The organism is Streptomyces sp. B6B3 (assembly GCF_039871525.1).
Lineage (GTDB): Bacteria > Actinomycetota > Actinomycetes > Streptomycetales > Streptomycetaceae > Streptomyces.
Genome location: NZ_JBDPLU010000001.1, coordinates 568136 through 683478, shown reverse-complemented (window position 1 = coordinate 683478; position 115343 = coordinate 568136). Strand labels below are relative to the sequence as shown.

Annotated in this window: 100 protein-coding genes and 2 pseudogenes (2 of these 102 running past the window's edge); 61 read left to right on the top strand and 41 right to left on the bottom strand. The window is 73.3% G+C overall.

Annotated elements, in window-relative coordinates; genetic code table 11:
- From ABGB06_RS02930 to larE, 8 genes are all read left to right on the top strand, one after another.
- Positions 1 to 665, top strand: the final stretch of a protein-coding gene (locus tag ABGB06_RS02930) for a hydantoinase B/oxoprolinase family protein (protein ID WP_347585035.1). It extends 1294 nt beyond the left edge of the window; the window shows 665 of its 1959 coding nt (coding positions 1295–1959); the start codon falls outside the window, past its left edge; its stop codon occupies positions 663 to 665.
- The gene (locus tag ABGB06_RS02925; protein WP_347585034.1) at positions 662 to 1729 is read left to right on the top strand and encodes an alpha-hydroxy acid oxidase; all 1068 of its coding nucleotides are present in this window, start codon (positions 662 to 664) and stop codon (positions 1727 to 1729) included. The genes ABGB06_RS02930 and ABGB06_RS02925 overlap by 4 nt, the downstream gene beginning before the upstream one ends.
- Positions 1710 to 3062 carry a hypothetical protein gene (locus ABGB06_RS02920; protein ID WP_347585033.1) on the top strand — a complete coding sequence of 451 codons (1353 nt, stop codon included), beginning with the start codon at positions 1710 to 1712 and terminating at the stop codon, positions 3060 to 3062. The genes ABGB06_RS02925 and ABGB06_RS02920 overlap by 20 nt, the downstream gene beginning before the upstream one ends.
- Positions 3063 to 3093: 31 nt before the next feature.
- A complete protein-coding gene (locus ABGB06_RS02915; RefSeq protein WP_347585032.1) occupies positions 3094 to 4548 on the top strand; it encodes a VOC family protein in 1455 nt (484 codons plus the stop codon).
- On the top strand, positions 4545 to 6086 hold the full coding sequence (locus tag ABGB06_RS02910) for an aldehyde dehydrogenase family protein (RefSeq protein WP_347585031.1): 1542 nt from the start codon (positions 4545 to 4547) through the stop codon (positions 6084 to 6086). The genes ABGB06_RS02915 and ABGB06_RS02910 overlap by 4 nt, the downstream gene beginning before the upstream one ends.
- A 92-nt stretch (positions 6087 to 6178) precedes the next feature.
- Entirely contained in the window at positions 6179 to 6868 is a 690-nt protein-coding gene (gene larB / locus ABGB06_RS02905; protein WP_347585030.1) for a nickel pincer cofactor biosynthesis protein LarB, read from the top strand.
- Positions 6865 to 8460, top strand: a complete 1596-nt coding sequence (gene larC / locus ABGB06_RS02900) for a nickel pincer cofactor biosynthesis protein LarC (RefSeq protein WP_347585029.1) — start codon at positions 6865 to 6867, stop codon at positions 8458 to 8460. Before larB ends, larC begins: the two co-directional genes overlap by 4 nt.
- A complete protein-coding gene (gene larE, locus ABGB06_RS02895) occupies positions 8457 to 9293 on the top strand; it encodes an ATP-dependent sacrificial sulfur transferase LarE (RefSeq protein ID WP_347585028.1) in 837 nt (278 codons plus the stop codon). Before larC ends, larE begins: the two co-directional genes overlap by 4 nt.
- A gap of 133 nt (positions 9294 to 9426) precedes the next feature.
- Here the strand turns inward: larE and ABGB06_RS02890 are convergent, their stop codons facing one another.
- The 5 genes and pseudogenes from ABGB06_RS02890 to ABGB06_RS02870 all read right to left on the bottom strand — a co-directional run.
- The gene (locus tag ABGB06_RS02890; RefSeq protein WP_347585027.1) at positions 9427 to 10029 is read right to left on the bottom strand and encodes a 3'-5' exonuclease; all 603 of its coding nucleotides are present in this window, start codon (positions 10027 to 10029) and stop codon (positions 9427 to 9429) included.
- Positions 10026 to 11201 carry a radical SAM protein gene (locus ABGB06_RS02885; RefSeq protein WP_347585026.1) on the bottom strand — a complete coding sequence of 392 codons (1176 nt, stop codon included), beginning with the start codon at positions 11199 to 11201 and terminating at the stop codon, positions 10026 to 10028. Before ABGB06_RS02885 ends, ABGB06_RS02890 begins: the two co-directional genes overlap by 4 nt.
- Positions 11198 to 11722: a nucleoside-diphosphate kinase gene (locus ABGB06_RS02880; protein WP_347585025.1), complete on the bottom strand. Its 525-nt coding sequence runs from the start codon at positions 11720 to 11722 to the stop codon at positions 11198 to 11200. The genes ABGB06_RS02885 and ABGB06_RS02880 overlap by 4 nt, the downstream gene beginning before the upstream one ends.
- A gap of 38 nt (positions 11723 to 11760) precedes the next feature.
- Positions 11761 to 12267, bottom strand: a complete 507-nt coding sequence (locus ABGB06_RS02875; RefSeq protein ID WP_347585024.1) for a hypothetical protein — start codon at positions 12265 to 12267, stop codon at positions 11761 to 11763.
- Positions 12268 to 12401: 134 nt separating this feature from the next.
- Positions 12402 to 12788: pseudogene (locus ABGB06_RS02870) on the bottom strand (thymidylate synthase); the annotation flags it as partial.
- A 139-nt stretch (positions 12789 to 12927) separates the two neighbouring features.
- Between ABGB06_RS02870 and ABGB06_RS02865 the strand changes: the two are divergent.
- Positions 12928 to 13545, top strand: a complete 618-nt coding sequence (locus ABGB06_RS02865) for an ATP-binding protein (RefSeq protein WP_347585023.1) — start codon at positions 12928 to 12930, stop codon at positions 13543 to 13545.
- On the opposite strand, the gene ABGB06_RS02860 is transcribed toward ABGB06_RS02865, so the two are convergent.
- Entirely contained in the window at positions 13457 to 14170 is a 714-nt protein-coding gene (locus ABGB06_RS02860) for a 2'-5' RNA ligase family protein (protein WP_347585021.1), read from the bottom strand. The genes ABGB06_RS02865 and ABGB06_RS02860 overlap by 89 nt on opposite strands.
- 19 nt (positions 14171 to 14189) lie before the next feature.
- Positions 14190 to 15512: a hypothetical protein gene (locus ABGB06_RS02855; RefSeq protein ID WP_347585020.1), complete on the bottom strand. Its 1323-nt coding sequence runs from the start codon at positions 15510 to 15512 to the stop codon at positions 14190 to 14192.
- Positions 15513 to 15684: 172 nt separating this feature from the next.
- Between ABGB06_RS02855 and ABGB06_RS02850 the strand changes: the two genes are divergently transcribed.
- Together ABGB06_RS02850 and ABGB06_RS02845 are read left to right on the top strand one after the other, a co-directional pair.
- Complete coding sequence (locus ABGB06_RS02850) at positions 15685 to 16566, top strand: helix-turn-helix transcriptional regulator (protein ID WP_347585019.1); 882 nt, start codon at positions 15685 to 15687, stop codon at positions 16564 to 16566.
- Complete coding sequence (locus ABGB06_RS02845; protein ID WP_347585018.1) at positions 16563 to 16781, top strand: DUF397 domain-containing protein; 219 nt, start codon at positions 16563 to 16565, stop codon at positions 16779 to 16781. The genes ABGB06_RS02850 and ABGB06_RS02845 overlap by 4 nt, the downstream gene beginning before the upstream one ends.
- Positions 16782 to 16899: 118 nt before the next feature.
- Here the strand turns inward: ABGB06_RS02845 and ABGB06_RS02840 are convergent, their stop codons facing one another.
- Positions 16900 to 17553, bottom strand: coding sequence for a response regulator (locus tag ABGB06_RS02840; RefSeq protein WP_347585017.1), 654 nt, complete (start codon positions 17551 to 17553; stop codon positions 16900 to 16902).
- Entirely contained in the window at positions 17550 to 22004 is a 4455-nt protein-coding gene (locus tag ABGB06_RS02835; RefSeq protein ID WP_347585016.1) for a HAMP domain-containing protein, read from the bottom strand. The genes ABGB06_RS02840 and ABGB06_RS02835 overlap by 4 nt, the downstream gene beginning before the upstream one ends.
- A 112-nt stretch (positions 22005 to 22116) precedes the next feature.
- On the opposite strand from ABGB06_RS02835, the gene ABGB06_RS02830 reads away from it, so the two are divergent.
- From ABGB06_RS02830 to ABGB06_RS02810, 5 genes are all read left to right on the top strand, one after another.
- Positions 22117 to 24036, top strand: a complete 1920-nt coding sequence (locus tag ABGB06_RS02830; RefSeq protein WP_347585014.1) for a SpoIIE family protein phosphatase — start codon at positions 22117 to 22119, stop codon at positions 24034 to 24036.
- A gap of 395 nt (positions 24037 to 24431) precedes the next feature.
- A complete protein-coding gene (locus ABGB06_RS02825) occupies positions 24432 to 25817 on the top strand; it encodes a sulfatase-like hydrolase/transferase (protein ID WP_347585013.1) in 1386 nt (461 codons plus the stop codon).
- A 101-nt stretch (positions 25818 to 25918) separates the two neighbouring features.
- The gene (locus ABGB06_RS02820) at positions 25919 to 27085 is read left to right on the top strand and encodes a pyridoxal-phosphate dependent enzyme (protein ID WP_347585012.1); all 1167 of its coding nucleotides are present in this window, start codon (positions 25919 to 25921) and stop codon (positions 27083 to 27085) included.
- Positions 27082 to 27867 carry a PAS domain-containing protein gene (locus ABGB06_RS02815; protein WP_347585011.1) on the top strand — a complete coding sequence of 262 codons (786 nt, stop codon included), beginning with the start codon at positions 27082 to 27084 and terminating at the stop codon, positions 27865 to 27867. Before ABGB06_RS02820 ends, ABGB06_RS02815 begins: the two co-directional genes overlap by 4 nt.
- Before the next feature lie 83 nt (positions 27868 to 27950).
- Complete coding sequence (locus tag ABGB06_RS02810; RefSeq protein WP_347585010.1) at positions 27951 to 30662, top strand: family 78 glycoside hydrolase catalytic domain; 2712 nt, start codon at positions 27951 to 27953, stop codon at positions 30660 to 30662.
- Positions 30663 to 30732: 70 nt separating this feature from the next.
- Here the strand turns inward: ABGB06_RS02810 and ABGB06_RS02805 are convergent, their stop codons facing one another.
- The gene (locus ABGB06_RS02805; RefSeq protein ID WP_347585009.1) at positions 30733 to 31650 is read right to left on the bottom strand and encodes a LysR family transcriptional regulator; all 918 of its coding nucleotides are present in this window, start codon (positions 31648 to 31650) and stop codon (positions 30733 to 30735) included.
- On the opposite strand from ABGB06_RS02805, the gene ABGB06_RS02800 reads away from it, so the two are divergent.
- Complete coding sequence (locus tag ABGB06_RS02800; RefSeq protein WP_347585008.1) at positions 31627 to 32565, top strand: class I SAM-dependent methyltransferase; 939 nt, start codon at positions 31627 to 31629, stop codon at positions 32563 to 32565. The genes ABGB06_RS02805 and ABGB06_RS02800 overlap by 24 nt on opposite strands.
- 28 nt (positions 32566 to 32593) lie before the next feature.
- Here the strand turns inward: ABGB06_RS02800 and ABGB06_RS02795 are convergent, their stop codons facing one another.
- Entirely contained in the window at positions 32594 to 34192 is a 1599-nt protein-coding gene (locus ABGB06_RS02795; RefSeq protein WP_347585007.1) for an SMI1/KNR4 family protein, read from the bottom strand.
- A gap of 73 nt (positions 34193 to 34265) precedes the next feature.
- Here ABGB06_RS02795 and ABGB06_RS02790 point away from each other — a divergent pair, with 73 nt between their 5' ends.
- The 5 genes from ABGB06_RS02790 (at position 34266) to ABGB06_RS02770 (ending at position 38675) form a co-directional block, all read left to right on the top strand.
- Positions 34266 to 34496 (top strand): antitoxin, encoded by a 231-nt coding sequence (locus ABGB06_RS02790; RefSeq protein WP_347585006.1) that lies wholly within the window; start codon positions 34266 to 34268, stop codon positions 34494 to 34496.
- Entirely contained in the window at positions 34493 to 34897 is a 405-nt protein-coding gene (locus tag ABGB06_RS02785; protein ID WP_347585005.1) for a type II toxin-antitoxin system VapC family toxin, read from the top strand. Before ABGB06_RS02790 ends, ABGB06_RS02785 begins: the two co-directional genes overlap by 4 nt.
- Positions 34898 to 35248: 351 nt before the next feature.
- The gene (locus ABGB06_RS02780) at positions 35249 to 36706 is read left to right on the top strand and encodes a DUF234 domain-containing protein (RefSeq protein ID WP_347585004.1); all 1458 of its coding nucleotides are present in this window, start codon (positions 35249 to 35251) and stop codon (positions 36704 to 36706) included.
- A gap of 50 nt (positions 36707 to 36756) precedes the next feature.
- Complete coding sequence (locus ABGB06_RS02775; protein WP_347585003.1) at positions 36757 to 37779, top strand: SPFH domain-containing protein; 1023 nt, start codon at positions 36757 to 36759, stop codon at positions 37777 to 37779.
- Positions 37776 to 38675: a hypothetical protein gene (locus ABGB06_RS02770; RefSeq protein WP_347585002.1), complete on the top strand. Its 900-nt coding sequence runs from the start codon at positions 37776 to 37778 to the stop codon at positions 38673 to 38675. Before ABGB06_RS02775 ends, ABGB06_RS02770 begins: the two co-directional genes overlap by 4 nt.
- Before the next feature lie 278 nt (positions 38676 to 38953).
- On the opposite strand, the gene ABGB06_RS02765 is transcribed toward ABGB06_RS02770, so the two are convergent.
- Both ABGB06_RS02765 and ABGB06_RS02760 read right to left on the bottom strand, forming a co-directional pair.
- Positions 38954 to 39595, bottom strand: coding sequence for a YesL family protein (locus ABGB06_RS02765; protein WP_347585001.1), 642 nt, complete (start codon positions 39593 to 39595; stop codon positions 38954 to 38956).
- 37 nt (positions 39596 to 39632) lie between these two features.
- A complete protein-coding gene (locus ABGB06_RS02760) occupies positions 39633 to 40835 on the bottom strand; it encodes a substrate-binding domain-containing protein (protein WP_347585000.1) in 1203 nt (400 codons plus the stop codon).
- A gap of 226 nt (positions 40836 to 41061) precedes the next feature.
- Here ABGB06_RS02760 and ABGB06_RS02755 point away from each other — a divergent pair, with 226 nt between their 5' ends.
- The 5 genes from ABGB06_RS02755 to ABGB06_RS02735 all read left to right on the top strand — a co-directional run bounded on the left by ABGB06_RS02755 (position 41062) and on the right by ABGB06_RS02735 (position 48045).
- Positions 41062 to 43212 (top strand): beta-L-arabinofuranosidase domain-containing protein, encoded by a 2151-nt coding sequence (locus ABGB06_RS02755; protein ID WP_347584999.1) that lies wholly within the window; start codon positions 41062 to 41064, stop codon positions 43210 to 43212.
- A 161-nt stretch (positions 43213 to 43373) separates the two neighbouring features.
- Positions 43374 to 44804, top strand: a complete 1431-nt coding sequence (locus ABGB06_RS02750; protein ID WP_347584998.1) for an extracellular solute-binding protein — start codon at positions 43374 to 43376, stop codon at positions 44802 to 44804.
- A complete protein-coding gene (locus ABGB06_RS02745) occupies positions 44804 to 45769 on the top strand; it encodes a sugar ABC transporter permease (RefSeq protein WP_347584997.1) in 966 nt (321 codons plus the stop codon). Before ABGB06_RS02750 ends, ABGB06_RS02745 begins: the two co-directional genes overlap by 1 nt.
- Positions 45770 to 45771: 2 nt before the next feature.
- Positions 45772 to 46632, top strand: coding sequence for a carbohydrate ABC transporter permease (locus tag ABGB06_RS02740; RefSeq protein ID WP_347584995.1), 861 nt, complete (start codon positions 45772 to 45774; stop codon positions 46630 to 46632).
- Between the two features lie 177 nt (positions 46633 to 46809).
- Complete coding sequence (locus ABGB06_RS02735) at positions 46810 to 48045, top strand: lactonase family protein (protein WP_347584994.1); 1236 nt, start codon at positions 46810 to 46812, stop codon at positions 48043 to 48045.
- Between the two features lie 109 nt (positions 48046 to 48154).
- Here ABGB06_RS02735 and ABGB06_RS02730 read toward each other — a convergent pair whose 3' ends face one another.
- The 5 genes from ABGB06_RS02730 to ABGB06_RS02710 all read right to left on the bottom strand — a co-directional run bounded on the left by ABGB06_RS02730 (position 48155) and on the right by ABGB06_RS02710 (position 53434).
- Positions 48155 to 49300 carry a ParB/RepB/Spo0J family partition protein gene (locus ABGB06_RS02730; RefSeq protein ID WP_347584993.1) on the bottom strand — a complete coding sequence of 382 codons (1146 nt, stop codon included), beginning with the start codon at positions 49298 to 49300 and terminating at the stop codon, positions 48155 to 48157.
- 305 nt (positions 49301 to 49605) lie between these two features.
- Entirely contained in the window at positions 49606 to 50841 is a 1236-nt protein-coding gene (locus tag ABGB06_RS02725) for an ABC transporter permease (protein WP_347584992.1), read from the bottom strand.
- Positions 50838 to 51629 carry an ABC transporter ATP-binding protein gene (locus ABGB06_RS02720; RefSeq protein WP_347585431.1) on the bottom strand — a complete coding sequence of 264 codons (792 nt, stop codon included), beginning with the start codon at positions 51627 to 51629 and terminating at the stop codon, positions 50838 to 50840. Before ABGB06_RS02720 ends, ABGB06_RS02725 begins: the two co-directional genes overlap by 4 nt.
- 38 nt (positions 51630 to 51667) lie before the next feature.
- Complete coding sequence (locus ABGB06_RS02715) at positions 51668 to 52855, bottom strand: peptidoglycan-binding protein (protein ID WP_347584991.1); 1188 nt, start codon at positions 52853 to 52855, stop codon at positions 51668 to 51670.
- A 36-nt stretch (positions 52856 to 52891) separates the two neighbouring features.
- Positions 52892 to 53434: a hypothetical protein gene (locus ABGB06_RS02710; RefSeq protein ID WP_347584990.1), complete on the bottom strand. Its 543-nt coding sequence runs from the start codon at positions 53432 to 53434 to the stop codon at positions 52892 to 52894.
- A 254-nt stretch (positions 53435 to 53688) separates the two neighbouring features.
- On the opposite strand from ABGB06_RS02710, the gene ABGB06_RS02705 reads away from it, so the two are divergent.
- Positions 53689 to 54342, top strand: coding sequence for a response regulator transcription factor (locus ABGB06_RS02705; RefSeq protein WP_347584989.1), 654 nt, complete (start codon positions 53689 to 53691; stop codon positions 54340 to 54342).
- A 12-nt stretch (positions 54343 to 54354) separates the two neighbouring features.
- Positions 54355 to 55644, top strand: coding sequence for an ATP-binding protein (locus tag ABGB06_RS02700; protein ID WP_347584988.1), 1290 nt, complete (start codon positions 54355 to 54357; stop codon positions 55642 to 55644).
- Between the two features lie 87 nt (positions 55645 to 55731).
- Here ABGB06_RS02700 and ABGB06_RS02695 read toward each other — a convergent pair whose 3' ends face one another.
- Positions 55732 to 58506 carry an AAA family ATPase gene (locus ABGB06_RS02695; RefSeq protein ID WP_347584987.1) on the bottom strand — a complete coding sequence of 925 codons (2775 nt, stop codon included), beginning with the start codon at positions 58504 to 58506 and terminating at the stop codon, positions 55732 to 55734.
- 243 nt (positions 58507 to 58749) lie between these two features.
- Here ABGB06_RS02695 and ABGB06_RS02690 point away from each other — a divergent pair, with 243 nt between their 5' ends.
- From ABGB06_RS02690 to ABGB06_RS02675, 4 genes are all read left to right on the top strand, one after another.
- Positions 58750 to 62415, top strand: a complete 3666-nt coding sequence (locus tag ABGB06_RS02690) for a GNAT family N-acetyltransferase (RefSeq protein ID WP_347584986.1) — start codon at positions 58750 to 58752, stop codon at positions 62413 to 62415.
- Positions 62416 to 62639: 224 nt separating this feature from the next.
- Positions 62640 to 65240: a class III lanthionine synthetase LanKC gene (lanKC, locus tag ABGB06_RS02685; RefSeq protein WP_347584985.1), complete on the top strand. Its 2601-nt coding sequence runs from the start codon at positions 62640 to 62642 to the stop codon at positions 65238 to 65240.
- A gap of 115 nt (positions 65241 to 65355) precedes the next feature.
- Entirely contained in the window at positions 65356 to 65490 is a 135-nt protein-coding gene (locus ABGB06_RS02680) for a class III lanthipeptide (RefSeq protein ID WP_347584984.1), read from the top strand.
- An 87-nt stretch (positions 65491 to 65577) separates the two neighbouring features.
- Positions 65578 to 66705 carry an LLM class flavin-dependent oxidoreductase gene (locus ABGB06_RS02675; RefSeq protein WP_347584983.1) on the top strand — a complete coding sequence of 376 codons (1128 nt, stop codon included), beginning with the start codon at positions 65578 to 65580 and terminating at the stop codon, positions 66703 to 66705.
- Between the two features lie 23 nt (positions 66706 to 66728).
- Here ABGB06_RS02675 and ABGB06_RS02670 read toward each other — a convergent pair whose 3' ends face one another.
- Positions 66729 to 67271 (bottom strand): alpha/beta hydrolase, encoded by a 543-nt coding sequence (locus ABGB06_RS02670; RefSeq protein WP_347584982.1) that lies wholly within the window; start codon positions 67269 to 67271, stop codon positions 66729 to 66731.
- Between the two features lie 43 nt (positions 67272 to 67314).
- On the opposite strand from ABGB06_RS02670, the pseudogene ABGB06_RS02665 reads away from it, so the two are divergent.
- The 4 genes and pseudogenes from ABGB06_RS02665 to ABGB06_RS02650 form a co-directional block, all read left to right on the top strand.
- Positions 67315 to 67902 (top strand): annotated as a pseudogene (locus ABGB06_RS02665) (LLM class flavin-dependent oxidoreductase); the annotation flags it as partial.
- A 96-nt stretch (positions 67903 to 67998) separates the two neighbouring features.
- Positions 67999 to 68328, top strand: coding sequence for a hypothetical protein (locus ABGB06_RS02660; RefSeq protein ID WP_347584981.1), 330 nt, complete (start codon positions 67999 to 68001; stop codon positions 68326 to 68328).
- 116 nt (positions 68329 to 68444) lie between these two features.
- Positions 68445 to 69203 (top strand): PASTA domain-containing protein, encoded by a 759-nt coding sequence (locus ABGB06_RS02655; protein WP_347584980.1) that lies wholly within the window; start codon positions 68445 to 68447, stop codon positions 69201 to 69203.
- Between the two features lie 96 nt (positions 69204 to 69299).
- Positions 69300 to 69884 (top strand): TIGR04222 domain-containing membrane protein, encoded by a 585-nt coding sequence (locus ABGB06_RS02650; protein ID WP_347584979.1) that lies wholly within the window; start codon positions 69300 to 69302, stop codon positions 69882 to 69884.
- A 19-nt stretch (positions 69885 to 69903) separates the two neighbouring features.
- Here ABGB06_RS02650 and ABGB06_RS02645 read toward each other — a convergent pair whose 3' ends face one another.
- The gene (locus ABGB06_RS02645; RefSeq protein ID WP_347584978.1) at positions 69904 to 70341 is read right to left on the bottom strand and encodes an ATP-binding protein; all 438 of its coding nucleotides are present in this window, start codon (positions 70339 to 70341) and stop codon (positions 69904 to 69906) included.
- A gap of 158 nt (positions 70342 to 70499) precedes the next feature.
- Here ABGB06_RS02645 and ABGB06_RS02640 point away from each other — a divergent pair, with 158 nt between their 5' ends.
- Genes ABGB06_RS02640 through ABGB06_RS02625 form a run of 4 tightly spaced genes read left to right on the top strand, consistent with a single transcriptional unit; the run spans position 70500 to position 72710 of the window.
- On the top strand, positions 70500 to 71336 hold the full coding sequence (locus ABGB06_RS02640) for a helix-turn-helix transcriptional regulator (RefSeq protein ID WP_347584977.1): 837 nt from the start codon (positions 70500 to 70502) through the stop codon (positions 71334 to 71336).
- Positions 71333 to 71524 carry a DUF397 domain-containing protein gene (locus tag ABGB06_RS02635; protein ID WP_347584975.1) on the top strand — a complete coding sequence of 64 codons (192 nt, stop codon included), beginning with the start codon at positions 71333 to 71335 and terminating at the stop codon, positions 71522 to 71524. Before ABGB06_RS02640 ends, ABGB06_RS02635 begins: the two co-directional genes overlap by 4 nt.
- A gap of 3 nt (positions 71525 to 71527) precedes the next feature.
- Positions 71528 to 72274, top strand: a complete 747-nt coding sequence (locus ABGB06_RS02630) for a sulfite exporter TauE/SafE family protein (RefSeq protein WP_347584974.1) — start codon at positions 71528 to 71530, stop codon at positions 72272 to 72274.
- Positions 72275 to 72305: 31 nt separating this feature from the next.
- Entirely contained in the window at positions 72306 to 72710 is a 405-nt protein-coding gene (locus ABGB06_RS02625) for a DUF4440 domain-containing protein (RefSeq protein ID WP_347584973.1), read from the top strand.
- Positions 72711 to 72727: 17 nt separating this feature from the next.
- Here ABGB06_RS02625 and ABGB06_RS02620 read toward each other — a convergent pair whose 3' ends face one another.
- Positions 72728 to 73468: an NIPSNAP family protein gene (locus tag ABGB06_RS02620; protein WP_347584972.1), complete on the bottom strand. Its 741-nt coding sequence runs from the start codon at positions 73466 to 73468 to the stop codon at positions 72728 to 72730.
- A 96-nt stretch (positions 73469 to 73564) separates the two neighbouring features.
- Between ABGB06_RS02620 and ABGB06_RS02615 the strand changes: the two genes are divergently transcribed.
- Positions 73565 to 74557, top strand: a complete 993-nt coding sequence (locus ABGB06_RS02615; protein WP_347584971.1) for a WYL domain-containing protein — start codon at positions 73565 to 73567, stop codon at positions 74555 to 74557.
- Between the two features lie 197 nt (positions 74558 to 74754).
- Here ABGB06_RS02615 and ABGB06_RS02610 read toward each other — a convergent pair whose 3' ends face one another.
- The 9 genes from ABGB06_RS02610 to ABGB06_RS02570 all read right to left on the bottom strand — a co-directional run bounded on the left by ABGB06_RS02610 (position 74755) and on the right by ABGB06_RS02570 (position 86224).
- Positions 74755 to 75120: an antibiotic biosynthesis monooxygenase gene (locus tag ABGB06_RS02610; protein WP_347584970.1), complete on the bottom strand. Its 366-nt coding sequence runs from the start codon at positions 75118 to 75120 to the stop codon at positions 74755 to 74757.
- 75 nt (positions 75121 to 75195) lie between these two features.
- Positions 75196 to 75903, bottom strand: a complete 708-nt coding sequence (locus tag ABGB06_RS02605) for an NAD(P)H-binding protein (protein ID WP_347584968.1) — start codon at positions 75901 to 75903, stop codon at positions 75196 to 75198.
- A gap of 288 nt (positions 75904 to 76191) precedes the next feature.
- Complete coding sequence (locus ABGB06_RS02600) at positions 76192 to 77202, bottom strand: LacI family DNA-binding transcriptional regulator (RefSeq protein ID WP_347584967.1); 1011 nt, start codon at positions 77200 to 77202, stop codon at positions 76192 to 76194.
- A gap of 14 nt (positions 77203 to 77216) precedes the next feature.
- Positions 77217 to 78116, bottom strand: coding sequence for an ROK family protein (locus ABGB06_RS02595; RefSeq protein WP_347584966.1), 900 nt, complete (start codon positions 78114 to 78116; stop codon positions 77217 to 77219).
- A complete protein-coding gene (locus ABGB06_RS02590; protein WP_347584965.1) occupies positions 78113 to 79813 on the bottom strand; it encodes a hypothetical protein in 1701 nt (566 codons plus the stop codon). Before ABGB06_RS02590 ends, ABGB06_RS02595 begins: the two co-directional genes overlap by 4 nt.
- 43 nt (positions 79814 to 79856) lie before the next feature.
- Complete coding sequence (locus ABGB06_RS02585) at positions 79857 to 83066, bottom strand: alpha-mannosidase (RefSeq protein WP_347584964.1); 3210 nt, start codon at positions 83064 to 83066, stop codon at positions 79857 to 79859.
- A gap of 50 nt (positions 83067 to 83116) precedes the next feature.
- Positions 83117 to 83929 carry a carbohydrate ABC transporter permease gene (locus ABGB06_RS02580; RefSeq protein WP_347584963.1) on the bottom strand — a complete coding sequence of 271 codons (813 nt, stop codon included), beginning with the start codon at positions 83927 to 83929 and terminating at the stop codon, positions 83117 to 83119.
- A 25-nt stretch (positions 83930 to 83954) separates the two neighbouring features.
- A complete protein-coding gene (locus tag ABGB06_RS02575) occupies positions 83955 to 84929 on the bottom strand; it encodes a sugar ABC transporter permease (RefSeq protein WP_347584961.1) in 975 nt (324 codons plus the stop codon).
- The gene (locus ABGB06_RS02570) at positions 84926 to 86224 is read right to left on the bottom strand and encodes an extracellular solute-binding protein (RefSeq protein WP_347584960.1); all 1299 of its coding nucleotides are present in this window, start codon (positions 86222 to 86224) and stop codon (positions 84926 to 84928) included. Before ABGB06_RS02570 ends, ABGB06_RS02575 begins: the two co-directional genes overlap by 4 nt.
- Before the next feature lie 154 nt (positions 86225 to 86378).
- Here ABGB06_RS02570 and ABGB06_RS02565 point away from each other — a divergent pair, with 154 nt between their 5' ends.
- The 3 genes from ABGB06_RS02565 to ABGB06_RS02555 all read left to right on the top strand — a co-directional run bounded on the left by ABGB06_RS02565 (position 86379) and on the right by ABGB06_RS02555 (position 88472).
- Positions 86379 to 86687, top strand: a complete 309-nt coding sequence (locus ABGB06_RS02565; protein WP_347584959.1) for a hypothetical protein — start codon at positions 86379 to 86381, stop codon at positions 86685 to 86687.
- Complete coding sequence (locus ABGB06_RS02560) at positions 86684 to 87085, top strand: type II toxin-antitoxin system VapC family toxin (protein ID WP_347584958.1); 402 nt, start codon at positions 86684 to 86686, stop codon at positions 87083 to 87085. Before ABGB06_RS02565 ends, ABGB06_RS02560 begins: the two co-directional genes overlap by 4 nt.
- Positions 87086 to 87254: 169 nt before the next feature.
- A complete protein-coding gene (locus ABGB06_RS02555) occupies positions 87255 to 88472 on the top strand; it encodes a CapA family protein (protein ID WP_347584957.1) in 1218 nt (405 codons plus the stop codon).
- Between the two features lie 20 nt (positions 88473 to 88492).
- Here the strand turns inward: ABGB06_RS02555 and ABGB06_RS02550 are convergent, their stop codons facing one another.
- Together ABGB06_RS02550 and ABGB06_RS02545 are read right to left on the bottom strand one after the other, a co-directional pair.
- Positions 88493 to 88840, bottom strand: coding sequence for a type II toxin-antitoxin system PemK/MazF family toxin (locus ABGB06_RS02550; RefSeq protein ID WP_347584956.1), 348 nt, complete (start codon positions 88838 to 88840; stop codon positions 88493 to 88495).
- Positions 88827 to 89057 carry an antitoxin gene (locus tag ABGB06_RS02545; protein ID WP_347584954.1) on the bottom strand — a complete coding sequence of 77 codons (231 nt, stop codon included), beginning with the start codon at positions 89055 to 89057 and terminating at the stop codon, positions 88827 to 88829. The genes ABGB06_RS02550 and ABGB06_RS02545 overlap by 14 nt, the downstream gene beginning before the upstream one ends.
- A gap of 129 nt (positions 89058 to 89186) precedes the next feature.
- On the opposite strand from ABGB06_RS02545, the gene ABGB06_RS02540 reads away from it, so the two are divergent.
- The 5 genes from ABGB06_RS02540 (at position 89187) to ABGB06_RS02520 (ending at position 97075) form a co-directional block, all read left to right on the top strand.
- Positions 89187 to 92255: an FAD-binding and (Fe-S)-binding domain-containing protein gene (locus ABGB06_RS02540; RefSeq protein WP_347584953.1), complete on the top strand. Its 3069-nt coding sequence runs from the start codon at positions 89187 to 89189 to the stop codon at positions 92253 to 92255.
- A 506-nt stretch (positions 92256 to 92761) separates the two neighbouring features.
- Positions 92762 to 93283, top strand: a complete 522-nt coding sequence (locus tag ABGB06_RS02535; protein ID WP_347584952.1) for a SigE family RNA polymerase sigma factor — start codon at positions 92762 to 92764, stop codon at positions 93281 to 93283.
- Complete coding sequence (locus tag ABGB06_RS02530; RefSeq protein WP_347584951.1) at positions 93280 to 94167, top strand: hypothetical protein; 888 nt, start codon at positions 93280 to 93282, stop codon at positions 94165 to 94167. Before ABGB06_RS02535 ends, ABGB06_RS02530 begins: the two co-directional genes overlap by 4 nt.
- A 156-nt stretch (positions 94168 to 94323) precedes the next feature.
- On the top strand, positions 94324 to 96492 hold the full coding sequence (locus ABGB06_RS02525; protein ID WP_347584950.1) for an acyltransferase family protein: 2169 nt from the start codon (positions 94324 to 94326) through the stop codon (positions 96490 to 96492).
- Between the two features lie 46 nt (positions 96493 to 96538).
- Positions 96539 to 97075, top strand: a complete 537-nt coding sequence (locus ABGB06_RS02520; protein ID WP_347584949.1) for a TerD family protein — start codon at positions 96539 to 96541, stop codon at positions 97073 to 97075.
- Between the two features lie 62 nt (positions 97076 to 97137).
- Here the strand turns inward: ABGB06_RS02520 and ABGB06_RS02515 are convergent, their stop codons facing one another.
- The gene (locus ABGB06_RS02515; RefSeq protein WP_347584948.1) at positions 97138 to 97467 is read right to left on the bottom strand and encodes a hypothetical protein; all 330 of its coding nucleotides are present in this window, start codon (positions 97465 to 97467) and stop codon (positions 97138 to 97140) included.
- A 124-nt stretch (positions 97468 to 97591) separates the two neighbouring features.
- Here ABGB06_RS02515 and ABGB06_RS02510 point away from each other — a divergent pair, with 124 nt between their 5' ends.
- The gene (locus ABGB06_RS02510; RefSeq protein ID WP_347584946.1) at positions 97592 to 98182 is read left to right on the top strand and encodes a YdeI/OmpD-associated family protein; all 591 of its coding nucleotides are present in this window, start codon (positions 97592 to 97594) and stop codon (positions 98180 to 98182) included.
- A 53-nt stretch (positions 98183 to 98235) separates the two neighbouring features.
- On the opposite strand, the gene ABGB06_RS02505 is transcribed toward ABGB06_RS02510, so the two are convergent.
- On the bottom strand, positions 98236 to 98487 hold the full coding sequence (locus ABGB06_RS02505; RefSeq protein ID WP_347584945.1) for a hypothetical protein: 252 nt from the start codon (positions 98485 to 98487) through the stop codon (positions 98236 to 98238).
- A 71-nt stretch (positions 98488 to 98558) separates the two neighbouring features.
- Here ABGB06_RS02505 and ABGB06_RS02500 point away from each other — a divergent pair, with 71 nt between their 5' ends.
- Positions 98559 to 99056 (top strand): peptidylprolyl isomerase, encoded by a 498-nt coding sequence (locus ABGB06_RS02500; RefSeq protein ID WP_347584944.1) that lies wholly within the window; start codon positions 98559 to 98561, stop codon positions 99054 to 99056.
- Positions 99057 to 99126: 70 nt separating this feature from the next.
- Positions 99127 to 99675, top strand: coding sequence for a dihydrofolate reductase family protein (locus tag ABGB06_RS02495; RefSeq protein ID WP_347584943.1), 549 nt, complete (start codon positions 99127 to 99129; stop codon positions 99673 to 99675).
- Here the strand turns inward: ABGB06_RS02495 and ABGB06_RS02490 are convergent.
- Entirely contained in the window at positions 99657 to 100646 is a 990-nt protein-coding gene (locus ABGB06_RS02490) for a pyridoxal-phosphate dependent enzyme (RefSeq protein ID WP_347584942.1), read from the bottom strand. The two genes, ABGB06_RS02495 and ABGB06_RS02490, sit on opposite strands and share 19 nt — an antisense overlap.
- A gap of 210 nt (positions 100647 to 100856) precedes the next feature.
- Between ABGB06_RS02490 and ABGB06_RS02485 the strand changes: the two genes are divergently transcribed.
- The 3 genes from ABGB06_RS02485 (at position 100857) to ABGB06_RS02475 (ending at position 102797) form a co-directional block, all read left to right on the top strand.
- On the top strand, positions 100857 to 101069 hold the full coding sequence (locus ABGB06_RS02485) for a hypothetical protein (RefSeq protein ID WP_347584941.1): 213 nt from the start codon (positions 100857 to 100859) through the stop codon (positions 101067 to 101069).
- A gap of 200 nt (positions 101070 to 101269) precedes the next feature.
- Complete coding sequence (locus ABGB06_RS02480; protein WP_347584939.1) at positions 101270 to 102112, top strand: helix-turn-helix domain-containing protein; 843 nt, start codon at positions 101270 to 101272, stop codon at positions 102110 to 102112.
- 73 nt (positions 102113 to 102185) lie between these two features.
- Positions 102186 to 102797 carry a dihydrofolate reductase family protein gene (locus ABGB06_RS02475; protein WP_347584938.1) on the top strand — a complete coding sequence of 204 codons (612 nt, stop codon included), beginning with the start codon at positions 102186 to 102188 and terminating at the stop codon, positions 102795 to 102797.
- Between the two features lie 38 nt (positions 102798 to 102835).
- Here the strand turns inward: ABGB06_RS02475 and ABGB06_RS02470 are convergent, their stop codons facing one another.
- From ABGB06_RS02470 to ABGB06_RS02450, 5 genes are all read right to left on the bottom strand, one after another.
- A complete protein-coding gene (locus tag ABGB06_RS02470; RefSeq protein WP_347584937.1) occupies positions 102836 to 103108 on the bottom strand; it encodes a hypothetical protein in 273 nt (90 codons plus the stop codon).
- Entirely contained in the window at positions 103101 to 103478 is a 378-nt protein-coding gene (locus ABGB06_RS02465) for a hypothetical protein (protein WP_347584936.1), read from the bottom strand. The genes ABGB06_RS02470 and ABGB06_RS02465 overlap by 8 nt, the downstream gene beginning before the upstream one ends.
- A 102-nt stretch (positions 103479 to 103580) precedes the next feature.
- Positions 103581 to 104786 (bottom strand): helix-turn-helix transcriptional regulator, encoded by a 1206-nt coding sequence (locus tag ABGB06_RS02460; protein ID WP_347584935.1) that lies wholly within the window; start codon positions 104784 to 104786, stop codon positions 103581 to 103583.
- 62 nt (positions 104787 to 104848) lie between these two features.
- Positions 104849 to 105838, bottom strand: coding sequence for a BtrH N-terminal domain-containing protein (locus ABGB06_RS02455; protein ID WP_347584934.1), 990 nt, complete (start codon positions 105836 to 105838; stop codon positions 104849 to 104851).
- Positions 105835 to 106635: a MerR family transcriptional regulator gene (locus tag ABGB06_RS02450; protein ID WP_347584933.1), complete on the bottom strand. Its 801-nt coding sequence runs from the start codon at positions 106633 to 106635 to the stop codon at positions 105835 to 105837. Before ABGB06_RS02450 ends, ABGB06_RS02455 begins: the two co-directional genes overlap by 4 nt.
- A gap of 105 nt (positions 106636 to 106740) precedes the next feature.
- Here ABGB06_RS02450 and ABGB06_RS02445 point away from each other — a divergent pair, with 105 nt between their 5' ends.
- The 5 genes from ABGB06_RS02445 to ABGB06_RS02425 all read left to right on the top strand — a co-directional run.
- Positions 106741 to 109668: an ABC transporter substrate-binding protein gene (locus ABGB06_RS02445; RefSeq protein ID WP_347584932.1), complete on the top strand. Its 2928-nt coding sequence runs from the start codon at positions 106741 to 106743 to the stop codon at positions 109666 to 109668.
- Between the two features lie 390 nt (positions 109669 to 110058).
- Positions 110059 to 111084, top strand: coding sequence for a hypothetical protein (locus ABGB06_RS02440; protein WP_347584931.1), 1026 nt, complete (start codon positions 110059 to 110061; stop codon positions 111082 to 111084).
- A gap of 20 nt (positions 111085 to 111104) precedes the next feature.
- Positions 111105 to 112148, top strand: a complete 1044-nt coding sequence (locus tag ABGB06_RS02435) for a hypothetical protein (protein ID WP_347584930.1) — start codon at positions 111105 to 111107, stop codon at positions 112146 to 112148.
- Positions 112149 to 112183: 35 nt separating this feature from the next.
- A complete protein-coding gene (locus ABGB06_RS02430) occupies positions 112184 to 113038 on the top strand; it encodes an acyltransferase domain-containing protein (RefSeq protein WP_347584929.1) in 855 nt (284 codons plus the stop codon).
- On the top strand, positions 113035 to 115343 hold the 5' portion of the coding sequence (locus ABGB06_RS02425; RefSeq protein ID WP_347584928.1) for an SDR family NAD(P)-dependent oxidoreductase. The gene runs 1372 nt beyond the window's last position; the window shows 2309 of its 3681 coding nt (coding positions 1–2309); the start codon lies at positions 113035 to 113037; the stop codon falls past the right edge of the window. Before ABGB06_RS02430 ends, ABGB06_RS02425 begins: the two co-directional genes overlap by 4 nt.

Here is a 115343-nt window from a genome sequence, read left to right as displayed (position 1 = left end):
TGGTGCCCGACACCGGCGGCGCCGGGCGGCACCGCGGCGGGCTCGCCATGCGGCTGGACTTCGAGGCGCTGCACATCGACACCGAGGTGACCGCCCGCGGCCTGGAGCGTTTCGCGCTGGCGCCGTGGGGCGTGGCGGGCGGCCAGGCCGGCAGCACCGGGCGGTGCGTGGTCCGGCGCGGCGCGGAGGAGACGGACATCGGCAAGTTCGCGCTGCTGCGGATGGCGCCGGGCGACGTGGTCAGCATCACCTCGGCGGCGGGCGCCGGCTACGGCGACCCGCTCGACCGGCCGGCCGCCGAGGTGCTCGCCGACGTGGAACGCGGCCTGCTGACCGAGGCGCACGCGGCCGAGGGCTACGGCGTGGTGATCGCCGGCGGCCGGCTCGACGAGGCGGCGACCGAACGGGAACGCGCCGGGCGGCGCCGGGCCGACGCGGGCATCGCGCTGGGGCCGGGACGCGCCCGCCTGGACGCGACGTGGCCCGACGCGGCGCAGGCCCGGGTCGGGGAGATGCTGCGGGACCTGCCGATCGGGGTCAGGGACTGGGCCAAGCACGAGGCGTACCGGCGCTACCAGGAGCGCGACCCCGGCACCGAGATCGACGACGTCTGCGCCGAGGTGCTGGGCGGGCTGCTCGGCGGCCGTCCGGAGCGCGCCCGATGACGCCGGCCCTGCCACCGCTCGAGCACTACGCGGCACTCGCCGCGGAGCGCATGACCGACCTGGCGTCCCGGTACGCGGCCTCGGCCGCCGGCTCGGGGCACACCGCCCGGTGGAACGAGGAGCGGTACCAGGAGATCCGGCTGGCGCCGCGGGTCGGCGTGGACGTCACCTCCGTCGACCCGTCCGTGCGGCTTCTCGGGCGGCGGCTGCCGCACCCGGTGCTGCTCGCCCCGACCGGCTGCCACCGGCTGTTCCACCCGGAGGGCGAGCTGGCCAGCGTGCGCGGCGCGGGCGAGGCGGGGGCGCTCTTCGTCGTCAGCTCCTACACCACGACCCCGACCGCCGACATCGCGGCGGCGGCGCGGGGCCCGTGGTGGTTCCAGCTGAACCCGGCGCCGGACGCCGGCTTCGTCGCGAACGTGCTGGACGAGGCGGTGGCGCGGGGCGCCGAGGCCCTGGTCGTCACGCTGGACACGCCCGTGGCGGGCATGCGCAGCGGCCAGGGCTGGGACGGCGTGTCGCTGCCGGACGGGCTGGAGTTCGGGGTGCTGCGGGACCTGCCGGCGGGGCTGGCCCCGCCGGCGGACCCCGAGGTGATCCACCGCTCCGCGCTGGACGCCGGCCTGACCTGGGACCGGCTGGCCGGGCTGTGCGCGGAACGGGAGCTGCCGGTGCTGGTCAAGGGCGTGCTGCGGGGCGACGACGCCGAGCGCGCCGTGGCGGCCGGTGCGGCCGGGATCATCGTCTCCAACCACGGCGGCCGCAACCTCGACACGCTGCCGGCCACGGTGGACGCGCTGCCCCGGGTCGTCGAGCGCGTCGCGGGGCGGGTTCCGGTGCTGGTGGACGGCGGTGTGCGGTCGGGTGGCGACGTGCTGAAGGCGCTGGCGCTCGGCGCGAACGCGGTGCTGCTGGGCCGCCCCTACCTGTGGGGGCTGGCCGCGGAGGGGGCCGAGGGGGTGCGGCGGGTGGTGACCCGGCTGCGCGTGGAGTTGGAGATGGCGATGGCGCTGTGCGGCGTTCGTACGACGGATGAGATCACCGATGACGTGCTCTGGACCTGATCCGACGGCCCCACACCCGACGGCCCGGCACCCGACAGCCCAGTACGCCACGGCCGGGCCCGCGCCGCGTGGGGCGGGCCCGGCGGGCGCCGACCTGTCCGGCGTGCCGCGGGCCGCCGCGCTGCCGCGGATGGTGCGGGTGCGCCAGCCGGTGCGCGGCCCGCGGGTCGCCGACGCCGCCGCCGCGACCCGGGACACCCTGGCCGCGCTGGGGCTCGGCGCGCTCCCCGGCCGGCGGATCGCGGTCGCCGTGGGCAGCCGCGGCATCGCCGACGTCGTGCCGGTGGTGGCCGCCTGCGTCGCGCACCTGCGCGCGCTGGGCGCCGAGCCGTTCGTGGTGCCCGGGATGGGCAGTCACGGCGGCGCCACCGAGGCCGGGCAGCGGGAGGTGCTGGCCGGTCTCGGCGTCACCGAACGCTCGGTCGGCTGCCCCGTGGTCTGCGCCACCGAGTCGGTACCGGTCGCCGAGGCGCTCGGCGCCGGAACGCTGATGCTGCGGCCCGCGGCCGAGGCCGACCACGTGGTGGTGGTCAACCGCGTCAAACCGCACACGGACTTCTCCGGCGGCATCGAGTCGGGACTGGCCAAGATGCTGGCGATCGGCCTCGGCGGCCCGGACGGCGCGGTGCGCCAGCACCGGCTGGCGGCGCGGCTCGGCGGTCTGGAACGCGTCGTCGTCGCCGGCGCGGAGGCGCTGCTGGCCACCGGCCGGCCGCTGTTCGGGCTGGGCATCGTGGAGAACGGCGGCCACACCACGGCGCTGGTCGAGGCGGTCGGCCCGGACCGGCTGCTCGGGCGGGAACGGGAGCTGCTGCGGCTGGCGAAGGAGTGGACCCCCCGGCTGCCCGTCGACGATCTGGACGTGCTGCTGGTCGACCAGTTCGGCAAGGACGTCTCGGGCGCCGGCATGGACTCGAAGGTGGTCGGCCGGCACAGCGTGCCGTTCGAACCGCCGTTCACCACCCCGCGGATCCGCTATCTCGTCGCGGGCGAGCTGACCCCGGTCAGCCACGGCAACGCCGCCGGCATCGGCAACGCCGACTTCGTCACCCGCCGGCTCGCCGAGGCCGTCGACTGGAGCGCCACCTACCGCAACAGCCTGACCAGCGGCTCCCCGGCCAGCAGCCGCTGCCCCGTCGTGGTGCCGACGCTCGACGACGGGCTGCGGATCGCGGTCGGCGCCCTCGGGCTCCCCGACCCGACCGAGGCCCGGGTGGTGCGGATCCGCAACACCCTGGCGCTGGCCGAGATCGACGTCTCGGCGTCCCTGCTCGACGCCTGCGGCGACGACGTGACGGTGCTCGGCCCCACCCCCGAACCCGACCCGACGTGACCCGACCCGACGCGATGTGAGAGGCAGAGCGATGACAACGATCAGCCAGTGGCGGCTGCGGGCGGAGTTCGCCCGCCGCCTGTCGGACATGTACGGGCGCGAGGTGCCCGCCTACACCACGCTGGTGGACGTCTCCCGCGAGGTGAACACCGACGTGCTGGCGCGTTCCGGCGCGGACGCCGAACGCCTGGGCTCCATCTCCCGCGTCACCGCGGAGCGGCACGGCGCGATCCGGGTCGGCACCCCGCGGGAACTGCACCAGGTCGCCCGGATCTTCGGCGCCCTGGGCATGCACCCCGTCGGCTTCTACGACCTCAGGGAGGCCGCCGCCAGCGCCGTCCCCGTCGTCTCGACCGCGTTCCGGCCCGTCGAGGCCGAGGAACTGGCCCGCAACCCGTTCCGGGTCTTCACCTCCATGCTCACCCCGGCCGACCCGCGGTTCTTCGACGCGGAGCTGCGGGGCCGGCTGGAGGAGTTCCTCGCGCGCCGGCAGCTCTTCCCGCCCGAACTGCTCGACCTGGCCGACCGGGCCGAGCGCGAACGGGAGCTGCCCGAGGCCGCGGCGGAACGGTTCCTCGCCCTGGCCGTGGGGGCGTTCGAGCTCTCAGGCGAACCGGTCGACCAGTCCTGGTACGCCACACTGGAACGGGTCTCCGCCGTCGCCGCGGACATCGGCGGCGTGACCAGCACCCACGTCAACCACCTGACGCCGCGGGTCCTCGACATCGACGAGCTGTACCGGCGGATGACCGAGCGCGGCATCCAGATGATCGACACCATCCAGGGGCCGCCGCGCTGGGAGGGTCCGGACGTGCTGCTGCGCCAGACCTCCTTCCGCGCGCTGTCGGAACCCCGCGCCATGCGCCGGGACGACGGCACCGTCACCACCGGGGCGCTGCGCGTCCGCTTCGGGGAGGTCGAGGCGCGCGGCATCGCGCTGACCGCCGCCGGGCGGGCCCGGTACGACGGGCTCCTCGCCGAGGTGGACCGACGGATGGCCGGACGGCCCGCCACGGCGCGGCAGGACGTGGCGAGCGACGTCTGGCGCGCGGGCCTCCCGGACACCGAGCGCGGCCTCGTCGAGGCCGGGCTGGCGTTCTTCACCTACCACGTCAGCGCGGACCGGCCCGCCGGCGCCCCGCCGTCCGCCCGGCTGTCCGAACTGCTGGACCGGGGCTGGGTCAGCGCCAGGCCCGTCGTCTACGAGGACTTCCTGCCGCGTTCGGCCGCCGGGATCTTCCAGTCCAACCTCAGCGGCGAGGGCACCCGCGACGAGGCCCAGCAGGCGGTGCACTACGACCTCGCACGGCTCGCCGGGATGATCGACCGCGAGATCCACGACCCGTTCGCCCTCTACCGACGACAGCAGGACCAGTCGCTCCGCCGGGTCGCCGAGGAACTCGGCCTCGACGACGCGCCCACGGCCCCAGACGCCTCCCCCGACGAACCCCGCACGCCCACCACCCTCACGGAGGACGCCCGATGACCGCGACCGACGACCGCATCCTCGCCCTGCCCGACACCGGCACCCTGGCCGAGCGCGCCCGGGCCAGCCTGCGGCGGATCGGCGCCGTCGTGCCGGAGGGCGACGGACTCGCCGCCCGCACCCCGCTCACCGGCGAGGACCTCCTCGGCCTCGCCGCGGCCACCGAACGGGACGCCGACGAGGCCGTCGCCGCCGCCTCGGCCGCCTTCCGGACCTGGCGCACCACGCCCGCGCCGGCCCGCGGCGAACTCGTCCGCCGTTTCGGCGAGCTGCTCCGGCAGCACAAGGGCGACCTGGCCGACCTGATCACCATCGAGGCCGGGAAGATCAGCTCCGAGGCGCTCGGCGAGGTCCAGGAGATGATCGACATCTGCGACTTCGCCGTCGGCCAGTCGCGCCAGCTCTACGGCCGGACCATCGCCTCGGAACGCCCGGGGCACCGGCTGGCGGAGACCTGGCACCCGCTGGGCGTGGTCGGCGTGATCAGCGCGTTCAACTTCCCCGCCGCCGTCTGGTCCTGGAACACCGCCATCGCCCTGGTCTGCGGCGACACCGTGGTGTGGAAGCCCTCCGAGCTGACCCCGCTGACCTCGCTGGCCGCCAGCCACCTGCTGGAGCGCGCCTGCGCGGAGACCGGCGCGCCGCGCGACGTGCACCGGCTGCTGCTGGGCGACCGGGCCGTCGGGGAGCGGCTGGTGGACGACCCCCGGGTCGCCCTGCTCAGCGCCACCGGCTCCACCCGGATGGGCCGGGAGGTCGGCCCCCGGGTCGCGGCCCGTTTCGGGCGCTGCCTGCTGGAGCTGGGCGGGAACAACGCCAGCGTGGTCGCGCCGTCCGCCGACCTCGCCCTGGCCACCGCCGGCATCGTCTTCGCCGCCGCCGGCACCGCGGGCCAGCGCTGCACCACGCTGCGCCGGCTGATCGTGCACCGGGACGTCGCCGACGAGGTGGTGGAGCGGCTGGCCGCGGCGTACCGCAAGCTGCCGGTCGGCGATCCCTTCGAGGACGGCACCCTCGTCGGCCCGCTCATCTCGGGACGCGCGGAGGAGGCGATGCGCGCGGCCCTGGACCGGGCCGAGGCCGACGGCGGGCGGATCCTCGCCGGCGGGGGCCGCCGGCACACCTCCGCCCCGAACGCCAGCTACGTGGAGCCCGCCCTGGTCCGGATGCCCGGGCAGACCGACGTGGTCCGCGAGGAGACGTTCGCGCCGGTGCTGTACGTGCTGACCTACGACGACCTGGCCGAGGCGATCGCGCTGCACAACGACGTGCCGCAGGGCCTGTCGTCGTCGATCTTCACCCGCGACCAGCAGGAGGCGGAGCGGTTCCTGGCCGCCGACGGCTCGGACTGCGGCATCGCCAACGTCAACATCGGCACCTCGGGCGCCGAGATCGGCGGCGCGTTCGGCGGCGAGAAGGAGACCGGCGGCGGGCGGGAGTCCGGCTCCGACGCGTGGCGGGCCTACATGCGGCGGGCCACCAACACCATCAACTACTCCAGCGAGCTGAGCCTCGCCCAGAACGTCAGCTTCCTGTAGGAGCTACCCTCTCGCCCAGAACCGGAAGAAGGCCGGAAGAAGACCAGAAGTAAGTCTGAAGAAAACAGAAGCAAACGGAAGAGGGTGATCGCGTGGCCGCATCACCGTCCCGGACGACGGGCGTGGCCGATCTCGGCTTCGCCCGGCTGGACACCGAACGGGCGGCCCGCACCGGCGATCCCGAGGTCGTCCTCGGCCAGGGCAAGACGCCGGAGCAGATCGTCGCGGCGCTGCGCACGCTGCACCTGGCGCACCCCGGCCGGGCGGTGCTGGCCACCCGCCTGGCGGACGAGGCGATCGCCGCCTGCGAACGCGAGCTGCCGGACGTCCGGACCGACCCGGTCGGCCGGACGGCGGTGCTCGGCGACTCGCCCGCCCGCGGGCGGGTGGCGGTCGTCGCCGCGGGCACCTCCGACCTGCCGGTGGTGCGGGAGTGCGCGGAGACGGTGCGGGTCTTCGGCGCGGAGCCGGACGAGATCGTCGACGTCGGCGTGGCCGGCCTGCACCGGCTGCTCGCGGAACGGGACCGGATCGCCGCCGCCGACGCGGTGGTGGCCGTGGCCGGCATGGAGGCCGCGCTGCCCTCGGTGCTGGGCGGCCTGGTGGGCGCCCCGCTGATCGCGGTGCCCACCAGCGTGGGCTACGGCTGGCATCTGGAGGGCGTCACCGCCTGGCTGGCCATGCTCAACAGCTGCGCGGCGGGCGTCGTAACCGTGAACGTGGACAACGGCTTCGGCGCGGGCGTCGCCGCCGCCCGGATCGCCCGGAGGACCGCCCGGTGAGGGTGCTCTGGATCGACGCGGGCAACGGGGCCGCGGGGGACATGCTGCTCGCCGCGCTGCTCGACGCCGGCGCCGACCTCGGCGCGGTGCGCGCCGGCCTGCGGGGCCTGGGCCGGCTCGGCGCGGAACCGTTGGACGTGACCGTGCGGCCGGTGCGGCGCCACGGCCTCGCCGCGGCCCTCGCCGAGGTACACGTCCCGCCGGACGACGCCCCGGGCCCGCCCCACCACCGGCACGAACACGGGCACGAACGCGAACCCGCTCACCAGCCCGGCCACGAACACGACCACGAACGCGAACCCGCTCACCAGCCCGGCCACGCACCCGATCAGGAACCCGACAACAGGCCCGACCACAACCGCGGCCTCCGGTCCGGTCACCATTCCGGTCACGACCCCGGCCACGACAGCGGCCCCCAGCCCGGCCACGAACACGACCACCAGAACGATCACGAACACGGCCATGGACGCGACCGCCCACAGGGCCGTGAGCATGGCCGCGCGCCCAGCGCCGCGCAGGGCCGCGCGGAGGCCGGCGAGGCCGGGGTCACCCGGAACCTGGACGACATCACCGCGATCCTGACGGGCGCGGAGCTGCCCGCGCCGGCCCGTGAGTTCGCGCTGGCGGTCTTCGAGCGGCTGGCGCACGCCGAGGCGCGGGTGCACGGCACCGACGTCTCCCGCATCCACTTCCACGAGGTCGGCGCGCTGGACGCGATCGCGGACATCACCGGCTGCGCCCTCGCGCTGCACAGCCTGGGGCTGCTGGAGGCGCCGGTCCGCGTCGTCTCGCCGGTCGCCGCCGGCTCCGGCACCGTGCGGACCGCGCACGGCCCGCTGCCCGTGCCGCCCCCGGCGGTGCTGGAACTGCTGCGCGCGGCCGGCGCTCCGCTGCGGTCCCACCCGGCCGCGATGGAGCTGTGCACGCCCACCGGCGCGGCGCTGCTCGCCGAGCTCGCCACCGGCTGGGGCCCGGTGCCCGACTGCGTGCCGCGTTCGGTCGGCACCGGCGCGGGCCGGGCCGACCCGGCGGGGCATCCGAACGTGCTGCGCGTCGTGGTCGGGGAGGCGGCGCCGCCGCCGGACTGGGCCACCGCCGAGCTGCGCCGGCTGGACAGCAGCGTGGACGACCTCGACCCCCGGCTGTGGCCCGACGTGCTGGCGGCGTTGCGCGCCGCCGGCGCCGCCGACGCGTGGTGCACGCCCGCGCTGATGCCCAAGGGCCGCCCCGGACACGTGCTGAGCGTCCTGGTCGACGAGGGACGGCTCGACGCCGTGTGTCGCGTCGTGTTCGAGCAGACCACCACGCTGGGCGTGCGGGTCTCGGCCGTGGAACGCCGCTCGCTACGCCGCGACCGGATCGAGACCCGGGTCGCCGGAGTCCCCGACGGCGCGGGAGACGGCGCGGTCGTCGGGGTGAAACGCGGCTACCTGGGCGACCGGATCGTGACGGTGCAGCCGGAGTACGAGGAGGCGCGGGCCGCCGCGGTGGCCACCGGCCGCCCGCTGCGCGACGTGATGGCGGAGGCCGCCCGCCGCGCGGCGGACCACTCGGAGCACTCGGACCACGGCGAGGAAGGGCGGGACGCGTGACGAGCCCGGACGGCATGGCGCGGGACCTGGTGGCCGAGCTGGCGGGCTACGGTCCGACGCTCGTGGCGTTCTCCGGCGGAGTGGACTCCAGCGTCGTGCTCGCCGCGGCGGTGCGCGCGCTCGGCGCGGGCCGGGTCGCCGCCGTGACCGCCGTCTCGCCGTCGCTGCCGGCCGCCGAACTGGCCGCCGCCCGCGCCTTCTGCGCCGGGCTCGGCGTCGCCCACCACACGCCGGCCACCCGGGAGGGCGAGGTGCCCGGCTACCGGGAGAACGCCGGGCCGCGCCGCTGCTACTTCTGCAAGAGCGTGCTGCTGGACACCGCGCGGTCGCTCGCCGCCGATCTGGGGTTCGCGACGGTCGCCACCGGTACCAACGCCTCCGACGTCGTCGCCGGTTTCCGGCCGGGCATCGGGGCGGCGGCCGAGCGCGGCGCCCGCACCCCGCTCGCCGACGTGCGGCTGCACAAGCCCGAGGTGCGCGCGCTGGCCCGGCACTGGGGCCTGACGGTCTGGGACAAACCGGCCGCCGCCTGCCTGGCCAGCCGGGTCGCCTACGGCATCCCCGTCACGCCGCACCGGCTGGCCCGGGTGGAACGCGCCGAGGCCGCCGTGCGGGCGGCGCTCGGGCCGCTGCGCGACCTGCGGGTGCGCGACCTGGGCGACGCGGTGCGGGTCGAGGTGGACGCCGACCTGGTGGAACGGGCCCGCGCCGCGTCGGGCGTCGCCGAGGCCCTCCGCGCGGCGGGCTTCGGCGACCGGCCGGTCCGCGTGGAGCGCTTCCGCTCCGGTTCGATGAACACCGGCCTCCCGGCGCACGGGCATGAGGGTCGCTGAGGGCTCTTCGGCCGGTGAACCGTCATTTCGCCCTGATGCCGGCCGACTGCGATCGCGGCGATTGCTGTTCGGCCGCTGTACCGCATCGGTGCTGAGCCTGCGGGCAGACCTCCCCCGCAAGGCATGAACGTCGTCACCACAGCGTGGGTGGGGACTCCGGTTCTGGGACGCCGGGGAGGCCGGGTGGCACGGCGGCTTCTGTGAGCGCTTCCCATGTTGGGTGGTGGGCGGCCAGGCGGAGCAGGAGGAGGGCCGCGGCGTGGGCGTCGAAGGGTGCGCGGTGGCGCTGGGTTGAGGCTTCTGTCAGGTCGAGGTTGAGGTGGCTGATCAGGGCGTCGAGGTTGTGCTTGGGCGCGTCGGGGAGAGTTGCTCGGCTGAGGCGGAGGGTGTCGAGGACACCCGCGGGTTTCCAGTCGGGGAGGTGGCGGCGCAGCACGCGGTACTCGACGCTGGCGTTGTGGGCGCAGATCCATGCGCCGTCGAGCGTTGCCGCGACGTGGTCAGCCACGTCGCTCCATGGTGGACAGCTGGCGAGGTCCGCGTTGGTGAGCTTGTGTACCCGGCTGGCGAACGGGGTCACCGGAACGGGTGGGCGGACGAGCCAAGCCCTGGCTGACGTGGTGTCGAGGGTTCCCGCGACGAGAGGTAACGTCGCCACCTCCACGAGATCGGGCGGTGTGGCGCCGTTTCCTTCGACATCGACGACCAGCAGCCGGGGCCAGGACTCGAAGTTCACGGTGCAGATGCCTCCTCGCCCGGCCAGCCGATCTCTGCGCGGCCGTGCCGGCGGTAGTGGTGGGGTCTGGCTCGGTCGTGGACCTGGTAGCCGAAGCCGTGTTGGAGGAAGTAGCGCGGCGGTTCGTCCAGGCCCTCGACCATGATGGCGCGCTCGGTGACCTCCACGTCGCCGACAGCGCCGAGAGCCCGCGCCGCATCGGTGGCCTCGGCAGCATGGGGAGCCTTCCAGGCACCGGCGCACAGATCGATCTGGCCGAGGGGGCAGATGGTGCACAGCTCACGAATGCCGTAGTGCCCGTTGTAGTCGGGCTCACCGTGAGCATGGGCGACCGCGCAGGACGTCTTGCGGAAGAGCCGCCCCCAAGGTGCCTCGATGTCCCGCGGCCGAAGGAAGAGGTCGAGGATGCGGCTCTCGGCCTGCTCGGGCAGGATCTTGCGCCGGGCTGTGTCCTCGTACGGCAGAGGTAGTCCGTGGGCTTGGTAGTACTCGGCGATCTGTCGTCGGAAGAAGAGACCGGTGAACACGGTGGCGTGGGCGTGCTCGCAGAGGTCCCGCGCCCGTTGCAGGTGAGTGTCCGAGTCGTTGAGGCCGGGGACGATGGGTCGCCAGTAGAGGACCGTTCGGTAGCGCACGGCATTCTCGTACAGCGTGCGCAGGCTCTCCGCGGCGATGGTGGAGTCGATCGGCTCGATCCGCTGGTCGTCGATGCCGGAGTGGGTGACGAGGACCGTGAGCCTGAGGTGGCGGAAGCCGTTCAGCCTCTCGCAGTCCTCCTCGTTGACGCGCCATCGGGTGATCACGAGCACGTGATTGGTGAGTCCTCGCCGGTCCAGGTCGGCGAGAACGTTGAACGTGTGCGGCTTGACGTTCGCCAGCATGGGGTCCGTCGCCCGGTTGAAGAGCTGGACCGGAGTGACGTGTGGCCGGAAGTACCTGTGACTCACGAGCCGCTGCACGGCCTCGTCATCGGACATGAGCGCGCGGGGCACCTTCATCTCGAAGTTGTCGAACAGGTGGCGGACGCAGTACCCGCAGTCCAGGGGACAGCCGACGATGTGATTGAGGGAGAGACCAGACTTGCGGTACTCGATCACCTCGGTGAGCTCCGACCGCAGACCGGCCCTCTGCTCCGGAGTGAGTAACGGCAGTGGGCGGCGCACGGTTGTCATGGGCGAGTCCTCCAGGGCTGGCGCTGCTGGGACGGGAGCGTGGTGACGAGGAGCTGGCGATTGCTGGCGCCAAACCATGTACCGAAGTCCCGGCGTGCCGCCTCGGCGTCGTCGGAGGTGTGCACAAGGTTCTCGATCAGTCGACCATGCGCTCGGGCACGGGCCAGGCTGTCGGTGCCCAGATCGCCACGGATCGTCCCTCGCTGGGCCTGACCAGGGTCGAAATGCCCCAGGTGGTCGCGTAAGCGCGAGGCGATGCCGGCCGTGCCGTGGGCCAGGGCGACGGCGACTCGCTGACCGACGTACATCGATCGCAGACAGGAGGGGATGTCGAGGTCGAACCGGTCCGCGTCGACCAGGAGGTCCCAGTAGTGGACGAAGATCTGCCAGTCCTGCACGGTGACGTCCTGGCGGGCACGGATTTCGGCCGTCTCGGACAAGCGGTCAAGGACGGTGTCGACCATGCCGCGCCGGACGCAGTCCGGCTTCAGCAGGACAACGCTCCACCGCTCCCAGTCCACCCCTCCGGGCGCACCTCCGCCGCCTTCGGCACGTCGTCTCATCGCGCCGCCTCCGCACCGGTGCGGAGGCAGGTCGGCCACTTGTGCCGGACGAGCCACCGGAGCCCAGGTTCCAGAGCTTCGAACTCGACGCGGTTGATCGAGTGGTCCGCGCTGTAGGTCACCTGTCGGTGGATCTCGAAGAGGAGCACGATCTGTTGCCAGTAGTGGGGAAGGTCGAGGGACTCGATGCGCTCGAGGCGGTAGCGCACCTGGTTCAGCCGCAGGGCCTCTTCGTGTTCCAGGACGGCGACGATGGTCTCCGGCGAGGTGTCCGCCGGCATCCTTGAGAAGGAGAAATCGTCGATCGGGGCACTGGTGCGGGTGGTGGTCTCCTCGAGGATGAGCCCCACCTGCCGCATGGTGCGGTCGTTGATGTGCATGGAGCCGACGTGGTGCGTGTAGGTGCCGAGTTCGAGGCCCAGGAGGACGGCGGCGTACTCCTGGATGAAGGTGAAAGAGAAGGTGTCGGCCAGCAGGCCGACGTTCGCGTCGTTGGCGCGCATGTAACAGACCATGTGCAGTCGCCCTTCGCGCGCGAAGAGGTGGAGCGCCACCACGCAAGACAATCCGGATTACCGGGCACGGCGAGTTCTTCCGGACTGAAGATCTGAAGGACCGCGCGTTTGGTGTCCTGTTCCTGCTGCAGCAGCCGAAGGACTCGATCGAACTGTGAGACCGGGGCGGTCGGGGACGCTCCGAAGAGCCGAGCGCCGTAGGCGGACTCGACGGTGACTCCGTCACGGGAATTGCCGAGCATCCGCGGTGAGTAGTGGCCGATCATGGCGAGGTCGTTCCGGCCGGCCAGGTACCAGAGGGCCTCCGCGAAGTGGAAGACGGGATTGACCCTGCGGGCGGCTACGTACGGGAAGCGTTCCCGCGGTTCGGTGATGCGGAACGACAGCCCCAGGCATTCGTGGCTGGAGTTCCCGCGGGGGGAGTTGCGGTAGTCGAAGCGGCTGGAGACGTGGGTCAGTACGTCGAGGTAGGCGGCCTCGAACGTCCGATAACTCGAGGGAGCGAGCATATGTCCTCCTGCTCAGAGTTACGACGGTGGCCCGTTTGCCCGGGACGGGGATACGCCGTGAGTCCGCCCTCTGTCCGCCGTCTTCGGGGTGCGGACGACGACGGTGAGAAGGCGCCGCGGCGGCGTACCCGCGCCTTTCATGACCTACGAGGCTGGTGGGGTCACCGCGTCGCCCGATGGCTCGGTGCCGATGTGGAGTGTGAGGGTCGAGATGCCCCGATCAGCCTTGGAACGAGTGCGACGGCGAGACCTCGCGGGCGGGCTCGTGCATCACCGTTGGGTGAGACTGAGCGACGTCAGCCACCCGCAGGCTTTGGCGCGCGAGCACGTTCGACAGGCGTTGGCTGGGCGGGCTACACGGGAACGGATCGGCGATGCGGTCACCGTGATCGGCGAGCTGACGGCCAACGCCATCGAGCACACCAGCGACGGTCCGCGCGGCCTGGTCTTGGACGTCTATCAGGACGTCATCGTGATGTGGATACACGACGGAGGGCAGGACACGGGGGTGGTCAGGGCGCGCCCGCCGGTCACCGGATCACTGGACGAGTTGCCGGAGGACGGCCGGGGCCTCTTCCTGGTCGGTCTGCTGGCGACGAAGTGGTTCGTGTGGCCGACCGTCGAGGGCAAGGCGGTCGTGGCGGTGATGACGCTGGGCGGGGAGGCGGTCAGCGAGGCGGGAGGGCGAGCTCCCGAAGCGCATCCCACCGGTACTCTCGCCCCGTCCGCCTCAGCTCCACCAGCTGCATCGAGGTGATGTCGACGTCCACCGGAGCCAGCGCGCGTAGCGGAGCGACCGCTTCGATGACGGCCGCGGCGGGGCGCGGTCTGTTGTGGTACCCGATGCTGAGGTGGGGACGGAAGGATGCCGTGGGCTTCGTGAAGGCCCTGCTCGACGCGCGGCCGATCCGCGTCAGTACGCCATGGAGACGGATCAGCGGCTCCCAGGGAGACACCGAGAACCGCACGGCGCCGCGCGAGCCGGCGAGCGGCGTCACCCGAAGGGTGAACCGGCCGGGAAGACGCGATGTTGCCGTCTCGGCGAGTGCGTGCAGCGCGCGGGTACTGATCTCCTCGGGCCTCCCGACACGGGTGACCGTGAGGTGGAGCCCTTCGTCCGACGAGACCGAATCCATCCCAAGGCCGGCCAGCTCCTTCTGGCAGCGCAGCGCGAGGGCGCTCAACTGCGGTTCGTTCTGGAAGGTGAGCATCCAGTAGTAGGCGCGGGCTCCGTCAGGCCAGTGGGGACGCGACCAGTGGTCCCGCACCTCGTCGAGTGCGTCGAAGGCGGCCCAGTCGTGCGTCACGATGACGCCCGCGTCCGACAGGTCGGTGGGCGGCTCTACCGGGAACGCGGCGGGGTCCGCCATGAGCAGGCTCACCGGATGCCCTCCGTCGGCGTCACCGTGTCCCAGCGGCCGACATGGCCAGGGCCGCTGGTTGGGAGCTCCACAACCGGAGCTCGTCGCCATACTCCCGTACCGCCGCTCGATCGGGCCAACGCCGTGCCCAAGCGTGAAGGTCGCGAGACCGCTGCCAGACCGACCTGATCGGCTTCCCTCCGCAGAGCCCGAGAGCCTCCTTGCCCAGCCGCAGGGCATGCTCGATGTCCGGCGATCGCTGGTGCAGCAGGGCGGTGGCGACGTCGAGGCGAACCAGGGACCGGGACCACGCCGAATCGGAGTGCTCGATCATGTCGTCGATCTGCTCGGCGCTTCGCAGTGCTTGATCGGCGTTTCCGAGTGACACGTGGGCGGTGATGGCGTTGGCGAGCGTGCGTGCCTGGCCGTAGGGCTGGAAGGACATGCACGGGGTGAGCCCGGCAGGTACGTCGTGGCGTGCCGTGAGGTCGAGCGCTTGCCCGATCGCGCGATCGGCCGCCTTCCGGTCACCGAGTTTGCCCAGGGCCCGTGCTCGGCCGTTGACCAGCAGTCGGATGGCCTGGGCCGCCTGCGGTGAGCGTTCGACGGCCGCGGCGGCGCAGGCGTCGGCCTCCGCGTAGCGGCCGGCGTAGTAGAGGGAGAAGGAACGCGTCCCGTTCACCCAGAGCTCCGTGTGGAGATCGCCGATGACCCGACTCAGTTCCTGCGCCTCGACGCAGTACGCCTCGGCCAGCGTGAAGTGGCCGGTGTTGACGGCCATGTACGCCAGGAGCCCTGAGGCACGGGCGGTGAGGTGAAAGAGGTCCTGCCGAACGCGCGGGGGTTGGTGGCCGTCGAGCAGAGTGTGCAGCAACGTCCGCAGGTCGGCGGTCTGACCGTGCAGGCCTTGCGGGCCCTCCTGCTCGTATCGTCCTGAGATGCGCTCCAACGAGGTCCGTAGGAAGGCGATCGTCGGCGGATCGGCATTGCTCGTGGTGAGCTGGCGGGCGCGTGCCACGATCTCCAGTGGGTCGTCACCGCACGCGGAGGCGGGCAGTTCGGTGGCGGCGACGGCTGGCGAGGCCGGGGAGACTGGGACGGACTGGCTTCCGGGGCGCTGGAAGAGGTCTGCCGCTGGCTGCCCCAGCATGTGCTCCAGAACGCGGCAGGCGTCGGGTTGCGGGAGGCTCTTGATCTCGCCACCCATCCAGCGGTCGAACTGCCGGGGCGAGACGTCCAACGACGCGAGTCGTGGGTCGCCGACTCGCTCGGCCAAGTCCTCGGCGGCGCGTTGGAACTGGACGCTGAAGGCCCGGTGGCTGGTCAGATGTCGTCCCTGAACCAGATCCCTGAAGAGGGTCACGCGAGGCACAGTTACCTCCTCTGACTGGGTCCGTCGGCGCGCCACGCGATCGGTTCGACACGCTTCGTTACGTCTGACAGCATGCCGGTTGCCGCGCTCGCCAGGCAATATGTCTGGTAGATGTTGCCTAGAAAGGTTGTTGGCTGCCGGATCTCCAGGTCAGACTGCTGGCATGGCCCTCAAGAGGAGTCGCGTTCCGCAGTCCGTCCACCGACGCCAGCTCGCCGTTCGCTTCCGAGAGTTGCGTGAGGCGTCCGGCATGACGCTGACGGAGGTCGCCGGACGGATCGAAGTGAACCAGGGGTCATTGAGCCGCATCGAGAACGGCGAACGAGGCGTCAGCGCGGTGCTCGCCCGGGCGTTGATGGACTGCTTCGGCGTTGACGATGCCGCTCGGCGCGACGAGTTGCTGGATCTCGTCCGCGTCGACAAGGAGCAACAGAGGCCCTGGTGGCGGAGGTACGCCTCCGTGCTGACCAGCACACGCTACGACGGCTACCTCGCATGGGAGGCGGGCGCGGCGGCCCTCAACAGCTACCAGCCGATGCTGGTACCGGGTCTACTGCAGACCGAGGACTACGCGAGGGCGGTGATCGGCCAGATGCGTAGCGAACTCGGATCGGCCGAGGTCGACGATCTGGTCACGGTCAGGATGAAGCGTCAGCACGATCGCCTCGACGGTGAGCGCCCGGCGACGCTCTGGGCGCTCCTCGACGAGGCCGTACTGCACCGGACGATCGGCTCCCGCCAGGTCATGGCGGACCAGGCGAGGAGACTGCTGGCCGCGAGTGAGAAGCCGAACGTCACCGTCCAGATCCTGCCCTTTGCCCTCGGGGCCCATCCGGGACTCTACGGCCCGTTCGTCATCCTCTCCTTTCCGGACACCACGCCGGACCTGGTGTGGCTGGAGAACCCGAAGAACTCCGGCTACCTGGACGCCGAGGCAGATGTCCAGGACTACCGCGCCATCTTCGACCAGTTGTGCGTCTGTGCCCTCAGCCCGTCCGAGACCCGAACCCGCATCTCCCAGATGACCGAGGAGTTCCACCCGTGAACGAGCCGACTCCTGCTGACCTCCACCTCACCCTGCCGCAGGCCCGCTGGCGGAGGAGCTCCCACAGCGGAGGAGCCAACGACTGCGTGGAACTCACCGAACTGGGCGCCCACGTCGCCCTACGGGACTCCAAGCGCCCGGAGCTGACACCACTGGTGGTCCGTCGAGCCGCTTTCCGCAGCATGATCGATGCGGTGAGAAGCGGCAAGCATTGATTCGTGATTCGGGTCAGGGGGTTTGCAACCCCCTGACCCGTTCGCCGCGCGCGCGGCGAACGCGGCTGACTGGGCGGATCGCGACGCCGGCACGACGCGGGCGTGATCCGGTGCGGAGTCAGTCGACCGGGGGCGGGAGGGTGAGGGAGCGGACGAGGCGTTCCAGGTCGGCGATGCGGTCGGCGAGGTCGGGATGGGCAGTGCCCTCGCTCTCCCGCAGCAGCGACTCGATGCGGATTAGCCGCACGGTGATCTCCGCCAGTTGCTCCGAGGTGGACGCGTCGGCGGGCGCGGCGGCGCCGGAGGCGACCGTCTGGTCGGCGATGAGCAGCTGCCTGAGCTGCTCGGCCTGCCGGGCCAGCTGGCGGTTCGCCCGGTGCAGTTCGAGGAAGACGTTGACCTTGGTGCGCAGCACCCAGGGATCGACGGGCTTGGCGAGGAAGTCGGCGGCGCCGAGCGCGTACCCCCGGTAGGCGTAGTCGGTGTCGACGTCGGTGCCTGTGAGCAGGATGACGGGCACGTCCTTGGTCTGGTCCAGGCGCTTGATGTTCTCGGCCGTCTCGAAGCCGTCCATGCCCGGCATCAGCACGTCGAGCAGCACCACCGCGAACTGCTCGCGCAGCATCGCCTTCAGCGCCTCCTCGCCGGAGCGCGCGGACACCACCCGCTGGCCGAGCGGGCCGAGCACGGCCTCCAGCGCGACCAGGCTCTCCTCCATGTCGTCGACGACGAGGATGCTGGAGCGGTCGTCGGGCGCGGGCGAGTCGGTCATCGGGACCGCTCCTCCGGGGGCTCGTCCCCGTCCCCGTCCCCGCCGCCGTCGCCGTTGCCGTCACCGTCGCCCGGCCGGTCCGGGTCGCCGGCGCCCACGTCCCCGCCGCCCGACGTGTCGCCGGGCTGGTCGGGGGCCGGCGGCATCTCGGAGTCGCCCGCGGCGCGGTGGGACGTGGCGCTCTCGCCCTCCCGGGCGTCGAACTGCTCGTAGATGGCGGTCAGCAGCTGGTCCACGTCGACGGGCTTGGTGACGTACGCGTCGGCGCCGCTGTTGAGCGCCTTCTCCCGGTCGCCCGGCATGGCCTTCGCGGTCAGCGCGATGATCGGCAGGTCGGCGAGCCGGGCGGTGCGGCGGATGGTGCGGATCGCCTGGTAGCCGTCGATCTCGGGCATCATGATGTCCATCAGGACCAGCGAGACCTCGGGCGACCGCTCCAGCACGTCGAATCCCTCGCGGCCGTTCTCCGCGTAGCGCACCGAGATCCCGACCCGGCCCAGCATGTGGGTGAGCGCGAAGACGTTCCTGATGTCGTCGTCCACGATGAGGATCTGGCGGCCGGCCAGCACCTGTCCGGGACGGCCGCTGAGCCACTCCCGGAGCCGTGTCGTCTCGGGCCAGGTGTCCTCGCGGCGCGGCTGCTCGGCGCCCGCCGAGGGCCCGGGCTCGGGCCCCACGGCGGCGGGCTCGGGGGCGCGCTCCGGGGCGGGCTCCGCCGGTTCCGGTCGGACCGTCGGAGGGCCCGCGGGCGCGCCCTCGGCCGGCTCCGCCCGTTCCGGCGGCCCGGCCGGCTCGGGCGGCCCGGCTCGTTCGGCCGGCTCCGCTCGTTCGGCCGGAGCGGCCGGAACGCCCTCCGCCTCGGCGGCGGGCGCCACCTCGGGTCGCCGCCCGCCGGGCGGCACCGGCTGCACCGCGCCCGCGGTCTCCACCTGCGGCATGTCCACCGCGGTCTCGCCGACGAGCGCGGCCCGGGGCAGCTCGGCCGGCACGAAGAGGGTGAAACGGGAGCCCACGCCCGGCTCGCTCTGCACGTCGATGCGGCCGCCGAGCAGCCCGGCGATCTCCCGGCTGATGGACAGGCCGAGGCCGGTGCCGCCGTACTTGCGGTTCGTGGTGCCGTCGGACTGCTTGAACGCCTCGAAGATCACCGAGAGCTTCTCCGGCGCGATGCCGACCCCGGTGTCCTCCACCACGAACCCCAGCACGGCCCGTGCGGTGCGCAGCGTCTCCTCCTCGAACCGCTCCGCCGGCACCCGCTCGACCCGCAGCGTCACTCCGCCCGACGAGGTGAACTTCACGGCGTTGGACAGCAGGTTGCGCAGCACCTGCTGCAAGCGCTGTTCGTCGGAGTACAGCTCGGCCGGCACGTCGTCGCCGACCGTGACGTCGAAGGTGAGGCCGCGGTCGAGGGCGAGGGGCCGGAAGGTGGCCCGCACGTAGTCGAGCAGCTTGGTGAGCGGCAGCCGCTTGGGGCGGACGTCCATCCGGCCCGCCTCGACCTTCGACAGGTCGAGGATGTCGTTGATCAGCTGCAGCAGGTCGGAGCCCGAGCGGTGGATGGTGGTGGCGAACTCCACCTCGTGGTCGCTGAGCCGCCCGTCCGGGTTGTCGGCGAGCAGCCGGGCCAGGATCAGCAGCGAGTTCAGCGGGGTGCGCAGCTCGTGCGACATGTTGGCCAGGAACTCCGACTTGTACTGGGAGGAGGTGGCGAGCAGCGCGGCCTTCTCCTCCAGTTCGGCGTTGGAGCGCTGGAGCTCGTCGGAGCGCTGGCGCAGCTCGGAGGTGAGCCGCTGCGACTCCGACAGCAGCGCCTCGGTGCGGGCGTTGGCCAGGATGGTGTTGATGGACACGCCGATGGTGTGCGCGAACTGGTCGATGAACGTCAGCTGGACCTCGTTGAACGAGCTGAACGAGGCGACCTCGATGACGCCGAGCAGCCGGTCCTCGAAGAGGATCGGCAGGATCAGGATGCTCGTCGCCGGGGCCGCGCCGAGCCCGGACTCCACGGTGACGTACTCGGGCGGGGCGTTCTCGACCAGGATCCGCTCCTGCTGCCGCACCGCCTGGGCGATGAGGCCGCGGAGCGGGGACCGGGAGCCGAGCCGCTCGTGGCCCGGGCCCTCGATGCCGTAGCCCGCGATGAACTCCAGGTTCTCGTCGGGCGTGCGGTCGGGATCGACCAGGAAGAACGCCTCGGACTGGGCGTTCACCAGCGGTGCCAGCTCGCGGAGGATGAGGTCGGCGACCTCCACCAGGTCCCGGTGGCCCTGCATCAGGCCGGCGACCCGGGTCAGGTTGGACTCCAGCCAGTCCTTGGTGCGGGTGGTCTCCCTGAGGTTGGAGACCATGCGGTTGACGTTGTTCTTCAGCTCGGCGACCTCGCCCTGGGCCTCGACCGAGATGGACCGGGACAGGTCGCCCTGGGCCACGGCGCTGGCCACCTCGGCGATCGCCCGGACCTGGGTGGTGAGGTTGAGCGCCAGCTCGTTGACGCCGGTGGTCAGCCGCTTCCAGGTGCCGTGCACGCCCTCGACCCGGGCCTGGCCGCCCAGCTGGCCCTCGCTGCCGACCTCGCGGGCCACCCGGGTGACCTCGGAGGAGAACGAGGAGAGCGTGTCGACCATGGTGTTGAGGGTGGTCTTGAGCTCCAGGATCTCGCCGCGCGCGTCCACGTCGATCTTCTTCGACAGATCACCGTTCGCCACCGCCGTGGCGACCTGGGCGATGTTCCGCACCTGCGACGTCAGGTTCAACGCCATGAAGTTGACGTTCTCGGTCAGGTCCTTCCACACCCCGGACACGCCCTCGACCTGGGCGCGGCCGCCGAGCTTGCCCTCGGTGCCGACCTCCCGGGAGACCCGGGTCACCTCGTCGGCGAAGCCGCGCAGCTGCTGGACCATGGTGTTGACGGTGGTCTTGAGCTCCAGGATCTCGCCGCGCGCGTCCACGTCGATCTTCTTCGACAGATCACCGTTCGCCACCGCCGTGGTCACCAGGGCGATGTTCCGCACCTGCGACGTCAGGTTCAACGCCATGAAGTTGACGTTCTCGGTCAGGTCCTTCCACACCCCGGACACGTCGCGGACCAGGGCCTGGCGGCCGAGGTTCCCGTCCGTGCCGACCTCGCGGGCCACCCGGGTCACCTCGTCCGCGAACGCCGACAGCTGGTCCACCATCGTGTTGAGGGTGGTCTTGAGCTCCAGGATCTCGCCCCGGGCGTCCACGTCGATCTTCTTCGACAGATCACCGTTCGCCACCGCCGTGGCGACCTGCGCGATGTTCCGCACCTGCGACGTCAGATTCAACGCCATGAAGTTGACGTTCTCGGTCAGGTCCTTCCACACCCCGGACACGTCCTTGACGTGTGCCTGGCCGCCGAGGTTCCCGTCCGTGCCGACCTCGCGGGCCACCCGGGTCACCTCGTCCGCGAACGCCGACAGCTGGTCCACCATCGTGTTGATGGTCAGCTTGAGCTGGAGGATCTCGCCCTTGGCGTCCACGGTGATCTTCTGGCTGAGGTCGCCGCGGGCCACGGCGGTCGTCACCTGGGCGATGTTCCGCACCTGGGACGTGAGGTTCGAGGCCATGAAGTTGACGTTGTTGGTGAGGTCCTTCCACACGCCGGAGACGTCCCGCACATGCGCCTGGCCGCCCAGGTTGCCGTCCGTGCCGACCTCGCGGGCCACCCGGGTCACCTCGTCCGCGAACGCCGACAGCTGGTCCACCATCGTGTTGACGGTGAGCTTCAGCTCCAGCAGCTCGCCCGCCGCCTCGACCGTCACCTTGCGGGTCAGGTCGCCGCGGGCCACGGCCGTGGTGACCAGGGAGATGTCCCGCACCTGTTTGGTCAGCCGGGAGGCCATGGTGTTGACCGCCTCGGTCACGTGCCGCCAGGTGCCGGGCAGGCCGCGCACGCTGGCCCGACCGCCGAGCCGGCCCTCGGTGCCGACCTCGTGGGCGACCCGGGTCACCTCGCCGGTGAAGAACGAGAGCCGGTCCACCACCCGGTTCAGCCCGCGGGCCAGCAGCCGCAGGTCGCCGCGTTGCTGGAGCTGCCCGTCGCGCTGCTGCACCCGGTGACCCAGGTCGCCGTCGGCGACCGCGTCCAACACCCGAATGGCGCTGAGCATGGGCGTCGCCAGAGCGTCCACCAGCTCGTTGGCGTCCCGCACGGTGCTCGCCCAGCGGCCGGCTCCCGGGCTCTCGGAGAGCCGCTCGTCCAGCCGCCCCATCCTGGCCACCGCGCCGCGGACCCGGGCCAGCTCGGCGGACAGGTGTTCGTTGCGCACGGCGATCCGGTTGACCACGCCGGCCATCTCGCCGGCGATGCCCGGCCCCAGGTCCGGCACCCGCACCGAGAAGTCGCCGTCGCACAGCGACCTGAGCGCCTCCAGGAGCGGACGGAGCTCGGCAGCCCTGTCCGAGTCCGTGGCCAGCTCCTGGTCCTTCATGGGTCTTCGCCCCCGTATCCGAAGGTCGATTTGTATAACTATAGTGGATTCTGTCCATTTCAGAGTTCGGACTCCGAGTTCGGACGAGTTCGGACGAGTTCGGGAGGAGCCGGTGCACCCTCCACCCCCCGGCCGGGGCGAATCCGGATCGAGCAGCAGCCTGCCGGCCAGCCGTCACACGCCGGCCCGGGCTCGCGCCTTCGTGCGCGCGGTGATCGCGGAACGCGCCCTGGCCACCTCGTCCACCGGTCCCGCCATCGACCGGCTCGGCGACGACACGGCCCTGCTGGTCAGCGAGCTGACCAGCAACGCCTTCATGCACGCCGGCACCGAGATCCAGGTGCGGTGCCGGACGGAGGTGGCGCGCCCGGTGGCGGAGTCGTTCGGCGACGGCGCCGCGCTGCGGGGCCTGAACCGGATCACCGGCGTGCTGGTCGAGGTCGTGGATCGGCAGCCCGCCGCCCGGGTGCCGGGCGGGGGCCGGCGCGGCGGCTGGGGCCTGGGGATGGCGATCGTGAGCGCGCTCGCCGAATCGTGGGGGGTGACGTACCGGCACACCGAGAAGGCCGTCTGGTTCCGGCTGGTCGTCGCCGAGGAACCGGAGCCGGAGCGGGACGGGCCGGCCGCCCCCGCCGCCCAGGCGGAGCCGGCCGGCGGGACCGACGCCACCCGGGCGCCCGTGGGCGAGGCGGCGCATCTGGTGGCCGAGCTCGGGGAGCCGGGCGGCGGCGCCTGGTCCGAACGGCCGGGACCGTCCGGTGGTGGGGGTACCGCCCAGGCCCCCGGGGCCTGGGGGAGGGTCACCGGCAGCGGCACGTTCCTGGCCGAGGCCAGCGAGCTGCTGGCCGGGCAGCTCAACGAGGACATGATCGCCGCGCTCGCGGGCCAGCTGCTGGTGCCCCGGCTGGCCGACTGGTGCGCGGTGTGGCTGACCACCGAGGACGGCGGGATGCGCCTCTCGCGCGTCTGGCACGCGGACGAGCGACGCGTTCCCGCGCTGCGGACGGCGCTGCTGCCCGACCCCCCGAGGCCGAGCCTGAGCACCGCGGGCGTGCCCTGGCCGTGGCCCGAGGGGGCGGCGGCCGGCGGCGGCTCGGCGCTGGCGTTCGCCCTGGTGTCGCACGGCGCCTGCCTGGGCTTCCTGGTGATCGGCCGGTCGGAGGCGCCCGGGGTCACCGACGCCATGGCGCGAACCGTGGAGGACGTGGCCCGCCGGGTGGCCCAGGCGGTGGTCACCGCCCGCATGTACACCCGGCAGGCCAGCATCAACCGCGCGCTCCAGCGCCGGCAGCTGCCCCGGTCGCTGGCCAGCCTGCCGGGCGTGGAGTCCGCCATCGTCTACGAGCCGCACGGCACGGGGCAGACGGTCGGCGGCGACTTCTACGACCTGTTCCCGGTGGCGGACGGCCGCTGGTGCTTCCTGCTCGGCGACGTGCAGGGCAAGGACCCGGAGGCGATGTCCGTCACCGGTCTCACCCGGCATCTGGTGCGGCTGCTGGCGCGCGAGGGCCACGGCGTCGGCACGGTGCTCGGCTGGGTGAACGCGGTGATGGCGGAGGACGCGGCCGAGTCGGTGAGCGTGGGCGGCGAGGCCGCGCAGCCGCGCTTCCTGAGCCTGGTGTACGGGGAGCTGGTGCCCGACGAGGAGGCCGGCGGCGCCCGGTGCACCCTGGCCAGCGCCGGCCACCCGCTGCCGCTGCGGCTGTGCACGGACGGCGCGGTGATGCCGGTGGTGACGCCGCAGATGCTGCTCGGCATCGACGAGCACACGGAGTTCACCTCCGAGTCGTTCCGCCTGGAGCCCGGCGAGACGCTGCTGTGCGTCACCGACGGGGTGACCGAACGGCGCAACGCGGGTCGGCTGCTCGACGACCACGACGGCCTGTCCGTGATCCTGCGCCGCTGCGTGGGGATGGGCGCGATGGCGGTGGCCGAGCGGGTGCGACGGGCGACCCACGACTTCGGCCCCGAGCCGGTGGAGGACGACATCGCGGTGCTGGTGCTCCACGCCGTGCCCCGGATCCAGGACTGACGGGTGCGAGCGTCCTTCCCCGTCCGCCGACCGAACCCGGGCGGCGAGGGGGTTGGACAGTTTTCCTAGTTTCCTACCTGTGTTCTAGGAAAAAGCGTTGACGTGGGACGGAGCGGCCCGCAGGATGGTGGCATGCTCATCGCGACACAGCCTCTGCTGGTGCGCTGCCGGCACGTCGACTTCTGTCACGTCGCCAGCGCCGTCTGCCGTCGCGGCTAGTCGGCGGCCACCGGGCCGCCGCGGCCCGGACGCCTGACGCACCCCTCTCCCCTCCCCGCGCGCCTCCCCCCGCGCATCCTTCCCCGCGCCCTCCGCCGGCGCGGGCTCCGGCACGCCCCGCGCTGCCGCCCGGCTCTCGCCTGTCCTCATCCACGTCGTCATGTCCTGGGAGACGCATGTCCACGCTGCCCTCGCGCCGCGCCTTCGGCGGGCTGCTCGGCTCCACGGCCGCCGCAGCCACGCTGCCGGCGCCGAGCGCCGCCGCCACGGAGCGCTCGTTCCGCGCCGCGCCGGAGCGCGACTCCGCGCGCCCCAACATCCTCTGCATCCTCGCCGACGACCTCGGCTGGGCCGACCTGACCTGCTTCGGCTCGCCGACCATCAACACCCCGCGGCTGGACCGGCTGGCCCGCCAGGGCGTCCGGTTCACCCAGGCGTACGCGGGCTCCTCGACCTGCTCGCCCACCCGTTTCGCGCTCTACACCGGACGCTATCCGGGCCGCTGCGCCGGCGGCCTCGCCGAGCCGATCGCCGACTCCACGGCCGGCCTGGACCCCGGTCACCCCACGCTGGCCTCGCTGTTGCGCGAGGCCGGCTACGACACCGCGTTGATCGGCAAGTGGCACTGCGGCTACCTGCCGGACTTCAGCCCCACCCGCTCCGGCTGGAACACCTTCTTCGGCAACCTCGGCGGCGCGCTGGAGTACTACTCGAAGATCGGCGTCCGCGGCGAGTACGACCTGTACGAGGGCGACGCCACGTACCAGGACCTGCGCTACTACACCCGGGTGCTGACCGAGCGCGCGGTCGAGCACGTCGGCACCCGCGAGGCCGGCACGCCCTGGCTGCTCAACCTCAACTTCACCACCCCGCACTGGCCGTGGATCGCCGAGGGGGACGAGGCGGAGGGCGCCGAGATCGTCCGGCGCCTGCGCGACGGCGACTCCCGGGCGCTCTTCCACCTGGACGGCGGATCCCTGGAGAAGTACGCCGAGATGGTCGAGGACCTGGACCGCTCCGTCGGCCTGGTGCTGGACGCGCTCGCCGCCAGCGGCCAACAGCGCGACACCCTGGTCTTCTTCGGCAGCGACAACGGCGGCGAACGCTGGTCGCACCAGTGGCCGCTCTCCGGGGAGAAGGCGTCGCTCCAGGAGGGCGGCATCCGGATCCCGCAGATCGTCCGCTGGCCGGCCCGGCTGGACGGCGGGCAGGTGAGCCACCTGCCCAACTACTCCCCCGACTGGACGGCGACGCTGCTGGAGCTGGCCGGCGCCCGGCCCGACCCCGGGCACCCGCTGGACGGCCACAGCCTCGCGGGCTACCTGCTGCGCGGCGAGGCCCCGCCGGAGCGCGACATGTTCTGGCGGGTGCGGGCGGAGCGGGCGCTGCGCCGCGGCGACTGGAAGTACCACCGCGACGAGGCGGGCGGCGAGCACCTCTACAACGTCGAGGAGGATCCACGCGAACGGGCCGACCGGGCGATAGCGGAGCCGGAGCTCTTCGCCGACCTCCGGTCCACCTGGGAGGCGATCGACGCCGGCCTGCTCCCCTATCCGGACTGACCTTTTACAGAACGTCCAGCACTGGATAATCTGTCCAGGACAGTGGTGTTCAGCGCAGCCGGCACCGGCCCCTGACCAGGGCCGGGGAAGGGGGACGGGCCATGACGGACGACGACGCGGGGGTGCGCCTCCTCGACGAGCGGTCGGGGCGGGCGTATCCGCTGGACCCGCTGCGCTGGCGCGGCGACGCCGACCCCGGCGCCGCCGGCGACACCGGGGCGCCGCTGACCGTCTCGCCGTTGCCCGCCCTCGCGCCGGGCGACGTCGAGACCGGCACCCGCTCGCTGTGGCGGTACCGCGCCGCGCTGCCGGCGGTCGCCGCCGAGCGGCCGGTCTCCCTCGGCGAGGGGTGCACGCCGCTGGTCGAGTCGGACTGGGGCGACGCCCGGGTGCGGTTCAAGCTGGAGTGGTTCAGCCCCACCGGCAGCTTCAAGGACCGCGGCAGCAGCGTGATGATCTCGGCGCTGGCGGCCCGCGGCGTGACCGAGGTGATCGAGGACAGTTCGGGCAACGGCGGCTCCTCCGTCGCCGCGTACTGCGCCGCCGCCGGCATCCGGGCCACCATCCTGGTGCCCGAGGCCACCTCGCCCGCCAAGGTGCGGCAGACCCGGGCGTACGGCGCGGCGATCCGCCCGGTGCCCGGCGGCCGGGACGTCACCGCCGCCGAGGCGCTGCGGCTCGCGGCCGACACCTGCTACGCCGGGCACAACTGGCACCCGCTCTTCCTCCAGGGCACCAAGACGCTGGCCTACGAGCTGTGGGAGGACCTCGGCTTCGCCGCGCCCGACGCGGTGGTCACCGTGGCCGGCGCGGGCAGCCTCGTCCTCGGCTGCGACCTCGGCTTCGGCGAGCTGCTCGCGGCCGGCCGGATCGCCCGCCGCCCCCGGCTGCTCGTCGCCCAGCCGGCCGCCTGCGCCCCGATCCACGCCGCGTTCCACGGCACCCCGCCCGCCGGTTTCGGGCCGACGATCGCGGAGGGCACGGCGATCCGCGAGCCGGTCAGGCTGCCCGAGGTGGTGGCGGCGGTGCGCCGCTCCGGCGGCGACATGGCCGCGATCCCGGAGCCGGACATCGCCGCCGCGGTCCGCCGCCTGGCCGCCTCGGGGCTCTACGCGGAGCCGACCAGCGCGACCGCCGCCGCGGCGATCGACGTCTTCCGGGCCCGGGGGGAGATCCGGCGGGGCGAGACGACGGTGGTGGTGCTCACCGGGTCCGGGCTCAAGTCGCCGGGAGCGGTGGACGCCGCGCTGGCCGGCGGCACGGCATGACGGCCCCCGACGCGGCGCCCGACGCGGCCCCCGACCACCCCGGACGCGACCGTCCCGCTCCGGCCTCGGCGGACACGCCGGCCGCGGCGGACGGACCGAGAGCGCACGGCGCGTCCGGCGGCGGCCCGTCCGGCGAGGACGAGCTGCTGCTGCGGGAGGCGGAGAAGATCGCCGTCGCGCTCGGCCGGATGTTCCCCGGCCTGTGCGAGGTGGTGCTGCACGACCTGCGCGACCCGGACCAGGCGATCCGGGCCATCGAGAACAACCTCTCCGGCCGCTCGGTGGGCGACCCTCCCCCAGGCCTTGGCGGCCTGGGAGGTGCCCCCATGACCGAGCTCGGCCTCGCCCGGATCCGCGACCCCGACTACCCCGGCGTGCTGCAGAACTACCCCAACCGCTTCCCCGACGGCCGGCCCGCGAAGAGCACCTCCATCGGCCTGAAGAACAGCCGGGGCGCCTACGTCGCCGCGCTCTGCCTCAACCTCGACGTCTCGCTGCTCGGCACGGCCGCCCGCAGCCTGGCCAACCTGGTGCGCACCGACGATTCCGACGAACCGCTCGCGGAGACCCTGCGGGCCCGCTCACTCGATGAACTCCGTGCCGCCGTCGAGGAGTTCGCCGCCGCCCGCGGCCACACCCCGCGCGGCCTCGACGCGGCGGCCCGGCGGGAGCTGGTGCGCTCGCTGCGCGAGCGGGGGTTCCTCCAGGTCAAGCACTCGGTACAGGCGCTCACCGACCTGCTGGGCATCTCCCGCGCCACCGTCTACAACTACCTGCGCTGATCCGGTCCCCCGGCGAACCCGCCGGTGTTAACGTCACCGCCGACCGGGCCCCGACCCGAGACGCCGACGCCGGGAGTGTGCGCATGCCGACCGACGACCAGCCGCGCCTGACGGACCTGCGGGCCGAGCACCGGGTCCGCCCCGTGGGCCTCGACGTGCCGCCGCGCTTCTCGTGGACCCTGGTGGCCGACCGACGCGGCTGCGCGCAGCGGGGCCACCGGCTGGTGGTGCGCGTCGGCGACGACCCGGTGTGGGACTCCGGCGAGGTGCCCGACCACCGCGGCTACGAGGTGGCCTACGGCGGCCCGCCGTTGACCGCGTTGACCCGGTACGACTGGACCGTCACCGTGCACACCCCGCACGGCGACGCCGAGGCGTCCTCGTGGTTCGTCAGCGGCCTGCCCGACCCGGCCGACTGGGCGGGCGCCGCCTGGATCGGCCGGCCGGCGGCGGACGGCGCCGCGCCGCTGCTGCGGCACGAGTTCACGCTCGACGACTCCCCGGCCACCGCCCACCTCGCGGTCGCGGCGGGCGGCTACGCGTCGGTGACGCTGAACGGCGTGCCCGTCGCCGACGAGGTGCTCTCCCCCGGTTTCACCGACTACACGCGCCGCGTGCAGTACGTGGTGCACGACGTGACCCGGCTGCTGCGCCCGGGCCGGAACGCGCTCGGCGTCGAACTGGGCCGCGGCTTCTTCGGCGTTCGCCGCCCCAACACCTGGGACTGGCACACCGCGCCCTGGCACGGCGAGCCGCGCGTCCGGCTGCTGCTGGCCACCCGCGGCCCGGGCGGCGCCGTCACGCCGGCGGCCGTCTCGTCGCCGGACTGGCGGGCCGTGGCGGGTCCGATCCGCGACGACGACGTGTACGGCGGCGAGAGCCACGACGACCGGTACCTGCGGCCGGGCTTCGACCTGCCGGGCCACGACGACGCCGGCTGGTCGCCCGCGACCGTGCTGCCGGCGCCGGCGGGCCGGCTGGAACACCAGCGGCAGCAACCGATCCGCGTGGTCGCGGAGTTGCCGGCCGAGGAGGTCGACGAGCCGGAGCCCGGCGTGTACGTCGCCCGGTTCCCCCGGGTGGTGGCCGGCTGGGCGGCCGTCCGGGTCCCGGCCACGCCCGCCGGGGCGACCGTGACCGTGCGGTACGGGGAGCGGCTCACCGAGGCGGGCCGGCCGCACTGCGAGGACGTCTTCGGGCACTACTCGGGCCGCTTCCAGACCGACCGCTTCACCCTGGCCGGCACGGTGCCCGGCCCCGAGTCCGGCCCCGAGTCCGGCTCCGAGTCCGCCGTCGGATCCCCGGCCGGCGCGCACCGGTGCGAGCCGCGCTTCACGTACAAGGGCTTTCGATACGTGGAGATCACCGGCTGGCCCGCCGACGCGCCGCCGCCCGCACCGGCCGACCTGGTCGCCCGGGTGGTGCACTCCGACGTCGCCGTCACCGGCGCGTTCACCTGCTCCGACCCGGACCTGACCCGGCTGCACGAACTCACCGTGGCGACCGTGCTGAACAACCTGCACGGCATACCCACCGACACCCCGATGTACGAGAAGAACGGCTGGACCGGCGACGCGATGCTCGGCGCCGAGATCTTCCTCCGCAACCTCGACGTCCACGAACTGCTCGCCAAATGGCTGCAGGACGTGGCGGACACCCGGGAGCCCGGCGGCCATCCGCAGGTGATCGCGCCGCACGGCGGCTGGCGGCTGTCCTGGGAGCCGGCGCCCACCTGGCATTCGGCGTTCGTGCTGATCCCGTGGTGGCTGCACCGGCACACCGGCGACGCCCGCGTGCTGGCGACGCACTTCGACGGAATGGCCGAGTACGCGCGCTTCGAGCTGGCCCGGAGCCCGGGCGGCATCGCCACCACCACGCTGGGCGACTGGGTGAGCCCCGAGTCGCCGCCGCCCGGCGGCAACCCGCCGGACGAGGACCTGCGCGTCCCCGCCACCGCCTACCTGTACGCCATGCTGACGACGCTGGACCGGGCCGCCGGCGTGCTCGGGCGCCCGGCCGAGGAGGAGTTCTTCCGGGCGCGCGCCGCCGAGGTGCGGGCGGCGTTCCGCGAGCGCTTCGTGGACTCCGCGACGGGCCTGGTGCGCGGCGAGGGGGAGCACGGCACCCGGCAGTCCCACCAGGCGCTGGCGCTGGCGTTCGGGCTGCTGGACGCCGACGAACGGGCGGCCGCCGCGGCGCTGCTGGCCGCCGACGTGGCCGGGCGCGGCGACCGGCTCAACACCGGCGCGCTCGGCACCAAGTACCTGCTGCCGATGCTCACCGCGCACGGCCACGCGGCGCGGGCGCTCGCGGTGGCCCGGCAGCCGGAGTTCCCCGGCTGGGGCCTGTGGCTGCGCGCCGGCGCCACGTCGCTGTGGGAGCACTGGGGCCTCGAGGCGCGCTCCCGCGGCCACTACTTCCTCGGCACCATCGACGACTGGCTGTTCGCCGACGTCGCCGGGCTGTCCGTCACCGGCCCCGACGACCTGCTGGTACGGCCCGCGCTCACCGGTCTGCTGGACGCCGCCGCGGCCCGGCTGCCGACCCCGCGCGGCCCGGCCGAGGTCGCCTGGCGGCGGGCGGACGGCGTCCTGACCCTCGACGTCACCGTGCCGGCCGGCGCCTCCGCCCGCGTCCACCTCCCCACCCCGAACGCCGACCCGACCACCGCCACCGAATCCGGCCGTCCACTGCCCGAGGCGGAGGGCGTGCGCGTGCTGCGCGGCTCCCCCGGGACCGCCGAGGTGGTGCTCACCGTCCCCGGCGGCCGGTACACGTTCGCCGCCCCGGCGTGAGCGGGCCCGGTCCCGCACCGGATGGCGGGGCCGGGTCGGAGGGCTCAGCCGCCGGACCGTCCGGCCCGCGTCAGGCGCTGGCCGGCGGCGGCGCGAGTTCGGCAGCGACCTCGACGGCGACCTCGACGGCGACCTCGATGGCCCGGCTGGCCAGGGGCGAGTGGGCACGTCCGGCCCGCCAGTGCAGGTAGATCTCCCGCGGCGGCAACGACGGCCGGAGCTCGTGGACGCGAAGCCTGTCGTCGGACGGGACGTCGGCACCGCGGATGGCGAGCCAGGGCAGCACCGCCGAGCCCATGCCGGCGCGCACCATGGCCACCAGGGTGTCGTTGACCGCGGAGCGGAACACGATCCGCGGACGGGCACCGCCGCGGGCGACGGCCCGCTCCATCGCGGGCTGGTCGCAGATCAGCGGCCAGGCCACCAGCGGAGCGCCGTCGAGCCGCCCCAACGGGACCGGACCGTCGGGGAAGGTGCCGGCGGCCGCCACCAGCAGGTAGGGATCGTCGAGCAGCTTGTGGTGCTCGACATCGCCGACGACGCGGCCGTCGTGGAAGAGCAGGTCGAGGTCGCCGATCCGCGGCTGCTCCGGCTCCTCCTCGGACAGTCGGATGTCGCAGCCGGGGTGCTCGTCTCGCAGCCGGCGTACGACCGACGGAAGGATCACGCTGGACACGCTCTGGAACGTGCCGATGTCGATCCGGCCGTCTCCCGCCCGGAACCGGTCCACGGCGTCGGCCAGTGCCTCCGCCCTCGCCAACAGGTCGCGCCCGTGGTCGAGGACCACGGAGCCGAGCGGGGTGAGCCGCACCGGCCTGGGACCCCCCGGCCGGTCGAACACCGGACCGCCGACGGCCTTCTCCAACGCCGCGATCTGCTGGCTCACCGTCGACTGGGTGTACCCGAGCCGGGCGGCCGCCCGACCGAACGTGCCCTCCTCGGCGATGGCCGCCAGCGCCGCCAGGTGGCGCAGCTCGACGTCGGCCATGAGGTCCAGCGTAGCGATACTCATTTCCGTGAGCGATCGAATCGATCGGAAACCATCGCTTTTCACGATGAAGTCGTGGGCTCTAGCGTGCTGTCGGCCGCCTCGCCCTCGGCGAACTCCGCGACGGCCCGGCGACATGAGGAGAGGATCGCTGTGTTCGACTACGACTCGGAGCTCGTCCGCTACCACCAGCGGCTACGGGCGGCCCTCGACATCCGACCCGGCGATCACGTCCTCGACATCGGCTGCGGCACGGGCCAGACCACCCGGGACGCTGCCCGAACCGCGTCGCCGGGGACCGCGCTCGGCATCGACGTCTCGGGCCCGATGCTGGCACGGGCCCGCCAACAGGCCGAGGCGGAAGGGCCGCACAACGTCAGCTTCGTGCGGGCCGACGCCCAGACCCATGCCTTCCCGCCGGAGCACTTCACGCTGGCCATGAGCCGGTTCGGCACGATGTTCTTCGCCGACCCCGGCGCCGCGTTCGCCAACATCGGGCGGGCCCTTCGTCCGGGAGCGCGCTTCGTGCAGCTGGTCTGGCAAGCCGCCGACCGCCAGGAGTGGCATGCCGCGATCCGGACGGCGCTGCCCCTCGCGCACGCGTCATCGACGCCGGCCGTCGACCCCTTCACCCTGGCCGACCCGGACGTCGTGTCCGGCGTCCTGACCGCGGCCGGCTTCACCGCGGTGGACGTCGTCGACGTGCACGAGCCCGTCCGTTACGGCCCGGACGCCGAGGGCGCGCGTGCCGCGGTACTCCAGCTGTGGATGGTGAAGGAAGCGCTCGCCGATCTGGATGCCGCGTCCGCCGAACGCGCCCTCGACCGGCTCGACGCGACCCTCGACGCGCACGACACCGGCAACGGCGTGTGGTTCGACTCCCACGCCTGGCTCGTCACCGCACGCCGACGATGACCCCGTCGGATGAACCCGACCGGGCGTGTCATCCGGCGCCGGTTCCGACGGTGCCCGTGGCGCGGAAGGGCTCGCCGAGGCGCGTGCCGAGGAACGCGGCCCAGTCCAGGGCCTGGTCGAGCGAGGCGTAGTCGCCGCCCAGGTGGGCCGCGGCGAGGGTCGGCGGCACCCTGTTCGCCTTCAGCAGGACCGCCCACTGCCGCCCGTTGAGGGACAGGTAGCGCAGGTCCGGCAGGTCGGCCAGCAGGGGGAGGTCCCGGACGTTGGCCCAGGCGAGGTCCAGGCCGCGCAGGTTCGGGGCGGTGCGCAGCGGGGCGATGTCGACCGGAGCGGCGGACGCGAGGGCCAGGGAGCTGAGGTGGCGGTGCCCCTCCAGGGGGGTCAGGTCTCCCGCCGGATCCAGGACCACCCGCAGGGACTCGACCGGCAGCGAGCGCAGCGGTGTGAGGTCGGCGGTCGCGCAGCGGTTGAGATGCACCCGCCGCAGGCTCCGGCCGGCGGTGAGCGGGGCGAGATCGACCGGGCTGGGCTGCTTGTTGATGTGGATGGCCTGGAGGGTCGGCGGAACGACCTCGGGTATCCCGCCGCCGATGTGCTGGTGTCGGGGGACCTCCTGGGCCGGCTCCAGCAGGTCGAGGTGGCCGTTGTCCAGCTCGTAGGCGCCCTGCCGCAGCAACTCCAGGTACCCGCCGAGCAGGGAGGTGACCGAGTCCGCGACGTACGCCGGGCCGTCGTGGTGGTCGCGGCCGATCTCGATGACCTGTCCGGGGCGGCCGTCGCGGGCGGGAGCCATGTCGACCGCCAGGACGTTCCCGTCCTCGTGGGTGACGAAGGGGATCCAGTCCGGATGGCCGCCGCAGCGCCGGACGGTGTCGGCCGGGTGGGCGTCGAAGACGACGGAGTCCCAGTTGTGGTCCCAGCCGAGCCAGGGCGGTTCGCGCCACCAGTCATACTCGGCGATCAGCTCGCTGAGCGGCATCCAGACGCTGCCCTCGAACAGGCGACGCGGACGGGGGGCGAGGCGCTCGCCGTCGGCGATCGCGTAGAGCGCCCGCAGGTCGGGGGGCAGGGCCCGGCCGATGCGGCGTTCGACCTCGTCGAGCGCGGCGGCGGACGCCGGCGGCGGCAACTCGTCCGGCCGCCCCAGGATCGCGGCGCGCCGCTCCAGGTACGCGCGGAAGCGCTCCGCCGCCAGCCGCGGGTCGCCCGCCGGGGCGGCCGTGCTCCCCTCCTGCTCGAAGCCCGGCTGGGGCAGCCGGCGGTCGGGGTCCAGCACGATCTGGAAACCGCCCCGCATCCCGGACTGCCGATCGACCGCGTCCGGCGTCGCGACCACCCGGTACTCGCCGGACGGCAGACACTGGATCTCCAGATTGGCCCGGTCCCAGCCCCGAGCCTCCTGTAAGGCGGTCCCGAGATCGCACAGTTCCGCGTGGAGGGTGGGCACCGAGTGGTGGTGCCGCGCGCCGGGCACGCCGTAGCCGCCGGACACCGAACTCCCACCGCCCCGGCTCACCCGGCCGGCCAGCACCGCCCCCGTCCAACCCTCCGGCGCGCTCGCGACGATCTCCTCGACGATCCGCCGCACCACCCGTTCCACCATGACGCCCTCCCCATCCGTCACCACCGGCGCATTCTCACAGCCGGCACTGACAGTCAGCGAGCAAGCAACATGCTAGCAAAGCGACTACTCTTGTCGCATGGCTACCCTCTACGTCCGTGACCTGTCCGACGACGCGATCGCCGAGCTGAAGATACGAGCCGCCCGGAACCGGCAGTCCCTGCAGGCCTACGCGCGGTCGCTGCTGGAGCAGGAGGCCGCCACGCCCACCACCCAGGACGTCATCGCACGCATCCGGGACCGCGTCACCGCACGGCTGTCCACGACCGAGGTGCTGGGCGACATCGACGCCGGACGGGAGCGCACGTGATCGTGGTGGACGCGGGCGCCGTCGTGCACCTGGTGGCCGACGCCGGCCCGGTGGGGGAAGCCATCCGCAAGCGTGCCGAGCCCGAGCGGCTGGCCGCGCCGTACCTGCTGGACGTCGAGGTCGCCTCCGCGCTCCGCGGACGCCACCGCGGCGGCAAGCTCAGCGACGCCCAGCTCGACGGGGCCTGGGACTCCTTCGCCCTCCTGCCCGTCAGAAGGATGGAGCATCTGCCGCTCCTGCCGCGGGTGCGCGAGGTGTGGAACAACCTCTCCCCCTACGACGCCACCTACGTCGCGCTGGCCGAGGGACTGGGCGTGCCGCTGGTCACGAGCGACGCGAGGATCGCCCGTGCCGGGTGCGCCCGGTGCCCCGTCGAGGTCTTCACGGAGCAGCACACCTGACCTTCGCCGCTCCGTCTCGACCCCGCGCTCCCTGAGGCGACTCGTCTGCCTGACGCCGTGACAGGGTTTCCCCTCCGGCGAGTCGCCCCTTCCGTCTCGACGGCGCCGGTTCGTCTCACGGGCAGGAGTTCCTGGAGACGTCCGGTTCGGCTCCGGGCATCTCCGTGAAAGCGTTCCGCGCGGACCAGGACGCCAGCGTCGAGCACAGCGCCCACGAACCCTCGATCGACGAGTGCGACGGCGGCGCCAATCCCGCCGGCTTACTATGATTCTCCATACTATGATTGACATGAGTATGGTGGGGTCGAGGGCGTTCTGCCGTGGAGCGCGGGAAGGCTGAGGTGACGGCCGGTGGTCGGGTTCGTGGGGCGGGCGGGCGAGCTGGCGGCGTTGGAGCGGCATCTGGGGTGGGTGCGGGACGGGCGGGGGGATCAGCGGGGGCGGGCGCTGTTGTTGCGGGGCCGGCGGCGGGTGGGGAAGTCGCGGCTGGTGGACGTCTTCTGCCAGCGGGCCGGCGTGCCGCACGTGGTGCACCAGGCCACCCGGGGCGAGGACCCGGGGCGCGAACGGGCCCGGTTCCTGGCGGAGGTGCGGCGGTCGTCGCTGCCGGACACGGCGCTGCTCGCCGGCGTCACCCGCGTCGACGACTGGGACACGGCGCTGCGCCAGCTCGCCGCCGTGCTGCCGGACGACGCGCCGAGCGTGGTGGTGCTGGACGAGCTGCCGTGGATGCTGGAGGGCGACCCCGTGCTGGAGGGCACCCTGCAGACGGTGTGGGACCGGGTGCTCAGCCGGAAGCCGGTGCTGCTGGTGTTCATCGGCAGCGACCTGGCGATGATGGAGCGGCTGTCGGCGTACGGGCGCCCGTTCCACCAGCGCGGGGTCGAGATGGTGCTGTCCCCGCTGTCGCCGCGCGAGGTGCGGGCGATGACCGGGCTGTCCGCGGCGGACGCGTTCGACGCGCATCTGATCACCGGCGGGCTGCCGCTCGTCTGCCAGGAGTGGCGGGAGGGCGAGAGCCGCGGCGCGTTCCTGGCCCGGGCGCTGGAGGATCCGACCTCGCCGCTGCTCGTCTCGGGCGAGCGGATGCTGGCCGCCGAGTTCCCGACGACGCTGCAGGCCCGGCAGGTGCTGTCGGTGGTCGGCAGCGGCGAGCGCACGTTCGGGACCATCGCGGCGGCGGCCGGCTCGGCCGGCCGGCCGCTGCCCCCGGGGTCGCTCAACCCGGCGCTGCGCACCCTGGCGGACAAGCGGCTGGTCGCCGTGGACACGCCCCTGTCGAGCCGGCCCGGCGACCGGGACCGGCGGTACCGGGTCGCGGATCCGTATCTGCGCTTCTGGCTGGCGTTCCTCGGGGACGGCATTCCCGACGTGGAACGCGGGCGGGGCCGGGTGGTGGCCGAGCGGATCGAGCGCGGCTGGGCCTCGTGGCGCGGGCGGGCCATAGAGCCGGTGGTGCGCGACGCGCTGGGCCGGTTGCTGCCGGACGAGCGGTGGCCCGAGGCGCGGGAGGTGGGCGGCTGGTGGCCGCGCACCAACAACCCCGAGGTGGACCTGGTCGGCGCGGACCGGCCGGCCCCGGCGCGCCGAATCTGCTTCGTCGGCTCGATCAAGTGGCAGGACAACGCGCCCTTCGACCGCCGGGCGCTGGCCGCGCTGGCCCGCGACGCGCTGGCGGTGCCGGGTGCCGACGGCGACACCCCGCTGGTCGCGGTCGCCCGCGGCGAGGTGACCGTGGACGGGCTGGCGGCGACGTACGGCCCGGAGGCGCTGCTGGAGGCGTGGGACCGACCCGTTTCGTCGGGTTGACGATAAGCGCCGCGCCTCGATAGTGTCGCACTGACGAAAAGGGGGATGGCGTGGCGGACATCACGAGGCGTCTGGGATGGCGGCACCTGCGATCGGCGCCGACCGCGCACGTGCGGCACCACCGGGGCGGGAAGCTGGTGCACGACGGGGCGGGAGTCAGCTTCTGGTTCCGGGCGTTGAGCGCCGCGCTGTCCGAGGTGCCGGTCGCGGACCGGGAGTTGGCGATGGGGTTCCACGCCAGGACGTCGGACTTCCAGGACGTCTCCGTGCAGGCCACCGTGACGTACCGGATCAGCGATCCCGCGGTGGCCGCCGAGCGGCTGGACTTCTCGATCGACCCGGACACGGGCGCGTGGCGCGGCGCGCCGCTGGACCAGCTGTCCACGCTGCTGACCGAGACCGCGCAGCAGCACGCGTTGGACGTGCTGGCCCGCACGCCGCTGGCGGAGGCGCTGGTGGACGGCGTGGCCGCGGTCCGGCAGCGGATCGCGGACGGGCTGGCGGCGGAGCCGCGGCTGCCGGCCACCGGGATCGAGGTGGTGGCCGTGCGGGTCGTCGCGATCCGCCCCGAGGCGGAGGTGGAGCGCGCGCTGCGCACGCCGGCCCGGGAGCGGATCCAGCAGGAGGCGGACCGGGCGACGTACGAGCGCCGCGCGGTCGCCGTGGAACGGGAACGCGCCATCGCCGAGAACGAGTTGGCGAACAAGATCGAGCTGGCCCGGCAGGAGGAGGGCCTGGTCAGGCAGCGCGGCGCCAACGCGCGGCGGAAGGCCGAGGAGGAGGCGGCCGCCGACGCGGTGCGCGTCGAGGCGCAGGCCGCCCGCACCGTGCGGACCGCGAAGGCGGACGCCGACGCGGCCCGGGAGAACGGCGCGGCGCTGGCGCAGGCGCAGACCGAATGGCTGCGGACGCACGCCGAGGTGGACCCGGCCACGCTGCACGCGATGGCGGTCCTGCGGCTGGCCGAGCAGTTGCCCCGGATCGACAGCGTCACGCTGACCCCCGACATGCTGACCGGGCTGCTCGCGCGGCTCACCCGGCAGGACCGGGCGCCCGGAGGCGACGCCGGGTGAGCCTGGCCCGACGCGCCGTGGTGGTGCACCGCACCACCGAGTACGCGGAGTTGCTCGCCCGGCACGGCACCCGCGGACAGGCCGAGTTCTTCCTGTCCTCGCGCGGCCGGTCGATCGGGGAGGTCGCCGCACGGGACGAACGGGCCCGGCGGGCGCTGGCCGAGGTGGTCGCGGCCGTGCCGGTGAGCTGGCGGCTGGCCCGGGTGGAGCGCGCGGACCTGGACCGTTTCCTGTTCGGGCCCGAGGACGTGGTGCTGGTGGTCGGCCAGGACGGGCTGGTGGCCAACGTCGCCAAGTACCTGTCGGGTCAGCCGGTGGTGGGCGTCGACGCGGAGCCGGGCCGGAATCCGGGCGTGCTGGTGCGGCACCGTGCGGCCGACACGGCGGCGGTGATCCGCGCGGCGGTGGCGCCGAGCGGGCGCGGCGTCGAGGAGTTGACGATGGTGGAGGCGGTGGCGGACGACACGCAGCGGCTCGTGGCGCTGAACGAGGTCTACGTCGGCCCGCCGGACCACCAGACGGCCCGCTACCGGGTGGCGGCCGGGCGCGGTGACGCGGCCGAGGCGCAGGCGTCCTCGGGCGTGGTGGTCGGCACCGGGACGGGCGCCACCGGGTGGCTGCGTTCGCTGTGGCAGCAGAGCCGGAGCGAACTGGCGCTGCCGGGGCCGACGGAGCCGCGGCTGCTGTGGTTCGTCCGCGAGGCCTGGCCGTCGCCGACCACCGGAACGTCGCTGGTGGCCGGGGAGTTGGCGGCGGCGCAACGCCTCGGGCTGACCGTGGAGAGCGACCGCCTGGTGGCGTTCGGGGACGGCATCGAGACGGACGCCCTGGAGCTGACGTGGGGCCAGACCGTCCGCATCGGCATCGCGGACGTCGCCCTGCGGCTCGTCGCCTGACGGCGGCAGCACAACGGGGGCGTGGCGGTCGGCGGCACGGGGGTCCGCCGACCGCCGCGCCCCGCCTTCCCGACCGGCTGGCCCACCGGTCAACGGGCCGGCCAGGGTGGCGACGCGGCGAACTGTGCGGAGGTGGGCCGCGGCGGGTGTCGCCCGGTCGGAGTGTGGACGAGCAGGTGGCCGCCACGTCATGGGAGGCGCGGATCGGCCCGCCGGGTCGCCGGCCGAGCGTGGGCCACGGGACGTGCGCCGGCGGCCGGGCGCCGGGCAAGCGGGGGTCAGTCGGTGGTGGGCCGGGGGACCGGGGACGGCCGGGTGGTGGGCGTTGGCACCCGGGACAGGGCGCGGCGGGCGAGCCAGGCGACGGTCAGGGCGGCGAGCGAGCCCAGCAGCGGGGTCACCGGGGGCGCCACGAAGGCGAGCGCCGCGCCGGCGGCCACGGTGGCCCAGGCCGCGACGGTGGGCAGCGGGTTGCCGACCGCCAGCAGCACCGCGTTGCGCAGCAGCGCCACCGGCCCGTCGTCGGTGAGGGCCAGCAGCGGGAAGGCGAACGCGGCGGCCAGCGCCGTGGCCAGGGCCGGCAGCGTGGCCGTCACCAGGACCGCGGCGCGCAGCGGGGCGCCCTCGGCCCAGGCGGCGAACGCCACGTCCACCGCGACGACGGCCGCGCCCGCCGCCAGCGCGCCGCCGACCGCGAGGCCGCGGACCGGGCGACGCCGGAACGCGTCCCGGAACGTGGCGAGCACCGGCGGGCTCTCGCCCCTCACCCAGCCGTCGGCGACCGCGAAGAGCGCCGTGGTGGCCGCCGGCAGGGTGACCAGCGGCAGGCTCGCGACTGTCCACAGCAGGCCGGCGAGCACCAGGTCGGCGAGGCGCCCGAGGCCACGGGCGAAGGCGGAGTCGGGCACGGTGTCCTGCATGGCGACCTCCCTGGGCCGGCGGGTGGGGCGCGACGGGTCAGCCGCCCGGGAACCCGGGGGCGGCCTCGGAGGAGGACCCGTGCGACGGTCCGGGCGGCGGCTGGGACGAGCCCGCCGCTCGCGGCGAAACGGTGGGCGACGGCTCGGACGACCGAGCGGCCGGTGGCCCGGCCGGCGCCCCGGACGACCCTCCGGACCGCGGCGGCCCCGCGGGAACGCCCGTGGACTCGCGGATCACGAGGCGGCACGGCAGCGTCTCGACCCCGGACGCGGGGCGGCCGTCGATGGCGGCCATGAGCCGCAGGGCGGCCGTCCGGCCCAGTTCGGACAGGTTCATGTCCACGGTGGTGAGCGGCGGGCGGCAGGCCTCCGCCATGGTCTCCCAGTTGTCGTAGCCGGCCAGGGCGACGTCGTCCGGCACCCGGCGCCCGGACTCCCGCAGCGCGTCCGCGGCGCCGCGGGCGATCTGGTCGTTGCCGCAGAACAACGCGTCGACGTCCGGATCGGCGCGGAGCGCGATGAGCGCGGCCTGCCGCCCCCACGCCTCGGTCCACTCGCCGAACTGAACGGCACCGCCGGAGAGTTCGTACCCCGCCGCGGCCAGCTCCGCGACCGCGTGCTCGGCCCGCACCGCCGCCGCCGAATGGTGGGCGGGCCCGGTGACGTGGGCTATGCGCCGCCGCCCGGTGGCCAGCAGGTGGCGCACCACGAGCCGGGCACCGCCCGCGTCGTCCGGCACCAGCGAGACGTCCCGCGGGTCGGTCGAGGGCCCGAGCGTGTAGACCGTGGGCACCGGCGCCGGGAGGTCCAACGGCGGGCGCGGGTCGGTGCGCCGGCCGGTGACGATGAGTCCGTCGATGCGGCGGTCCAGCAGCGAGCGCACGTAGTGCTGTTCGCGGATCTGGTCGCCGCGGGTGTCGCACAGGAAGACCGACAGCCGCCCGGCGCCCAGCGCGTTCTCCGCCCCGAGCAGCACCGGCAGGCTGAACCGGCCGACGCTGTCGGTGGTCACCAGGCCGACCGTGTAGCTGCGCCCGGAGAGCAGGCTGCGGGCCATCTCGTTGGGGCGGAAGCTCAGCTTGCGGGCCGCGTCCAGCACCCGCTCCCGGGTCTCCGGGCGCAGCCGTCCGCGCCCGTTGAGCGCCTTGGAGGCGGTGCCGGGCGACACTCCGGCCAGCGCCGCCACGTCGCTGATCGTGGCGGCGCGCGCGGGCGGCCTGTCCCCCGGGGACACGGTCATCGAGAAATCCTTTGCCTCAAGATCGCGACGGAGCGCGGACGCCCCGTCCGGCGACATGATGCCACGACAGGGTTATGGCCCGCGAGGTCTTGACGCATTCGGAACCCACTCCTAGCGTGCGGGTCCAGGAAAAGGGTTTCTCACAGTTTCGCACACGACTGTGCACGCGACCCTGCACACAACCCTGAACACGACTTCGCACACGAACTTCGCACCCGGGAGCCTCATGACACCCGAACCGTCCGCCGCCCGGCCGGCCGCCCCGCACTCCCCCGGGCCGGTCCGCCTCGGCGCCGACGCGCACGCCGCGCAGCGACCCGACGCGGGGGCCACCATCACCGAGGGGTTCTGGGCCGACCGGCGCCGGGTGAACGCCGAGGTGAGCATCCCGCAGGGCCCCGAGCGGCTGGAGGAGGCCGGCAACACGGAGAACCTGCGGCGCGCCGCCGACCGGGAGACCGGCGGCTTCCGGGGCCGGCACCCGTTCCAGGACACCGACGTGCACAAGTGGCTGGAGGCGGCGGCCTGGCAGCTCGGCGAGCCGGGCCTGCCCGAGGACTACGCGGCCGAGCTGCACCGTCGGATCGACGAGCTCGCCGCGCTGCTGGCCCGGGCCCAGGAGGACTCCGGCTACCTCAACAGCTTCTACCAGGTGGCCAAGCCCGAGGTGCCGCACTTCTCCGAGCTGCACTGGGGCCACGAGCTGTACACCGCTGGGCACCTGATCCAGGCCGCGGTGGCCCACCACCGCACCACCGGGCGCCGCGAACTCCTCGACGTCGCCGTCCGGTTCGCCGACCACATCGAGGAGAGCTTCGGGCCCGAGGGCTCGGGCAAGCCGGTGGACAGCGTCGACGGCCACCCGGAGATCGAGACCGCGCTCGTCGAACTCGCCAGGGAGACCGGCGAGACCCGCTACACCGAGCTGGCCCAGTACTTCGTGGACCGGCACGGCGGGGCGCTGCCCGTGCGGACCGAGCAGGGCCCGGGGCGCCCCGGCTACTACCAGGACCACGCGCCGATCCGCGAGGCGTCGTCGGTCACCGGTCACGCGGTGCGCCAGGTCTACCTGCTCGCCGGCGCCGCCGACGTCGCGACCGAGACCGGGGAGCCGGAACTGCGGGCCGCCGTCGAGCGGCTCTGGGCGGAGATGACGGCCCGCCAGACGTACCTCACCGGCGGGATCGGCGCCCACCACACCGACGAGGGCTTCGGCCAGCCCTACGAGCTGCCCAACGAGCGCGCCTACTGCGAGACCTGCGCCGCCATCGCCTCGGTGCAGTTCAGCTGGCGGATGGCGCTGCTCACCGGCGAGTCCCGGTACTCCGACCTGATCGAACGCACCCTCTACAACGGCGTGCTGTGCGGCGTTTCGCTGAGCGGCGACCGCTACCTCTACGACAATCCGCTGCACGTCAGGGACGGCCACGCCGACCAGGAGGGCGAACGCGCCCCCCGGGTGCCGTGGTTCCACTGCGCCTGCTGCCCGCCGAACCTGATGCGGCTGCTCGCCTCGCTGCCGCACTACCTGGCCGCCACCTCGGCGGACGGCGGCACCCTGCACCTGCACCAGTACGCGTCCGGCACCGTCTCGGCCGAGGTGGCCGGCGCGCCCGTCGAGGTGCGGGTGACCACCGAGTACCCGCAGAAGGGCCGCATCGAGCTGACCGTGGACCGCTCCGGGCCCGAGCCGTGGACCCTGGCGCTGCGGGTGCCGCACTGGGCCGTGGACCGCTGGTCCGTGTGGCTGCCGGAGGCGGACGCCCCGTACACCTACGAGGACGGCTGGCTGCGCCTGCACCGGACCTGGCAGGAGGGCGAGAGCATGCTGCTGCTGCTCGACACGAAGCCCCGCTTCACCCTGGCCGATCCGCGGGTGGACGCGGCGCGCGGCTGCGCCGCCATCGAACGCGGGCCGCTGGTCTACTGCGTCGAGAACCTCGACCAGCCGGACCTCGGCGACGGGTTCGGGCTGGACGATCTGGTCGTCGACACCGGATCGACGCTCACCGACTCCGCCCGGCCCGATCTCCTCGACGGCGTCACCGTGGTGCACGCCAGGGCCCGCGTCCGGCCCCGGCCGGCGGCCCCGGACGACGGCACGACGTGGTGGCCCTACCGCCGCGCCACCGCCGACACCCCGACCCCGACCCCTGCCGAGGAACCGGCGCAGGAGCCGGAGCGGCCGGCGGGCGAGCGGGTCACCCTCACCGCGATCCCGTACTACGCCTGGGCCAACCGGGGGATCAGCAGCATGCGGGTGTGGCTGCCCGCCGAACGGTTGGCGCCGGAACCGTCCGAACCGTCGGCGTTCCCGACGCTGCCGACCCTGCCCGAGTTCCCCGAACCGCCGACGTCCCGGCCGCGCCAGGAGTAACCCCGCCCGCCGACCGGGCCGCCCGATGTCCGGGCGGCCCGGTGCCCGGCCCGTTCCGCGCCCCCGTTCCGCGTCCCTCGCCCCCGTCCGCCCGCCGACCCCACGCCGCGCCCGCGGCCGCGCTCGCCGCTCCCCCGCCGCCCGCACCGCCGGAGGCTCCCGTGTCCCCACCCCCGTCCCCGCACGCCCCCGTCCCCGTGAGGTCCCGGGCCGCGCCCTCCCGCCGCTCGCTGCTGCGCGGCGTGGGCGGCCTCGGCGGCGCGGCGCTCGTCGCGCCGCTGGCGTCCTGCGGTTTCCTGCCCGCCGACCGCTCCGACCGGCTGTCGTTCCTCTTCTGGGGCAGCGCCCAGGAGGAGGCCGGGGTGACGGCGGTCAGCGAGCACTTCTCCACCCGGTCAGGACACCTCACGGTGGACCCCCAGCTGGTCAACTACACGACGTACGAGGCCAAGCTGAACACGCTGGTGGCGGCCCGTCAGGAGCCGGACATCTCCTATCTGACGATGGGCACCTCGATGCGGCTCGGCGAGGGCGGCCTGCTGGTCAACATGCTCGACTACCGCGACCGGTTCCCCGAACTCGACGACTTCCTGCCCGAGACCATCCACTACTGGGACGACACGGGCGCGGTGTTCCAGACCGCCATCGAGATCCACGGCATCTGGTACAACACCCAGCTGTTCGAGCAGGCCGGCGCCCCGACGCCGCCGACCCGCGTCGCGGACGCCTGGCACTGGGACGACTTCGTCGCCACCGCCGAGCGGGTCACCTTCGACGCCGAGGGCCGCCGCCCCGGCGAGTCGGGCTTCGACAGCGCGCGGGTGGTGCAGTACGGCACCGCCCCGCCGACCAACCCGAGCCAGACGCTGTACGCGCTGCTCCGCAGCAACGGCGCCGACCTGTTCAGCGAGGACGGCACCCGCTGCGTCATCGACTCGGCCGCCGCGGTCGACGTCGTCACGGCGGTGTCCGACCTGATCTACGAGCACCGGGTGGCGCCCAACCCCGCGCAGCTGCTGTCGTTCAACTCGGGCCTGGCGCTGATGCTCCAGTCCGGCAAGCTGGCGATGTCGATCGACGGCTACTGGAACCTCCTCGACCTGGCCGCCACCGACTTCCCCTACGGCATCGGCGTGATGCCGCGCTTCGGGGACGAGGCGCTGACCACCGTCACCTCGGGCGCCACCTGCGTCTTCCAGCGCAGCCGCTTCCCCGAACAGGCCGTGGAGTTCTACCTCCAGATGGCCGACCCGGAGCGCTGCCCGCTCTACGAGCAGGGCCTGTGGATGCCGCTGCAGCGCCGCTTCTACACCGACCCCGAGCTGCTGGCCAGCTGGACCGACACCGACATCCACCCGCCGAACTTCGCCGACAGCATGGTCGACCCGCTGCTCAACCACTCGGTGCAGGAGCCCACCTACCGGATCCGGGAGAGCTCCCTGGTCTTCAACCGGCTCATCCCCGGCCTCGACGCGGTCTGGCTCGGCAACGTGCGCGGCCGGGCGGAGATAGCCAGCCATCTGAAGGGCGTCGCCGAACGCATCACGTCCTTCATGTCCGGCGTGTACCCCGACGTGCGGAGGGACGCCTGATGGCCACGACCACCCGCACCCCGCCCGCGACCGCCCCGCGCCCGTCCACCCCGCCCGGGGGCCGCCGCGCGGTGGGCGGGCTGACCCGGATGGAGCAGCGCTGGGGCATGCTGCTGGCGCTGCCCGTGGTGCTCGGCTTCCTCGCCTTCACCGTCGGCCCGATGGTCGCCTCCTTCGTCATCAGCCTCACCGACTGGACGATCGGCGGCCGGACGGAATGGGTCGGCCTCGACAACTACCGGACGATGTTCGGCGACGACGACCTGTTCTGGAAGTCGCTGCGGGTCACCCTCTACTACACGCTGCTCGCCGTGCCGCTCGGCCTCGCCTTCGGCTTCGCCGTCGCGCTGCTGCTCAACCGCGAGGTGCGCGGGCGCGGCCTGTTCCGGGTGCTGTACTACCTGCCGGTGCTGGTGCCCAGCGTCGCCAGCGCGGTGCTCTGGATGTGGATCTACAACCCGGACTTCGGCCTGCTCAACCAGGTGCTGCGGAGCGCCGGGCTGCCCACCTCGCAGTGGATCTACGACTCGACGACCGCCGTGCCCTCGCTGGCCGTCATGTCGGCCTGGGGCTTCGGCAACGCCGCGGTGATCTTCCTCGCCGGGCTCCAGGGCGTGCCGCGCCACCTGTACGAGGCGATCGAGGTGGACGGCGGCGGGCCGTGGGCGAAGTTCCGCTACGTCACCGTCCCGATGATGACGCCGACCATCTTCTACAACCTGGTGATGGGCCTGATCGCCACCTTCCAGGTGTTCAACGAGGCGTACGTGATGACCCAGGGCGGTCCCGACAACGCCACGCTCTTCTACAACTTCTACCTCTACCGCACGGCCTTCGCCGAGGGCCGCCTCGGCTACGCCAGCGCGCTCGCCTGGGTGCTCTTCCTGCTGGTCGTGATCGCGACGTCGCTGGTGTTCCGCTCGGCCCGGCGCTGGGTCTACTACGAGGCCGGGGAGGCACGGTGACCGTGACCGCCGTTCGAACCACGCGACGTCCGCTCGCCGACCGGCTGCGCCGCGTCGTGCTCTACGCGGTGCTGTGCGCCGGCGCGTTCGTGACGCTTTTCCCGTTCCTCTGGCTGGTGCGCAGCTCGCTCATGGGCGACGGGCAGATCTTCCGTTCGCCGCCCGAGTGGGTGCCCAACCCCTTCCACTGGGACAACTACTCGGGCGCGCTGACCGCCCGCCCGTTCGGCCGGTACTTCCTCAACACCCTGGCCATCGAGGCGGTGGTGGTGCCGGGCGTGCTGCTGGTCGGCGCGCTCTCCGCGTTCACCTTCGCCCGGCTCCGCTGGCGCGGCCGGAACGTCGTGTTCGCGGTGCTGCTCAGCGGGCTGATGCTGCCCTACGCGGTGACGCTGGTGCCGACGTTCATCGGCTGGCAGAAGGTGGGCCTGGTCGGCACCTACGTCCCGCTCACCCTGCCGGCCTGGTTCGGCGCCGGGCAGATCGGCCTCATCTTCCTGATGCGGCAGTTCTTCCTGACCATCCCGCGGGAGCTGGACGACGCGGCGTACGTGGACGGCGCCACGCCGCTCACCGTCTTCTGGCGCATCGTGCTGCCGCTGTCCAAGCCGGTGCTGATCGTGGTCGGCGTCTTCACCTTCATCGCCGTGTGGAACGACTTCCTCAACCCGCTGATCTACCTGGCCGACGACAACCGCTACACGCTGGCGCTCGGCCTCGCCGCATTCCAGGGCGTCTACACGGCGCAGTGGGGCTATCTGATGGCCGCGTCGACGGTGGTGATCGCGCCGATCATCGCGGTCTTCTTCCTGGCCCAGCGGCAGATCCTGGAGGGCATCACGCTCACCGGACTCAAGGGCTGACGGGCGGACGGGCCGCGGCGCGAGTGCCCCGGAACCAGGTCCGAACCGGGGCCGGACCGAGTCCGGAAACGAGGCCGGGACCGAGTTCGGAGCGGAGGCCCTCTGTCGCGTGGGGGCGTGGGCGGGGATCCTGTAGGGCGATCTCCGTACCACTCCCCCCACGCATGGAGACAGCAGATGACAGCAACACCGAACGCACCGGAAACACCAGCAACACCAGCGACCCCGGCGGGGCCCTCGCGCCGCGCGGTGCTCGCCCTCCTCGGGGCGGGCGCCGTCGCCGTTCCGCTGGCCTGGACCAGCGCGAACGCCGCCGCCGAACCAGGCCCACTCGCCGCCGGCCCGTTCCGCGTCTACCTCGGCGCCTACACCGGCGGTTCGGCCGACCGGGGCGTCGGGGTGGCGACCGCCGACGACGCCACCGGAACGCTCACGCTCGACGCCGTCACCCCCACCGTCGACCCGTCGTTCCTCGCGCTGTTCGGCGCCTCGGGCGCGGCCCCGGTGCTGTACGCCGTCAACGAGGGCGGCGCCAACCGGGTCTCGGCGTTCGCGCTGGACCAGGCCGGCGGCGTCTCGGCGTCGCTCGGCGAGAGCCCGAGCGGCGGCGAGGCCCCCTGCCATCTCGCCGTGCACCCGGCGGGCGGCCACCTTTTCATCGCCAACTACAACTCGGGCACCGTGGCGGTCGTCGCGCTCGGTGCGGACGGCGCGCCCACCGGCCTCGTGCAGGAGATACAGCACACCGGCTCGGGGCCGAACCCCGGCCGGCAGGAGGGTCCGCACGCCCACATGGTGCTGCTCGACCCCTCGGGCGACCGGCTCTTCGTGTGCGACCTGGGCACCGACTCGGTGTTCGTCTACGCCTTCGACGCCGCCCAGGGCCGGCTGACCCAGGAGCACGAGGTGAAGCTGAGCCCGGGGTCCGGGCCCCGGCACATGGCCCTCCACCCCGACGGCACCGCCGCCTACGTGCTCGGCGAGCTCGACTCGACCCTCACGCCCTGCGCCTACGACGCGGGTTCCGGCGCCCTCACCCCGGGGACCCCCGTCCCGACCCTGCCCGACGGCACGTCCACCGAGGGCAAGCTCGCCGCCGAGGTGCTGGTGTCGTCGGACGGCCGGTTCGTGTACTGCAGCAACCGGGGCGACGACAGCGTGGCGATCTTCGCCGTCGCGGACGGCGATCCCACCAGCGTCCAGCTCGTCGGCCACCACCCGTGCGGCGGCAGCTGGCCGCGGCACATCAGCCTCGACCCCGAGGAGCGCTGGCTGTACGTCGCCAACCAGTACTCCGGCAACGTCACGGTGCTCGCCCGGGACGCGGACAGCGGCGAACTGACCGACACCGGGCAGACGCTCGCCTACCCGCAGGTGGTGTGCGTGCTGCCGGCTCCCGCCCCGGCGGGCTAGGTCCAGGGGCCCAGGCCCCTGAGGGCCGCCGGCCCGGCATGGCGAAGGCCCGGACCCCGGGCGGGCGCTGACGGACGCGTCCGCCCGGGGTCCGGGCCGTGTCGCCTGGTCAGCCGGGCACGGACACCCCGGCGGGCCGGGTCCGCTCCGCGGCCGGCGGGCCCGCGGGCCGCGGGATCCCTGGGGGCACCTCCCGGACAGAGTCTGGGGGAGGCGCGGGCACCGCGGGCGCCGGAAGCGCCGGCGGCGGGACCGCGGGCCGCGGCACCGCCGGCCGTGGCACCGGACCGTCCTCGTCGGTCCGGCTCTCCAGCCGCGCCGCGAACTCCGCCCATATCTCCGCGTGGTCACGGGCCAGTTGGGCGACGGCGCCGAACCAGTGCGGGGGGACGTTCTCGATGATGTCCTCCCAGCTCGCGGACTCGAGCGTGTGCACGTTGAGCAGCCGCAGCAGGGCGCGCCCGCTCTCCCGGAGCCGAACCGCCGGGTCGGCCTTGAGTCTGGCCACCACCTCGGCGCGGTCCCTCGGGGACCGGTTGAGCGCTCCCGGGTTCAGCGGGCTCCGGCAGTCCGCGCGCCGCCCGTTGACCGAGCGTTGGCGGGGCACGACGTCCTCGCCGCGACTCAGCCGGTTCCGGACGTCGCGGACCGTCTCCGGCGAGATGCCCGCCGCGCGGGCGACCTGACGGAGCGAGAGCTCCGGGTTCTTGGTCATCATCTCGCCGGCGAGCCGCCGCCCGGCGGCACCGTCGATGGGACGGATCCGGCCGTCCTGGCCGATCCGCGAATGGGCCAACACCGCGCCGCCGTGGACCTGTTTGCGCACCTCGGCGGCCGTGCCCGCGGCGAGGCCCGTCACCGAGGCGACCATCCGGTCGGACCACTGTGGGTGGGTGGTCATGATGCGCTGCGCCGCCTGCTTGCGTTCGGCAAGCGTGAGCGGGAGCCCGTGGGCGATGTTGGCCTGCACGGCGATGACGAAGGCGTCCGCCTCGTCGCCGTCGAAGAACCGCGTGGCGATCGTGCTGTCGCCGCGCAGAATGGCCGCCTTGAGGCGGTGCATGCCGTCGATGACGCGCATTGTTGAGCGATGAACAATAATGGGCGGAAGCTCGGAGACCGCCGAGGCCAGAGCTTCGATGTGCTCCGGACTCTCTCCGAAAATCCGCGGTGAATCCCCGTATGCCAATGAGTTGATTTGGACGTGAACTACCGGCTCTTGGTCGTACTCCCCTTGCCGGACCCCTGTAACCACATCAGACTCCTCAGGATCTGATTCCGGCCTTAGGGGCAGACCACCAGGGCGAAGTGCGCAAAAGAAAACCAAAGCACGCGTGTGCGTACTTTGTTGATCTCACGTCTGAGACGTCTGATTCCCCGTGCCCCGATCGCCTGCCCTTACCTAGACCTTACAAGGGTCCTTGCTCAGAGTTACCCCTAGATGCCCCCTAAACCCCTAGCGAGGAGCCCCTATCCAAGGGGCACACGGCCTCTCACCTGGAGTGAAGGCGCGGGCCGGGGGAGCCCGACCCGCGCCTCACGCCCCTATCGTGAGCCATGTCACACCGAGCGCAGCGCCTCGGTCGGCGAAAGCCGGGAGGCCCGGACGGCGGGAAGGAGACCGGCCAGCGCACCGATGAGAATGGCGGCGGCAATTCCGCCCACCCAGGCCTCCACCGGCACGATCACCGTCCACCCCTGCGAGGAGGCGTAGACGACGGTGGCGACCGCTCCGGCGAGGACGCCGACCACGCCGCCGATCAGCGACAGCATGATCGCCTCGGACAGGAACTGCATGCGGATCTGGCCCTTGGTGGCGCCGAGCGCACGCCGCAGGCCGATCTCCGAACGCCGTTCCAGCACCGAGATGATCATGATGTTGGCCACCCCGACCGCGCCCACGACCAGGGCCACCACGCCCAGGCCGAGGAAGAGGGTGTTGAACGCGCCCTCCGCCGCGGCGCGCGCGGTGAGCGCGTCGGACGGCTGGCTCACGTCCACCTCGTTGGCCGCCTCGGGGTTCGCGGTCTGGCCGAGGACCTCCTGGACCTCGCCCACGTGGTCCTGGTTCGCCCGGACGTAGACCGTGCTGGGCGGTCCCGGCACCGGCTCGCCGTTGACCAGGTCGGTGTACCCGAGGAACTCGTCGGCGGCGGCGTACCCGATCAGCGCGCTGCTGTCGATGTCCGACGCGAGCTCCGCGGGCGCCAGGATGCCGGCGACGTAGAACCACTGCTCGCCCAGCCACACCCGCTGGCCCGGATAGACCCGGTCGATGCCCATCCGCTCGGCGGCGGTCGCGCCGAGCACGGTGACCGGCTGTTCGGAGGTGGCGCTGTTCAGCCAGCTGCCCTCGGCCACCTCGGTGGCCACCACCGGCAGCAGGTTCAGGCTGGCCGCCTGCACCTTGAGCGCGCCGGTGTTGACCTCGGGGATCAGCGGGCTGCGGTAGACGTTCGCCCCGGCGACCTCGCCGACGTGGGCGACCTCCTCGACGTCGCCCAGCAGGCCGATCCGGTCCGGCGCCTCCTGCGGAAGCTGAGCCTCCTCGCCGGTGTAGGTCTGGCCCTTGCTGGCCGTCAGCAGGTTGGTGCCGAGCCGGTCGATCTCCGCCAGCAGTCCCGCCTGGGACGACGACGACAGGCCCAGCACCGCGACGATGGCGGCGACGCCGATGGCGATGCCGAGCGCCGAGAGCGAGGCGCGCAGCTTCCGGGACCGGATGCCGACGCTGGCCAGGCGCGCCTGGTCGCCGAACGACAGGCGGGCGGGGGCCGTGGTGGCCTGGACGCTCATGAGCCCCCCTCCTTCGATCCTTCTGAGCCGTGCGCGCCGTTCGCGCCGGCGCCGTTCGCGCTGCCACCACCGTCGTTCTGGCCGCTGTCCGAGAGGATCAGCCCGTCCAGCACGTGCACCTGACGGGGCAGCCGATTGGCCAGGCCGTTGTCGTGGGTGATCACGAGGATGGTGGCCCCGTCGGCGTTCAGCTCGTGCAGCAGCTCCACGATGGACGCGCCGGTCGCGCTGTCGAGGTTGCCCGTCGGCTCGTCCGCGAGGACGATCGCGGGGCGCCCGACGAGCGCCCTGGCGATCGCGACGCGCTGCCGCTCGCCGCCGGACATCTTGCCGGGCCGGAAGTTCGTCCGGTGGCCGAGGCCGACCCGCTCCAGCGCCCGCGCGGCGCGCTCCCGGCGCTCGGTGATGTCGACGCCGGCGTAGAGCAGGCCGTCCGCGACGTTGTCGAGCGCCGTCGAGTACTCGTGCAGGAAGAACTGCTGGAAGACGAAGCCGATGCTGCGGGCCCGGAGCGCCGCGAGCCGGCGGTCGTCCAGCCCTGCGACGTCCACGCCGCCGATCCGGACGATGCCGTCGCTCGGCCGCTCCAGCGTCCCCATGACGTGCAGCAGGGTGGTCTTGCCCGAGCCCGAGGGCCCGACGATGGCGACCAACTCCCCCTTGCGCACGGTGAAGCTCACCCCGCGCAGGGCGGAGACGGGCGGGTCCTCACCGTAGGTCTTGGTGACGGCCGCGAGCTCCAGGACCGGCGGGGCGCCGCCGTCGCCTCCCGGCGCGGCGTCGTCCATGCCGGCTCCCGGCAGCTCGCGGGTGGACGAGATCACGCTCATGAGGCAGGCACCGCCACCTGGTCGCCGGGCGCCAGGTCCCCGCTGACCTCGACCATGCCGCCGGCACTGTCGAAGAGGCCGAGATCGACCGGCACGGTGTGGTGCACGCCCTGGTCGTCGACCCGTTCCACGGCGTACTGGCCGCCGGCGAGTCCGATGAGGGCGGTCACCGGAACGCTCAGCGCGTTGTCCACCTCCTCCGTGGTGATCTGCACCTGGACCGGCGCCTCGTCGAGGTCCCCGGCGGTCTCCGGATCGTCGAGCGTGATGTAGACGGGCAGGCTCGCCTCGCCCTCCCCGCCGGTCGCCGCGTCACCGCCCTCCTCGGGGCTGGTGACGGCGCCGATGCTGCTGACCTCGCCGGTGGTGGAGGTCTGGTCCGGCAGGGTGACGGTGACCTGGTCGCCGACCTCGACGCCCGTCTGCAGCGCGGGGTTCAGCTCGACGACGATCTGACGGTTGGTCGTGGTGGTCTCCAGCACCGGACCGCCGCGCTGCCCCGGCGTGCCGGTCTCGGCGAGCACGCCGGTCACCCGCAGCGGTCCCGGCAGGGCGACGGCCTCGCCGAGGCGCAGGCCGCCGGTCTCCTGGGCGCCGATCTCGGCCTGGAAGGCGGTCAGCGCCTCGGCCGTCTCGGAGTCGAAGGCGTCCGAGTCGGCCGCGATCTCGCCCTCGTCGGCGTAACCGAGCTCCAGCAGCATGGCGTTGAGCTGCTGGACGTCGGCGCCCTCGGCGCCGACGGCGAGGTCCCGGTAGAACGGCGTCGCGCCGCACACCAGTGGCACCGGCGTCTCGGCCACCGTGTAGAGGGCCTGGCCGCACTCGATCACCTCGCCCTCGCCGGGCAGCGAGGTGAAGATGCCGTCGACCTGGTTGATCACCGAGTAGGGCGTGCCGTCCGACCGGGCGGCGTAGGTCAACGTGCCGCTCTCGGTGATCTGGGCGGACAACGGGCCCTGGGTGACGGTGGCCAGGGCGGTGTCCGCGGTGGTCGACTCCGCCGCCGTGTCGTCCTCGGAGAACGGGTTGGCGATGGCGAGCCCCGCGCCGGTCACGGCCACGAGCACCACCACGGCGCCGGCGACGAAGCGCCGGCGGACCTTCCGGCGGCGCTTGCCGTCCTTCTCACCGGACTCGGTCGAACCTTCCGCGCCGTCCTGCGTCTGGGCGGCGGTGTCACTCACAGAAGTGCTCATCTCAGGTGTAATCCCATCCCAGCTTTACTGACCGGTCGCGCCCGGAGCGAGGTCACGGCAGGTTTCCTCGGCCTGCTGGAACTCCGGCGAGTCCAGGTCGACGCCGGAGTCGGGCGACAGCCGGAGCATGCCGCCCTCCGGGTCGGGGAACTCGGGCACGCCGTTGTCCCGCATGCACTGCGAGTACGCGAGCATGGCCTCCTCCTGCTGGGCGTTGCCGCCCTGGCCGAGCCCCGGCGGCTTCAGGTCGGCGCACGCCTGCTCCGCGGCCTGGAACTCCGGGCTCTGCGGGTTGAGCGCCTGGCCCTGCCCGCCCTGGATCGTCAGCCGGCCGCCCTGCGGGTCGGGGAACTCGGGCACGCCGTTCTCCCGCATGCACTCCGAGTACGCGACCGCGGCCGCCTCGCGGTCGTCGGCGCTGCCTTCGCCGCTGCTGCCGTCCGAGGCCTCCGAGTCGCCGCCGCAGCCGACGAGCCCCAGCCCGAGCACCGTGAACGCGGCGAGGGCGATGACCGTCCGCTGTCGCCTCCGGCCCCCTGTCCCCCGTGCCGCCATCTGCCTGCTCATGTCTCCTGGTCCTCTCAACTCGGATCTAGGTTTGGGTGTTGTCCTGTTATCCCTTCTACGAGGTGTGCGGTCACAGCGCGGTAAGCGACGTCAAGACCCTCGCTTCACCTCTCCGGCGTCCGTCCTGGGTAGCGTGCTGCCGGGCGGTCTCCCAACGGTTTCGGAATGTGACCCGACTGCGACCCGAGGTCGGGCAGTCTGGACGTGGTACCGGACGCCGGGGGCGGCGACGAGCGGGTGGCGGAAGGAGCGCGATGCGAGTTCTGGTGGTGGAGGATCAGGTCGAGCTGGCCGAGTCGCTGGGCCGGGTGCTGCGCCGCGAGGGCATGGCGGTCGACGTGGTCCACGACGGCTCCGACGCGCTGGAGCGCACCAGCGTGGTCGACTACGACATCGTGGTGTTGGACCGGGACATCCCCGGCACCCACGGCGACGACGTGTGTCGCACGCTGGTCGCCGAGGTGCCGCAGACCCGGGTGCTGATGCTCACCGCCTCCAACACCCTCGCCGAGCGGGTCGAGGGGCTCAACCTGGGCGCGGACGACTACGTGCCCAAGCCGTTCGCCTATCCCGAACTCATCGCGCGGATCCGGGCGATCGGGCGGCGCCCGCAGACCGCGGTGCCGCCGGTGCTGGTGCACGAGGACCTGCGCCTGGACCCGTCGAAGCGGATCGCCACCCGCGGCGGCGCCCGACTGACGCTCAGCCCGAAGGAGTTCTCGTTGCTGGAGTACCTGCTCGCCGCGCAGGGCCGGGTCGTGTCGGCCGAGGAACTGCTGGAGCGGGTCTGGGACGAGGCCGCCGACCCGTTCACCACCACGGTCAAGGCGACCGTGAACCGGCTGCGTTCGAAGCTCGGCAGTCCGGGCATCATCCACACCGTGCCACGCGGCGGCTACCGCATCTGAGAGGCGGGCGCGATGACCCTCCGCATTCCCGGGCTGACCCCGGTGTTCCACCGGATCCGGGCGCGCTACCGGCCCAGCCGGGTCCGCATGCGGCTCAGCCTGCTGTACGCCGGGGCGTTCACCGGCACCGGCGCCGTCCTGCTCGCCATCCTCTACCTGCTGGTCAGCCACTCGCCGAAGACCCAGTTCAGCAGGTTCCAGCGGTCCGACGGCAACCGGTTGATCCAGGGGAGCCTCAGCGGAAACCCGTCGCCCGAGCTGTCCCCGCTGGTCACCGCCGACATGCAGGCCGCGGCGGAACACCAGCACGATCTGGAGATGGAGCATCTGCTCGTCCAGTCGGCGATCGCGCTGTGCATCATGGTGCTGATCTCGTTCGTGCTCGGCTGGCTGGTGGCCAACCGGATCCTCCGCCCGCTCCGGGTCATGACCTCCACGATCCAGCGGATCTCGGCGCGCAACCTGCACGAGCGGCTCGCCGCCCCGGGCCCGCGCGACGAGATGGTGGACCTGTCCGACACCGTGGACGGGCTGCTGGAACGGCTGGAGACGGCGCTCGCCACGCACAAGCGTTTCGTCGCCAACGCCGCGCACGAGCTCCGCACGCCGCTCACCCTGGAGCACGCGCTGATCGAGGAGACGTTGATCGACCGCACGGCCGACGTGGCGTCGTTCCGCGCGGCGAGCGAGCGGGTGCTGGAGATCTGCCGGCAGCAGGAGCGGCTGCTGGAGTCGCTGCTGACGCTGACCACCGGCGAGCGGGGCCTGGACCGCCGGGAGCCCGTCGACCTCGCGGAGATCGCCGAGGACGCGCTCGACATCGCGGAGTCCGACTTCCTGCGGCGCGACGTGCGCCGCGAGTCCACCATCCTGCCCGCGGTCACCGTGGGCGACCGGGCCCTCGTCGAGCGCCTGGTGACCAACCTGGTGGAGAACGCGCTCACCTACAACGTGCCGGACGGGTTCGTGGAGGTGAGGACCGGGACCGAGGACGGGCGCGCGGTCATCACGGTCAGCAACTCGGGCCACCAGGTTCCGGACGACCAGGTGTCCCAGCTGTTCGAGCCGTTCCACCGCCTCGACCGCCGGGCGGGCCGCGGCTGGAACCACGGCCTCGGCCTGTCCATCGTGCGGGCCATCGCCTCGGCCCACGGCGCGGCGCTCGCGGCGGAGGCTCGGCCCGGCGGCGGCCTGGCGGTGCGCGTCGCCTTCCCGGTCCCCGTCGAGCTGCGCGGCCCGCGCCCGCCGGCCGTCGCCGGCGGCGCCCGGCAGCGGCGTCCCGCGCTGGCCCGCAGGGGCTGACCGGCGCCGCCGTCCCCACCGACACGACTGAAACCACTGACGCCGCCGGCACCACTGACACTACCGTCGCGCGGGCACGACGAACGATCAGGCGGGATTCTCCTTCGACCACAGCAGTGAGTCCAGCGGCAGATCGGACCGGCCGTTTATCTTCAGCTTGCGGTAGGCGCGGGTCAGATGCTGCTCCACCGTGCTCATGGTCACGTGCAGCCGCCGCGCTATCTGACGGTTGGTGAACCCGCCGGCGGCCAGCGCGGCCACCCGCCGCTCGGCCTGGCTGAGCTCCGTGACCCCGTCGCCGGCGGCCGGCGCGGGCTGCTCGGGCGACTCCAGCTCCGGCGTCTCCGCGGCGAGCGCGCCGGCGGCACCGCATTCCGCCGCGAGCTGACGGGACCGCTGCGTCATCGCCCGCGCCGAGGCGACGTGCCCGTCGTCCCGGTAGGCCGCGGCCAGGTCGGCGAGCGCGCCGGAGAGCTCGAGCCGGTCGCCCGACCGCTCCAGCGCCTGCACCGCGGCGCCGAGCCAGCGCATCCGCTGCTCGCCCTCCACGGTCCGGCCCAGCACCCGCAGGGTGATGCCGCGGGTGCGGAACTGCTCGTGGTTCAGCCGCTTCAGCTGCTCGGTGGCCAGCGCCCTCGCCACGTCGCCGTTGCCCAGCGCGAGGTGCGCCTCGGCCAGGTCCGTCCGCCAGGGCACGAACGCCGGCATGTCCAGGCTCCAGTTGGTCATCAGGTCGCCGCAGGCCCGGAACTCGGCCAGCGCCGCCTTGGGCCGTTCGACCGCCAGGTAGTACTTGCCGCGCGCCTGGAGATAGGGCAGCGCGTGCGGGGTGTGGAACATCGCCTGCGACACCGGGGTGTCCAGGTACGTCTCCGCCTTCTCGTACCGGCCGCGGGCGGTCAGCGTCCACAGGATGATGGCCAGCGGAATTCCCACGGCCACTCCCCAGCCCTTCGGCGTGATCAACGACAGGGCCTCGTGCGCGCGTTGCTCGGCCGGCTCCAACTCGCCGCGCCGGGCGTGGATCGAGGCGCGCAGCGCCGCGTAGACGGCCGCCTCCAGCGGCGTCCAGCCGCTCGCCGGCGTCTCCAGGAACACGCAGGCGCGCTCCGCCCGGTCCAGCTCGTCGATGGTGACCAGCGTCGCGATCGCGGTCAGCGACTTCCAGGCCCGGCCTCCGACGCCGGTCTCGCCGAGCAGCTGCTCGGCCCGGAGCGTCGCCTCCCGGTGGCCGCCGCGTCGCAGCAGGCTCTCCAGCATGGCGTCGATGCGGAACGACGACGAGGCCGGCACCGGCACGCCCTCACCGCGCGGCGGGAAGGCGCGCTCCACCAGCAGCTTGCGGGCCAGCCCTGGGTAGGCGTAGCGCAGCCACCATAACGAGGTGTGCGGCTCGAACCCGGTGACCGGGGCGTGGTCCCGGGACCGCAGCGGCGTGTCCCCGAGCAGCTCCACCGCGTCGTCCACCCGGCCCAGCCACAGCATCCAGGAGAGCAGCGTGGCCGCGCTCTCCGGCGGCAGCCGGCCCTCCCGCAACGCCGCCACCAGCTCCGGCAGATGCCGCGCCGCGGTGGCCGGATCCACCTGCCACTCGGCGCGGCCGAGCTCCAGCTGCACGGCCGGCCGCTGGTCCTCGTCCGCGCATTCCTGGAGCGCCAGCCGCAGGAAGCTGATAGCCCGCGCCGGCTCCCCGTCGGCCCGCTCCTGTTCGGCCGCGTCCCGCAGCACGGCCACCGCCCACGGCGCCGGCGCCCGGTCGGCGTCGAGCAGCCGGCCGGCGACCGCCTGGGCCGGGGCGCCGTGCCCGTGCAGCACCTCCGCGGCGCGCAGGTACAGCGCCGTCCGCTCGTCGGGACGCATGCCGCTCAACACCGCGGCGGAGACCGCCGGATGTCGGAAGCCGGCGGTGTCGAGCAGCCCGGTGCCCTGCAGCGCGTCCCGGGCCAGGCCTATGGAGACGGCGTCCCGCTGCACGATCTCGCCGAGCAGCGCGCCCGACGCGCTCTCCGACAGCACCGCGACCGCCCGGGCCAGGGCCCGGGACTCCGAGTGGTAGAGGCAGGTCAGCACGGCCTGCCGGAAGGCCTCGCCGAACACCGGCCCGCCCGACGTCTGGTCACCCCGCATCAGGAAGTCCTCGCAGAGCGCCTGCACCAGCAGCGGGTTCCCGCCGCTGACCTGGTGGAACTCCGGCGCCACCCGGCGCACCGCGGCGGAGTCGAGGCGGTCGGACAGCGCGGCGGCCACGCCGTCCGAGGACAGCGGCTCCAGCCGCAGGTGCCGGGAGCCCGGCTGGCGCAACAGGTCGGCGTGCAGCACCGAGTACGGGCGGGAGGTGCGCAGGCACTCGGTCAGCACCATCAGCACCCGGCGCCGGGCCCGGCGCGCCAGGTAGACCAGGAACTGCAGGCTGGGCGCGTCCGCGTGGTGCACGTCGTCCACGCCGATGACCAGCGGGGACCGCTCCGCCACGTCGAGCAGGATCCGGCAGAGCTCGCTCAGCACCGGGGGCGGCACGTGCGCCACCGACTCGGAGTCCTGCCCCGCGCCGTGCGCCATGGCGGCCAGCAGTCCGTACTTCAGCAGCTGTTCGGCCCGTTCGGTCTCGGCGGTGGACAGCGCCGGGCTGTGGAACAGCTGCCCGGCGGCGCTCAACGGCAGGTTGCACTCCACGCGGGACGCGGAGGCGCTGAGGAAGACGCCGCCCGCCTCCACCGCATGCTCCGCGAAGGCGTGCAACAGGCTGGTCTTGCCCGTGCCCGCCGCGCCCTCGATCAGCACCACGGCCCCGCCGCCCCGCCGGCCGTCCGCGAAGAGCTTCCGCAGCTCCCGCAGCTCCGCCGACCGTTCCGCAAGGCTCATGCACCACACCGCCTCTCCCCCGAAGGCTCACTGGTCACCGCAACGGTCCCGCGTCCAGTGTCGCACTGTCGCACGCCGACACCCCTGGGACACCCGACGAACATATGTGGTCACGACCCATCGACGACCACGTTGACGCCCCTGTGACTTCGTCCGTGCTTCACTCCTGACGGAGGGACAACACCTCGCGCTCCGGCACCTCGTGAGTCGTGGGCGCGTCGTCACATACCGAGGTCGGGATCCATGCACCTCATCGAGCGGGAACGAGAGCTGACGACACTGCGGGACCTCTTCACCCGGTCGCGGGGCGGCCGGGGACAGGTGGTCATCATCAGCGGCGCCGTGGCGTCCGGGAAGACCGCGCTGCTGCGGACCTTCGCCGAGGACGCGCGGCGGGCCGGCGCGGTCCTCCTCGACGCCGCCGCGGCCCCCGCGGAGCAGGCGTCCCCGGCCGCCCTGGTCCGGCGTCTGGTCAGGGACGCCGCCACGCTGCCCGGCGCCGGCGAGGACATGCTGCGGCTGCTGGACGAGGGCGTCGGCGGCACCGCGTTCCAGACCGGGGAGCCGCCCGAGGACGGTGGCGCCCAGCTGGCGGCGCCGGTGCTCCAGGGGCTCTGCGGGATGCTGTTGGCGGTGGCCGCGCAGGTCCCGCTGGTGATCGCGGTGGACGACGTCCAGCACGCCGACGCCGCGTCCGCGCGGTTCCTGCTCTACCTCGCGTACCGGGTCGGCGCGGCCCGGATCCTGCTGGTCCTCGGTGAGCGCTCCGGGCTCGGCGAGGACCGGCCGCCGCTGCACGCGGAGTTGCTCGGCCAGCCGCACTGCCGCCGCGTCGGCCTGGCGCCGCTCTCCCCCGACGCCCAGGCCGGGATGCTCGCCCCGCATCTGGACGCGGACGCGCGCCGCTCGTTCGGCGTGGCCAGCCAGGCGCTCACCGCGGGCAACCCGCTGCTGGTCCGCGCCCTGGCCCAGGACCACCGCGGGCGTCCCGTGCCGGACGCCCTGCCGGCGCCGAGCGCGGCGTTCGCCCGGGCGGTGCTGGACTGCCTGCGCCGCGGCGAGCCGACGGCCACGCCGATCGCCCAGGCGCTGGCGGTCGCCGGCGAGGCGGCGTCGCCCGGGTTCCTGGCCCGGCTGCTCGGTCTGGAGCGGCAGCATGTGGCCCAGGTGCTCGACGCGTTGGCCGCGACCGGGCTGCTGGTCGAGGGCCGCATCAGGCATCCGGCGGTGCGGACGGTGCTGGTGGACGGCATGGCCCCGGCGGAACGCGCCGCGCTGCACGGCCGGGTCGCCCGGCTGCTGCACCGGCGCGGCGCGGCGGCGGGCGTGGTCGCCGACCATCTGCTGGCCGCGGAGTCGGCTGGCGCCGCCGGGGAGCCGTGGGTGGTGCCCGTCCTGGCGGACGCGGCGGGCACGGCGGTGGCGGGCGCGGAGCCGGAGCGGGCCGGGACCTACCTGCGGCTCGCCCTGGCCGCGTGTCGCGACGCCCGGCAGCGGCAACGGATCGAGGGCGAGCTCGCCGGGCTGGGTTGGCGCGTCGCGCCCACCGCCGGGCCGCTCTCCTCGGGCGCCGGCCCCGGCCGGCACGAACGGCCCGCCGAGGCGAGCGGATCCGGCGGATCCGGCGGGTCGGACGGCCCAGTCGAGCCCGGCGGTTCGGACAGCCCAGGCGGGCCCGGCGGGACACTCGGGTCGGGCAGGCCAGTCGAGCCGGACGGGCCGGGCGGGCCGGACCGGCCAGGCAGTCCGGGCGGACCGAGCGCGCCGGGCGGCGCGGAGGCCCCCGGTGCCCGCGGGCGGGGCACCGGGGGCGATCCGCTGGGGGCGCTCGGCCGGTTGCTGTGGTTCGGGCCGGCCGACGCGACCGCCGACGGGCCACGGCCGGGAGACACCTCCCGGGCCCCCGGGACCCGGGCGAGGTCCGGCGGGCTCACGACCCGTTTCAACGAGGCCGCGACCGACCGCGAGGCGCTGAAGCTGCTGCTGTCCTGCCTCTATCCCCGCCTGTTCCCCGGCGCGTATCCCGGCGCCTACCCGGGCCCGACGCCGGCCGGCCCGCCCGGCTGGGCCGTGGTGGAGTGCGGGGACCGGGTTCCCGACGCCTCGGGCCGGCCGCTGCGCGCGGCGGCCGCGCTGTTCGCGGTGCTCGCCGGCGAGCACCACGCGAACGGGGGCACCCCCCAGGCCCCCTGGGCCTGGGGCAGGGGCGACGGCGTGCTCGACGCGACCGAACAGGTGCTGCAGGGCACGCGGATCGGCGAGTCGTCGCTGGGCGGCGTGCTCGCGGCGCTGGCCGCCCTGGTCTACGACGACCGGCTGGCCGAGGCGGCCCGCTGGTGCGATCCGCTGCTCGAATCGGCCGAGTCCCGGCAGTCCCCGGTGTGGCACGCGACGCTGTCCGCCGCGCGCGGCCTGATCTCGTTGCGGCAGGGCGATCTGGTGGCGGCGGAGCAGCAGGCGAACGAGGCGCTCGCCCGGCTCTCGCCGGCCAGTTGGGGCGTGGGCATCGGCCTGCCGCTCTCGGTGCTGGTGCTCGCCAACACCGCGATGGGCCGGCACCGGACGGCCGAGACGCACCTGGCGGTGCCGGTGCCGCCCGCCATGTTCCAGACCCTGTGCGGGCCGCACTACCTGCACGCGCGCGGCCGGCACCTGCTGGCCACCGGCCGGCCGCGGGCCGCGTTGGAGGACCTGGACGCCTGCCGACGACTGCTGTCCCACTGGCAGTTCGACGTGCCTGGCCTGGTCGCCTGGCACACCGACACGGCGCTGGCCCGGCTGGCGCTGGGCGAACGCGCGGCGGCCACGGCGGTGGTCGACGAACTGCTGCCGACGCTGCGTCCCGGCCCCTCCCGCACCCGGGGCATGGCCCTGCGGGTGCGGGCCCGCTGCGTCGAGGGGACGGAGCGGGAACGGCTGCTCCGCCAGGCGGTGGACCAGCTGGAGCAGTGCGGCGACCGGTACGAACTGGTCCTCGCCCTGGCCGACCTGGGCCAGGCGCAGCACGCGCTCGGCCAGCACGAGGCGGCGTTCGCCGCCGGGCGCCGCGCCCAGCGGCTGCGGCGCCACGGGTTCGCCGCCCCGGACGCGGCCGACGGCGTACCGTCGACCGCCGCGCTGGGTGCGGCCCCCGGGCCCCCGAGGGCCGGGGGGAGGGACGGCGGGCCGGCGGGCGCCGCCGACGACCTCACGGAGGCCGAGCTGAGGGTGGCCGCGCTGGCCGCCCACGGCCAGAGCAACCGCGAGATCGCCACCACCCTGCTGATCACCGTCAGCACCGTGGAACAGCACCTCACCCGCGTGTTCCGCAAGCTGGGGGTGCGCGGCCGCGCCGAGCTGCGCCCCGAGCTGTGGACCGATCCCGCCGCCCTGTTCCGCGCGGGCGACGCCGGCCAAGAGCGGCCCGGCGCCGCGCCGGCGCATACCGGGCGGGTCGAACTGCGCACCGAGCGCCTCTCGTTGCGCCGATGGCGCGAGTCCGACCTGGACTCCTGGGCGACGATGAACGCCGACCGGCGGGTCACCGAGCAGCCTCCCGGCCCGTCGCCCGGGGTCGGCCACGGCCTGTGGGTGATCGAGCCGCTGTCCAGGCCGGAGTTCGCCGGCGTGGTCGGCCTGGAGACGGCGGCGGACGGACTGCCGTACTCCGGCGTGGAGATCGCCTGGCGGCTGGCGCCCTGGGCCTGGGGTCACGGCTACGCCACCGAGGCGGCGCGCGCCGCCGTCGACTTCGGCTTCGACAAGCTGGGCCTCGCCGAGATCGTCGCCGCGACGACGGCCGCCAACGCCCGCTCCCAGGCAGTGATGCGCCGCCTCGGCATGACCCGCGACCCCGCCGACGACTTCGACCACCCCTGGCTCCCGCCCGGCCCCCACCGCCCGCACGTCCTCTACCGCCTCCGCCCCTGACGCAACGGGGGTCCGGGGCCTCACCGGCATCGCGCTTTCGGGCCAGGCACGGCGAATACCGGTCAACGTCAGGACCGGGTGATTCCGGTGCGGCGGGTGTGGTAGTGAGCTACGGAGAAGACTCCACCGCCGGTCCACACCCGTTGGACGACCGTCATCGCCTTCACGCGGCCGCGCGGCGCTCAGCACTGCCGTGACAGTGACTCCGTTGTGAAGGCGGCTCGATGGACTACCTCTTCTACGTGCAGGCGGATCCCGACTTCTACCGTCCGCTGCACGAGAGCAGGGAACCGGGGACGATCTTTCGGGCGCACGCCGTCCCGCCCGACTGGGACCGCAGGACCACGTCCTTCTGGTCCGTCTACAAGCCGCCCCGGGTGAGCATCGCCACCCACGGCTGGAAGGTCCACGTCTCCGCCGCCCTGCCACGGGCGCAGGAGGTCCTCGACGCCGTGGCCGCCGTCTGCGTGCGGCTGGCGATCCCCTTCAAACACCTCGGCTCGTTCACCTACTTCGTCATGCTGCACCACAAGCACGCGCCCCGGGAGCAGAACGGCAAGTTCATCGCCGCCTATCCCCCCGACGAGGCCGCCGCCCGGACGCTGATGGAGGAACTGCACGCCGCCCTGCCGGACGAGGCGGGCCCGTACGTGCTCGGCGACCGGCGCTGGCGGGACTCCCGCGTGGTCTCGTACCGGTACGGCGCCTTCGAGAACGTGCCCGTCACCAAGCCGGACGGCACCGAGGAGCTCATGGTGCCGGACGGGTCCGGCACGCTCGTTCCCGACGTGCGTGGCCTGTCCTTCGTCCTGCCCGACGGAATCGCGGACCCCTTCGTCGCCGACCGCAGGCCGCCCGACTACGCCGCCGCGTCCGGCACCGCGCCGCGCACCGTCTCGTTCGAGGGACTCACCTTCACCAGGCTGCTCCGGCACTCCAACGGCGGCGGCGCCTACCTCGCCACCGTCACGGAAACCGGCGAGCAGGTGTTCGTGAAGGAGGCGCGGGCGCATTCGGGCCTGTCCCCGGACGGCACGTCCGCGCCCGAGAACCTCGCCCACGAGCACCGCGTCCTGCGGGCCCTGCACGACGAGGCGCCGGGTCTGGCCCCGGCACCCGTGAAGTTCTTCCGGCGCTGGGAACACACTTATCTCGTCACCGAGTTCGTCCCCGGCGTGTCCCTGCTGCAGTGGGTCACCAACCACTACCCCGGATTCACCGTCGCGCCGGACGGCGACTACTACCGGACGTACTGGGAGCGCTGCACCCGCATCGTCGAGCAGCTGACCGACGCGCTGGACCGGCTGCACCGGGCCGGATACGTCTTCCTCGACGTCAGCCCCCGGAACGTGCTCGTGGACGACGACGACGCCGTGCGGCTCATCGACTTCGAGACGGCCGAGCGGATCGGAGACCCGCCCTCCCTCTTCGGCACCCCCGGCTACTTCCCCAGGCTGCCCCGCCACCGGCTCAGGGAGGTGATGGAGCGCGATCCCACCTACTGCGACCGGTACGGACTCGCCGCGCTCGCCCAGCTCCTGACCTTCGGCATGAAACACCACGTCACGCAGCGGGAGCCGGCGGCGCTCCGGCACCTCGACGAACTGATCCGCGGCTCCTCGGGGAAACCCGCGCCGGCCCATCTCCGGCGCCGCGCCACGGCCTTCACCCCCACCGACACCCCGACGCGGATCCCGGCTCCCGACCAGGTGGCGGCGGACCCGATCGGGAGCCTGCGCGACCTGCGGAACGCGGTGGCGGACTCGATCCTCGCCATGGCGAACCCCGGGGGGCGGGTGATCTTCCCGACCGTTCCACAGGGCTACTACACCCACCCGCACGCCGTCATCCACGGGACCGCCGGCGTCCTGCACGCGTTACGCCTGGCCGGGCGGGAGGTCCCGCCCGAGGTTCTGGCGAGGTTCCGTCGCGAGGGTCTCGACGCGGGCACGCAGGGGGCGCCCGGCCTCCACTCCGGCAGCGCCGGCGTCGCCTGGGTGATGGCCGACCACGGGATGACGGACGAGGCCAACGCGCTGCTGGACGCGGCGGAGAAGCATCCCCTGCTGGACCGCACCGCCACCCTCGGGGAGGGCACGGCGGGCGTCGCGCTGGCCCATCTGGCGCTGTACGGACACGACCGGGACCCGAGGCATCTGGACGCGGCCCAGCGGCTCCGCGCCGCCCTCCCCTCGGGGAACGACCTGCTGGGCCTCCTGGAGACCGACGGCGCGACCGGCCTCCTGCACGGCCGGGTCGGCATCGCGCTCCTCGACCACTACCTGCACCGCGTGCTGGGCGACGAGCGCGCCGGCCGCGCCGGACTCGCCCTGCTGCGCGACGAGGCGACCGCGGCGGACCCCTTTCCCGGCGGCGGTATCGGCTTCCGCGTCTCCACCCGGGACCAGCGTCTCTACCCGTACCTCTACCGGGGATCCGCGGGCTTCGCCCTGGTGGCCAGCCGCTTCCTCCCCGTCGCCGACGAGGACCTGGAGACGGCGGTGGCCGAGGCGATCCGCGCCAGCACGCTGGCGACGACCTTCTACGCGGGACTCTACGAGGGCCAGTCGGGGCTCGTCCTGACGCTCTCCGAACACGCCTCCCTGACCGACACCCCCGCCAGCCAGGCGGAGGCGGTCCGGGCGGCCCGGGCCCTCTTCTGCCACGCGGTGTCCGACGAGGCCGGTGTCCGTTTCCACGGCGAGTTCCACATGCGTTTCAGCACGGACCTGTGGAGCGGCTCCGCCGGCGTGCTCCTCGCCCTGACCCGCCTCCTGGACGACACCCCGGACGCCTTCTTCACCCTGGACGGCCTCACCGTCTGATCCCCCCTGATCCCCTTCCGGACATTCCGGACACCGGAAGGGCGGGCGGCGACTCCCGGAAACGGAAAGCCGCTGCCCGCGTCCACCCGCCCACACACGAGAAGGGAGAACCGTCATGGAGAACACCGAGGCGATGGAGGAGGTACTGGCGCTCCAGCTCCTGGAGTCCGAGACCCCCACGCACGACCGTTTCGCCGCGTCCGGCCTGTGCACCAGTACGTCCGCCAGCACCGGATGCACCGGATTCTGACACACGGCACGTTCTGATCGGCTGACCGGCACCGGGGGTCCGGGCGCCCCGCCCGGACCCCCGGATTTCTCTCTCCAGGAGGAGCACGTGCAGTTCTCTCTGTTCATCCTCGGCCAGATCGCGTCCCCCACGCCGGAACGAGAACGTCAGCTGCTGAGGGAGTCCGTCGAACAGGTCGTGCTGGCCGAGGAGGTCGGCTTCGACCGCGTCTGGGCCGTCGAGCACCACGGGCTCAAGTGGTACTCCCACATGAGCAGCTCCGAGATCTTCCTGACCTGGGTGGCCGCCCGGACCTCCCGCATCCGGATCGGGCACGGCGTCGTCACCATGCCCTTCGGCTACCAGCATCCCGTGCGCGTCGCCGAGCGCACCGCGATGCTCGACGCGCTCTCCGGCGGGCGCCTCGACATCGGCGCCGGCCACGGCGGAAGCCCGCAGGAGCTGGCGTTGTTCGGGATCGATCGGGAGGCCGCGCGGGACCAGGTGCGCGAGGCCATGGAGATCATCACCGGCATCTGGCGCACCGACCGGTTCGAATGGCACGGCTCCATCGACATCGGCCCGGGCGAGGTGCTGCCCCGCCCGCAGCAACGGCCGCACCCGCCCCTGTTCATGGCCTGCAGCAAGGAGGAGACCGTGCGGACGGCGGCCACGCTCGGCGTGGGCGCCATGGTCCTCGGCTTCGGCGGCCCCGACCTGACCCGCCGACGGCGCTCCGTCTACGACGCGGCACGCGCCGCACGCACCCCCGAGGGCCTGCTGTCCTCGGTCGTCAACGACCACTTCGGCGTCGTCTGCCCGACCGTGGTCCTCGACGACGCCGAACGGGCCCGCGCCATCGGCCTGCGGGGACAGCAGTTCTTCGTCGAGGCGTCCCGACACTGGTACGGCGGCGGCGCGCCGCCCAGCCAGGACCTGACGACGGACGGCGGCCACGCGCTCGCCGCGGCGAAACAGGCCGTCCTGGACGAACTCGACACCCACCAGGTCCCGTTCCGGCCCGAGTACGTCGCCGCGTACAACACCGACCACCCGTACGGCACGGCGGACACGGCACGAGACCGCGTCCAGGAACTGGCCGACGCCGGAGCGGACGAGGTGATGTGCCTCGTGCAGATGGGCGGCGTACCCCACGACGTCTGCCTGGAGACGATCCGCCAGTGGGGCACGAAGGTCATTCCCCACTTCCGCCCCGCCCCGGGACCACCTGTGTGACGCCGGGCGGCTCCGCCCCGCCGTCAGGCCTGCCCCTCCGGCCGGAGGAAGCCGGCGACCGAGGTCAGGAACCGGTCCAGGTGGGGCGCGAAGCCCGGTCGCGGCGGCTCCGGGCAGCCGGGAAGCTCCTCGCTGTGGGGCAGCAGGCGGCGAAGCGCGTCAACGGTGGCCCGTTGGTGGTTCCGGTTCTCCGGCACCGAGGGAAGCAGTCCGACCGGCATCGCCAGCCTCGACGCCTCGCCGTCGGAGACGCCCCGCAGGGTCCGTCCCGCCACCAGGACCCGGATGGTGCGCTCGGACGCCCCCAGCCCGGTCAGGTGGCGCCGGACGCGGGCGTCCGCCTCGGGGTCCCCCGCCGTGGCCGGCCAGGCCAGCAGGAGGCGCGTGATCCGGCGGGGAAACGCCAGCGCCAGCCGGACGGCCGCCGAGCACCCGTTGGACGCGGCCACCACCGACACCCGGTGCCCGGACGGCAGGAAAGCGGCGAGGTGGTCCACCTCGGCCTCCCAACTCGGTGGCCGACGCGGACGGTCGGGAGCCAGCACGGTGAACCCGGCGCGTTCCATGGCCGCCACGATCCCCGGCGTCCCCCAGAAACGCCCGGCGCGCGGCCGCCTCGTCCTCGGCCTGGGCATTGGCGGCCGGCACGACGACCACCAGGTCGCCGGCGTCGACCCGCGCACCCGGGGCCGACGCCTCGACGAGCAGATGGCGGTGCTGCGCCGGCCGTGGTCCGGCTCGCCCTACGGCGACGGCATCGGCCCGATCGGCCCCGCGCCGGCCAGCCCCGGTGGCCCCGAGGTGCTCTTCGGCGGCTTCCAGCCCGCCGCGATCGAACGCGTCGCGCGCTGGGGCGACGGCTTCCTCGCCGCCGCCCCACTCTCCTGGGCGGGCGGCCTGTTCGACACCGCCCGCGGGTTCTGGAAGGAGTACGACCGCGACGGCGAACCCCGCTTGGTCGCCCAGCTCAACGTGGCCCTCGGCCCCGACCACGTCATCGACGACGCCCGGACCGCCATGCACGCCTACTACGCCTTCACCGGCCGCGCCGACGCGATGGTCGCCGGCCTGCTCACCACGCCGGCCGCGATCCGCGCCGCGATCGCCGGCTTCGCCGACCTGGGCGCCGACGAGGTCATCCTCTACTGCTACGGCCTCGACCCCGACCAGGTCCACCGCCTCGCCGACGTCCTGTAGTTCGGTCGGGACGCGACTTCGTGCGCGGCACGTCCCGCCCAACTGGACGTGCCGCGCACGAAGTCCGCACTACCCTGGCCCCGGGAGGAGGACACGGTGACCGATCCCCACATCCACGTGGACCAGAAGGTGGTGCAGGCCGGCGCCGACGTGCGCAACCTGATCGGATCGACGCTGGGCCGCGTCCCCGACGCGCCGACCGTCGTCACCACCGGCTGCGGACACCGGGTCCCCTACGCGATGACCTCCGCCCGTCCGGAAAGCGTCACGTGCCTCCCCTGCCGGGACCACGCGCACCGCGCGTACCTGCGCTTCGCCGACCAGGTCGAGCGCCTCGGCCGGATGCCCGGCAGCACCCTCACCGGCGACCAGACGACCGCGGCCGTGGCCCGCCTCCGGGACCTGGCACAGCGGTTCTCCTCCTGAGGGCCCCGGATTCACTGAGCCGTTCCTACCGGGTTGCGTAGCGCAAGCTTCGAACTGATCATCACGAAATAGACACACGGCACATACGTTTCCTTCGCACGCACCATGCTGGCGAGATGACCTTTCACCAGCAGCCCACCACACGCCCGCCAGCTGATGGACGGAACGCCTGGCGACGTCTCCCCGGATGGCAGAAGGCGCTGATCATCGTCTCCGCCTTCATTCCCCTCGGCATCATCGGCAGCCTCCTCGGCGCAGGAGACCCGGCAAAGAACGCCGCAGACACCGCCGGGCCGGCCCCGGACGTCGGCAGCACCGACCCGCAGCCGCAGAACGCCAACGAGGCAGAGAACGCGGAGGACACGGAAAGCGCAGAAGACACCGACGAAGAAGCAGACCTCCCCGACCTCACGGGCATGGGCCTTCAGGCGGCGCAGGACGCGGCGCAGGAGGCCGGCTTCTATCTCCTCACCTCGCACGACGCCTCCGGTCGCGACCGCATGCAGGTCTGGGACCGAAACTGGCAGGTTTGCTTCCAGACACCGGACGCGGGACGCCATCCCAGCGACGTCGAGGTTGATTTCGGCGTCGTCGACCTTGACGAGGAGTGCCCCGCCGAGGATGAAGGCACCGGTGAAGGGCCCGAGGCGGCCTACGGAACGATGCCGAGTCTCGTCGGGGAGTCCGCCAACGTCGCCCGCACCGCCCTCCCGGACAACGCGAGCATCACCGTGCGGGACGTCTCCGGCGAGGAACGCATCGTCTTCCTGGAGTCGAACTGGCAGGTCTGCGCCCAGGACCCGGCGGCGGGTGAGGCGTTCGAGGGACAGCCCGTGACCTTGGGCGTCGTGAAGTTCGGAGAAGCCTGCCCATAACCTCGGCCACGGCCAGGCCACGACGGCTGCCCGGGGCTGGGCAACTCGCGGGCGACCTGACGAGTCGGACCTGGGCAGTGGAGGGATGGGGGTCCCATGGGGAGAACGTTCCGACGGACCGGCTCGGCCGGGTCGTCGCCGTTGGACCGGTATGACGTGGCTTGTCTGGCCGGCGGACCGCAGCGGGTCGCCGAGACCGCACTGCTCACGCTGCACGACCGCGGGGTCATCACGATCACCGGGCCTCGCGTCCGCGCCGAGGAGCAGGCCGAGCACCCGGTGGAGCGCGTGCTCACGAGTTCCTGCCCGAACGGGAGGAGCGTGACCGCCGTGCTGGCCGGCCTCACCCGGGCCACCGAGACGGAGGAGATCGGACGGCGGCTGGTGTCGCTCGGCCTCCTCACCCGCGCACGCCGCCCCACCCGGGTGGGGCGCCGGCGCCTGGAGCTGGCCAGGGAGTCCGAGGAGCTTCCGGCATACGTCTTCGACGGCCCCGCCGCCCACCCGGAGCGACGGCTGCGCCGCGCCGTGCGGATCGCCTCGCCGGCGCCGTCGGGACTGGGACGGATGCGGATCCTGACGAGTAGGACCGTGGACCCGTACGCCGACGACGACTCGGGCCACGCGGCGACCGACTCCGGCGGCGGCTTCGGAGACGGCGGTGGCGGCGGCGGCGACTGAGCCGGAGGGTTCGTGCGGATCACAGGGTGAGTTCGCACCAGACCGTCTTGGTGTCCGGGCCGCCGTGGCGGACGCCCCAGCGGTCGGCGAGGGCGTCCACCAGCAGCAGGCCCCGGCCCGACTCGGTGCGGGCTGACGCCGGCCGCAGTTCGCCCGGGGCCGGTGGGAGACGGTCGGGCCGGGCGTCGGTGACCTCGACCCGCAGCGTCGCCGGCTCGACGAGGATCAGCCGCACCTCGAAGTCCCGGCCAGGGGCGAAGCCGTGCAGGGCCGCGTTGGCGGCGAGTTCGGCGACGAGCAGGACGGCGCGCTGTGCGGCGTCGTCGTCCGGCGGCCACCGCCAGGCCGCCAGCAGTTCGGCGGCCAGCCGGCGGGCGGCGCGGGCTCCTCGGCGGGACGGGCTGAAGCGCATGCTGAAGTGCCGGGTCGACGGCGGCCGGGCGGTTTCGGACCTCATGGCCCTCAGCGTGACGCGGCGCTGCGAGCGCGTGCAGCAACGGCGGCGGTACGGGGCGTGTCTGTCGGGTCCGCGCCACGGACTGTCCGGCCCGGCGGCCGTGACCTGTGACGGCACGCGGCCGTTGGGCATCTGATGGGCCGAAGGGGCGGTGGGCGATGTCCGGAGACGAGGCGGCCGAGCGCGAGTGGGACGACGAGGCCGGAGAGGTCGTCCGGACCGTCGGCAAACTGGTGAAGCTCCTGCGGGAACGAGCCGGACTGACCCAGGCCGAACTCGGCGCGGCCATCGGCTACGGCGAGGACCAGGTCTCGTCGGTCGAACGGGCCCGCCGCATCCCCAAACCGGAGTTCCTCGACGCGGCGGACCAGACCCTGGGCGCGGGCGGCATCCTCGCCGCGCTCAAGGACGACGTGGCCCAGGCGCGTTACCCCAAGAAGGTCCGCGACCTGGCCCGCCTGGAGGCCGAGGCGGAAGAGCTGGGCGCGTACGCGAGCACCGTCATCCACGGGCTGCTGCAGACCGAGGAGTACACGCGCGCGTTGTTCCGCGTGCACCGCCCGACGCTGGACGAGGACACCATCGAGCGCAACGTGTCCGCGCGCCGGGCCCGCCAGGAGATCCTCACACGCCCTCCGGTGCCCTTCCTGAGCTTCGTCCAGGAGGAGGTGACGCTGCGCCGGCCGATTGGCGGAAAAGAGGTACTGCGGGAACAGTTGGGGCACCTGCTGGACGTCGCGCGGCTGCGACATGTGGAGATCCAGGTGATGCCGACGAGTCGGGAGGAGCACGCCGCGCTCGGCGGATCGATCCTCCTGCTGGAGCCGCGCACGGGCCCGCGCATCGCCTACACCGAAGTGCATCAGTTCAGCCGGGTCGTCACCGACCAGCAGAACCTTCGTATCCTCGCATCACGCTATGGAAGTGTTCGCGCGCAGGCTCTCACGCCCCGGGAGTCGCTGGCGTTCATCGAGAAGGTGCTGGGAGAGACATGACGGCCACCCGTGCACGGACCTGGATCAGGAGCAGCTACAGCACGGCGGAGGGCGCCGAGTGCGTGGAGATCGCGCCCTCCGCCGACAACGTCTATATACGCGACTCGAAGGATCCGCACGGCGAACGGCTCGCGCTCCCGGCCCGACAGTGGTCCGCTTTCGTCGCGTTCGCCGCCGGGCGGTCCTGACGGGTGACCGGGGTCGGTGACATAGCGCTGCTGGCCGCGGCGGGGGTGCTGGCCGGGCTGGTCGGCAGTGCGGGGGCCATCACGTCGCTGGTGTCCTATCCCGCGCTGCTCGTGGTGGGGCTTCCGGCCCTGTCGGCGAACGTCACCAACCTCGTCGCTGCCGTGGCGTGCTGGCCGGGGGCCGCGCTCGCCTCGCAGCCCGAGTTGGTGGGCAAAGGGTCGTGGTTGCGGCGTTGGATTCCGCTGTCCGCGCTGGGCGGCGCGGGGGGCGCGGTGCTGTTGCTGGTCACCCCGCCGGGCGTGTTCGCCCGGGTCGTGCCGTTCCTCGTCGCCCTCGGCTCGCTGGCGCTGCTCGCCCAGCCCTGGCTCGCCGCCCGCCGGGACGGGGCGGGCGGCGTCGCGTTGCCGGTCGGGCTGGTCGGGACGGCGGTGTACGGCGGCTACTTCGGCGCCGGGTCGGGGGTGATGACGCTCGCGCTGCTGTTGATCACCACCGAACCGCGGCTGGCCAGCGCCAACGCCCTGAAGAACATGCTCATCGGCGCCCAGGTGCTCGTCTCGGCCGTCGCCTTCGGCTTCTTCGGCCCGGTCGACTGGGCGGCCGCGGCCGCCCTGGGCCTGGGCATGTTCGTCGGCTCCACGCTCGGTCCCGGCATCACCCGCCGCGTCCCCGCCGCCCCGCTGCGCTGGGTCGTGGCCGCGATCGGCTTCGGCCTGGCGGTCCAGCTGTGGGTCGACCCGAGCGCCTGAGCCTGGTCCCTCCGCTTGTTACCGTCGCGCCATGTCCAGGAGCGAGAGCGAGATAGACGTGGTGACCGCCGAGTTCTTCGGGGCCTTCGACAACCGCGGCGGCCGGGCCGCCGACGTGGCCCGGATCCGGCGGCTGGTGCTTCCGGGGGGCGTGATCGTCAAGACCGGCCCCGAGTTCACGGTCTACACCGTGGACGAGTTCATCGAGCCTCGCCAGCGGCTGCTGACCGACGGCCGGCTGGTCGAGTTCTCCGAGTGGGAGACGTCGGAACGGACGGAGATCGCGGGCGATATCGCGTCCCGGTTCAGCGAGTACCGCAAGTCGGGGACCCTGGACGGTGAGCCGTTCGAGGGTGGCGGAACCAAGACGATCCAGTTCGTCCGCACCGCGGCCGGCTGGCGGATCGCGGCGGTCGCCTGGTACGACCGGCCCTGACCGGGGCCGGCCCGCCGTCAGGAGAGGAGCGAGCGGCCGGTGGGCGCCAGTCGCAACACCCTCGGTGCCGCCGTTTGTTCTCGTTCGAGGGCCGGCAGGATCTCGTTCCGCGCCCGGGGATGGGTGTCGACGTCGGCGAGGTGCCGCCGGCACGCGTCCTCGGTGGGGTACGAGCCGATGACCACGGCGACGTTCTCCCCGGTGCGGACCGGCAGCCTGGGGAACGTGTTGGGTGCCGTCTCGGTGGTCAGGACCGCGAGCGGGGTGGGCCCCGTCTCCCGGAGCACGGGCAGCAGGCCGTCCCGGACCAGCGCGGGGCCCTGGTCGCTGGCGGGCGGGAACGACCACACCGTGGCGGCCACGAACCGGTCAGGTGCGGGAGCGCCGGCCGGGGGCCGTGCGGACGGGGAGACGGTGAGGCCGCTCCCGTCGGCCAGCGGACGCAGCAGGAGCACGTCGTCGGAGTCGATCATGGTGGCGTTGGCCTGCGGGCCGTGCTTCGCCCAGACGGGACCGCCGTAGAAGGCGCCGAGCGCGTCGCGCCGCGTCTCCATGTCCCGGAACCCGCGCAGCCAGACGAAGCGGTCCGGCTCGTCGAGGTCCCGGAACTGGCCGAGCACGACCATCCCGGTCTCCTCCTGGGTCTCGACGAACTCCCGGTCGAACAGCTCGATGAGCTCGTCGCGCCGACCGGGTCGCAGCGTGTACTGGCGAAGCTCGATCACGGCGGGGCGGCCGACGGGGTCGGTGGTGGGCACGGCGGGCTCCTGTTCGGGGTTTCGTTCTGCGGGCGCGAACCGACGGTAGGGGAGCCGCGTGTCAGGTGCTGTCAGGGTTACGGGGAGAATGCGGCCATGTCTGCCGGTCGTCTGCTGTCGGTGCTGCTGTTGCTGCAGTCCCGGGGCCGCATGTCCGCGCGGGGGCTCGCCGACGAACTGGGCGTGTCCGTGCGCACCGCCTACCGTGACGTGGCGCGGCTGCAGGCCGCCGGGGTGCCGTTGTACGCGGAGCCGGGGCGCGGCGGCGGCTACCAGCTGGTCGACGGCTATCGCACCCGGCTGACCGGGATGAGCGAGGGCGAGGCGCGGGCACTGCTCCTCGCCGGGCTGCCAGGACCCGCCGCCGATCTGGGGCTCGCGGCGGAGGTGACGGCGGCCCGGCTGAAGCTGCTGGCCGCGCTGCCGCCCGGACCGCGCGAGGAGGCCGCGCGGACCGCGGCGGTCTTCCATCTGGACGCGCCCGGCTGGTACCGGGAGCCCGAGCCGGCTCCGTCTCTTCCCCTGTTCGTCGACGCGGTGCTGACCCAGCGCGCGGTGGACGTGCACTACCGCCGCTGGCGCGCCCCGCAGGAGGTGCGCCGCCGCCTGCGGCCCTACGGCCTGGTGCTCAAGTCCGGCGTCTGGTACCTCGTGGCCGCGGCGCGGAGCCGGACCGCGACCTACCGGGTGACCCAGGTCCTCGACGCCGTGCTGAGTGACGAGCGGTTCGACCGGCCGGCGGACTTCGACCTGGGCGCGTACTGGGCGTCCTACCTGGAGGACTTCCAGGCCCGCCGCTTCACCGGCACGGCCACGGTTCGGCTGTCCCCGCGGGGGCGCCGGCGCCTGCCCGACAACGTCCCGCCGGAGGTCGTGCGGGCCGTCGAGGCCACCGCGACCGCCGTCGGCGACGACGGATGGGTCGAGGCGGTCATCCCGACGGAGAGCGCCGAGCACGCCTGCGGCGAGTTGCTGCGGCTCGGCGTCGACGTCGAGGTCGTCGCGCCGGCGGGACTGCGCCAGGCCATGGCCGACACGGTGGGCGCACTCGCCCGGGCCTACGGCTCCCCCCACGCCGCACCCGCGTAGCGGCCGGCCCGCGCCGGAGCGTACGCGGGTGCGTGCGAACGCGTGCACCCGCGCCGTGTGCCGGTTCCGTGCTTCAGGTTCGGGAACGCGCTCCCTGCTGCGGGCCACCGGCTGCTGTGAGACCCACGCGCGCTGGCCCCTCGTCCACACCGGCCGACCTCCCACGGCGTACGCGGCGACCGTGCCACGCCCCACGGTCAGCCGTCGCCCGCCCGCCGGGGGCCGGGGCCGATCTCCCGCACGACCCGGTAGGTCGGAGGCCCGTCCATGCGGGGCTCGGCCGTGCCGGAGAGCCCGTCCAACGCCCGCTGGATGGCCGCCGCGCGCCCGTCGGTGTCGGACGTCTCGACGAAACTTCGGTAGTCGGCCTCGCTGTCCCAGTGCACGATGTTGTAGACCCGGGTGCCGTCGGTGCTCACGTGGAACCGGGCCGACCGGTAGCCGGGGTGGAAGCGCACCCACCGCTCCTGGATCTCGGCGAACGCGGCCACCAACTCCTCCTGGGTCCGCGGGCCGTCGACCGTGTAGTCGATGATCGAGTAGAAGCCGGAATCGGTGCTCATGCCGGACGCTCCCTCCCTGTCGCGCCGCCGGACGGCGGTCGCGGGGAGATCCTGCAAACTCAACCGCACTTGAGGTCAAGCCGTTCCGGGTCCGTGGGCCAGCGCGCTGGGTGAGAGGCGGCCGACGATGGCCGGCGCCTCGCGGACCAGCGTGTCGTCGGTGAGCGCCGCGACCATGAAGAGCGCGAAGTCCACGCGCCGCGTCAGGTCGCTCGCCAGGACCGGATCGCCGACGTGCCGGCTCCACACGGGCAGGCCCTGGCTCTCGCCCTCCTCCAGGGAACTGCCGCGGACCACGGTCCACGCCCGGTCGCTGGCGAAGATCCGCCGGCACGCCTCCACCTGGTCGTCGATCTCGACGGCGCGCACGAGGCGCCCCAGCCGGGCGGCGATCCGGAGGAGCGTCCGGAAGCGCCAGGAGTACCGGTCCTGGCCGTCCCGGGTGATGTGCCAGCCGCACGAGAAGACCAGGCGCGCGTCGGGCTCGGCGTGGTCGAGCACCGCCTGCGCCGTGCCCGACGAGTACTGCCGCACGCCCCAGGGGACCAGCACGGTCAGCACGCCGTCGCATCCGGCGACGGCCTTCCTGATGGCCTCCCGGTCGTTCGTGTGCCCGGGAACGATCGTGATCCGGTCGGCGAACGCGGCCAGCTTCGGGACGCTGCGCTCGCGGCACACGCCGACGACCTCGTACCCGCGGTCCAACGCGTGCCGGACCATGTACTGCCCGAGCTTCCCCGAGGCACCCACGACGCAGACCCTGCGTCTCCGGCCCGTGCCCATGTCCCCACTCCCCCGGATCGGACGGATCGGACCTTCCCTGCGAACAACGCTAGAGCACCGACGCCAGGCGCGACACCGTCCGCGGCGCCGCCGGGCGAAGCCGGCCCGGAGGCCCCGGGGAGTCGGCGACTTCGCCGGAACCGTTCGCTGACGCGATCGCGTCAGGAGTAGCACCGATCGGGGGGAGATGTACATGGCCTGGGACGACCAGGCCATGTACATCACCAACGAAGCGTCGGGGACGGAAGGGGTGCGGCTGCACGCCGTCCGCCGCGCCCCCGGGTCGCCCTAGCCGCCGTAGTGCAGGGGCCGGGTCGGGAGGACGGTGCGGCGGGGGGCCGCGGTGGACTCGGGGGTCTGGTGGATGCGGTCGACGAGGAGGCGGCCGGCGGCGCGGCCCAGCTCGTCGCTGTCGTAGGCGACGATGGTGAGGGCCCGGCCGAGCATGTCGGCCAGTTCGAAGTCGTCGAAGCCGGCCAGCGCGACGTCCGGCCCGGCGGCGCGGACCGCGCCGATGGTGTTCCGGTTGTTGGAGCAGAAGAGGGCCGTCGGGGGGTCGTGGAGGGCGAGGAGCTCGGCCGCCGCGTGGGCGGCGTCGGCCGTGTCCTGGGCGCCCTGGCGGACGTGCCGGTCGTCGGCCGGCAGGCCCGCGTCGGCCAGCGCGGCGTGGTAGCCGCGGAGGCGTTCCGTGCTGGTGTAGACGGCGGCCGGCGGGCCGAGGAAGCCGATCCGGCGGTGGCCCTGGGCGATCAGCCGCTCGGTGGCGTCCTTCGCCCCGCCGAAGTCGTCGACCAGCACGTGGTCGGCCTCGAAGCCGCTGGGCGGCCGGCTGGCGCAGACCACGGGCACGCCCTGGGCCGCCGCCGCGGCGAGGTGGCGCTGGTCGGCCTCGGCGGGCACCGCGATGATGCCGTCGACGCGGCGGGTCACCAGGTCGGCGACCAGATCGCGTTCCGCGTCCAGGTCTTGTCCGGTGTTCCCTATCACCGTCTTCAGGCCGTGCTCGCCGACGACGCTGTCCAGGCCGAGGGCCAGCCGGGAGTAGAAGGGGTTGGCGAGGTTGGTGACGACGAGCCCGACGAGCCCGCTGGCGCGGCCCAGCCGCAGGCTGCGGGCGACGGCGTTGGGCCGGTACCCGAGCTCGGCGACCGCCGCCAGCACCCGTTCCCTGGTCTCGGGCGAGACTCGCGGGTCGTCCCGCAGCGCCCGGGTCACCGTCATCGCGCTGACCCCGGCCCGGCCCGCGACGTCGCGCAGGGTCGGGCCGTTCGACCGGCCGGTCTTGGCGCTCCTGGCCAACGGTCCTCCCCGTCTCACTCCTCGTGGCCTCGCGCGGCGGCCAGCGCCGCGCCGATCAGGAGGGCGTCCTCGCCCAGCCGGGCCGCGGTCACCGCGGGCCCAGCACCCCCGAGCCCGTCCCGCAGGGCCGGGGCCACCAGATCCCAGGACCGGGCCATGGAGCCGCCGACGACCAGCACGGAAGCACCGAAGGAGTCTAGGCTCGGCGCGAGCGCGGTGCCAAGCTCGGCAAACGCCTCGGCCAGCACCCGGGCCGCCCGCTCCTCCCCCGCCCTGGCGCGGTCGGCGACGTCCCGCACGTCCACGTCCGCGTCGCCCCCGGGCCCGCCGTAGCGGGCCAGGATCGCGCGCCGGGAGACCGAGTCCTCCAACGGGCGGCCGTGCAGCGTCAGCAGGTCGGCGCGGCCCTCGGGCGGCAGCCCGGGCTCGTCCACCCGGATCCGTCCGTCGGCGAGGAACGCCGAGCCCACGCCGGTGCCGAGGGTGATGCCGGCGCAGCGGCGGTGGCCGCGGGCGGCCCCGGCGTGCGCCTCGCCGATCAGGAACGCGTGCGCGTCGTTGCGGAACGCCGTGCCGGCGGGGCGGCCCGGCAGGCCGGCGCGGAGCGCGGCGCCCACGTCCACGCCGTTGAGGGCGTCGAACTTGCCGACGTCCGCGTACCGCGCGACGCCGGTCGCGTAGTCGAAAGGTCCTGGCACCGCCACGCCCCACACCGCGCCCGCCGGGATCTCCGGCAGCGCGGCGGCGCAGTCGAGCAGCGCGCCGAGGACGTCGGCGGCCGGGCCGTGCGCGTCCAGGGGCCGGCGGACCCGGCCGCGCACCTCGGCGCGGTCCGGGCCCAGCAGGTCCACCAGGGCGGCGGTGACGTGGGTCCCGCCGACCTCCAGGACCGGGACGGTCGGGGAGCCGGTCACCGCACCAGCGCCTTCACGACCCGCACCGGGCCGCCGGTCGGCACCAGCCGGTAGCCGCCGACCGCGGCCGGCACGGTCAGCGTCTCGGCGAACGACAGGCGGTGCCGGTCGCCCGCCGCGGTCTCCACGGTCACGCCGTCGCCCTCCACCACGTTCAGCACGTGGAACCGCCCCGCGGTGTCGTCCTCCGCCACCGCGTCGGCGGCGACGGTGAAACGGCGCACCTCGTAGAACATCTCCGGCAGCGCGCCGAGCAGTTCCTCGGACCAGCCGTCGCCCTCGCGCAGCGTGCGCGGCGCCGGCACCAGATCGCGGGCCACGGCCTCGCCGCGCCGCTCGGTGTCGAGGTTGGCGAAACCGTGCTCGTACGGCAGCGGGCGCGGGTTGCCGTCGGCGTCCGGGCGCTGCCAGTCGTAGAACCGCAGGCTGTAGAGGTACGGGGTGGCGCTGATCTCCAGCACCAGGTTGCCGGCGCCGCTGGCGTGCGGGGTGCCGGCCGGGATCAGGTACAGCTGGCCGCGTTCGGCCGGGAAGGTCAGCACGTGGTCCTCGGGGCGCATCGGCACGCCCTGGGTGGCGGCCTTCTCCACCTCGGTGCGGAAGAGCGCCACGTCGGCGTCCTCGCGGAGGCCGAGGAAGACCCGGGCGTCCGGCTCGCCGAGCGTGAGGTAGTACGTCTCGTGCTGGGTGTAGGGCCAGCCGAAGCGCTCCCGCATGTACCGTTCGCGCGGGTGGCAGTGCACCGAGAGGTTGCCGCCGCCGACCGTGTCCAGGTAGTCGAAGCGGATCGGGAACGAGGTGCCGAACGCGGCGTGCACCGGCGCGCCCAGCACCTCCTCCGGGTGCAGCACGCACATCAGCTGGAACGGCACCTCCACCTCGGCGTCGGGCCCGGTGCCGACGAGGATGCCGGCCTCCGGGGCGATCAGCTCGTAGCCGAGCGCGGTGTTGCGCGCGTCGGGGTTGAAGCCGAGCTCGCGCTGCGCCCAGTGGCCGCCCCAGGGCGTGGCGTTGAAGAACGGCCGGGTGCGGACCGGGCGGCGGGCCAGGTCGGCGAGCGTGGCCCGCAGGCCGGCGCCGTCCAGCAGCGCCGGCCGGTCGGGGCGTTGCACGTCCAACCAGCCGTCCAGGCGGCCGGCCAGCGCGTCCCTGTGCCGGTCGAGCATCGGCCAGTCCACGTAGAACAGCCGGCGCACGTCGGCGGGTTCACCGGGCAGGCCGAGGTTGACGCCGCCGCCGGAGACGACCGCCGCCTCGGCGAACCGCTTGGGCGCGTCCGCGTACCACAGCACGTCGTGCTCGACCAGCGCCGCGCCTGGCCCGTAGACCAGCAGCGGGCCCGCGTCGGGTCCGTCCTGGCGCTCCGGGCGGGGCACGGCGTCGAAGAGGTCGTCCAGCGGGTTCCCGGCCAGCCGGTGGTAGTACGGGTCGGCGGCGTCCTCGGCGCTGACGGTGCGGCGCCGGACCTCGGCGGGCGGGGCGTAGTGCTCGCGCACGTCGAGCGTCCGCGCCGCCGCGCCGCCGCGCGTGGCCAGCTCGCGGGACAGCCGGTCGGCCAGCGCAGGCCAGTCCAACGTCGGCGGTCCCTCCACCGCCACCACCACGGGGCCCGGGGGCAGCGTCGCGGCGATGTCGCGCCAGCCGGTGGCCAGAACGGCCTGCGGCGCCGGTGGGTAGCGAGGGTCGAGCCGGTACACGCGTTCTCCTTGGGTGTCGTTGCGATGTGGGGCTACGCGCCGGTCAGGCGCGCTTCAGCAGCACCGCGGTGGTGCCGAGGGCCGGGATCTCCACCCTCGTCTCGTCGTCGGTCAGGGTCAGTCGGCCGCCCGGGGTGCCGAGGAAGTCCGCCCGGTGCGCGGTCGCGACCGGGAAGCCCACCCGGACCGGGCAGCTGACGGGGGTTTCGGCGAAGGACTGGAGCCGCAGCAGCACCGCGTCGGCCTCCCCCTCGCCCTGGGGCACCGTGAGGGCGCCGACCAGCCGGACCCGGGGGTCGCCCAGTTCCGCGAACGCCAGCGCGTGCGACGCGTCGGCGCCGTCCGCGGCCTCCCCGCGGGCCCGCACCGCGTGCAGCGGCCGGCTGTACGCGGCCGCCGTCCGCGCCCCGAGCCCGCCGGCCTCCTCGGTCGGCGCGCAGGCCAGGCTGTACCGGTAGACGAACTCGAAGGCCTGCTGGCTCGGGAAGTTGGTGTCCCAGAGGTTGTTGTGGATCCAGGAGAAGACCGTCGCCGGCTCGTCCTCCTCCAGGGTCTTCGGGAACGGCGCGTAGGGCAACGCGATGTTGCCGAACTGCACCAGCGGCGCGTCCTGCGTGGACCAGGCCACGGTCAGGTCGTCCTCGGCCAGGGTCACCCAGCGGCGCACCGCCCGCATGTGCTGCGCCGAGCCCGGCACCACCGGCAGGCCGCTGCCGGTCGCGCCGCCCGAGGCCTCCATCCGCACCACCGGCTCGGTGAACGCGAACGGGAAGGAGAAGTACGCGCTCTCCTTGCCCAGGGTGGCGTCCTTGTCGACCTGGTTCTCGATGTCCAGGCGGGCGATGCCGTGCGGCAGGCGCAGCGTGGTGCGCACCCGGTTGGCGCCCGCGGGGTGCGTCTCGTAGGTCAGCGTCTCGGCGACGGCCGTGGACTGGCGGTCCAGCAGCGCGGCCGGCGGCGCCACCGCGCGGGAGCCGAGGTGCTCCAGCCGGTCGGAGGCGGTGGTGCGGCTGGAGTTGTGGTTGAAGCCGCCCGAGGTGGTGTAGCGGTCGTGCACGTAGCCGTTGAAGCCGACCGTGGCGTCCGCGCCGACCAGCTCCCGGCCGGTGGCCTTGTCCACGACGGACGCGACGCAGGCCCGCGCCAGGTCGACGCGCACCCGCAGGTACTCGTTCTCCAGCACGGTGGCGTCGGTCCTGGCCAGGGCCGCCGCCGCGGTCTCGGCCGGGTCCGTCCGGTCGGAGCCGCCGGTCGGGTTCCAGCCCGTGGCGGTCTTCAGCACCGTCTCGTCCTCCTCCGCGACCTCGCTGGTCTCGGCGAGCGGCCGCACGTCGAGACGGACCGAGCCGGCCGCCGGCACGTCGGGCACCCGCAGCAGCAGGAACCGCCCGGCGTCCCGGTGCGTGTCGTTGACCTGCGCCTGCTCCTCGTGCTCCAGGCGCGCCCCGGTGCGGCCGTCGTGCACGGCGACCGCCTGTTCCAGCGGCACGCTGGACTCCGGCAGGAAGATCTTCACGACCTCGGTGCGGGTCCAGGAGCAGGTGTTGACGACGTGGAAGCTGGCCGCGGCGTCGTCGCCCCTGGCCAACCGCTGGCCGAGGCGGGCGGTGGCCCGCCGCAGCAGCGACTGCCCGTCGTCGTGCGCCCGCCTGGCCTGGCCGTACTTCCAGTGCCACTGGTCCTCGCCGGAGTGGCCGTGGTCGTGGCCGTGCGTCCACGGGTCGCCGGCGCCCCAGGTGTGCTCGTCGAACAGCGACACCGCCTCGTACACGGGCGCCGCGTCGCGGCTGTCGTCCGCCGCGCCGGACGCGCCGAGTATCCCGGCGAAGGTGCCGATGGTCTGCGCGTCGGCGACCACGCCCTGCGCGGTGCGGGCCAGGGACAGCGGGTACGCGCCGGAGCCGACGCCGTCGACCCACCAGTCGGTCCAGTCGCCCTCGAAGGTGCGGATCTGGTCGCCGAGCCGCTGTTCGGCGTCGGCGAAGAAGTCCTCGTTACGGGACAGCCGCAGCTGCGGGTAGGCCCAGGTCTCGTTCCAGCGGCGCACGGTGTCGGCGATGATCCGGCGGGGCGGCGCGTTATCGCCGAACTTGCCCTGCACCCGCAGGTGCAGGACGTCCCACGGGTAGGGCTCGCGGGCGATGTCCTCGGCGTCCATGGCCCAGCCGAAGATGCCGCCCGGGTACGGGTAGGGGTTGCTGGCCAGCGACGTCAGGTAGGCGGGGAGCAGGTCGTCCACGCTGCCGTAGTCGGTGTCGAAGCCGAGCAGCGGCCCCTCCATGTACGCCAGGCCGTGCGGGGTGTCGGTCATCCACACCAGCACGCTGTTGCCGCTGGGCGCGCGCCAGCGGAACAGCCGCGGCAGGTTCTCGCCGCCGACCAGGTGCGGCACCGAGCGGCCCGCCCAGTTGTGGGCGACGGACAGGTACTTCACGCCGGCCGTGGACAGCGCGTCGACCAGGCCGACGACGTGCCCCGGCACGTCGGTCTGCATCGCCGAGGTGAACGGCAGGCCGAAGCGCTCGTTGACCTCCTTGGCGAGCCGCATCAGCTCGTGCAGCTCGTCCGTCGAGCAGGTCTCGGAGTGCAGGTTGAACGGCATCGCGGTCAGCTCGATGCGGCCCTCCCGCACCCGGCGGACGAACTCCTCGACCTGTTCGGCCGGGCGCGCGGCGGCCCACTGCTGGAAGGACCACAGCGACTCGACGCACCAGCGGAACCGCGACTCCTCCGGCCAGGAGTCGGTGACGCCGGTCAGCTCCAGGCAGGAGTCGAGGAACGACAGGTGCTCGGCGAGCACCGTGCCCTGCGGGTCGGTGTAGCCGATGTCGAGATGCGAGTGGTGCACCAGGTGGATGGTCCACTGGCGCTGCGGGGTGAGGGTGACGTCGACGCCGCCGGCGCCCGGGGTGTCGGGCAGGCCGACGGTCACCTGCTGCGGCTCGTCCACGGCCGGGACCAGCAGCCGGATCGAGCCGTTCGGCCCGTCCAGCCGCTCCACGGGCAGCGCGGTGCCCCCGGCGGTGCGGACCTCCAGACGCTCGGGCAGCGCCGCGCCGTCCGGTCCGGCGACCTCGACGCGCAGCGACTGCAGCAGGCCACCGCCCGTGGCGCGGCGCAGCAGCGGCTCCTGGGCCAGGCGCAGGGTGATGCCGTTCAGGGTGCCCTCGGCCGAGGCGACCGAGCCGCGCAGGCTGGCGCGGATCCGGTCGTTGTCCCAGGCTGCGGTGCGAACGAGTGCACGGGTGGTCATGGGGAATCTCTCCGTCGCGATGGTGCGGGTGGTGAGGCGGGGTCAGGGGCTCAGTGGGCGCTCGCGGTGATGCCGCGCAGGAACAGGCCGCGGAACACCAGGAAGACGATCAGCGTGGGCAGCGAGACGATCATGGCGCCGGCCAGGATCACCGGCGGCCCGGACGAGCTGTAGGCGTTGTTCAGGGTGGTCAGGGCGGCCATCACCGGCTGGATCTCCGGGCTGCGGCTCAGCGTGATGCCGAACAGCAGGTCGTTCCAGACGGCGGTGAACTGGAAGATGAACGCCGCGCCCAGGCCCGAGCGCAGCAGCGGCACGTGGATCTGCCAGAAGATGCGCCGGAACGACGCGCCGTCCAGCATCGCCGCCTCGGTGACCTCGGGCGGCATGGTGGTCATCTGGTTGCGGATCAGGAAGAAGGCGAACGGCACCGCCCACGCGGCGTAGATGAGCATCAGGCCGAGGCGGCTGTCGTAGAGGTTGGCGTCGGCGTACATGCCGAACAGCGGGGCGAGGAAGATCTGGAGCGGGAAGACGGTGCCGGAGTAGATCAGCCAGAACCAGGCCGCCGGCTTCGGCAGCGGCAGCACCACCACGGCGAACGCGGCCATCGCGGCGACCAGCACCGCGGCCAGGCCGCAGACGGTGGCGTACAGCAGCGAGCTGAGGAAGCTCTCGCCGATGCCGGCCACGTCCCAGGCCTCCTTGAGGTTCCCCCACAGCGCCATGTCCTGCGGCACCCAGTCGGGTTCGCCGGTGTAGCCGGTGGCGGGGGTGAGGGCGTTGACGACCAGCAGGTACAGGGGGATCAGCCAGAGCAGCACGCAGCCGATGACGAAGACGTTGCGCAGAGCGCGTCCCATGGTTCTTCTCCTTCTCTGCGCGCGCTCAGTCGCCGCGGTCGGCCGACGGCATCTGGCGGCGCAGGTACAGCCAGGCGCAGGCCACGACGATGACGGACAGGACCAGGGCGATGGCGGAGCCGTAGCCGACGTGGAAGAGGCGGAACGTCTCGCGGTACATGGTCAGCGCGAGGGTCTCGGAGGACCGGGAGGGCCCGCCCTTGGTGAGGATCCAGATCATGTCGAACGCCTTGAGGCTGTTGACGATCGCCATGCCGACCACGACCACGGTCACCGCCCGCAGCTGGGGCAGCGTGATGTAGCGGAACATGGTCCAGCCCGAGGCGCCGTCCAGTTCGGCCGCCTCGATGGTCTCCCGCGGGATGGCCCGCAGCCCGATCGCGAACAGCACCACGTTCAGCCCGGTGGCCTGCCAGGTGCTGGCGACGATCATGGCGATGGTGTTGTGCGGCCATTCCAGCAGCCAGGCGTGCGTCAGGCCGCCCAGGCCGATGGCCTCCAGCACCTGGTTGACGGCGCCGTCCGAGGTCAGCATGAAGTTCCACAGCACGGCGGTGGCCGCGCCGGAGATGGCGTAGGGCAGGACGATGATCAGCTGGGCCACGCCGCCGAACCGCAACCGCTGGGTGGCGACCGCGATCAGCAGGCCGAGCAGCACCGGCAGCAGCAGCGTGCCGGCGACCCAGAACAGGGTGTTGAGCACCGACCGGCCGAAGATCGGGTCGTCGGCCAGCCGGGCGTAGTTGTCGAGGCCGATGTAGTGGCTGGTGAAGCCGTTGTCCTCGAAGAGGCTGCCGTAGACGCTCCGCAGGAACGGGTAGAGCAGCAGCACGCCGACCAGGGCGAGCGCCGGCAGCACCCAGGGCACGCCGGACAGGGGACCGCCGGCGCCGCCGCCGGTGGGGCGCCGCACGCCCTGGTGCGGGGTGCGCACCGGAACCCGGCGGCGCGGTCTGGGAGTCGCGGCGGCCCGGGCAGGGGCCGCGGGGGTCGCGGTCATATCTGCTCCGCCTCCCGCCAGACCTGCCACGCGTCGTCCGCGCGCTCCTGCATGGTCGCCAGCACCGAGCGGTAGGAGCCCGGGTCGAGCAGGAAGCCGGCCAGGTCGTCGACCGTGGCCTCGACCAGTTCGGGTGGCCCCAACTCCCAGAAGCGGTTGAGCATCCACAGGTCGTTCTCGTCGACCGTGCGGGCGATGCCCTCGATCATCGGGTTGGCCGGGGTGACCGTGGGGTTGGGGGAGCCCTCCTGGAGGGTGCCGGTGAACGCGGCCGAGACGTCGGGGTGCAGCCAGGAGCCGACCGCCTGCAGCGCCTCGTTCTTGTCGGGGCCCTTGACCGTCGCGACCAGCGCGCTGCACTCGATGATCATGGCGGGCCTCGCCTCCGGGTCGGCCATGGGCAGTACGAAGGCGTCGATGTTGCCGCCGGGTTCGCCACCGACCGCCGTGAAGTTCGGGGTGAAGAAGGTGCCGCCGGGCATCATGCCGACGGTGCCCTGCACCACGCCCGCGGCGGCGTCCGCGTGATTCATGTCCATGGCGGTGAACCAGTCGTTGTCGAAGAACTCCACGATGGTGCGCATGGCGCGCTCCGTGCGTGGATCGGTGTACTTCTCGCGGCCGTTCATGAGGTCGACGTAGAACTGCGGGTCCTGGCGGCTGAGCACCTCCATGAACCAGATGAACGCGGGCCACCGGCCGTCGGCCGTGCCGTGCAGCGGTGTGATGCCCGCGCGTTTGAGGGTGGTGCAGGCGTCGAGGAACTCGTCCCAGGTGGTGGGCGCCGCCAGACCGTGCTCGGCGAAGACCTCGGTGTTGTAGAAGAAGACCCAGTAGGCGAGGTTCATCGGCAGCCCGAAGACCCGGTCGTCGTGGGTGAACATGCTGCGCAGCGACGGATCGACCCAGCCCCGGCCCACGGCGTCGTCCCAGTGGGCGGTCAGGTCCTCGATGCCGCCGGTGCGGGCGAGGTCCCGCAGGCGGTAGCCCGACCAGTACTTCAGCATGTCGGGCGTCTTGTTAGTGCGCAGCGAGGATTTCACGATCTGCTCGAACGACTCGAGCGAGGGAATCACCTCGGGCACCAGTTCGACGCCGTTGACCGTCTTCATGGCCTTGCCGGCCTCGGCGATGGGGGCCTCCCAGCTCACGTTGTCGCCGGTGAGGCCCACCTTTCCCGGCGGCTGACTGGAGGCGGTCGCGCACGCCGAGGCCAACGCTCCACCCACGGTCGCCGCGAGCAGACTGCGGCGACTGATATCGGATCTGGGCAGGGGAAAACGACTACGTGACACGGGCGGCTCCTTCGACCTGGCGTGCATGTTATCGTTAACACATGCCGTGCACCCTCCCCCGCCGCCGGCCGCGCTGTCAAGGGTCGGAGCTCGGAAACTTTTCGGGCGGGGAGGTGAGCCCTCGCCCCACGGGGTGGGCATGTAAAATGCATGCATGGTCGCACTGCAAATTCGTGACGTGCCGGAGCCCGTGCGGGACAAACTGGTCGCCCGCGCCCAAGCCAACGGCCAGTCGCTCCAGGCCTTCCTGCTTGATCTGGTCACGCAGGAGGCGTCGTTCGTCGACAATCTGGAGCTGATCCGAGAACTCAACGCCCGATCATCCGGCAGCAGCGTGACCGCAGACGACGTGCTGGCGGCGCTGGATGAGGTTCGTGCCGAGCGAGCCGAGGCCCACGGCATCCCCATGGGGTCCACCGGGATCGATCACCCGGAGCGGCGACGCGGCAGTGGCGCCGCGTGATCGTTGTCGACGCATCGGTGGCCGCGCTGCTGTTCGCCGACCCAGCCACCGAGCCCCGGGTCAAGGCAGCACGCGCCGCCCTCTCCCGCGACCCGGCCTGGCTGGCGCCCGAGCACTGGAAGACTGAGGTGCTCAGCACGCTGCGAGGGCTCTGGTTGGGCGGCCGGATCACAGCGGAGCAGGCGCGTTACGCAGTGGAGAGCATCCCGCGCATAGGGGTCCGCGTGGTGCCGACCGACGCACTTCTGTCCCGAATGTGGGAGTTGAGGGCCAACGTCAGCGGCTATGACGCCGCGTACGTCGCGGCGGCCGAGGCGCATGGCTGTGCGCTGGTGACGGCGGACGCACGACTGGGTCGCGCGAAGGCGGCGCGCTGCCAGATCGACGTCGTCCGCTGACGGACCAGCCCACTGATCGGAGCAGTCGACGGGCCGCCGCGGTGCGCCCGACGGGTGGTCGGGGTGGGCCGGTGGGGGGAAACGTGGGGGTGGTGCGGGGAGCCGGCATGGTTTCGGGTGCAGGGACACGATGTCCGCTTTTCATCTCATATGAGGATGGAGCACCATCGTGTCCCCTGTCCGACGTGCCCAAGCCGCCCGGCGCCGCTGGATAGCATGCGCCGTCGCCGCCGCGCTGGGCTCGCTCGCCGCGTGCGGAGACGAGTCCGACGGCGAGTCGAGGCCCGCCGCCGAGGCCGCCGAGGTCGCCGAGGTCGCCGAGCCGGAGGCCCTGTCCGGGACCGGCGCCGAGCCGTTCACCCTGGTCGCGACGGGCGACCTGCTGATACACGACTCGGTCATCCGGCAGGCGGCCACCGACGCCGGCACCGTGGGCTACGCCGCGGACGACTACGAGTTCGGCACCATGCTGGCGGGCGCCAGGGACGTGGTCGCCGACGCCGATCTCGCGCTGTGCCACATGGAGACCGTCTACGGCGCGGACGGCGGCCCGTACTCCGGATATCCGCTGTTCACGACGCCGCCGCAGATAGCCGAGGCCGTCCGGGACGTCGGCTACGACTCGTGCTCGACCGCCTCGAACCACACGCTGGACGACGGCCCCGACGGGGTGGCCCGCACCCTGGACGCGATGGAGCTGGCCGGGCTCGGACACGCCGGATCCGCGCGCACCGAGGGCGAGGCCGGCGAGCCGACGCTGCTGCGGGCCGGCGACGCCACGGTCGCGCAGCTCGCCTACACCTACGGCACCAACGGCATACCGGTCCCCGACGGCCAGCCCTGGCTGGTCAACCTCATCGACCCGGAGCGGATCGTCGCCGACGCCCGCGCGGCCCGTCGGGCCGGCGCCGACGTGGTGGTGGTCAGCCTGCACTGGGGCACCGAGTACCAGGAGGCGCCGGACGAGCTGCAGCTCTCGCTGGCCGAGGAGCTCACCGCCTCGGCCTCCGACGGGCGGCGCGACATCGACCTGATCATCGGCACCCACGCGCACGTGCCGCAGGCGTACGAGAAGGTCAACGGCACCTGGGTGGTCTACGGGATGGGCGACCAGCTGGCCGGGGTGATGAACGACCCGCGCGGCCAGATGAGCTCGGCGGCCCGTTTCACGTTCGCCCCGCCGGCGGCCGAGGGCGAGCCGTGGCGGGTGGAGCGGGCGGAGTACATACCGTTCGTGGTGGACAACGACCCGATCGCCGTGGTGAACCTGCCGCGCGCGGTGGAGCGGGACCCGGCCCGCGCCGACCACGCCGCGACCCTGAAGACCATCAGCGACGCGGTCCTCTCCCGCGACGCGGCCGAGGACGGCCTGGTCATGGGTCGGTGAGCCGGGCTGTCGCCCATCGGCTACAGCGCCAGGTGACGCCGCAGTGCCGAGTCGACCTCCACCATCCGCTGCCGGGGCACCCCACCGACACGATGGCGCACCCGTTCCGGGGTGATGGCGCGGACCTGCTCGCACTGTGCCTTGGAGTCCTTGGCGAGGTCGCATTCGTCGGCTGCCAGGAACACCTGGAAGGCACGCACCCGAGAGGCGTTGGAGGTCAGTGGGACGACCGTGATCACGCCCCTGCCAGTGCGCTCCGCGGCGCGGTTGGCCGCGTCGTTGGAGACGATGACGGCTGGACGGGTCTTGTTCGCCTCGCTGCCCCGCGCCGGCTCGAGGTCGACCAGGTAGATGTCACCTCTGCGCATCGTCGAGCCCGTCCGCCGTCGTCGCGTCCCAGAGCGCGGCGTCCTCGCTGCTGTCCCACTCCTCGAACGCCTCCGCGTACTCCGCCTCCAACTCGGCGGCACGCAGCGACTCGATCGCGGCGTGTATCACCGCGGATCGGGATTCCGTATCGGTGCGGGCAGCGTACGCGTCGACAAAGGCGATGTCCTCACGGGGCAGGCTCACACTGATCTTCACACCTACGATCCTACCCGGGTAGGACTCACGATGCTACCCGCAGGCTTCCGTCGGCCCGTCACCGCTCACCGCGCGGGGGCGACGTCGCTCCCCTATTCTCCTGGCAGGAACCGGCCCGAAGGGGACGTCATGGATCCCGTCGATCTGCCTCTGCCCGTCGTTCGTCGGTCGGCCGCGGAGCCGGGGCCCGAGGTCGATCTGGTGGCCCTGGAACGGGCGCTGCGATCCCGGGTGGACGGTGAGGTCCGCTTCGACGCGGGCTCGCGCGCGACGTACGCGACCGACGGTTCCAACTACCGGCAGGTGCCACTCGGCGTGGTGCTGCCGCGCACCGTCGAGGCGGCCGAGGAGGCGGTGGCGGTCTGCCGGGAGCACCGGGCGCCGCTGCTGTCGCGCGGCGGCGGCACCAGCCTGGCCGGCCAGTGCTGCAACGTCGCCGTGGTGCTCGACTGGAGCAAGTACTGCCACCGGCTGCTGTCCGTGGACCCCGACCGCCGCCGGTGCGTGGTCGAGCCGGGCATCGTGCTGGACGACCTGAACCGGCGGCTGGCCCCGCACGGCCTGATGTACGGGCCGCGCCCCTCGACGCATCCGAACTGCACGCTCGGCGGCATGATCGGCAACAACTCCTGCGGCTCCACCGCCCAGGCGTACGGCAAGGTCGTCGACAACCTGCACGGCCTGGAGGTGCTGACCTACGACGGGCTGCGCACCTGGGTCGGCCGCACCGGCGAGGAGGAGTTGGCCCGCCGGATCGCCACCCCGGGCCGGGAGGGCGAGATCTACCGCTCCCTGGTGGCGTTGCGCGACTGGTCCGGCGACCTGGTGCGCGAGCGCTACCCGGACATCCCGCGCCGGGTGTCCGGCTACAACCTGGACTCGCTGCTGCCCGAGCACGGTTTCGACGTCGCCGGGCTGCTCACCGGCTCGGAGTCGACGCTGGTCACGGTGCTGCGCGCGGAGCTCGCGCTGGTGCCGGTGCCGGCGCACACGTCGCTGCTGGTGCTCGGCTACCCCGACATCATGGTGGCCGCCGACCACGTGCCCGACCTGCTCCGGCACGAGCCCCAGGCCCTGGAGGGCGTGGACCACCAGCTGATCCGGTTCGAGCGGGCCAAGCACCTCAACGCGGACGCGCTGCGCGAACTGCCGGAGGGCGAGGCGTTCCTGATGCTGCAGTTCGGCGGCGACAGCCGGGACGAGGTGGCGGACCGGGTCCGCGAGGTGATCGCCAGCAAGCCGGACGACGTGGGCCACACGTGGTACGACGACGCCGAGCACATGGCGCAGCTGTGGCGGGTGCGCGAGTCGGGTCTGGGCGCCACGGCGCACGTGCCGGGGCAGCCGGACACCTGGGAGGGCTGGGAGGACACCGCTGTCCGGGTCGACCGGCTCGGCACGTACCTGCGCGAACTGCGCTCGCTGTGCCAGGAGTTCGGCTACGGGCAGCCGTCCGTGTACGGGCATTTCGGCCACGGCTGCGTGCACACCCGGATCCCGTTCGACCTGGAGTCGGCGGCCGGGGTGGCGCGGATGCGGGCCTTCGTGGAGAGCGCGGCCGACCTGGTGGTACGGCACGGCGGGTCGTTCTCCGGCGAACACGGCGACGGCCAGGCGCGGGGCGAGCTGCTGACCCGCATGTTCGGCGCGGAACTGGTCGAGATCTTCGGCCGGTTGAAGGCCGTCTTCGACCCGGACAACCGGATGAACCCCGGCAAGATCGTCGCCCCCAACCCGCTCGACGGCGACCTGAGACTGGGCGCCGACTACCGGCCGTGGGAGCCGGAGACCGCCTTCGGCTACCCGCACGACGAGGGCCGGTTCAGCCGGGCCGCGGCCCGCTGCGTCGGCGTGGGCAAGTGCCGCTCGCTGGAGGGCGGCGTGATGTGCCCGAGCTACCGGGTCACCCGCGAGGAGGAGCACTCCACCCGCGGCCGGGCCCGGCTGCTGTTCGAGATGGTGCGCAACGACTCCCCGGTGCCGGCCGACTGGCGCGCCACCGAGGTGCGCGACGCGCTCGACCTGTGCCTGGCCTGCAAGGGCTGCCGGACCGACTGCCCGGTCAATGTCGACATGGCGACGTACAAGGCGGAGTTCCTGCACCACCACTACCGGAACCGGCCGCGCCCCGCCGCGCACTACTCGATGGGCTGGCTGCCCGCCGTGGCGCGGCTGGCGGCCCGGGCGCCGCGCACCGTCAACGCGCTGGCCGGCGTGGACTGGTTGGCGCGGGCCGCGAAGGCGGCCGGCGGCATCGCGCCCGAACGGGACCTGCCGCTTTTCGCCGAACAGCGCTTCACCGCCTGGTGGCGGGCACGGGGCGGCCCGCGCGGCGACGGGCGGCGCGGCTCCGTGGTGCTGTGGCCCGACACGTTCACCAACCACTTCCACCCGGCGATCGGCCGGGCCGCCGTGGAGGTGCTGGAGGCGGCCGGCTTCCGGGTCCGGGTGCCGGAACGGGCGGTGTGCTGCGGGCTGACCTGGATCTCCACCGGACAACTCGGCGTCGCCCGGCGGCTGCTCGGCCGCACGGTCGCGACGCTGCGGGGCGAGCTGCGGGAGGGCACGCCGATCGTCGGCCTCGAACCGAGCTGCACGGCGGTGTTCCGCGCCGACGCGCCGGAGCTGCTGCCCGGCGATCCGGACGTGGCGCGGCTGCGCGACCAGACCAGGACGCTGGCCGAACTCCTCGCGGAACGCGCCGGCGACTGGGACCCCCCAGCCGTGCACGCGCGGGCGCTGGTGCAGCGGCACTGCCACCAGTACGCGGTGATGGGCTTCGACGCCGACCACGCGCTGCTCCGCCGGGCCGGCGTGGCGGCCGAGGTCCTCGACGCGGGCTGCTGCGGGCTGGCCGGCAACTTCGGCTTCGAGCGCGGCCACTACGACGTGTCCATGGCGTGCGCGGAGGAGGGGCTGCTGCCCGCCGTCCGCGCGGCGGACCCGGACACGATGGTGCTGGCCGACGGCTTCAGCCGCCGCACCCAGGTGGAACAGTCCGGTGCGGGGCGCTTGCCGCTGCACCTCGCCGAGGTGCTGGCGGCCGGCGTACGCGGCCGGCCGCCCGAGGCGGACCGCCCGTCCCCGCCGAGCCGCCGCGCGCTCCTCCCCCTCGGCGCCGCGCTGGCGCTTCCCGCGCTGGCCACCACGGCGGCCCGCCTGGCCCGCACCGCGGCTTCCCGCCGCCGCGCGGGCTAGATCCCTTCCGGTCCCGCCGTGCGCCGTACGCCCACCCGCTCAGCAGGCCGGGGCCCCCGGTGGGCCCGAGGACCCCTTGGCCGGGACATCCGCGGCTCGACTTGATCCGGACGCGGCCCGAGTCCGACGCCATGGGCCCGGGAGTCCGTAGCCCGAGCCGGCCTGGGCCGGGCCGTACGGGCAGGGTGGCGCGGGCCGGGGAGTCCGCGGCGCGGGGACGGCCCGGAGCGCGCGGGTTGGCGACGGTCCAGGCCGCGGCGTGCGGGGCCCGCTGGGTGGCTACCTGACCGTGGGCGGGTGCCAGGTGAAGACCGGGTCGGCCTGGCGGAGGACGGTGGTGGGGCCCAGGCGGCCGGCCGCCCACATCAGGGCGTCCCGGGCGGCGACCGGGAGGCGGCCGGACGCGAGGAAAAAAGTTCCTCCCGCATGACATAGAACACCGGTGTCCCGGCCGTCCGAAGGGGTGAGTTGACGGAACGACCCTCGTGTCGACGAGGCTGAGACGGGTGAGCGTGGAAGACGACTTTCAGGCTTTCATGGTGGCGCGCTGGCCCGCGCTGCTGCGCACCGCGTACCTCCTCACCGGCAACCGGGACGACGCGGAGGACCTGGTGCAGGCCGCGTTGGCGCGGGCGTTCAGCCGGTGGTCGCGGGTGTGTCGCGCGGACGATCCGGCCGCGTACGTCTGGCGCATCATGATCAACGTCAACGTCGACCGGTTGCGCAGGCTCAAACTCCGCGAGTGGCTCACCAGCCGCCTGCCCGAACGGCCCACCGCCGACCGCAGCGACGAACTCGTGGCGCGCCGCGCGCTCCTCGAAGCGCTCGACCGCCTCCCGGCCCGGCAGCGAGCCGTGGTCGTGCTGCGCTACGTGGAGGACCGCAGCGAGGGCCAGGTGGCGGAGCTGCTGGGCATCGGCGTCGGGACGGTGCGCAGCCACGCGGCCCGGGCACTGGCCAGGTTACGTGCCGACGGCGCCTTGCGAGACTTCATCCCCCAGGCATGCGGAAGAGGTGACGGTCGATGAGGGACGAGAGCGACCCGGCGACGGTCGCCGGGCGCGAGCTCGGCAAGGGGGGCACCTCCCAGGCCGACGAGGCCTGGGAGAGGCTCCGCCGGGAGGCCGACGACCTCCCGACGGGGCAGCCCCCGGTCGCGGAGGTGATGCGCGAGGGACGCCGGCTTCGCCGACGACGCCACCTCGCCGTCACCACGGCGTGCGTCGTCGCCGTGTCCCTGCCACTGACCGTCGCGGACTTCTCCGACCTGCTGCCAGACGGTGGCGCCCAGGGGTCGGTGAATATGGAGGCGGGCGGCGACACGGCCGACGACGGGCCACACATGGTGGAACCGCTCGAGCGGATCGATATCGGCCACGGTCTCCCGTGGTCGCTCGCCCTGCGGTCGGCGGACCCTCCGCTCAGCGGGGACGAGGGCTATCTCCTGTGCCGCACCGAGGACTTCGACGAAGCCGTCCAGCTGTGGGCCGACGAGGGGGCGGACTCGGGCACCGTGGGCACCGTTGCGGGCCCCGGCCTCAGAGGCTTCCTGACCGTCACGTCGAACGCCACCATCATCAGCGGAACCTGGGTGACGGAGTCCGGGCTGCCCCCGCGGCAGGTCCTCGTCACGTGGGACGACGACGTCACCGAGGCGACCCTGCTGACGACGCCCGCCTCGGCCGGGTGGGGCGTGTACTACGTCGTCCTCGACAGGCTGCCGACGCTGGCCGAGGAGGTCGAGGACGGAGAGGGATTCGTGCTGACCGGGCGGCCCGAGGACCTGCGGGTGGAGTTGGTCCCGGCGACGCCTGAGGACTCCCTCGCCCCGATCACGGCGGAGGACATGGAGACCGACCCACAGATCGACGGGAGCCACCGCTTCCTGGGAACCCTGTCGCCGCCCGAGTGATCCCCACCACAGCCGCGCCACCCGTGACATAGGCGCCGCGCGTCCTGGCCGTCCCCGTCGTGAACGCCACGTCAACCGACGTGGCGCGGCGGCCGAAGGGGTGGGGACGATGACGGTGAACGGGGCAACGGCGGCGGTGGGCGCGGCGGGTCCGTCATGGTGACCCTCCAGGCCGCCGAGGTGCGCGCGGCCCCCCTGCCGCGACGCCCGGGACACGTGGCCGAGGCGCCCGCCTGGCGGCCGGACATCCAGGGGCTGCGCGCCGTGGCGGTGCTGCTCGTCGTGCTCTCCCACGCGGGGGTGAGCCGGCTCGGCGGCGGCTACGTCGGCGTCGACGTCTTCTTCGTGATCTCCGGCTTCCTCATCACCACGCTCCTGATGCGCGAGGTCGCCACCACCGGCGGCATCTCCGTCCGGCGCTTCTACGCCCGCCGCGCGCTGCGCCTGTTGCCCGCCTCGACGCTCGTCGCCCTCGCCACGCTCGGCGGCGCGTGGCTCTTCCTGTCCCCGATCCGCTTCCGGGACCACGCGGACGACGCGCTCGCCAGCCTCACCTACGTGATCAACCTCCGGCTGGCGAACGCCGACACGGACTACCTCTCCGAGGGCACCCCGCCGTCGCCGTTCCAGCACTTCTGGTCGCTCGCCGTCGAGGAGCAGTTCTACCTGCTGTGGCCGCTGCTGATCGTGGTCGGCGTGAGGCTGGCGCGCCGCCCCGGGCTGACGGGACGGACAGGGCGAACGACGTCGGCGGCGTTGGCGGGTCCCGTGCTGCTGGTGTGCCTGCTGAGCCTGGTGTCGTTCGCGGCCAGCGTGCTGACCACCGAGGACTCGGCCTCCTGGGCGTACTTCGGCTCGCACACCCGCGCCTGGGAGCTCGGCGCGGGCGCGTTGCTGGCGCTGTGCGCCGCCCGGCTGACCCGTCTCCCGGCGGCGGTCGCGGCGACGATGACCTGGACCGGCCTCGCGGCCATCGTGATCGCCGCGGTCCGGTACGACGACGCGACGCCGTTTCCCGGGCACCACGCGCTGCTGCCGGTGCTGGGCGCCGTCCTGGTGCTGGCCGGCGGCTGCGCCGCCACCGCCCGGCTCGGCCGGCTCGGCGCCGGGCGGCTGCTCGGCTCGGGCCCGCTCATCTGGCTGGGCGGGCTGTCCTACGGCTGGTACCTGTGGCACTGGCCGCTCCTGATGCTGGGCCCGAGCGCGCTGGACCGGCCCGCCTCGGTGCGCCTCGCGCTCGCGCTCAGCGCGCTGGCGCTGCTGCTGGCCTGGGCGACGCTGCACCTGGTCGAGAACCCCGTGCGGTTCCACGCGGCGTTCCGGGGCCGCCCGGGCCGGGCCCTGGGCCTCGGCCTCGGCCTGTCCGCGGGGGCCGCGGCGCTGACGCTGACGGCGGTCGTCTGCCCGCCGCCGATCCCGTCCGGCGAGCCCGCCCCCAGGCTGGGCCCGGCCCTCGCGGCCTCGCCCGACCCGGCGGCGCGGCTCACGGAGTTACTGGCGGAGGCCCCCGCCCTGCTGCCGAGCAACCTCGCGCCGCCGCTGCCGGACATCAAGGACGGCCGCTCCGCCGTCTACCGGGACGACTGCCACGTCGGCTACGACGTCACCCGCCCCGCGACGCCCTGCGTCTACGGCGATCCCACCTCGGACACCGTCGTGGTGCTCTTCGGCGACTCGCACGCGGCGCAGTGGTTCCCGGCACTCGACCGGCTCGCCCGCGCCAACGGCTGGAAGCTCGTGTCCATGACCAAGGCGTCCTGCAAGATCCCCGCCATGACCACCCTCAAGAACGGCGAACCGTACGAGGCATGCGACGCCTGGCGGGACAACGCGCTCGACGCGATCGCCGACCTCGACCCCGCGCTGGTCGTCGCCGCGTCCTCGGAGGCGGGCAGGCCGATCCATCCCACACCCGACCCCGACCGGCAGGTGACCGACGGCTACCGCGACACGTTCGAGCGAATACGCGCCACCGGCGCCGAGGCCGCGCTCCTCCTCGACACCCCGTGGCCCCGGCAGGACGCCGTCGAATGCGCCGCCTCCGCTCCGCTGGAGCTGGACCACTGCGCGCACGGCCTGCCCCAGGCGTTCCGCGACCAGCACCAGCGAGGGCTGGCGCGCGCCGCCGCCCAGGAGGTGGGCGTCACGGTCGTCGACCCGGCCCCCTGGCTGTGCGCCGCGGACGGCTCCTGTCCGGTGGTCGTCGGGGACACCGCGGTCTACCGTGACAGGAGCCATCTGAGCGAGGCGTACGCGGAAGCCGTCGCCCCCGTGTTGGAACAGTCCCTGTCTCCCCTCCTCGAACGTGGCACCATGGACAACTGACGGTGAGCAACCGCGCGTTGTGCGTGGGGAAACGGGAGGACTCGCGGTGAGCGGTGCCAGCAAGGGGCTCGGAAAGGTCGACATCAAGCTGAAGTGGGACCCCAGCCCGATGGGGGCGCCCGACCATGATCTGGACCTCGTCGCCGCCGTGTTCCACACCGAGGAGCCGCTCGGCGAGCCGGCGTACCTGGTGCACCACGACAGCCGGTCCCCCGACGGCACCATCACGCTGAGCCGGGACAGCACCACCGGCCAGGGGTACGGCTTCGACGAGGCCATGGTCTTCGAGCTGGAGCGGCTCGACCCGCGCTACGGGCGGGTGGTCGTCGGCGTCACGGTCCAGCAGCGCAGCGGGCCGAAGAGCCTCGGCGAGGTGCCGAACACGCTGGTCAAGATCGCCGAGGGCTACGACGAGCTGGCCGAGGACAACCTCGCGGGCGTCGCCGGCTTCCCGTCCGCCACGGTCGCGGAGTTCCTCCGCGACGAGGCGGGCGAGTGGCTGTTCCGCCCCTACATCCACGGCTACGAGGCCCACCCCAGCACGTTCCTCACCCTGATGGGCCGCAGCGGCCCCCTGGAGTGACGCCCGCGTGCCCGCGCGCCGGCCGGACGGCCGGCGCGCGAGACGGCGCGGTCCTCCCACGGTCATCCGAAACCAGGCCCGCCAGGACCGCCAGGGGCTAGGCCGGGCATCGGAGGAGCCGAGTCCCAGAGGACCTCGTACACCCGGAACTCGCACGGGAAGTCGCGTGTTCGCCCCCGGTTCATGACGAAGAATCCGTCGTCACCGTCCCGGCACAGCACCCGCCGGTGCAGCTCCCACGGGTGGCGCGTCTCGAAGGTCTGCGCATGCTGCCGGAGCACCGCGAGTGCCTCCTCCCGTGTCCCGGTCACCTCGCCGATCAGCTGCGCGTTCCAGTGCAGGGACTCCCCCGAGCCCTCCAGCTGCTTGACGACCAAGGCCCAACGCGTCACGTGTCCCCCCGGGGTTCGCGAGTCCTTACGGGATCATGGACGCCGCTCGGCCACCAGACGTTGCGGCGGTGGCGTCGCGGGCCCGCGCGTTGACCCGGGACGCGGTCCGTCGTTGGATGGGCGCATGGCGAGTGCGCGACCAGGACCCGACGATCCGGAGCTCGACCTGGCGGACCAGGACGCCTGGGCCGCGTGGCTGGAGGACCACCACGCCGACCCGTCCGGCGCCTGGCTGCGGATCGCGAAGAAGGACTCGGGGCTGACCAGCGTCGGCTACGCCGAGGCGGTGGAGACCGCGCTGTGCTTCGGCTGGATCGACGGCCAGAGCCGGCGCCTCGACGACCGGTACTGGCTGCAGCGCTTCACGCCGCGCCGCCCGCGCAGCCGCTGGTCGCGGATAAACCGGCAGAAGGCCGAGGATCTCATCGAGCGCGGCCTGATGCGCCCGGCCGGCCTCGCCGAGGTGGAGCGGGCCCGGGCGGACGGCCGCTGGGAGGCGGCGTACGACAGCCCGCGCACGGCCGAGGTCCCCGACGACCTCCGCGCCGCCCTGGCGGCCAACCCGCGCGCCGAGGCCTTCTTCGCCACCCTGAACGGCCGCAACCGCTACGCGATCCTGCACCGCGTCCAGGAGGCCAAACGCCCCGAAACCCGAACCCGCCGCATCGCGACGTTCGTCACCATGCTCGCCGACCACCGCACGCCGCATCCCTGAGAACGGGTCCCGGGGCGCCGAACGACCCGGCGCCGCGCCGGCTCCACCGGCTCCTACTGGCCCATGCCCTGCCGCGGTGGCACCCTTTCGAACTTGCGTTGGACGTGCGACAACACCGACGAGCCCACCTGCAGATGCAGCTGCGTGTGCCCGCACGCCCCGCAGACGAAGGCATCGAACACGGTCGTCTTCGCGAACATGGCGCCCCGCTGGCGGAGCCCGCCCTGTGCCGTGTACTCGCCCTGGTACACCTCGTCGCGGCCGCACACGCCGCAGCGTCCGTCCCGCATATCCCCGTTGGCCATGAGGCGCAGCCTAACCTCGCGGCCCGGCCGCCGCCCGGACGCGCCGCAATGGGGGATGCGATCATCGGATCATGGGTAACAACGTTTTCTTCGACATCACCATCAACGACGAGCCCGCCGGACGGATCGTGTTCACGCTGTTCGACGACGTGGTCCCCAAGACCGCGAGGAACTTCCGTGAGCTCGCCACGGGCGAGCACGGCTACGGATACGAGGGGTCCGGCTTCCACCGTGTCATCCCGGACTTTATGCTCCAGGGCGGCGACTTCACCGCGGGCGACGGCACCGGCGGCCGGAGCATCTACGGCGAGAAGTTCGCCGACGAGAACTTCAAGATCAAGCACACCAAGCCGGGCCAGCTGTCCATGGCCAACGCGGGGCGGAACACGAACGGCTCGCAGTTCTTCATCACCACCATCGTCACCGACTGGTTGGACAACAAGCACGTCGTCTTCGGCGAGGTGGTGGAGGGCATGGACCTCGTGAAGCGGATCGAGTCCCTGGGCTCGCGCAACGGCGCCACGAAGGCCAAGATCGTGATCGCGAAGTCCGGCGTCGTCGAGGGCTGATCGTCGACGGACCCGCCCCGGACACGAGCGACACGCCGCCGGCCTCCCCCCTCGGCGATACTCTCCCGCCATGCGACCCCTCCGGTACTCCATCAACGTCACCCTGGACGGCTGCTGCGATCACCAGGCCATCCCCGCGGACGAGGAGCTGCACCGTCACGCGGTCGAGAACCTCGGCCGGGCCGACGCCCTTCTCTTCGGCCGGGTGACCTACGAGATGATGGAATCGGCGTGGCGGCCGGAGGTGCCGGCGGGGACCAGGCCCGACTGGACCGAGCCCTTCGCCCGGACGATCAACGCGGCGCGGAAGTACGTCGTGTCGAGCACCCTGGAGCGCGTCGACTGGAACGCGGAGCTCGTGCGCGGGGATCTGGGTGCGGCGGTTCAGCAGCTCAAGCGGGAGCCGGGCGAGGGGATCTTCGTGGGAGGCGTGCGGCTCCCGCTGGCGTTGACGGAGCTGGGGCTGATCGACGAGTACGAGTTCGTGGTGCATCCCAGGCTCGCGGGCCACGGGCCGACGTTGTTCGCGGGGCTGTCGCGGCATGTCGACCTGAAGCTCGTGAGTCGGGAGGAGTTCGGCTCGGGGGCCGTGGCGATGCGCTACGAGCCGCGACGGTAAGCCGCGCCCACCCAGCGGTGGTAGGCGGCCACGTCGACGTTGCTGCCGCAGACGATGGTGACCACGTGTCGGCCGGCGAAGCGGTCGCGGTCCTCCAGGATCGCCGCGACCCCGAGCGCGGCCGACGGTTCGACCACGAGGCCGGCATGGTCGAGCAGCATCCGCATGCCGGCGGTGATCGACTCCTCCCGGACCAGAACGGCGTCGTCGGCGACCAGCAGCAGGTCGTCCAGGACCTCCGGGATGGGACACCGGCCGGCGACGCCGTCCGCGATGGTGTCGGTCGACTCGGTGGTGACGACGCGCCGTTCGTGCCAGGAGCGCGTCATCGCCGGTGCGCCCAACGGCTGGACGCACAGCACCTCGGCATGCGGCGCCAGCTCCTTCACCACATGCCCCACGCCCGTGGCCATCGCCCCGCCGCCGAGGGCGATCAGCACGGCGTCGAACGCCGGCGCGCCGTCCACGCCGTCCACCAGTTCCAGGCCGATGGTCGCCGCGCCCTCGCAGGTCTCGAGGTCCAGGCTGTCCTCGACCAGCCGGATGCCGTCGTGCCGGGCGATGGCCACCGCCCGCTCGCGGGCCATGTCGAAGTCGCCGTCCACCAGCTCCAACCTGGCGCCCAACGCGCGGATGCGCTCCAGCTTGGTCGCTGACGCGAAACGGGACGCCACGACGGTGACGTCGATCCCCCGACCGCGCCCTGACCAGGCCAGGGCCTGACCAAGGTTGCCCGCACTGGCACACACCGCGGCTCGCGGGCCGTGCTCGGCGAGCCCGCTCGCGACGAGCTCGGTCCCGCGACCCTTGAAGCTACGCACCGGATTCGCCGTTTCGAGCTTGACGCTCACCGCGCACCCGAGCTCGGCCCCCAACGCCTCGCACCGGTACAGCGGCGTGTCGAGAAACACCGGATCAATGACCCGGCGAGCCGCCCGTATCCGAGCCGTATCGAGACGCGTCTCCACCACGACACGGCAGCCTAGCCCCGCCGCCGGGCGGGCCGGGCACCGGAGACGGTGAGCCCGCTGTCGTGCTCTGCCCCGAGTCCGGGGCGGCCGTGGAACGACGCCTGGCTCACCGACGGCATCCTCTGGTAGTGCTCCGCCCCGCCGGATCTCGTCCGGCGGGGCGGGACTGACCAATCCAGGACCAGCGGCCGAGGGCTCGGCCATCGGACGGTGCGGGTCTACCAGTTCTTGCCGCTCATGACGCTCGTTTCGGTTGACGTGCCCGTGGGGTCACCCGAGAAGCCGGCGGTCGCGACCGCCGGGGTCGCCGTCAGACTCAGGACGATCGCCGCCACCGCGGAGATCGTCACCCGGGAGAAGGAGACGGCCGAACGCGCCGCCCCTGCCTGCGTTGTCGTTGTCTCAGCCATAGGCGATGTCTAGCAGCGCGGGACGGAGAGGGGTCTCGCCGTCAGGGCGGGGCGGTCAGTGGAGTGAAGCTGCGCGCCGATGTCCCGCCGGGTCGGACATCGGCGATGGCGCCGCATCGCGACCGGGAACCCGCCGCCGGGGTCCGACAGCGTGCCTGGAGCGGCATAGGGTCAGCTCGACGCGACGGCGCGACACAGTGACGGTGACAGATCATGCAATACGTCGGCCGGGTGCCCGCCCCTCCGCTCGACCGGTTCATCGACGACATCTACTGCCTGACCGGGGTGCCGCGCCACCGCCGGATGAACATCCCGCCGATGCCGTCGGCCCACCTGTTCGTCAACCTGGGCGGACCCGCCCGCCTGTGGGACTCCGACCCCGCGGTGCCGCCGGCCCTGTTCACCGACGGGTGGTTCATGGGCATGTGGACCAGGCGTTTCCTCGTCGAGTACCCAGCCCGGGTGCGGCTCGTCGGGGTGCACTTCAAGCCCTGGGGCCTCTCGCCGTTCGTCGACATGCCGGCGACCGAGCTGCGGGACCGTTGGGTGCCGGTCGACGCTGTCTGGCAACGGGCCGTTGACCGGATGCGCAACCAGGTCGGCGACAGCGCGTCGGCCACCGAGGCGCTGGAGGTGGTGGAGGAGGAGCTGCGATCGCGACTCGTCGGGGGACCGTCACGCGGTCTCGAGCTGGTGCTGCACACGGGCGGGCGGCTGGAGAGATCCCACGGCGCGGTCCCGGTCGGTGCGCTGACCGAGACCGCCGGCGTGAGCGCCAACCACCTGGCCACGCAGTTCAAGTCCCATGTCGGGATCACCCCGAAGCGGGTGGCGCGGATCTACCGCTTCGCACGGCTGATCCTGTCCGTGGACGCCCTGCGTCCGGTCGACTGGTCCGAGCTCGCGCAGACCGTGGGCTACTTCGACCAGGCCCATTTCAGCAGGGAGTTCAAGGACTTCACCGGCCACACCCCGACGGAGTACCTGGCCCTGCGGCGCCGGTTCCCCGCCGAGCAGGGGTTCCCCCCGGATCGCGGCCCGATGCCCGCTGATTGATTTTCTACAAGCCGAGTCGCCTCCCGGGCGGTCAGGATCGGGGCGAACGCGCAGGGAAAGTCGAGGAGAGCCCGTGAGCACGGTGATCATGCACAACGTGGTGTCGGTGGACGGCTTCATCGCCGACGAGAACGACGACGTCGGGCCGCTCCACGACTGGTACTTCAACGGAGACACCCCGATCACCCGGGTCGACGACCAGCAGTACGACCATTCCGAGGCGGGAAGCGGCTTCCGGGTCTCACGCGCGTCGGCGGAGTACGTCCGGCCGATGTGGGAGGCGATCGGCACCATCGTGATGGGCCGGACCTTCTTCGACCTGATGAACGGCTGGGAGGGACGGCCGCCCACGGGCGACCACGTGGTCGTGGTGTCCCACCGGCCCAAGCCCGAGGGCTGGCACCCCGAGGCGTCGTACCATTTCGTCGATGACCTGCGGGCCGCGATCGAGAAGGCCAGGGAACTGGCCGGGCAGCGAATCGTCGCGGTGAGCGCCGGCGACGTGGGCGGCCAGATCCTCGCGGCCGGCCTCGTGGACGAGGTGGCGATGGACGTGGTGCCGGTGGTGTTCGGGTCGGGCAAACGCTACTTCGGCGGCATCGACGGGCAGCACCTGCTGGAGGATCCCCATGTGGTCGTCCAGGGCGACGGGGTGCTCCACCTGAGGTTCAGGGTGCGCCGGTAGGACGGGATGGCGGGCATCCGTTGACCCGCGGCATCCCGTCACCCGCCCCGTGGCCGGCACCGGTCGGTGCATGCGCGGACGGGGTAGACCAGGTCCCTGCCGCCGGGGAGGGTCTGGCGGACGGTGCCGATCCGGGTGGTGTTCATGCCCAGCGGCGAGCCGCACACCACGCAGGCCGCGCCGGTCAGTTGGCGGCCCGTCAGCGCGGGTAGGGCGGCTGGCACGCGGTCGCGGGCCGCGGGTTCGAGTTCCAGCGTCGCGACGAGTCCGGGGGCGAGGTAGACGCGCAGGCGCCCGGTCCGCTCAGCCATGGCGGGACCGGAGAGCGTCGTGCAGCAGTAACGGACTCGTCAGGCAGTCCCCCACCGCCGGCGGCTCGACGAGCCACTGGATCGCTCCGCGCCAGCCGGGCGGAGGGACGCGGATCTCCTGCCCCCGGCCCAGCACCCGCACCCCCGCCAGCCGCCAGCCGTCCGCCGCCCCGACCGGCACCAGCCAGGTGACCAGATCCTCCGCCTGGTCCTCGATCGCGGGCCCCGAGCGGTGCCCCATCCGACGTATCGCCGGCACGGCGTCGAACGCGTCCACGCACACGGCGTCGAACCACCGGGCGCACGGCACGGCACGCACGCCGTTCGTCGGCAACCAGTCGGGGCGGGAGGGTGTGGCGGGCTCGGGCATGCTCGACTCCGGTGACGCGTCACGTGCTGACCGTCACAAGAGTGCTCGTGAGGGCTGGTTGTAGTGTTCCCCGGATCGGCGACACTCGGGCCGTAACCCCGCCTACCCGCCCACCCACGCGGCGAGCGAGGCCAGCGAGCCGGGGACGCTGCGGGCGCGGCGGACCAGTATGCCGGTCGTCTCGCGCATCAGCGGGTGATACCGGGCCTGTTGTGGGGCCGCCTCGCGGGCCTTCTGCAGTTCCTTCTCCGCCAGCGTGTTCTTGCCCATGCGGGCATAGGCCCTGGCCAGTTCCATGTGGTAGCGGCCCACCCGCATCCTGGGATGGCCGGGAGGGAAGTGCAGTCCCCGCGCGGTCTTCGTCGCCTCGCCCAGGTTCCCCAGTTCCACGGCGGTGGCGACCTCGAAGTGGGCCACGTTCGTGCGGCCGAAGCTGGCCCAGTACACCTGAGGCACGTCACGCCCGATGCGGTCGGCCGCGCCGCGCGCCGCCTGCAGCCGCTCCCGCACCGTCTCCTCGTCCCCCGCCTGGGCGGCGGAGATGGCCGCGAGCAGGTGCAGTGTCCCGGACACGGCGATCGCGGGGACCGACCCGGGTTCGTCGTGCTGCTCGATCAGCCAGTGCCCTCGGTCGAGCACCCGCAGCGCCAGTTGGTTGTCGCCCCGCCGGAGCAACACGCTCGACCGCCGGCCGAGCCGGACGGCCAGGAGGAGGGGATCCTGTGCCTGTTCGGCCATCCAGCCCATGCGCTCCAGGGCGATGAGCGCCAGATGGTGGTACCCCAGCCGGTAGGCGAACTCGTAGGCCACCCAGTAGCACCAGCTCAGCGAGGTTGCCGCGCGGCGCCGCGCGGCCCCGGCGGGCAACGCGCTGAGGGCGGTGGTCAGTTCCGCGAGGAGCCCCGGCAGCCGCTCGCCCGTGCCCCGGTACTCGGTGGCGCAGGCCGCCGCGCACAGCCGGTCGACATCCGCCTCGATCAGCGCGACGGGGCGGGGCGTGACGTTCGGGTCAGGGCCGAGGTCGTACACGTCCAGCGCGTTCGACAGCGGAGCGATCATCCGGTCGAGTCGGTCCTGCCGCATCTCCTCCAGGTACGGCTGGCCGTTGAGCACCTCGACGCCCACCTCGAGGGCGCGGGCCACGGCGGCGACGACGCCCGGCGTGGCCGGGGTCAGCCCCGCCTCCACCTTGGCGATGGTCCCGCGACTGACGAAGGCGCGCTGCGCCAGACCCGCCTGGGTGAGGTGACGCAGCTTCCGGTGGAACGCGATACGGGCGCCGGTGTGGTCGTCAGCGGGATGCGACATGCTGAAATCTCCCGATGTGCGCGTGACAACGACAACGGTACGCTCCGGCGGGCCGATCAGCCTCACTCTGCCAGGCGGCTGAGCACCCGCATGGCCTCGCGTTCGATGCGGGCGACGTCGTGGAGGAGCGTGCCGGCCTGGTCGAGGTGGTGGGCGTCGCCGGACTCGCCGGCCGTGGTGATCAGGTTGGCGACCTCCGTCCACCCGGTGGCCGCCTCGGTGTACAGGCGGTGGCCGGTGCGCAGGTGGTCGCTGTCGAGGATCGACACGCACTCGGCGAGGAAGTCGCGGTAGAGGTTGCGGAACAGCGCGCCGCCGGTGCCGGCCCGTTCCATCAGGCTGGCGGCCTGGGGGAGATCCCGTGCCGGGTCCTCCGTGCGTTGGAACCAGCCGGGTACCAGTTTGGCGGCCTTGTCGATGCCCCGGTGGCCGAGGTTGGCGATGGGTGGGTTGAGGAACGCCTCGGCGCAGGCGGTGATGGCCGGGATGATCTGCCCCTCCGGCGACGCGGGGTCGCGCGGAAGGGTGAGCGTGAACGACCGGTGTCGGGCGGTCATCGGGCCGCGGGCGGCGCGGGCCTCGGCGAGGCTGGTGCGGCTGGTGGTCACCGCTCCGCCCTGCTGGTCGGTGTCGACCAGGTACGCGTCGTGGTCGTCGTAGCCGTACAGGGCCACGACGTGGCCGCCGAAGTGCACCTTCGCGGAGAAGTACTCCAGGTGGTAGCTGTCGAGTTGGAGGCCGACGGGGCGGCCGGCGTCGAGGTGGGCCACCACGTTGTCCCACGCCCTGCGGGGCGAGGTGGTCTCCTGCACCTGGAGGCCGAGGCCGAGCCTGGTGGCCAGGTTTCTGGTGAGGTCGAACGGCCGGACCCGGCCGCCGAGGAACGGGAAGGGCATGGCCTTGCTGTCCCAGTAGATGAACGACAGTCCCGAGCCGAGGCCGAAGAGCATGGGCTCGGACAGGTCGAGGCCTTCGTGCCGGAGCAGCGCGCCCAGGGTCGAGGTCTCGCAGTGGCGGGTACCGCGGGCGTCGAGGTCGATCCGCGTCGTCATGCCGTGGCCTCACGGACGGGGATGACCAGCCGGGTCATCAGGTCCTCCGGCGGCGCCTCGGCCGGCCCGACGAGATACGCCTCGCGCACGGGCGCGTGCGGGCGCAGCCCGCGCTCGTGGATGGCGGCGAGCAGCGCGTGGTAGGCCAGCGGCAGCTCTGCGTAGGGCCCAACGTGCGTGGTCTCGGCAACGGGGCCCGCAGGCAGCACCTCGATGTCCAGGCGGGGAGCGCTTTGCGACGTCTGCGCTCCGACCGCGATCTCCATTCGTTCCTCCAGATCCAGCGGGTACAGCCCCCACAGCGGCGGCCGCCACGGGACGCCCGCCGTGCCGAGGGCGGGCAGCAGCCGGCGCGCGCACTCACCGATCCTCTGTCCGAACCTCCCCGGAGCACAGGCCGTCCGTACCACCGCCAGCCGGCGCTCCGGCTCGCTGCCGAGTGTCATCTCGTAGCCGGGCGGGCCGCCCTCCGCCAGCCGGGTCAGCATCGCCAGCCGGGCCTGGTCCCTGCTGATCCGCTCCGCCAGCCGGACCCGTTCAGCGCGCAGGATCCGGGCCCGGCGTTCGGGCTCGGCGGCCAGCGCCTCGGCGATCACGGCCAACGGCAGATCCATGTCGCGGAGCAGAGCGATGGTCAGGGCGTCTCCGGCCTGTTCGGGCGCGTAGTAGCGGTAGCCCGTGGCGGCGTCCACGCGGACCGGGGTCAGCAGGCCCGTCTCGTCGTAGTGCCGCAACTGCTTGACGCTGAGCCGGCACAGGCGGGCGAAACGCCCGATGGTGAGCAGGTCGTCGTGCATGCCGCCATGGTGGACCCTCCCACGGTGGGAGAGTCCACCGGACGAGGTGCCTCGCTGGCAGAATGACCCGGCAGCTACGGCCTGGGCGGCGACGGCGGGGGGATCATGGCGGGCTTCCGGGAGTTGGACGGGTCGGATCCGTCGAGCATCGGGCGGTACCGGATCCTGGCGCGGTTGGGCGCGGGTGGCATGGGCCGGGTGTACCTGGCGCGTTCGCCCGGTGGGCGGGCCGTCGCGGTGAAGGTGGTGCGTCCCGAGCTGGCCGACGATCCGGGGTTCCGGGAGCGGTTCGCCCGGGAGGTGGCCGCGGCCCGGCGGGTCAACGGGTTCTTCACGGCCGGTGTTGTGGACGCCGACACCGAGGGGAACCCGGCGTGGCTGGCCACCGCCTACGTGCCGGGGCTGTCGTTGGCGGAGGCCCTGGCGCGGCACGGAGCGTGGCCGGAGCGCTCGGTGTCCGCCCTGGGCGCGGCCCTGGGCGAGGCCCTTGAGGCGATCCACGCGGCGGGGGTGGTGCACCGGGATCTCAAGCCGTCCAACGTGCTGATCGCGGCGGACGGTCCGCGGGTGATCGACTTCGGCATCTCGGTGGCGGCGGAGGCGGCGAGCAGCCTGACGCAGACCGGGATGGTGGTGGGAACGCCGGGATTCATGGCCCCGGAGCAGGTGCGGGGCGATCCGGTCGGGCCGGCGACCGACGTGTTCTCGCTGGGCGCCGTGCTGGTCTACGCCGCGAGCGGGGAGGGGCCGTTCGGCACCGGCTCGGCGCATGTGGTGAACTTCCGCGCGGTCTACGAGGCGCCCCGGTTGGACGGGTTGCCGCCGGGCCTGCGGGCGCTGGTCGAGCCGTGCCTGGACAAGAACGCGGACGGGCGTCCTTCGGTGCCGGAGCTGCTGGCGCGGCTGGCCGGGGCGGCGGGCGAGGCGCCGGCCACCGCGCCGGCGCTCGTGGAGTCCGCGTGGCTGCCGGACTCGCTGGCCAGGACCGTGCTGCTCCGCCGGCAGCAGCCGCTGCCGGCGGCGCCGGAGGAGGCGCCGGACGGGGCGCGGGACGGGCAGACCACGGCCGGCGCCGCGCCCGCCGCCTCGACGGCCCCGGAACCCGGGCCGGGACCGGCGCCGGGACCCGCACAGGCTCCAACGCACCCACCGACACCGGTGCCAACGCAGGCACCAACGCAGGCGCCAGCGCCGGGAGACGCTCCTGTCGGGCGCGCACCGACCGCGCCGGCCATGCCGTCGAAGCCGCCCGCGGTCGGCCCCGCCGCCCGGTTGCGTGGGCGGCGCCTCGCCAGGATGCTGGTGCCGGTCGCGATGGCGGTGGTCGCCGCCGTCGTCCTCCCGCTCATCCTGCTCTCCAACGGCGGCGGGACGGGCGACGGCGGGACGGAGGACGGCGGAACCGGAGACGGCGGGACAGACGACGGCGGAGCCTCGCGGGGCGACGGGACGTTCGTGTTCGGCGCCGCGAACGACCCCGTGGCGCTCGATCCGGCGCTGGCCAGCGACGGCGAGACGTTCCGGGTGACGGGTCAGGTCTTCGAGACGCTGCTGGTGCACGAGCCCGGTGGGACGGAGCTGGTCGGCGGGCTCGCCGAGAGCTGGGACCAGAACGCGGCCGGCACGGAGTGGACGTTCCACCTGCGCGACGGCGTCGCCTTCCACGACGGCGACCAGCTCACCGGCGAGGCGGTCTGCCGGAACTTCGACCACTGGTACACCCGTTCGGGCGGCTACCAGGACCCCACGGTGTCCTACTACTGGCAGTCGGTGTTCGGCGGTTTCGCGGAGAACGAGAGCGCGGACGCCCCCGAGCCCAACTACGTGGGCTGCACCGCTCCCGACGCGCTCACCGCCGTCATCGAGGTCGCCCGCCCCTCGGCCACCCTGCCCGGCGGGTTCTCCGTCCCCTCCTTCGGCATCCACTCCCCCGGCGCGCTCGACACGATGGAGTCCCAGCAGGTCGCCAGCGAGGACGGGAGCCTCACGTATCCCGAGTACAGCCAGGAGCCGGGCGTGCTCGTCGGCACCGGCCCGTTCCACCTCACCGGCTGGGACCGGGACGGCGGCGAGGTCACCCTGGAGCGTTTCGCCGGCTACCGGGGTGATCCGGCCGGCGTGCGGGAGCTGGTATTCCGGACCATCCCCGACGCGGCGGCCCGCCTGCAGGCGCTGCGGGCGGGCGACATCGACGGCTACGACCAGGTGCCGCTCGGCGACGTGTCGACGCTGGAGGACGCGGGCTTCCGGCTGCCCACCCGCGACGTCTTCAACATCCTCTACCTCGGCTTCACGCAGGAGGAGAACGCGGCGCTGGAGGACGTCCGGGTCCGCGAGGCCATCGCCCACGCGGTGGACCGGGAGGCCCTCGTCGACACCCAGCTCCCGGAGGGCGGCGTGGCCGCCACGCAGTTCGTGCCCGACACCGTCAGGGGCTGGTCGGAGGAGGTCGAGACCTACGCGCGGGACCCGGCCCTGGCCCGCGACCTGCTCGCCGAGGCGGGCCAGGAGGAGCTGACGGTGGAGTTCTGCTATCCGACCGAGGTCAGCCGCCCGTACATGCCCGACCCGCAGGGCATCTACGAGCTGCTGCGCGCGAACCTGGAGGAGGTCGGCATCACCGTCGAGCCCAACCCGATGGTGTGGAACCCGGACTACCTCGACACCGTCGAGTCCGGCGGCTGCGATCTGCGCCTGCTGGGCTGGACCGGCGACTTCAACGACGCCGTCAACTTCCTCGACGCCTGGTTCGACGGCTACTCCGAGGAGTGGGGCTTCCGGAACGAGGAGCTGTTCGACCTGGTCGAGCAGGCCGGGGCCGAGGGCGACGTGGCCGACCGCCAGGCCCTGTGCGAGGAGATCAACGAGCTGGTCATGGAGATCCTGCCGGGTGTGCCGCTCTCCAGCGCGCCCTCGACCATCGCGTTCGCGCCCGACGTCGCGCCGCCGACCGTCTCCCCGCTGGGGCGGGAGGACTTCTCCGAGATCGCGTTCGTGCGGGCCGAGGTCATACCCGATTCCGACGGGACCTGAAGGGCCGGAAAGCGACGGTCCGGTGTGGTCGGAATTGTGCTCCACGGCCCCGCGGTCAGGTCAACTCGCGGCGAATTCCGGGCATTAATCGACGCATTGCGTGTCGCGCGGGAATACGAACGCGACCAGGGCAGCACGGAGCGCGACCGGGCGACCGGCATTGTGCGGGGCACCCTCGCCCGACCTCACCCTCCTGGACTCGCCTGACCAGCGGACATGCCCAGATTTTGTTTCGGTTTGAATTAAAGGTCCGCGCCCTCTGCCCGAAAGGTTGCGCCGAAAGGCGGCCCTTCCGAAAGATTTCCGAATTCGTTGACCGGCCGCAGAGGGCGCTGACATCGTGCGCACCATGCGCACCATGCGAACCCCATTACGTGAAGGGCCGGACCCGTGTCCGCCGACGCGATGATCACCGTGCCGGGCGTGGACCGGATCCGCACGAGGGACCCGAACAACCACCTGCACTGCCGGAAGGGACAGCTCCTGGCCTACGTCGGGAGCCGCACGACCTGGTCCGACCTGCTGATGTACGGGGCGCTCGGCACCACCTCGGCGATCTACCGGCACTGCTATCTGCGCGGCGGCGACCGCTGGGCGTTCGACACGCCCTACGTGACCGACGACGACCTGCGTCTGCTCGGGTTCGAGGTGTTCCAGGCCGGAACCGTGGACCTGGCCCGCTTCGAGTCGGGCCTTGCCGAGTTCCTCGCCGCGGGACAACCGGTGTTCTTCTACGCGCCCCGGCACCACTTTCCCTACTGGCTGGAGTTCATGCGGCGGGTCGGCACGCTTCCGGAGGAGTACGAGTTCCTCCATTCGTACCTGCTCTGCGGAGCGAGCCCCACCGACGTGCTGCTGGTCGACAACATCGCCGACGACCACGAGTTCTTCCGGACGACCGTGCCGTGGGACGTGCTGCGCGACGGCTACGCCCGGGAACCCGAGCGCTGGTTCACCGGCTGTGCCACCGTCCGGCAGGTGTCCGCCCCGGACCGGGACGGATTCGAGGCCGCGTACCGCGCGTTCCTCGACCGTTTCCGCGACGACTTCGAGGTCTACGACGCCGTGGCCGACCATCTCGTCACGGACCGCGCGTCGGTCACCGCCACGTACCGCGCGCCCGGCGTCAACAGCCTGGCACTGCTGGCCGGATCGCGGACCCTGTTCTGCCGGTTCCTGGCCCACACCGGGCACGGCGAACCGGTGCGCGCCGCCTACACCCGCATCGCCCAGCTGGCCACCGTGCTCTCGGACCGGGTCAGCGCCTTCCAGGAAGGGCTGCCCGCGCCGTCGGCGGACCGGATCCGCCGCGGCCTCACGCACCTGCGAGGGTGCGAACAGCGGGCGGCACGGCTCCTCAAGGACGAGGCAGCCACCCTTCCGCAGCTCCTGCCGGCCGCGGTCAGCAGCCGGTAGCCGCACACCGCGAGGAACCCTTGCGACCCTTATACCTGTTCAGCGGCCTGGCCGGCATGCAGGGCCCGCCACTCGCCGCCCTGCGCGCGCTGTACGCGCGGCCGGAGAACGCGCGGTACTTCACCGCCGCGGCCGAGGCGGTGGCGAGCGTGCTCGACCACGTCGGCCCGGACGCCTACCGCCGGGAGCTGCCCGACGGCATCCCGCTGACCGCCTGGCTGCGCGGCGAGACGCCGGACGCCGGCACCCTGGCGCACTCCACCGTGGACGGCCTGTGCGCCCACATCTACCAGCTGTGCCTGCTGCAACCCGCCATCGGCGGCCCGGCGGGCGACCGGACCGTGCCGGTGGCCGCCATCGGCCACAGCATGGGCCTGGCCGGCGCGATGACCGCGGGGCTGCGGATGACCAGCCGCCGGCGGTACACGGCGTTCTGCCACGACCTCATCGCGATGACCGCGCTGACGCTGATCCGCTGCCACCGGCTGGCGCCGCCGCGGACGGGCGAGGCCACCCCGATGGCGGTCGTGCAGGGCCTGCCGACCGAGGAGTTGCGCGAGCTGCTGACCGACACCCCGGTGTGGCTGGCCCTCGCGAACTCCGCCCGCTCGCACGTGCTGGCCGGGGATCCGGCCGACCTCGCCGCGTTCCGGGCGGGGCACGCGCGGCGGCTGGCCGAGCCGGGGGTGCGCTGGGCCTACCTGCGCAGCACCGCGCCGTTCCACACGCCGCTGCTGGAGCCGGCGGTGCGCGAGGCGCTGGAGGAGCGGAAGCACTTCATGACGTTCCCGCTCACCGGCGAACGGCTGGCCATGCCGGTGTACGTCGCCGACGCGCCGGTCAACCTCCAGCACCGCGAGGACCTGTTGGCCGAGGTCATGGCGCATTCGGTGTGCCGCCCGCTGGACTGGCCCGGCACCGTGCGCGCCGCGATCGAGGACTGCCGGCCCGACCAGGTGGTCGACTTCGGCCCTGGTCCGGCGGCCCGGATGTTCACCCGGGAGAGCCTGCGCGGCAGCCACAGCGGCCTGCGCTACCGCAGCGTCCCCGAACCGACCGCCTGACACCCCCTGACACTGCCTGACAAGGAGCGTCCACGATGCACTGTCTGGTCTTTCCCGGCCAGGGCGTACAGCGCAAGGGCATGGGAGCGGAGCTGTTCGAGCGGTACCCGCGGGAGACCGCGGCCGCGGACGAACTGCTCGGCTGGTCCGTGGCGCGGCTGTGCCGCGACGACCCCGACGGCCGGCTCGCCGACACCCGCCACGCGCAGCCGGCCATCTTCCTGGTCAACGCGCTGTCCTGGCTGGACCGTGCGCGCGACGGCCGGCAGTACGACCACGTCGCCGGGCACAGCCTGGGCGAGTTCAACGCGCTGGTGGCCGCCGGCGTGCTGGACCTGATGGACGGACTGGCGCTGGTCAGGCGCCGCGCCGAGCTGATGGCCGGCGTCGCCCACGGCGCGATGGTCGCGGTCGTCGGGCTGAGCTCGGAACGGGTCGAGGCGACGCTGCGCGGCGCGGGCCTCAACCTGGTGCACGTCGCCAACCGCAACAGCGACCGGCAGGTAACGGTGGCCGGCGACCGAACCCAGCTGGCGCTGGCGGTCCGGGCGCTGCGCGGCCCGGGCGTCCGGGTGCTGCCGGTGCCCGTCAGCGGCCCGTTCCACACGCCCCTGATGGCCTCGGCCGGCCGGGCGTTCGCGAAGGTCCTGCGCGCGTACGCGTTCCGCGCCGGGCACACACCGGTGATGTCCAGCGTCACCGGCACGCCGTTCGACCCGGACCGGGCGGTCGAGCTGCTCAGCCGGCAGATCTCCCACCCGGTGGAGTGGGTGCGCGCGGTCCGGGCCCTGCGCGCGGCCGGCGTCGACCACTTCGACGAGGTCAACGGCACCACCCTCACCGCCTTCATCGCACGCATCGCGGCCCAGCCCACGGAGGAGCGCGTATGAACACGCGTACGAGCACGCGCACCAGCACGGACACGGACATCGCCGTCGTCGGCCTGTCGGTCGAGGTGCCGGACGCGCCGGACCAGCACGCGTTCTGGGACGTCGTCCGCACCGGCCGCAGCCTCACCCGGCCGTTCCCGGCGCGGCGGCGCCGGGAGCTGGAGGAGTACCTGCGCTACCACTGGGAGTCGGCGCTGGTGCCGGACGCCGAGGACGACGTGGCGTTCCACGACGGCAGCTTCCTGGACCGGGTGGACCTGTTCGACCACGAGTTCTTCGGCATGACCCCGAAGCAGGCCGCGGTCACCGACCCACACCAGCGGCTGGTCCTGCGCACCATGTACCGCGCGCTGGAGGACGCCGGCTACACCGGCGCCCGGCTGGCCGGCAGCCGCACCGGCGTCTACGTCGGCTACGCGGGCAACCCCGGCTGGTCGTACCTGGAGTACTTCTCGCGCGTCGACCCCGCGCTGGGGCAGCTGGGCATCACCGGCAACATCGTCACGATGCTGGCCAACCGGCTGTCGTACCTGTTCGACCTGCGCGGCCCCAGCATGGTGCTCGACAGCGCCTGTTCGGCATCGCTGCTGGCGCTGCACCAGGCCAGGGCCGGACTGCTGCTGGGCGACTGCGAGATGGCCGTGGTGGCCGGCACCCGGATCGTGCTGGCGCCGGTGCGGCACCCGCACACCCGGATCGGCATCGAGTCGTCCGACGGCGCCACCCGCACCTTCGACGAGAACGCGGACGGCACCGGGTTCGGCGAGGGCTCCGGGGCGGTCGTGCTCAAGCGTCTCGACCGGGCGCTGGCGGACGGCGACCAGGTGTACGCGGTCGTCAAGGGCAGCGCGGTCAACCACGACGGCCGGTCCGAGATGATGACCGCGCCGGACGCCGGCGCCCAGGCCGACCTGCTGGAGTCCGCGTGGCGGGACGCCGGCGTGGAGCCCCGTTCGATCGGCTACCTGGAGGTGCACGGGACCGCCACCCGGGTCGGCGACCCGATCGAGTTCGAGGGGCTGCGGCGGGCGTTCGCCGCCCGGACCGACGACCGGCGGTTCTGCGCGGTGGGCTCGGTGAAGGCGAACATCGGCCATCTCTTCGAGGGCTCGGGCGTGATGGGCGTGATCAAGACCGCGCTGGCGCTGCGGCACCGCGTGATCCCGCCGCTGGCGAACTACGCGCGGCCGAACAGCGCCATCGACCTCAACGAGGGGCCGGTGTACGTGCCGCTCGAAGCCCGCGAATGGCCGGGCGACGGGGACGGCCCGCGGCGCGCGGGCGTCAGCGCCTTCGGCCTCGGCGGGGCCAACGCGCACGTCGTGCTGGAGGAGTTCGTTCCCGAGCCGAAGACGCCAGCGCGCTCGGCGGGCTCGGCGGGCTCGTCGCGGCCGGCGGAGCCCGAAGGGGGCCCGCGGCCGTACCTGTTCACGCTCAGCGCGCGGAGCCCGGCGTCGCTCGGCCGGCTGGTCACCCGCTACCGCGAGGCGATCGACGCCGGCCGGCTCGACGGGAACATCCGGGACGTGTGCTGGACGTCGAACGTCTCCCGCGCCGGACACCCGCACCGGCTCGCCTACACGGTCGCCGATCTGGCCGAACTGCGGGCGGCGTTGGCGGCCACCGAGGCCGGCGGGGTGCCGGACGCCGCCGGCACCGACGCCGCCCGCCACTGGGCCGGCGGCGCCGAACTCGACCTCCGCGCCCAGTACGACGGGCCCGACGGACGGCGCCCGCGGACCGTGCACCTGCCGCCGTACGAGTTCGACGAGACCCGCGCCTGGATCGACTTCCCCGAGACGTGGCGCGACCGGTTCGCCCTGGCCGCGCCGCGGGTCGAGCATCCGGTGACCCACGAGGTCGGGTTCGCGCCGGCGCCGCTCGCCACGTCCGGCGACCCGGCGGCCCGGGTGCTGGCGCTGGTGGGCCCGGACGCCGCCGACACCGTGGCCGCCGCGCTGCCACCGGACGCGGTGCTGCGCACGCCGGGCGCCGCGGACGCCGAACCCGACCGGCTCGCCGAGGAACTCGTCGACGACGAGTACACCCATCTGGTGTACGCGCCGGCCTTCGAGGACACGCCGGCGGCCGACCCCTCGGACCTCGACCGCCGGGTCGACGAGCATCTGGTCGGCCTCTTCCGGCTGGCGAAGGCGCTGATGCACGCGGGCGCGCGGGTCGACCTCGTGGTGCTGACCCGCCGGGCCCTGGCGGTGCTGCCCGGCGGGTCCGGTGAATCCGCTGTGGTCACCGAGAACGCGGCGCTCGCCGGGCTGGCCAAGGGGATCGCCCGGGAGTATCCGTA

Coding starts and splice junctions, on each gene's coding strand:
- ABGB06_RS02885 (WP_347585026.1), bottom strand. CDS start 11,201: ATGACAACCGTGCGCCGCCCACTGCCGTTACTCACTCCGGAGCAGAGG.
- ABGB06_RS02430 (WP_347584929.1), top strand. CDS start 112,184: ATGCACTGTCTGGTCTTTCCCGGCCAGGGCGTACAGCGCAAGGGCATG.
- ABGB06_RS02500 (WP_347584944.1), top strand. CDS start 98,559: ATGGGTAACAACGTTTTCTTCGACATCACCATCAACGACGAGCCCGCC.
- ABGB06_RS02635 (WP_347584975.1), top strand. CDS start 71,333: ATGACGGCCACCCGTGCACGGACCTGGATCAGGAGCAGCTACAGCACG.
- ABGB06_RS02680 (WP_347584984.1), top strand. CDS start 65,356: ATGGAGAACACCGAGGCGATGGAGGAGGTACTGGCGCTCCAGCTCCTG.
- ABGB06_RS02915 (WP_347585032.1), top strand. CDS start 3,094: ATGACAACGATCAGCCAGTGGCGGCTGCGGGCGGAGTTCGCCCGCCGC.
- ABGB06_RS02670 (WP_347584982.1), bottom strand. CDS start 67,271: ATGGAACGCGCCGGGTTCACCGTGCTGGCTCCCGACCGTCCGCGTCGG.
- ABGB06_RS02655 (WP_347584980.1), top strand. CDS start 68,445: ATGACCTTTCACCAGCAGCCCACCACACGCCCGCCAGCTGATGGACGG.
- ABGB06_RS02920 (WP_347585033.1), top strand. CDS start 1,710: ATGACGTGCTCTGGACCTGATCCGACGGCCCCACACCCGACGGCCCGG.
- ABGB06_RS02690 (WP_347584986.1), top strand. CDS start 58,750: ATGCACCTCATCGAGCGGGAACGAGAGCTGACGACACTGCGGGACCTC.
- ABGB06_RS02810 (WP_347585010.1), top strand. CDS start 27,951: ATGCCGACCGACGACCAGCCGCGCCTGACGGACCTGCGGGCCGAGCAC.
- ABGB06_RS02510 (WP_347584946.1), top strand. CDS start 97,592: ATGGCGAGTGCGCGACCAGGACCCGACGATCCGGAGCTCGACCTGGCG.
- ABGB06_RS02745 (WP_347584997.1), top strand. CDS start 44,804: ATGGCCACGACCACCCGCACCCCGCCCGCGACCGCCCCGCGCCCGTCC.
- ABGB06_RS02815 (WP_347585011.1), top strand. CDS start 27,082: ATGACGGCCCCCGACGCGGCGCCCGACGCGGCCCCCGACCACCCCGGA.
- ABGB06_RS02850 (WP_347585019.1), top strand. CDS start 15,685: ATGGCCCTCAAGAGGAGTCGCGTTCCGCAGTCCGTCCACCGACGCCAG.
- ABGB06_RS02710 (WP_347584990.1), bottom strand. CDS start 53,434: ATGAGCAGGCAGATGGCGGCACGGGGGACAGGGGGCCGGAGGCGACAG.
- ABGB06_RS02760 (WP_347585000.1), bottom strand. CDS start 40,835: ATGACCGTGTCCCCGGGGGACAGGCCGCCCGCGCGCGCCGCCACGATC.
- ABGB06_RS02650 (WP_347584979.1), top strand. CDS start 69,300: ATGGGGAGAACGTTCCGACGGACCGGCTCGGCCGGGTCGTCGCCGTTG.
- ABGB06_RS02735 (WP_347584994.1), top strand. CDS start 46,810: ATGACAGCAACACCGAACGCACCGGAAACACCAGCAACACCAGCGACC.
- ABGB06_RS02580 (WP_347584963.1), bottom strand. CDS start 83,929: ATGGGACGCGCTCTGCGCAACGTCTTCGTCATCGGCTGCGTGCTGCTC.
- ABGB06_RS02540 (WP_347584953.1), top strand. CDS start 89,187: ATGGATCCCGTCGATCTGCCTCTGCCCGTCGTTCGTCGGTCGGCCGCG.
- ABGB06_RS02575 (WP_347584961.1), bottom strand. CDS start 84,929: ATGACCGCGACCCCCGCGGCCCCTGCCCGGGCCGCCGCGACTCCCAGA.
- ABGB06_RS02825 (WP_347585013.1), top strand. CDS start 24,432: ATGTCCACGCTGCCCTCGCGCCGCGCCTTCGGCGGGCTGCTCGGCTCC.
- ABGB06_RS02755 (WP_347584999.1), top strand. CDS start 41,062: ATGACACCCGAACCGTCCGCCGCCCGGCCGGCCGCCCCGCACTCCCCC.
- ABGB06_RS02495 (WP_347584943.1), top strand. CDS start 99,127: ATGCGACCCCTCCGGTACTCCATCAACGTCACCCTGGACGGCTGCTGC.
- ABGB06_RS02910 (WP_347585031.1), top strand. CDS start 4,545: ATGACCGCGACCGACGACCGCATCCTCGCCCTGCCCGACACCGGCACC.
- ABGB06_RS02445 (WP_347584932.1), top strand. CDS start 106,741: ATGGCGGGCTTCCGGGAGTTGGACGGGTCGGATCCGTCGAGCATCGGG.
- ABGB06_RS02460 (WP_347584935.1), bottom strand. CDS start 104,786: ATGTCGCATCCCGCTGACGACCACACCGGCGCCCGTATCGCGTTCCAC.
- ABGB06_RS02455 (WP_347584934.1), bottom strand. CDS start 105,838: ATGACGACGCGGATCGACCTCGACGCCCGCGGTACCCGCCACTGCGAG.
- ABGB06_RS02525 (WP_347584950.1), top strand. CDS start 94,324: ATGGTGACCCTCCAGGCCGCCGAGGTGCGCGCGGCCCCCCTGCCGCGA.
- ABGB06_RS02530 (WP_347584951.1), top strand. CDS start 93,280: ATGAGGGACGAGAGCGACCCGGCGACGGTCGCCGGGCGCGAGCTCGGC.
- ABGB06_RS02805 (WP_347585009.1), bottom strand. CDS start 31,650: ATGGCCGACGTCGAGCTGCGCCACCTGGCGGCGCTGGCGGCCATCGCC.
- ABGB06_RS02480 (WP_347584939.1), top strand. CDS start 101,270: ATGCAATACGTCGGCCGGGTGCCCGCCCCTCCGCTCGACCGGTTCATC.
- ABGB06_RS02465 (WP_347584936.1), bottom strand. CDS start 103,478: ATGCCCGAGCCCGCCACACCCTCCCGCCCCGACTGGTTGCCGACGAAC.
- ABGB06_RS02695 (WP_347584987.1), bottom strand. CDS start 58,506: ATGAGCCTTGCGGAACGGTCGGCGGAGCTGCGGGAGCTGCGGAAGCTC.
- ABGB06_RS02720 (WP_347585431.1), bottom strand. CDS start 51,629: ATGGACGACGCCGCGCCGGGAGGCGACGGCGGCGCCCCGCCGGTCCTG.
- ABGB06_RS02725 (WP_347584992.1), bottom strand. CDS start 50,841: ATGAGCGTCCAGGCCACCACGGCCCCCGCCCGCCTGTCGTTCGGCGAC.
- ABGB06_RS02585 (WP_347584964.1), bottom strand. CDS start 83,066: ATGACCACCCGTGCACTCGTTCGCACCGCAGCCTGGGACAACGACCGG.
- ABGB06_RS02615 (WP_347584971.1), top strand. CDS start 73,565: ATGTCTGCCGGTCGTCTGCTGTCGGTGCTGCTGTTGCTGCAGTCCCGG.
- ABGB06_RS02700 (WP_347584988.1), top strand. CDS start 54,355: ATGACCCTCCGCATTCCCGGGCTGACCCCGGTGTTCCACCGGATCCGG.
- ABGB06_RS02610 (WP_347584970.1), bottom strand. CDS start 75,120: ATGAGCACCGATTCCGGCTTCTACTCGATCATCGACTACACGGTCGAC.
- ABGB06_RS02820 (WP_347585012.1), top strand. CDS start 25,919: ATGACGGACGACGACGCGGGGGTGCGCCTCCTCGACGAGCGGTCGGGG.
- ABGB06_RS02470 (WP_347584937.1), bottom strand. CDS start 103,108: ATGGCTGAGCGGACCGGGCGCCTGCGCGTCTACCTCGCCCCCGGACTC.
- ABGB06_RS02835 (WP_347585016.1), bottom strand. CDS start 22,004: ATGAAGGACCAGGAGCTGGCCACGGACTCGGACAGGGCTGCCGAGCTC.
- ABGB06_RS02765 (WP_347585001.1), bottom strand. CDS start 39,595: ATGCAGGACACCGTGCCCGACTCCGCCTTCGCCCGTGGCCTCGGGCGC.
- ABGB06_RS02505 (WP_347584945.1), bottom strand. CDS start 98,487: ATGGCCAACGGGGATATGCGGGACGGACGCTGCGGCGTGTGCGGCCGC.
- ABGB06_RS02625 (WP_347584973.1), top strand. CDS start 72,306: ATGTCCAGGAGCGAGAGCGAGATAGACGTGGTGACCGCCGAGTTCTTC.
- ABGB06_RS02865 (WP_347585023.1), top strand. CDS start 12,928: ATGACCTACGAGGCTGGTGGGGTCACCGCGTCGCCCGATGGCTCGGTG.
- ABGB06_RS02605 (WP_347584968.1), bottom strand. CDS start 75,903: ATGGGCACGGGCCGGAGACGCAGGGTCTGCGTCGTGGGTGCCTCGGGG.
- ABGB06_RS02790 (WP_347585006.1), top strand. CDS start 34,266: ATGGCTACCCTCTACGTCCGTGACCTGTCCGACGACGCGATCGCCGAG.
- ABGB06_RS02565 (WP_347584959.1), top strand. CDS start 86,379: ATGGTCGCACTGCAAATTCGTGACGTGCCGGAGCCCGTGCGGGACAAA.
- ABGB06_RS02450 (WP_347584933.1), bottom strand. CDS start 106,635: ATGCACGACGACCTGCTCACCATCGGGCGTTTCGCCCGCCTGTGCCGG.
- lanKC (WP_347584985.1), top strand. CDS start 62,640: ATGGACTACCTCTTCTACGTGCAGGCGGATCCCGACTTCTACCGTCCG.
- ABGB06_RS02705 (WP_347584989.1), top strand. CDS start 53,689: ATGCGAGTTCTGGTGGTGGAGGATCAGGTCGAGCTGGCCGAGTCGCTG.
- ABGB06_RS02645 (WP_347584978.1), bottom strand. CDS start 70,341: ATGAGGTCCGAAACCGCCCGGCCGCCGTCGACCCGGCACTTCAGCATG.
- ABGB06_RS02875 (WP_347585024.1), bottom strand. CDS start 12,267: ATGCGCGCCAACGACGCGAACGTCGGCCTGCTGGCCGACACCTTCTCT.
- ABGB06_RS02550 (WP_347584956.1), bottom strand. CDS start 88,840: ATGCGCAGAGGTGACATCTACCTGGTCGACCTCGAGCCGGCGCGGGGC.
- ABGB06_RS02925 (WP_347585034.1), top strand. CDS start 662: ATGACGCCGGCCCTGCCACCGCTCGAGCACTACGCGGCACTCGCCGCG.
- ABGB06_RS02840 (WP_347585017.1), bottom strand. CDS start 17,553: ATGACCGACTCGCCCGCGCCCGACGACCGCTCCAGCATCCTCGTCGTC.
- ABGB06_RS02640 (WP_347584977.1), top strand. CDS start 70,500: ATGTCCGGAGACGAGGCGGCCGAGCGCGAGTGGGACGACGAGGCCGGA.